Origin of the sequence: Coralloluteibacterium stylophorae (genome assembly GCF_018122625.2) — a bacterium.
GTDB classification, from domain to species: domain Bacteria; phylum Pseudomonadota; class Gammaproteobacteria; order Xanthomonadales; family Xanthomonadaceae; genus Coralloluteibacterium; species Coralloluteibacterium stylophorae.
In genome coordinates this window covers 1-96,951 of the sequence record NZ_JAGQFT020000014.1, presented here as the reverse complement: position 1 = coordinate 96,951, position 96,951 = coordinate 1, and the positions used below count along the sequence as shown (strand labels likewise).

Here is a 96,951-nt window from a genome sequence, read left to right as displayed (position 1 = left end):
CCGGCCTCGGCCTCGCGCAGGAAGCCGATGATCTGCTCTTCGGAAAAGCGCTTCTTCACGTCCAATCTCCTTGTCGTTGCGGATTGGACTCCAGATCGCAGTGCTACTCAAAGGCGGGGGGACGTCGCAGCCCCTGGAACTGCGCGACATTTTTTATCACTGCGGTCCGCTTCCAGTTGTCGTAGTGCGCGGCATTCTTCTTGGCCGTCAGGGTCTTGCACACCTTCTTCCAAAGGCTGTCGAACGAGCGAGTGCTCCGTTCTCGGGAGTCGTGGCTCTGTGCAATGGTCCTTAGCGTTCGCTCAAGGAGTCGGTCGAGATCGGGCAGCACCTCACCGCTTTCGTACCTTCCGCGATTTCGGGTGAACTTCGACCTGGTGGTGGGAACTACGAGTTGTTCGTGGATGCTTAGTCGCAGATGCGGGTTGGGGAAGCTGGTCTTGCGCATTTGGCTTTAAGGGATTCGAGTGGCTGCTCACCTTAAAGGAGTGCGCGGCACAGACCCAGAGTTCGAGGCGCCGTGCCAAGGGGCTAAGCGCAGCGCTTCGACATAGCGCGATGTTCGACCAAGAGCGCAGGGCAGAAAGTCAGCGCGACTGGTTTGGGTGTCGAGCAGATCGAGCCATTTGCGCACGCGATCGGGCGGCGGAGCCGCCCTTCATTGAAGGGCCTGGCAACGGCTACGGCCGCCGACGCCGGAGACCGGGTCTGGCCACATATCAAGGAGTGGGAGTCGGTGTCAGCTGGAACGTAACTCTGAGGATGTACCCTAAGTTGGCCCTGACTGGCGGTCGTCGGCTTCTCCGGCTCGGTGGGACCTGATCCTAATGCTTCCCGTCAAAAAGTGAGTCAAAATGCGAGTCAGGTTGGACTTGTTAGGGCTGTACTAGTATTTGGTTTCAATAAGTTAAGACATCATTGTGGTTGCTGGTGGGCCCAGTCATGCGCGTCGCGCGGTAGCTGCAGGGCTCGGTCGACGTACCCGCTCCTCAGCCGTAGCGGGCGAGGAACATGTCGATCGCCTCCTCCGCCACACGCGCCTGCTGCGCAGGCGACAGCGGTTGCTGGCTGAGGGTGACCTGCGGCCAGAACGCGAAGCCCTTGACCAGCCCCTGCAACTGCATCGAGGCGAAGGACGGGTCGTCGATCCTGAGCCGGCCATCGGCGGCGGCCGCACGGATCCAGACGCCGAGCCCTTCCTCGCGGTCGCCCATGCGCGCGACCATCGCCTGCGCCCTGTCCGGCGAGTGGATGGCGGCGGCGATGGCGACACGGGCCAGGTCGACGAAGTTCGGGTCGTTGAGCAGGGCGAGCTTCTGCCGCACAAGCTCCAGCAACTGCGCGCGCAGCGGCCGGTCGTGGCGGTAGGCCGCCTCGACGCCGTCCGTGCTGCGCTCCCACAACCGCTGCAGGATCTGCGCGAACAGCGCCTCCTTGCTGGGGAAGTGGTTGTACACGGTGCGCTTGGACACGCCGGCGCCGGCGGCGACGCGGTCCATGCTGGTGGCTTCGTAGCCGCAGCGGCGGAATTCGTCGACGGCGGCATCGAGGATGGCGGCGCGCTTGCGGTCGGTACGGCGGACGGGAGCGGAAGATCTGCTCATGCCTCGATTCTACACCGGGGAGTTTACTTGCTGCGTGGGAGGAAACTACACTGTGTCGTGTAATCGACTGGACAAGATTCCATGCCTCGGCGCTTCCTCCGCCCGCGTCGCCTCCTGCTCCTGACCGGACTCCTCTTCATGACCGCCTGCTCGCTCACCGCCGCCCTGAGCCGGACTTCGATCCCCGCCTACCGGGACTCGCCGCAGTACACCGATGGCACGTTCCGCAATCCGGTGCCGCAGCCGGCCGAGGGGCTGACCAAGCTGCTGCGCATCACCTGGAACATGCTGCTCCACAAGCCGGCGGACGCGAGTCCGGCGGTCGCGCCGCCGGTGGTCGCGCTGACGCCGGCGCTCCTCGAGGCGGCGCCGGACCGCAGCCTGTTCCGCCTGGGCCACTCGAGCGTGCTGCTCAAGCTGCGCGGCGGCTTCTGGATCACCGACCCGGTGTTCTCCGAACGCGCATCCCCGGTGCAATGGCTGGGACCCAGGCGCTTCCATGCGCCGCCGATCGCGCTGGAGGACCTGCCGCCGCTGCGCGGGGTGCTCCTGTCGCACGACCACTACGATCACCTCGACCGCGCCACGATCACCGCCCTGGCCTCGAAGGCCGACGTGTTCCTCGCGCCGCTCGGGGTCGGCGACCGGCTGGTCGCCTGGGGGGTGGACCCGGCGCGGGTGCGGCAGTTCGACTGGTGGCAGGGGACGCGGATCGACGGCGTGCAGTTCACTGCGACGCCGGCCCAGCACTTCTCCGGGCGCACCCTCTCCGACCGCAACGAGACGCTGTGGGCGTCCTGGGTGATCGTCGACGATGGCGACGCCGGGAGCGGCGGGCTGCGCCTGTTCTTCAGCGGCGACAGCGGCTATTTCGACGGCTTCCGCGAGATCGGTCGCCGCTTCGGGCCGTTCGACCTCACCCTGCTCGAGACCGGCGCCTATGACCCGCAGTGGCCGTACGTGCACATGCAGCCCGAGCAGACCGTGCAGGCGCACCTGGACCTGGGCGGGCGCTGGCTGCTGCCGATCCACAACGGCACCTTCGACCTCGCCATGCATCCCTGGACGGAACCGTTCGAGCGGGTGGCCGCGCTGGCCGCGCAACGGGGCGTGGCGCTGACCACGCCGCGGATGGGCGAGCGCATCGATCTGGCGTCGCCGGCTGCCGGCAGTCCGTGGTGGCGCGACGCGCAAACGGCTCGCGGCGACTGACTCACGGCGGCGCAGCCGCGCGACGATCGCGCGTCGGGTCTCCTCCTTCTTCAGGGTCGGCGCCGAGCTCGCGTTCCAGTTCGCGTGCGAGGCGGCGGCGGGCCAGGGCGCTGTGGAGCTGGCGCGCCTTGATCGTGGTCGGGCGCAGGCGCAGGCGGCCGTCGTCGCCGTCCTCGACGATGTAGCGCCTGGACGCGCCGTAGAGTTCGGCGCGGCTGGCGGTCACGGTGACCACGGTGATCTCCAGGCAGCGCAGCGGCATGTCGGGACTGATGCCGGGGTCTTCCGCGCAGGCGCGTTCGATCAACGCGCGGAAACGGCCGATGTCCTTTTCCTCGCCGCTGCCCAAGGGCCCGACGTTGGTCGCGCTGCGGGCGTCCTCCAAGTCGACGTGGTCGTCGTCGCGCAGGTGCTCGTTGCGCTCGGGGATGACGGCGCGCACGGTGGCGCCGTCGCGTCGGGTGAGGTCGAGGATGATGTCGATCAGGTAGACCGGCTCCAGCCCGAGGTTGGTGACGAAGCAGTGGGCGTTCATGCCCTTGCCCGCGCCCGAGGTGATCAGGATCGACGGGCGGTGCTGGCGGCGGTAGCTCGACAGGAAGACGTTGAGGTAGACGATCCAGATCAGCGCCGTCACCCCGGTCATGCCGGCCGAGATCAGCGGCGCGTAGTCGAGGAGGCGGTCAAGCATGCCGGCGATCCCCGGCGGTCTGCCGCTGGGTGGGGGAGGCATCGCGGGACGCGGCGGGAGCGGAGGCGCTGGCGCGCATGGCGGTCGCGGGCAGGGAGGACACGGCCGCCGACTCTGCCGCACCGGGGCGGCAACGCGAGGCGAAGGAGCCGCCGGGCGGACGCTCCGCCCGCACGTCCGCCGACAGCCCTCGACGGGATGCCGTGCGCGTCGGTGGCGCTGGCGATGCGGCCTCAGGCCGGCGCGGTCGTCCACGGCCCGCGGATGGCCAGCGTCCGCCCGGGGCTGTAGAGGTTGACGAACAACGTCCCGCCGTCCGGCGAGAAGCAGGCGCCGGCGAGCTCGGTCTGCGCATGCAGGAAGCCGAGCGGGTAGGTGCTGCCGTCCGGGGTGACGCCGATGAGGCGGTTGACCACGACCTCGGTGTACTGGTCCTCGCAGACCACCAGGTGTCCGTTCGGCGCCACCGTCAGGTTGTCGCCGAAGTTGAACATGTCGGCGTCGGCGGACTCGACGAACACCTGCACCCGGCCGGGCGCGTCCTTCTCGCCCGGGTGGCCCTCGACCGGCGACGGCCGGTAGCGCATTACCTGGCCGTAGCCGGCGGCGCCGCCCGAGGTGCAGCAGAAGAAGAATTCGCCGTCGCCGTAGTGAATGCCCTCGCCGCGCGCGAAACGCACCGCACCGGCCGCGTGGCCGCGCAGGCGCAGGTCGTCGGCGGGGCTCTCCACCTCGTCCAGGTCGATCCAGCGCGTCTCGTGCCAGGCGCCGATGTCCCACGGCCTGCCGCTCCAGTTGCGCGCATCCGCCGGCACCTCGCGCGTCGCCAGGGCCAGCGCCTGCAGGCGGCCACCGCGCGCCAGCTCGCCGCGCGCCGCCGGCAGGAAGCGATAGAACAGGCTGTCGTCGCGGTCTTCGGTGAGGTAGACGATGCCGCTGCGCGGATCCACGGCGGCCGCCTCGTGGTTGAAGCGGCCCATGTCCTTCAGCGGGCGCGGTTCGACCGGGCCGGTGGCCGTCGCCGGCACCTCGAACACCCAGCCGTGGTCCCGGTCGACGCCTTCGCCGGCGCGGGTGACGTCCTCCTCGCAGCTGAGCCACGAGCCCCACGGCGTGGTGCCGCCGGCGCAGTTGCGGATGGTGCCGAGCAGGGTCAGGTGCTGCGACTCGATCTCGCCGGTGCGGGTGTCGTACACCAGGTTGGTGGTGCCGCCGGGAAGCGGGCGTCCCTCGCCGTCGTGGTCGAAGCTCGCCACGCGCGCACCGCGGCGGCCCGCCAGGGCGCCGACCTCGTGCTGCGCAACGCGCAGTTCGTGGTTGCGCACCAGCAGCACGCGCCGGGCGTCGAGTGCGAAGCTGCCCATGCCGTCGAAGTTGTCCGGCACCACGAAGCCGTCCTGCATCCGCTCGCCCACGCGCGAGACGACGCGGTAGTCGAAGCCGTCGGGCAGGTCCAGGACGCCGGCGGGGTCGCGGCGCAACGGACCATAGCCGGCCGCGACCCGGCGCGGCGCCACCGGCGCGAAGCGGCCGCTGGCGAGGGCGAGGCCGCCGAAGGCGGCGGTGGTGAGGCCGAACATGAAGCGTCGACGGGTCGTCACGTGGATCTCCTGATGCCTGGTGCACGCGCAGCATGACGTGCGTCTGTGTCAGCTCGTGCGGCATCCGAGGCGCGCGTTGACGAGGTGCGCCGCCACCAGCAGCAGGCCACCGCCGAGCACCACGCCGCTGCCGACGAAGGGCATGTAGTGCACCCGGCTGAACACGCCGACGCAGACCAGCACCAAGCCGGGCATGCCGAGCAGCACGGGCAGCCGCCGGCGGTGGCGGCGCCAGCCCAGCGGCAACGCGAGCAGGGCCGCGCCGATCGAGACCACCGCGAGCGCGATCTCGATCCCGGTCAGCCAGGCGATGTGCTCGGCATAGCGCGCGCGCTGCAGCCACAGCAGCGGATGGAACAGCAGCAGGGCCGAGACGGCTGCGCAGTGCAGGCCGCAGACCAGGGACGCGGCGGCGCCGATGCGGTCGTAGAGCGGCGACCAGCCTCCGCGCGGCAGGATTCGGGTCAGCGGCATAAGAGTTATAAGATAACATCTCCGAATCGGATCCCCATGCCCATGTCGCGCCATTCCGTCCTGTTCCTCGGCGCCTTCGCCGCCTCCCTCGTCGCCGAGCCGGCGCTCGCGCAGCAGCACGCGCACGAGCACGGCGTGGCGCATCTCGACGTCGCGACGGACGCGGGCCGCGTCGACATCCGCCTGCAGGGCGCGGGCGACGGCTTCGTCGGTTTCGAGCACGCGCCGCGCGACGAGAGCGAGCGCCGCACGGTCGCGGCGGCGGTCGCGACGCTGCGCCGGCTGGACGTGCTGCTCGACCTGCAGGGCGCCCGCTGCACCCTCGCCGAAAGCGAGGTGGCACCGCCGGCCGCGGAGACCGCCGGACACCATGATCACGAGCACGAGCACGAGCACGAGCACGAGCACGAGCACGAGCACGAGCACGAGCACGAGCACGACCACGACCACGACCACGACCACGACCACGACCACGATCACGCCCGGCATGGCGACTGGTCCGTCGCCGCGACCTTCGCCTGCGCGGACGGTGTGCCGGCCGCGCTGGACGCGGCAGCGCTCTTCGATGCGCTGCCGCGGCTGCGGGAGATCCGTGTGCAGGCGATCGGCGCAGGCGGGCAGGGCGGCGGCACGCTGCTGCCCGGCGCCTCGCGGCTGGAGCTGCCGTGAGCGCGGGCACCGCCGATGCGCCGGCGCTGGAGGTCCGCGACCTGCGCTTCGCCTATCCGGGCAGCGCCTGGACGCTCGCGGTCCCGGCGCTGCGGATCGCCCGCGGCGAGCGGATCTTCCTGCACGGGCCCAGCGGCAGCGGCAAGAGCACCCTGCTGAACCTGGTTGCCGGCACGCTGCGGCCGGATGCGGGCACGGTCCGGGTCGCCGGTCGCGAGGTCTCGGCCCTGGGCGGCTGGCGGCGTGACCGCGCGCGGGCGGACTCCACCGGCATCCTGTTCCAGCAGTTCAACCTGATGCCGTTCCTGTCGCCGGTCGACAACGTGCTGCTGCCGTGCCGTTTCTCGGTCGAGCGCCGGCGCCGCGCCCGGGCGCGCTTCGGCAGCCTGGCCGCGGCGGCGAGCGAGCTCCTGCGCCGGCTGCGCCTGCCGGAGGCGACCTGGACCCGGCGCGCCGGTTCGTTGTCGGTCGGCCAGCAGCAGCGCGTGGCCGCGGCCCGGGCGCTGATCGGCGAACCGGCCCTGGTGATCGCCGACGAGCCGACCTCGGCGCTGGACGTCAGGGCGCGCGACGACTTCCTCGAACTGCTGTTCGCCGAATGCGACGTCGCCGGCAGCGGCCTGCTGCTGGTGAGCCACGATCTCGCCATCGCCCGCCGCTTCCATCTGGTCGAGTCGCTGGCGGATCTGCAGGCGGAGCGGGCGGCATGAACCCGGCCCTGTTCGTGCTCGCCTGGCGCAGCCTGCGCAACCGCGCCTTCATCGCGGGGCTGACGGTGGCGACGGTGGGCCTGGCGGTTGCCCTGCTGCTGGGCGTGCAGCGCCTGCAGACCGAGACCCGGCAGGCCTTCCTGCGCTCGGTCTCGGGTACCGACCTCATCGTCGGCGCGCGCTCGCATCCGGTGCAGCTGCTGCTGTACTCGGTCTTCCACCTGGGCGACGCGACCAACAATCTCGGCTGGGATGCCTACGTCGATCTCGCCGACGACCCCGCCGTCGCCTGGGCGGTGCCGGTGTCGCTGGGCGACTCGCACCGCGGCTTCCGGGTCGTCGGCACCACCGTCGACTACTTCCGGCGCCTCGGGTTCGCCGGCCGGCAGGGCCTGGCGTTCGCACAGGGCGAGGCGTTCTCGGCGGATCCGCGTGAGAGCGTGGCGCAGGCGGTGGTCGGTGCCGATGTCGCCGAGCGCCTCGGCTACGCGCCCGGCAGCGAGATCGTGCTCGCGCACGGCACCGCGCGGGTCGCCCTCAACCAGCACGACGACCACCCGTTCCGCGTCGTCGGCGTGCTCGCCCGGACCGGCACCGCCGCCGACGGCGGCGTCTACGTCTCGCTGGCGGCGATCGAGGCCATCCACCTCAACTGGCGCAGCGGCACCCGGATCGGCACTGCGCCCGATGCCGCGACGCTGCCCGACGCGGCGCTGCAGCCGCGGGCGGTGACCGCGGTCTTCGTCGGCCTGAAGAGCCGCCTGGCGACCTTCGCCCTGCAGCGCACGCTCAACGAGTACCCGGACGAGCCCTTGACCGCGATCCTGCCGGGCGTCGCCCTGCAGCAGCTGTGGAGCATGCTCGGCACGGTCGAGCGGGCGATGGAGGCCGCCGGTGCGGCGGTGCTGGCGGCGGCGCTGATGGTGCTGCTGACCACGGTGCTGGCGACGCTCAACGAACGCAGGCGGGAGATGGCGATCCTGCGCGCGGTCGGCGCCGGGCCGTGGCACGTGTTCGGCCTGCTGCTGATGGAGGCGGCCCTGCTCGCGCTGGCCGGCGGCGCGCTGGGCCTGGCCATCGTCGAAGTCGGACTGCGCCTGGCCGCGCCGTGGCTGCAGGCGCGCTACGGCCTCCACCTGGGCACGTCCGGGGACCTCGGCGCCGGGCTGCAGCTGCTGGGCTGGATGGTGCTGGCCGGGCTATTGCTCGGCCTGCTGCCGGCGACGCTGGCGTATCGCCGCTCCGTGCAGGACGGCATGACCGTGACGCAATGACGATGAGGTTCACCATGACAACTCCCCCCGCCACGGCGCTGCCGCGCCGCCTGTTCGCCGTCCTCGCGCTCGTTCTGGCGACTGCGCCCGCCGCGGCGCGCGACATCGGCTGGCTGGAACTCATGCCCAGGGACGAACTCCAGGCGCTGGAGGCGATGGACGACATCAGCCACAGCGGCGCCGGCCCTGCGATGAACTTCACCTCCGAGCGCACGGTGGCGGAGATGGCGGGCGTGCAGGGCACGATGGCGGGCTACATCGTGCCGCTCAACGTCGACGCCCAGAACAGGATGATCGACATGTTCCTGGTGCCCTACTTCGGCGCCTGCATCCATGTGCCGCCGCCGCCGCCGAACCAGCTCGTCTACATCAAGCCGGAGACGCCGCAGCCGATGGGCGACATCTGGGACGCCTACGAGGTCACCGGCACGCTGCGCATCGAACGCGCCGCCAACGAGGTGGGCGTGGCTGCCTACACCATGGACCTCGAGTCGCTCGAGGTCATCGACTAGGCGCCGCGCCCCGCCGTCAGAACCAGAAGCGCAGGCCGGCGACGACGCGGGTGTCGTGCTCCGGCCCGCCGTCGGCGCGCCGCAGGTCGGCGCTCCCGCCATGGGTGCGTTCCCAGGCGATGCCGAGGTAGGGCGCGAAGCGGCGGGTGACCTCGTAGCGCAGCCGGAAGCCGGCCTCCAGCGTGGCCAGGCCGCTGCCGATGCCGCGCCGCGGATCGTCCTCGCCCCAGGCCTCGGCCTCGACCTGCGACTGCAGGATGAGGCGGTTGGTCAGGAGCGTCTCGTACTCGACCTCCACCCGCGCCGCGGTCTGTCCGCCCTCGCCCACGTAGGCGGTCGCGGACACCTCGAACATGTAGGGCGCCATGCCCACCACGCCGATCCCGGCGAAGGTGCGGCCGGCGCCCGGCGCGATGTCGTGGCGCAGGCCCGCGACCAGGTCCCACCAGCGTGCGACGGGGCGTCCGTACATGAGCTCGAGGTCCGCGGACTCGGTGTGTCCGCCCGTGCGCTCGCCCTCGCTGCGCAGCCACAGCCGGTTCCAGTCGGTGCCGACCCAGCCCTGTGCTTCCCAGGCCTGGCCGCTGGCCTCGTCGCCGTGCCACGTCTCCAGCCGGTTGAACTGCAGGAGGCCGACCACGCGCTGGTCGTGGGTGGCGTGGCCGTGCAGGTCGGGGAAGGCGGCGGCACGGTCGGCGTCGGTCGGCATCGGGACCGGGAGGCCGGTCGGCGGCGGCGCCGGCACGGCGGCGGCGTGCTGCGGGTCGACTGCGTGCGCCGCGGGATCCACGGGTACGGCGTGCCCGTGGGCGTGATCCATCGCCGGGCGATCGTGCCCGGCGTGCTCCGCGGCCGGCGGATGCCGGTGCTGGCCGCCGTGCCCGGTGTCCGCGTCCTGCGCGGCGGCGTGGGACGCGTGGTGCCGCGCATGCTGCGCATGGTCCTGCGCCTGCGCCGCGGCGGCGGGAAGCGACATCACCAGCAGCGCGCCAGCGAGTGCGGTCGGCGTGCTCATTCCTCGACCCTCACTTCGCGCATCATCCCCGCCTCCATGTGGAACAGCAGGTGGCAGTGGTAGGCCCAGCGCCCGAGCGCGTCGGCGCGGACCCGGTAGCTGCGGCGCGTGCCCGGCGGCATGTCGACGGTGTGCTTGCGGACCATGAAGCGGCCGTCGGCGTCCTCCAGGTCGCTCCACATGCCGTGCAGGTGGATGGGGTGGGTCATCATCGTGTCGTTGACGAGCACGATCCGCATGCGCTCGCCGTAGTTGAGGCGCAGCGGCTCGGCGCCGGAGAACTTGATCCCGTCGAACGACCACACGAAGCGCTCCATGTGCCCGGTCAGGTGCAGCTCGAGCGTGCGGCCGGGCTCGCGGCCGTCCGGGTCGGGGAAGGTGCTCCTGAGGTCGGCGTAGCTGAGCACGCGGCGGCCGTTGTCGCGCAGGCCGATGCCGGGATCCTCGAGCCGGGGCATGGGCGTCATCGTCTGCATGTCGACCAGGGGATTGCCGCGTTCGCTCTCCGGGTGCGCGGCCGCCGTCGCGTCACGGTGGCCGCCGTGGTCGCCATGCGCCGCATGTGCCGGGGACGCGCCGGCATCCGCCGGCGTCGCCGCCCCGTGCCCCCCGTGCCCCGCGTGCCCATCATGCATGCCGCCGTGGCCCATGTCGGCCATCGACAGGATCGGCCGCGGATCCACCGCGGGCACCGGTGCGCGCAGGCCGTGGCGGGTGGCGAGCGTGCCGCTGACGTAGCCGGTGCGGCCCAGGTCCTGGGCGAAGATGGTGAAGGCGTCCTGCCCGCCGGGCTCGACGATGACGTCGAAGGTCTCCGCCGCCGCGATCCGGAATTCGTCGACCGTCACCGGGTGCACGGGCTGCCCGTCGGCGGCGACGACCCGCATCGCCAGGCCCGGGATGCGCACGTCGAAGTGGGTCATGGAGGAGCCGTTGATGAAGCGCAGCCGCACCTTCTCGCCGCGGCGGAACAGCCCGGTCCAGTTGCCGAGCGAGGTGGTCCCGTTCATCAGGTAGGTGTAGGTGAGGCCGTTGACGTCGGACAGGTCGGTCGGCGTCATCCGCATCTCGCCCCACATGCGGCGGTCGCGCAGCGTCGCGGCGAGGCCGTCGCTGCCGGCGTCGCGCAGGAAGTCGGCGACGGTGCGCTTATAGAGGTTGTCGTGGTCGGGCATCTTCTTCAGACGCTCGAACAGGTCGACCGGGTCCAGGTCGGTCCAGTCCGACAGCAGCACCACGTGGTCGCGGTCGTAGGCGACCGGTTCGGGACCGGCGGGGTCGACGATGATCGCGCCGTAGACGCCGGCCTGCTCCTGGAAGCCGGAATGGCTGTGGTACCAGTAGGTGCCGGCCTGGCGCACGTCGAAACGGTACTGGTAGGCCTCGCCGCGGCCGATGCCGTCGAAGCTCAGGCCCGGCACGCCGTCCATGTTCGCCGGCAGCAGGATGCCGTGCCAGTGCAGCGAGGTCTGGTGGCCGTGGATGGAGCCTGGCGGCAGGGCGTTGGCCACGCGCAGGGAGACCGTCGTCCCCTCGCGCCAGCGCAGGGTCGGCGCCGGCAGCGAGCCGTTGACGGTGACCGCGGCGCGGGTGCGCCCGGTGAAGTTCATCGGCGTCTCGCCGATGACCAGGTCGAACTCGGTGCCGGCCAGCATCGGCGCGGCGGATGCCGCGTGCGCGTGCGCGTGCCGCGGCTGGAGGCCGAGCGCGCAGGCGGCGCCGCCCAGGGCCAGTCCCTGGACGAAGCGGCGCCGCGCCGGCTGCGGGGCGGCAGGGGGAGTGCGGAACGACATTGCGACCTCGTGGAATGTCCGGAGCGACCGCGCGGACGCGGCCGGGCGTACCGGCGCGCGAACGGCGGCGGCAGGTGAGCGCGGGCAGGACGGCGCGCGGGCGCCGCGGGAGGCTCAGGCGATCGGAGGCCGAAGCGGATCGGCCGGCGCCGGCGCCGGATGCGCCCCGGGCCGTCGCGGCGGCACCGGCGTGCGCAGGAAGCGCACGCCTGCCGTCGGCACGGCCGTCGGCGCGCCGGCACCGGCATGCGTGCAGGCGCAGCGGCAGGCGTCGGACCGGCAGCAGTCGTCGTCGTGCTTCGCGGCAGCGCCGGCCGCGTCGGCGGCCGGACCGTGCCCGGCGTGGGTGCGGGGCACCGCGGCGTCGTGGCAGGCCGCGCTGGTCCTGGTCGCATGCGCCGTCGCCTGCGCCATGCCGTGCGCATGCGTCGCCGCCAGCGCGCGGCCGGAGCCGTCGGCGACGAGGGCGATGCACAGCAGCAGGCGGAGCAGGGTGCGGATCACGGAAGCGGAAGGCGGCTCGGCGCCGGGCTGCGGCGGATGGCGCGGCCCGCGATGATAACGCGGCCCTCGCCGCGCCGCCCGCGGCCGGCGCCCGTGCACGGCGTTGACATCCGCCTGCCTAGGCTGCCGCGCATGAGCATCTCCGCGATCAAGCCTTGGTTCGGCCGCGCCTTCGACGTGGTCAAGCGCACCGGCGGCAACTTCAGCGAGGACGAGCTGATGACCCGCGCCGCGGCGCTGGCCTTCTACACCGCGCTGTCGCTGGCGCCGCTGCTGGTGCTGCTGCTGTGGATCGTGTCCTCGCTCAGCCCGTCCTGGCAGCAGGGCCTGGTGCAGGACCTCAACGAGCTGGTCGGGCCGCAGGCCTCGCAGGCACTGGCGCTGGTGATCGAGAACGCCGACGACCGCCCCGGTGTCGGCAGCCTGGCGGGCTGGATCGGCCTGGCGGTGACCCTGTTCGGCGCCTCGGCGGTGTTCGCCCAGCTGCAGGACGCGCTCAACAAGGTCTGGGGGGTGAAGCCGCGGCCGGGCAAGGCGGTCACCGCCTTCCTGCGCGCGCGCATGCATGCGATCGGCCTGCTGCTGACCCTGGCCTTCCTGCTGATCGTGTCGCTGTGGGCGAGCACCCTCATCGCCATGTTCGTGCCCGGCGACACGATCGCCTGGCGGATCGTCGAGGCGCTGGTCTCGCTGGCGCTGTTCGCGCTGGTCTTCGCCGGCATGTTCAAGGTGCTGCCGGACGTGATCATCCCCTGGCGCGACACGATCTACGGCGCATTGCTGACCGCGCTGCTGTTCGCGGTGGGCAAGTTCGGGATCGGCCTCTACCTCGACCATGCCGACGTCGGCGGCGCCTACGGGCCGGCCGGCGCCCTGGTGGTGCTGCTGGTGTGGGTGTTCTATTCCGCGGTGATCCTGCTGCTCGGCGCCGAGCTCACCGAGGCGGTCGCGGTGGTGCGCGGCAGCCAGCTGCGTCCCAGCGAGCATGCGGTGCCGCTGCGCGAGAGCGGCAGGCGGGTGGTGGTGAGCGCCGCGCCGCCGGAGGTCGACACCGGCGAGGTGCCGACCTTCCGCCGCGATCCGGACGAGTTCCCCTACGAGGGTCCGCCGCGCTGATCCCCGCTCGCCGTCGCGATGACCGACAATCGGCGTCCCCCACGGCGAGGCCCGCGCATGCTCGAGACCCTGGAACACGTCACCCGCCCCGACCCGACCTGGAGCGTCGTCTGGCTGCATGGCCTCGGCGCCGACGGCCACGACTTCGCGCCGATCGTGCCGGAACTGGTGCGCCCGGAGTGGCCGGGCATCCGCTTCGTGTTCCCGCACGCGCCGGTGCGGCCGGTGACGGTCAACAACGGCACGCCGATGCGCGCCTGGTACGACCTGCTCGGCTTCGACATCGCCAGCCGCCAGGACGCGCCGGGCATCCGCGCCTCGATCGCGGAGGTGGAGCGCCTGATCGCGCGCGAGGGCGAGCGCGGCATCGACCCCGGGCGGATCCTGCTCGCCGGCTTCTCCCAGGGCGGTGCGGTGGCGCTGGCGACGGGGCTGCGCCGCCAGCGGGCGCTGGCCGGCGTGGTCGCGCTGTCGACCTACCTGCCGCTGGCCGATTCCGCCGCCACCGAGGCGACCGCCGCCGGCCGCGGCACGCCGGTGTTCATGGCCCACGGCAGCCAGGATCCGGTGGTGGGCGAACGGCTCGGCCTGCTCAGCCGCGATGCGCTGCGGGATCTCGGCGTCGACGTGGCCTGGCACAGCTATCCGATGGCGCACCAGGTGTGCATGGAGGAGATCCAGGCGCTCGGCGACTGGATGCAGGTCCGCTTCGCCGGCTGACCGCGCGCGTGCGCAGCGCCCGTGCTGGCGTAGGCTCTGGCGCCATGCCGCCCATGGACGAGCCCTGGCTGCCCGACTTCTGCCGCCCCGCACGGCTGGCGGCGGTACTGCTCGCCGCAGAGGCGGTGGTGGCGGTGCTGGCGCTGGCGCCCGGCGGGCTGTCGCGCTGGCGGTTCGAGACCTTCACCGAGGCCAGCGCGCTGGCGCTGTGGATCGCGCTGACCAGCGCGGTCCTGCTGTGCCTGAGCCGGCGCGCGCTGGCGCGCCTGCCGCTGTGGGCCGGGGCCGGCCTCGCCTGGCTGCTGCCGGCCGCGGTGGCGATGGCCTGCATGGCGCTGCTCTACCAGATCGAGCTCGGCTCGGACGCCGGCCTCGGACTGCCGGAGGGGCCGGCCCTGCCCGCGGTGCTCGGCAGCGGTGCCCTGGCCGCGCTCGTGAGCGCGGCGGTGCTGCGCTACTTCTACGTGCGCGAACAGTGGCGGGCGCAGGTGCGGGCGCACGCCGAGGCCGAGGTGCGCGCGCTGCAGGCGCGGATCCGGCCGCATTTCCTGTTCAACAGCATGAACACCATCGCCAGCCTGGTACGGATCGACCCGCGCACCGCCGAGCACGCGGTCGAGGACCTGGCCGAGCTGTTCCGCGCCGCGCTCGGCGCAGGCCAGGGCGAGGCGACGCTGGCCGAGGAGCTGCACCTGGCCGAGCGCTATCTCGCGATCGAGGCCCTGCGGCTGGGGCCGCGGTTGCGGGTGGCCTGGGACCTGGTCGAGCCCCTGCCGCGCACCCTGGGCCTGCCGCGCCTGGTGCTGCAGCCCCTGGTCGAGAACGCGGTGCTGCACGGCGTCTCCCAGCTCGAGGCCGGCGGCGAGATCCGGATCGCGGCGCGCCTGGAGGCGCGGCTGCTGCGGCTGGAGGTCGGCAATCCCGCGCCGGCGACCGCGCCGGCCGCCCCGGTCAACGGCCACGCCCAGGCCAGCATCGCCCAGCGCCTGCGGCACCGGTTCGGGCCGACGGCACGGATGACGACCGAGCGCGGGCAGGACTACTATCGATGCAGGCTGGAGATTCCGGTGTCATGAAGATCCTGATCGCCGACGACGAACCCCTCGCGCGGGGCCGCCTGCGCAGCCTGCTGAGCGAACTCGGCGCCGACGAAGTGGTGGGCGAGGCCGAGAACGGACGCGAGGCCCTGGAGCTGGCCGAACGCCTGCGGCCCGACCTCGTCCTGCTCGACATCGCCATGCCCGGCCTCGACGGCATCGCCACCGCGCGCCAGCTCGCGGGCATGCCGGGCATGCCGGCGGTCGTGTTCTGCACGGCCTACGACCAGCACGCGCTGTCGGCCTACGACGCGGCCGCGATCGACTACCTGCTCAAGCCGGTCCGGGCCGAACGCCTGGGCGAGGCGCTGGCCCGGGTGCGCACGCGGCGGCTCGACGGCCATCGCCACGACGGCGCCGGCGACGCGATGCCGCTCGACGGCGTGGCGCAGGCGCCGTCGCGACGCCAGCACCTGTGCGCGCGCCTGCGCGGCACGCTGCGCATGATCGCGATCGAGGACGTGCGCTACCTGCAGGCCGAGGAGAAGTACGTGGTCGTCCACCACGGCCGTGGCGAGGACCTGGTCGAGGAGCCGCTCAAGGCGCTGGAGCAGGAGTTCCGCGACCGCTTCGTGCGCATCCATCGCAACTGCCTGGTCGCGCGCAGCCAGATCGTCGAGCTGCGGCGCGGTGCCGACGCGCGGGTCAAGGCGGTGCTGCGCGACGGTACGCCGCTGGAGGTGAGCCGGCGCTGCCTGCCCGGCCTGCGCGAGGAGCTGCGCAACCTCTGAGGGCGGGCGGCGACATCGGCGCTTACACTATGCCGATGCCTGTTCCCGTTCCTTCCCGGCTCCGCCTCGCCACGCGCAAGAGCGCGCTGGCGCTGTGGCAGACCGAGCACGTCGCCGCGCGCCTGCGCCAGGCGCATCCCGGCCTCGAGGTCGAACTGGTGCCGATGTCGACCCGCGGCGACGAGGTGCTCGACCGTTCGCTGTCGGCCATCGGCGGCAAGGGTCTGTTCCTCAAGGAACTCGAGATCGCGATGCTGGAGGGCCGCGCCGACGCCGCCGTGCATTCGCTCAAGGACGTGCCGATGGAGCTGGACGGCCCGTTCGCCCTGGGCGCGGTGCTCGAACGCGCGGACGCGGCGGACGCCTTCGTCAGCGTCGCCCATCCCGACCTCGACGGCCTGCCGGAGGGCGCACGCGTGGGCACCAGCTCGCTCCGGCGCAAGGTCCAGCTGCGCGCCCGGCGACCGGACCTGCGCATCCTCGACCTCCGCGGCAACGTGCTGACCCGGCTGGGCAAGCTCGACGCCGGCGGGTACGACGCCATCGTGCTCGCCTGCGCCGGCCTGCAGCGCCTCGGCGTGGCCGGGCGCATCACCGCCCGCCTCGACCCGCCGGCGTGGGTGCCGGCGGTGGCCCAGGGCGCGATCGCGGTGGAGTGCCGCGCCGACGATGCCGGCACCCACGCCCTGTTCGCCGCGCTCGACCACGCCCCGACCCGCGCCCGGATCGCCGCCGAGCGCGCCATGAACCTGGCCCTGCACGGCAGCTGCCATGCGCCGGTCGGCGGCTATGCCGAGCTCGACGGCGCGCGCCTGCGCCTGATCGGCCTGGTCGGTTCGGAGAGCGACCCGGCGCTGCTGCGCGGCGAAGCCGAGGGCGACGCCGCGGCGCCGGAGGAACTGGGGCGTCGCCTCGCGGCGGACCTGCTGGCCCGCGGCGCCGACCGCCTGCTGCACGCGCTGCCGAAATGACCAGGGCCGCCCGGAGGCGGCCCTGTCGTCGGTGCCGGCGCGTAACGCGCGCCCGCTACTCGAAGTCGTAGACCAGGTTCACCGTGGTCAGGCGGTCGGTGTTCTCGCGGCCGTCCTGCACGTCGGTGTTGTGCCGCGCCTGGAAGCCGGCCTTCAGCGCCATGCGCTCGGTCATGGTCACCTGCAGCCCGAGGTCGTTCTGGGCGAAGGTGTTGTCCTGGCCGGATTCGACCAGCAGGGTGTTGATCAGCGAGGTGTTGTCGGTCAGCGGGTAGCGGAAGTCGACATAGCCGCGCGCGATCGGCCCGTTCTCCGTCTCCTCCTCCTCCACGTCGCGGGCACGGCGATAGCCCGGACCGGCTTCCAGCGCCAGGAAGCGCCCCGCGTCGTCGCGCATCAGCACGCGCCCGTAGGCCACCGCGAACGTCGACTGCCAGCGGTAGGCGGCGAAGTCGTCGTGCTCGTGGCGCAGCGAGGATTTCCAGTAGGAGACCTCGTTGTACTTGATCGCGCTGGAGGCGCCGACCTGGTAGCGGTTGGCGGTCGTCTCGCGCACGCGCTCGGGCTCCTCGTCGGTGCCGATGTTGACCTCGCTGCTGGCGCGCAGGCCGGTGAGGTTGAACTCGTGCCGCCAGTCGCGATCCTCGTAGGCCACGCGCAGCTTGGCGTTGGCGTTCTCCGAGGTGCTGTTGCCGCGTGCCGCGGCGAAGCCGAGTTCGCCGGTGCCGGTCCAGCGGGCGGTGTTGCCGGGCTCGAAGTTGAAGTTCGGGATCGCGACCGTGCTCGAGGTCTGGGCGAAGGACGCGGGCGCGAGCACCAGGGCGGGCAGGATCAGGAACCGAAGGCGGCGGGCACTCCGCATCGTATGTCTCCTTGGGGGAAGGCACCGGGCCGGCGCCGGTATGAAAACGTTTTCAGCGCGGCAGTGTAGCGGTACCGCCGCCGCCGGCGTTGACGCTGGATTAACGTGAATCCGGTCGCGCTCAAAGCGGCCAGAAGCGCGGGATGAACATCACCGCCACCAGCCAGAACAGCACGTTCAGCGGCACGCCGATGCGCACGAAATCGGTGAAGCGGTAGCCGCCGGCGCTGTAGATCATGGTGTTGGTCTGGTAGCCGACCGGGGTGGCGAAGCTGGTCGAGGCGGCGAACGCCACCGCGACCAGGAACGCGGTCGGGTTGGAGTCCAGGCCCTGCGCGGTGGCGATGGCGATCGGCGTCATCAGCACCGCGGAGGCGTTGTTGCTCATGGCCTCGGTCATGAGCGCGGTGATCGCGTAGATCGCGGCGAGCGCCGCCACCGGGCCGAAGTCGCCGACCAGGGCCACCGCGTGCTCGGCCATCCAGGCGGCCGCACCGGTGTTCTGCATGGCGATGCCCAGGGGCAGCAGGCCGGCGAGCAGCATGATCACGCGCCAGTCGATGGCCTCGTAGGCTTCCTCCGGCTTCAGGCAGCGGGTCAGCACCAGGGCGATGCAGCCGACGATGGCCGCGGCCATGATCGGCAGCCAGTCCAGCGCGGCGGCGCCGACCACCGCGACCATGATCCCGGTCGCGATCCAGGCCTTGCCGGTGCCGCTGTCCGGCTCCTTCTCGCTCAGCACGATGACGCTGCGATCGCCGCGCAGCGCCGCGACCTCGGCCTTGGGCACCAGCGCGAGCAGGACGTCGCCGACCTCGAGGGTGACGGTCTTGAGCTGTTCGCGCAGGACCTCGCTGCGCCGGTGCAGGGCGAGGATGGTCGCGCGCCGGTACCAGCCGGCGTCGACGTCGGCCAGCGCGCGCCCGTGCAGGCGCGAGCCGGGCGCGATCATCACCTCGGCCAGCACCTGGTCGGCGTCCTCGAACTGCTGGTCGTGCAGGACGAACTCGGGCTCGTGCTCCAGCCTGGCCTTGTCGCGCAGCTCGCTGACCTTGTCCCAGTGCCCGCGCACCAGGAGGATGTCGCCGGCCTCGACCCGGGTCTGCTTCGGCGCCCAGACCTTGCGCTCGCCGCGCAGCAGTTCGAGCACCGAGACGTTGTAGGTCTCGCCCAGCCGCGCCTCGGTGACGGTCTGGCCCACCAGCTTCGAATCGCTGGTGACGTGCAGCTCGGTGATGTACTTGCCGAGGTCGTAGGTCTGGGTCAGTTCGGCGGTGCGCCGGCTCGGCAGCAGCCAGGGGCCGACCAGCATCACGTAGCTGATGCCGACGGCGGCGGTGATCAGGCCGAGCGAGGTGAACTCGAAGAAGTCGAAGCCCGGCAGTCCCACCGCCTGCGCCATCGAGTGCACCAGCAGGTTGGTGGATGTGCCGATCAGCGTGCACACGCCGCCCATCTGCGCCGCGTAGGACATCGGGATCAGCACCTTGGACGCCGAGAAGCCGTTGCTGGCCGCGATCGCGAGCACCATCGGCAGGAACACCGCCATCGCCGCGGTGTTGTTCACGAACGCGCCGAGGCCGACCAGGGTGAGCATGAGCACCAGCACGAACAGCCATTGCTGCCGGATGCGCGCGAACAGGCGGCCGATCGCGCGCATCGCGCCGGTGCGCTGCAGCGCCGCCGAGAGCACGAACATCGCCGCCACCGCGATGGTGGCCTGGCTGCTGAAGCCGCTCACGGCCTCGGCCGGACTCAGGATCCGGCCGGGCACGAACAGGCCCAGCACCAGGAGCGTGGCCAGCACCAGCATCGCGATCAGGTCCACCGACAGCTTCTCGCTGACGAACAGCGCGATCGCACCGGCGAGGACGCAGAGGACGAGGATGGCTTCGAGGCCCATCGGGGCTCCAGCGGGAAAGGGATGCGCACGGAGCGCGGGCGGAACGATACAGGAGGCGTGCCTGCGGCCCGTGCAGGCGCTGGACCGAGCGCCGGCGCCGGCTATCCGGAAAAGCCCTCGCTACAGCTCGAGATCCCGCCGGTCGCAGCCCTCCGCGACCGCGCCCACGCCGGCCCGCGAGGCCGCCGCGGCGGGATCGTCGGCGCGGTGCCAGGCGCCGCCGGCGCGCGCGGAACGCGCCGCGGCGCAGGGATCGCCGCCGCCGAAGAGGAGGGCGCCGGCGGCGCCGACCACGTCCCGCGGCGAAGTCGGGTCGCGCATCGCGAAGCCGACGGCGTGCGGTGGCGCCTGCCCGGGCAGCGCGCGGCCGGCGCGCGGGCGCGGTCCGGTGGCGGTCGTGGCGCACGCGCGCAGGGTCGGCTCGGTCCAGCCGCGCCGGGGCGGCGTGGCGTCGACGACGCCGGCGGCGGCGGGCGGCGCATCCTGCGGTGCGGGCGGAGCCGATGGCGCGTCCGCTGGCGCCTGCGCCCGTTCCCGAGGAGGCGGTGCGGACGGTCCGTCCGGAACGGGCTGCAAGGCGGGCGGTGCCGGTGAGGGCGGCGGCGCGGCCTGCGCCGCGACCAGGGTGAGCCGCCGCGGCGACTCGACCGCGGCCGGCCTCGCCGGCGCCTGGTAACGCACGCCCTGCAGCACCGCCGCGTGCAGGGCCAGGCAGCCCAGCGCGGCGGCGATGCGCACGCGCCATGTCTCCCGTCGCGCACGGCGTTCCGCGCCGCTGCCGTCGTCCCTGTGCATCGCCACCTCCTGTGCCGCGCGCAGGCTAGCCGCGGGCGCGGCGGCCGTGTGCTAAGCCGGCGTTACGCGCGCAGCCGTGCCGGGCGCTACCGGCTGCAGCCGCAGGACTCCATAATCGGGCGCATGGACCGATACGAGCGCATCCTCGCCCTGCATCGCCGGCTGAAGTCGGCGCGTTACCCGGTGTCGCTGCGCGCGCTGATGGACGAGGTCGGCTGCTCGCGGGCCACGCTGTACCGCGACATCGCCTACCTGCGCGACGCGCTCGGCGCGCCGATCGAGTCGAGCGAGGGCGAGTCGGGCTTCAAGTACGACCCGCACGAGGCCGAGCGCTTCGAGCTGCCCGGCCTGTGGCTGTCCTCGGACGAGCTGCACGCGCTGCTCGCGGCCTACCAGCTCCTGCACAACGTCGGCCCGGGCGTGCTCTCAGGCGCGCTGGCGCCGCTGCGGGCGCGGATCGAGTCGCTTCTCGCGCAGCAGGCCGGCGGCAAGCGCTGGCCGGTGGAGCGCGTGCGCGTGCTCGCCTTCGGCGTGCGCAGGATGGACGAGGTGGTGTTCCGCACCGTGGCCTCGGCCGTGCTCGAGCGCTGCCGGCTCGGGTTCGAGTACCGCGCGCGCTCGACCGACGAGCGCACCCGCCGCACCGTGTCGCCGCAGCGGCTGACGCACTACCGCGACAACTGGTACATGGACGCCTGGGACCACGAGCGCGAGGCCCTGCGCAGCTTCGCCCTGGACCGCATCAGCGCCGCGCGCAGCATCGACGAGGCGGCGCAGGACGTGCCCGACGCCGAGCTCGACCGCCAGCTCGCCTCCAGCTACGGCATCTTCTCCGGGCCGCCCAAGGCCTGGGGCACGATCGTGTTCTCGGCCAAGGCCGCGCGCTGGGTCGCCGACGAACACTGGCATTCCAAGCAGGAGGGCCGCTTCCTGCCCGACGGCCGCTACGAGCTGCGCCTGCCTTACGGCAACGCCAAGGAGCTGCTGATGGACGTGCTGCGCTACGGCGCCGACGCCGAGGTGGTCGATCCGCCCGCGCTGCGCGAGCAGGCGCGCACCATGCTGCAGCTCGCGCTTGCCGCCTACGAGCGCTGAGATGGACGCACGCGTGCGTCCGGACCGGGTGGAACGGGGCGGGGTCGAGCCCGGCGGCGCGCGTCCGCGCGTGGCCCTGGTGCTGGGCGCCGGCGGGGCGCGCGGGCTGGCGCACGTCGGCGTGATCCAGGCGCTGGAGGCGCGCGGCTACGAGATCGCGGCGATCGCCGGCACCTCGATGGGCGCGCTCGTCGGCGCCATGTACGCCGCCGGCAAGCTCGACGAATACCGGGCCTGGGCCTTCGCCCACGACAAGCGCGAGATCATCGGCCTGCTCGACTTCGCCTACGGCCAGGGCGGCCTGTTCAAGGGCGAGCGCATCATCGGCGCGCTGCGCGAGATGGTCGGCGACATCGACATCGAGTCGCTGCCGCTGCCCTACGTCGCGGTGGCCACCGACATCCAGACCCAGCGGGAGCTGTGGCTGACCCGCGGCTCGCTGTTCGACGCGGTGCGCGCCTCGATCGCCATCCCCGGCATCTTCACCCCGATCACCATCGCCGGCCGCGAGCTCGTCGATGGCGGCCTGCTCGACCCTCTGCCGATCGCCGCCACCCGGCACGCGCTGGTCGACCTGGTGGTCGCGGTCGACGTCAACGCGCGTTCGCCGCGGCGCCTGCCCGGCCTGCCGGCGGAGCCCGAGCCCGAACCCGAGCCGCTGGACGTCGGCGGCGGCCCGCGCGCCCGCATGGCCGCCCTGCTCGGCGGGCTGCTCGAGCGCCGCCGTCCCGGCGAGCCGCCGCGTCCGGGGATGCTCGACCTGATGCTGCGCTCTCTCGACACCATGCAGGGCCAGATCTCGCGCCTGCAGGCCGCGCTGGACCCACCCGACGTGCTGGTGCGGGTGCCGCGGACCAGCGCCAACTTCTACGAGTTCTGGCGCGCGCGCGAACTGGCCGAGCTGGGCGAACGCATCGCCGGCGACGCCCTCGACGCCCTGGTCGAACGCGGCAGCTGAGCGGGGCCGGGCCCGCGCGGGCCATGAGGGCCGGGGCCGGGCACGGGGCAGGAGCAGGGCTCGGGGCACGGGTCACGGGGCCGGCTCCACCCCGCGGGTCCCGCTTCCCGAGTCCCGCTCTCTCGATCCCAGGCCCGGGACGCGCCCCCCGTCTTAACCCCTGAGACCCGCCCCTCGCACTCTGGCCGCACCGCCACCCACGAGTGCCGCCATGTCCCGCCAGCTCTCCGTCCGTTCCCGCGCCACCGCGGCGCTGCGCGCGTCCGCCGCGACGGCGGCGCCCGATCCGCGGCTCGCCCGCAGCCTGGTGCAGTGGCTCCTCCTCGGCCTGGCGGCGCTCGCCTTCGTGCCGGCGGCACGCGGCGCCACCGGCATCGGCTGGCTGCCGTTCTGGTGCCTCGTCGCGCCGCTGCTCTCGCTCACCGTCCTCTACCGCCATCGCCTCGCGGCGGCGTGCGGCGCGCTCCTCGTCGCGCGCCCACGCCGCCGCCGTGGCGACCAGGCGCGGCGCCTGGCGCCGGTGCGGCGCGCGGGGTTGCGACCGCGGCAGGGGGGGCTGGGTAAAGCGGGAACGGGGAATCGGGAACCGGGGCTGGTGGCCCAGCGCTGATCCGGCGCGTTCCCCTCGTCCGGGACGAGCAGGCGCAAGGGCGGGCTGCCCGGTCGGCCCTCGGAAGGCCCGTCATTCCCCATTCCGACCGCCGACCAACGCCTCACCCCCGCCGCCTGCGCTCCAGCCGCCGCAGGAACTCGTCCATGATCCGCCGGTACAGGTCCTCGCCGAGGTAGGCGTCCTCGACGCCGGCGTCGATGGACGGATTGTCGTTGACCTCGATCACCGCCAGGCGCTCGCCGGCGGCCTTGATGTCGACGCCGTAGAGCCCGTCGCCGATCGGCGCGGTGGCGCGCAGGGCCAGCTTGACCACGTCGGCCGGGGCGTCGCGCACCGGCAGCGTGCGGAACCCGCCGGACTTCGGCTTGCGCGCGCCGCCGCCGGCGTGGTCGTAGATCTGCCAGTGCCCCCGCGACATGAAGTACTGGCAGGCGTACAGCGGCTCGCCGTCGAGCACGCCGATGCGCCAGTCGAACTCGGTGTACATGTACTCCTGCGCGATCAGCAGCGCCGAATGCTGGGACAGCTGCTCGGCCGCGGCCCTGAGCTCGGCCACGCTGCCGACCTTGCTGATCCCGCGCGAGAAGCTGCCGTCGGGGATCTTCAGCACCAGCGGGAAGCCCAGCGTGTCCGGCAGCGCGTCCAGCCGCGCCGGCGCATCGCGCATCAGGATCTCGGTGCGCGGGATCGGCAGCTTCTTCTTGGTCAGCAGGTCGTGCAGGAAGATCTTGTTGGTACAGCGCAGGATCGAGACCGGATCGTCGATCACCACCATGTCCTCGCGCTCGGCGCGGTGGGCGAAGCGGTAGGTGTGGTTGTCGAGCGAGGTCGTCTCGCGGATGAAGAGGCCGTCGTACTCGGCCAGGCGGGTGTAGTCGAGGCGGCCGATCGGGTCGACCTCGATGCCGAGCGCGGCGCCCGCCTCGACGAACTGCTTGAGCGCGCGCCGGTTCGACGGCGGCATCGCCTCGGCGGGGTCGTGGAGCATGGCCAGGTCGTAGCGGTACTTGCGGCGCGCGCGCGGGCGCCGCCACAGCTTCTTGGAGAAGGCGTCCAGCGCCTCGGCGAAGCCGTTCTCCTGCTCGTCGTTGAGGGTGTGCAGGCCGGCCGGGCGGATCGAAGCGATCCGCCAGGCGCGCTCGCGCTCGAACTCGATGCGCAGGATCGGCGTCGGGAAGGCCTCGAATACCTGCCGCACCAGGTCCTGCAGCGGCTCGTAGCGGGTGCGCCCGAAGTAGGCGAGCAGGGCGAACTCGCTGGCGTCGCCGGCGTCCTCGGGGAAGAACTTCGCCAGCCTGGCGTTGAGGTCCTCGATGTCGATGCCGTAGAGCGAGCGGCGGCGCAGGTCGGCCAGGGTGCGGACGCTGGGGATCACCTTGTGCCCGCGCGCCTCGGCCAGCAGCGACACGTAGTAGCCGGTGCCGAGGTACTTGTAGCTGCGGCAGAGGTTGATGACCTGGGTGCGCTCGCCCTCGCCGATGGGCTCGCGCAGGTAGTCGGCGGCGGCGACGACGTTGTCGGAGGGGTAGTAGGAGCCCCAGTCGGATGGCTTCTCGACGACGATGACGAGGCGGGTCATGGAGCACGTGGGCAGGATGGTGTCCAAGTCTGACATCGCCGCCCGGCGCGGTGATGAACGTCGCGCCCGTCCGCCCGCCGCCACCCTTGTCCGCATCCGCCGTGCTTTCCCACTGCGGCCTCCGCCCGCAACGCAGGGCAGGGGCGGCAGGGCGGTGCGGGCGATGGCCGCCGGCGCCGTCGCGACGGCATCATCGGCGGATGGACAGCACGCTCCACTTCCGCGATGCCCGCGCCGGCGACCTGCCGGCGCTGCTGGCGATCGAGGCGCAGTTCCCCGGCGACCGCATGTCGGCGCGGCAGTTCCGCCACCACCTCGGCAATCCGCGGGCGCGCCTGCGGGTGGCCGAGGACCGGGGCGAGGTCGTCGGCACGACCCTGCTCCTGCTGCGCATCGGCAGCCGTCGCGGACGGCTGTACTCGATCGCGGTACGGGCCGGCCGCGGCGGGCGCGGGCTCGGGGCCGCGCTGCTCGCCGACGCCGAGGCGCAGGCCCGCGGCGCCGGCCGCGAGCTGCTGGTGCTCGAGGTGCGTCCCGACAACGCGCCGGCGCGCGCGCTCTATCGCCGCGCCGGCTATGCCGAGACCGGGCGCATTCCCGACTACTACGAGGACGGCGCCGAGGCGCTGCGGTTGTCGCGGGCGATCGGGCCGTGATCCCCGCGCTCGTCACGCCGCGCCTGCGCCTGCGTCCGCTGGAACCGGGCGACGCCGCGGCGCTGTTCGCGCTGTTCTCCGAGCCGCGCATCCTGCGCGCCGCCTCGCATCCGCGCTGGGGCGCCCCGGCGGACGCGCGCGACTATGTCGATGCGCTGTGCGCCGGCACGCTGCGCGGCAGCGTCGCGCCGTGGGCGGTCGATCTCGACGCCGCCCGCTGCATCGGCATGGTCACGCTCTGGTTCCTGGGCGAGGGCCGCACCCGCGCCGAGCTGTCCTATCTGCTGGCGTCGGCGTACTGGGGACGCGGGCTCGGCGTCGAAGCCGTGGCTGCCGTGCTGGAGTGGGCGGGCGCCGCCGGCATCGCCCGGGTGGAGGCCAGCGTGGACGTGGACAACGCCCCTTCGCTGCGCCTGCTCGCGCGCCTGGGCTTCGCCGCCGACGGCGCGCCCTGGCGGCGGGTCCGCAGCGATGGCCTGGTCCGCCGCGCGCAGCGGCTGGTCCGTCCGGCCGCTGCGGCCGTCGCCCCGGAGGCGCTGTCGTGAGCGCGATCCTGGCCTCGCCGCGGTTGCGGCTGCGCCCGCCGTGCGCCGGCGACCTCGAACCGCTGTACGCGGTGTTCTCCGACCCGGAGGCGCTGCGCTGGTGGTCGCATCCGCCCTGGACCGAGCGCGCCCAGGCGCAGGCCTACCTGGATGCGATCGCCGCGGGCTGGCGCGACGGCAGCTTCCGGCAGTGGGCGATCGTCGAGCCGGCCGACGACGTGCTGCTCGGCACGGTCACGCTGTGGGCGCTGGATCCGCGGCATGCGCGCTGCGAGCTCGGCTTCATGCTGCGGCGCGACCGCTGGGGCCGCGGCCTGGGGACGGAGGCGGTCGCGGCGGCGCTCGACCACGGCTTCGGCGCGCTGGGCCTGCACCGGATCGAGGCCGATGTCGATCCCGGCAACGCCGCCTCGCTCCGGCTCCTGGAGCGCCTGGGCTTCGTGCGCGAGGGTCGCGCGCGCGAGCGCTGGGCGCTGTCCGACGGCAGCGGGCGCGCCGACGGCGTGCTGCTCGGCCTGCTCGCGCGGGAGTGGCGCCGGCCGGCATGACTTTGGTCACGGCCGCCGGCCGTGCCGGCCGTGCTAGCGTCCGCCGTTTGCATCGCCGACGGGGATATCCATGCGCACCACCACGCTCGCCTGGCTCGTGGCCGGCATCCTGGGCGGACTTCCGCTCGCATCGCAGGCGCAGGAGGCCTCCATGTCGACCGACACCGATCCCTATCTCTGGCTCGAGGAGGTCGAGGGCGAGCGCGCGCTGGACTGGGTCAAGCAGCGCAATTCGGAGTCCGAGGCCGTGCTCGAGCGTGCGCCCGGGTTCGAGGCGCTCCGCAGCGACCTGCAGGCGATCCTGGATTCCGATGCCAAGATCCCCTACGTCACCGAGCGCGGCGGCTGGTACTACAACTTCTGGCAGGACGCCGAGCACAAGCGCGGCCTGTGGCGGCGCACCACGCCCGCGTCCTACCGCACCCAGAATCCCGAGTGGGAAGTGCTGATCGACGTCGACGCGCTGAACGCGGCCGAGGGCGAGGACTGGGTCTGGCACGGCGCCGACTGCCTCAAGCCCGACTACGACCGCTGCCTGATCGCGCTCTCGCACGGCGGCTCCGACGCCGACGTCACCCGCGAGTTCCGCATCTCCACCAGGAGCTGGGTCGAGGACGGCTTCCAGCGCCCGGCAGCGAAGGGCGGGCTGACCTGGATCGACGAGGACCGCGTCTACGTCTACACCGACTTCGGCGACGGCTCGATGACCGAGTCGGGCTACCCGCGCATCGTCAAGGAATGGACCCGCGGCACGCCGATGTCCGCGGCCAGGACGGTCTACGAAGGCCGCACCGAGGACATGTACATCGCGGCGCTGCACGACGACACCACGGGCTTCGAGCGCGACTTCGTCAGCCGCACCATCGCCTTCTACAACGACGAGCTCTACCTGCGCGCCGACGACGGCGGACTCGAGAAGATCGACGTTCCGAACTCCGCCGCCAAGGGCGTGCACAAGCAGTGGCTGACGGTCGAGCCGCGCGAGGACTGGGAGGTCGGCGGCACCACCTACAGGGCGGGTTCGCTGCTGGCGATCGACTTCGACGCCTTCATGTCCGGCGCCCGCGACTTCGAGGTGCTCTTCGCCCCCGACACGCGCAGCTCGCTCGCCGGCACCGCCTGGACCAGGAACCACCTGATCCTCAACGTGCTCGAGGACGTCAAGAACCGGCTGTACGTGCTGACCCCGGCCGAGGACGGCTCCTGGGCGCGCGCGCCGCTGGCGGGCGCGCCCGAGATCGGTACGGTGTCGGTGGACGCGGTGGACGACGAGGAGTCCGACGACTACTTCATGACCGTCACCGACTTCCTGCACCCGACCGCGCTGTACTACGGCACCGTCGGCGGCACCGCGGAGAAGCTCAAGGAGACGCCGGCCTTCTTCGACGGCGAGGGCATGGCGATGACGCAGCACTTCGCCACCAGCGCCGACGGCACCAAGGTGCCGTACTTCATGGTCGCGCCGAAGGGCTTCGAGGCCGACGGCAGCAACCCGACGCTCCTCTACGGCTACGGCGGCTTCGAGATCTCGCTGACGCCGAGCTACTCCGGTTCGGTCGGCCGCGGCTGGCTGTCGCAGGGCGGCGTCTACGTGGTCGCCAACATCCGCGGCGGCGGCGAGTACGGTCCGCGCTGGCACCAGGCCGCGCTCAAGGCCAACCGCAACAAGGCCTACGAGGACTTCGCCGCGGTCGCCCGCGACCTGGTCGCGCGCAAGGTGACCAGCCCGGAGCACCTCGGCATCCAGGGCGGCTCCAACGGCGGCCTGCTGATGGGCAACATGACCGTGATGTACCCGGAGCTGTTCGGCGCGGTGGTGTGCCAGGTGCCGCTGCTGGACATGAAGCGCTACAACAAGCTCCTCGCGGGCGCGTCGTGGATGGCCGAGTACGGCAACCCCGACACCGACGACTGGGCCTTCCTGAAGCAGTACTCGCCCTACCAGAACGTGGCGAAGGACGTCGACTACCCGCCGGTGTTCTTCACCACCTCCACCCGCGACGACCGCGTCCACCCCGGCCATGCGCGCAAGATGATGGCGCGCATGTCGGAACAGGGCCACGACGTGACCTACTGGGAGAACATCGAGGGAGGCCACGGCGGCGCCGCCGACAACGCCCAGCGCGCGCGCATGCAGGCGCTGGCCTACACCTTCCTGCGCCAGCGCCTGTTCCCGCAGGACTGAGGCGTCCGTCCTCGTTCCCGCGCACGACACTGCGGCCGCCTCCGGGCGGCCGTAGCATGTCGGCGTCCCGCCGACCTTCCCGGAGTCCGACGCGCATGACGCGTACCCGTTCGACCCTCGCCCTGCTGCTCGCGCTCGGCCTCGTCGCCTGCGGCGGCGACGACACGCCGCAACGCACCGGCCGTCCCGAGCGCCCGGCGCTGCCGCCGGCGCCGATGGCGGCGATCCAGCCCTACGTGGTCACCGCACCGTTCGGCGCCGAACGCCAGGACGAGTACTACTGGCTGCGCGACGACAGCCGCGAGAACCCCGACGTGCTGGACTACCTGCGCGCCGAGAACGACTACGCCGACCAGGCCATGGCGCCGCTGGCGAACCTGCGCGAGACGCTCTACCAGGAGCTCATCGGCCGCATCGTGCCCGACGACACCAGCGTGCCGTACCGGAAGGACGGCTACTGGTACTACACCCGCTTCGTGCCGGGCCAGGAGTACCCGGTGCACGCCCGTCGCAAGGGCAGCATGCAGGCGCCGGAGGAGGTGCTGCTCGACCTCAATGCGCTTTCGCAGGGCAAGAGCTTCCTGCAGATCCCGAACTGGGAGGTGAGCCCCGACCAGGCGCTGCTGGCCTACGTCGAGGACACCGTCGGGCGCCGCCAGTACACGCTCAGGATCAAGGACATCGCCACCGGCGCGCTGCTGCCCGAGTCGATCCCGGGTCTGGCGGCGAGCATCGAATGGGCCGCCGACGGACGCTCGCTCTACTACGTCGAGAACGACCCGGCGACGCTGCTGACCAAGCGCGTGCGCCGGCACGTGCTCGGCACCGACCCGGCCGAGGACGAGCTGGTCTACGAGGAGACCGACGAGGCCTTCTACATGGGCCTGATGCACACCCGCAGCGAGAAGTACATCTGCATCGGCGTGGAGAGCACGGTGTCCACCGAGCAGCGCTGCACCGAGTCCGCCGCGCCGGGCGAGTTCCGCCTGGTCGCGCCGCGCGAGCGGAACGTGGAGTACTTCGCCGACCATCTCGACGGCCGCTGGGTCATCCGCACCAACCGCGATGCGCCCAACTTCAAGCTGATGGAGGCAGACGAGGGTGCGTGGGAGGACGCGGCCGCCTGGCGCCAGCTGGTCGCGCACGATGCCGGCGTGCTGCTCGAGGACGTGGTCCTGTTCAACGGCTTCATGGCCCTGGCCGAGCGCAGCGAGGGCCTGAGCCGGCTGCGGGTGATCCCGGAGGAGGGCGAGGCCTTCGAGGTCGCGGCCGACGAACCGGCGTACGCGATGGACTTCGGCGTCAACGCCGAACCCGGCAGCGACCGCCTGCGCTACACCTACACCTCGCCGACCACGCCGGAGACGACCTACGAGCTCGACATCGCCACGCGCGAGCGCGCGCTGCTCAAGGAGCAGCCGGTGCAGGGCGGCTTCGTGAAGTCGAACTACGTCACCGAGCGGCGCTGGGCGAACTCGCGCGACGGCGTGCGCATTCCGGTGACCCTGCTGTACCGGCGCGGCTTCGAGCGCGACGGCACCGCTGCGCTGCTGCAGTACGGCTACGGCGCCTACGGCAGTTCCACCGAGCCGCGCTTCAACCCGAACGTGCTGAGCCTGGTCGACCGCGGCATGGTCTACGCCATCGCCCACGTCCGCGGCGGCGAGGAGATGGGTCGCGCCTGGTACGAGGGCGGGCGCCTGACGGACAAGCAGAACAGCTTCAACGACTTCATCGACGTCACCCGGTTCCTGGTCGGGCAGAAGTACGCGGCGCCCAACCGCGTCGCGGCGATGGGCGGCAGCGCCGGTGGACTGCTGATGGGTGCGGTCGCCAACCAGGCGCCGGACAACTACCGCGCGATCGTGTCGCTGGTGCCGTTCGTGGACGTGGTCACCACCATGCTCGATCCGACCATCCCGCTGACCACCAACGAGTACGACGAGTGGGGCAATCCCGAGCAGCAGGAGGCCTACGAGACCATGCTCGCCTACTCGCCCTACGACCACATCGAGGCCAAGCCGTACCCGGCGATGTTCGTCGGCACCGGCCTCTGGGACAGCCAGGTGCAGTACTGGGAGCCGGCCAAGTACGTCGCCCGCCTGCGCGCGCGCAGGACCGACAACCACCTGCTGGTGTTGCGCACCAACATGCAGGCCGGCCATGGCGGCAAGTCGGGGCGCTTCCAGAAGTACCGCGAGGTGGCGGAGTACTACGCCTTCCTGCTCGACCAGCTCGGCGTCGCCGGGCCGTTCGCGCCGACGCGGGCGCTGCCGGCACGCGCGCCGGCCGCCGCCGAACCCGCGCAGGCCGAGGAGGTCGCGGAACCGGTCGGGTCCTGAGGGCGCCGCCGGTGTCGGACTGGGACGGTTCCGCGGTCGCCCGGCTGCTGGGCACGGCGCACCCGCTGATCCAGGCGCCCATGGCCGGCGCCCAGGACGCGGCACTGGCGATCGCGGTGGCGCGCGCCGGCGGCCTCGGCTCGCTGCCCTGCGCGATGCTCGATGCGGTGCAGGTCGAAGCGCAGGTGGACGCCTTCCGCGCCGCGGTGCACGCGCCGCTCAACCTCAACTTCTTCTGCCATCCGGAGCCGTCGCGCGATCCCACGCGCGAAGCCGCCTGGATGGAGCGGCTGCGGCCCTGGTATCGCGAATGGGGCGTGGATGCCGATGCCGCGGTGTCCGGCGGCGGCCGGCGCGCCTTCGATGCGGAGGCCTGCGCGCTGGTCGAGCGCCTGCGGCCGGAGGTGGTCAGCTTCCACTTCGGCCTGCCGGAGCCGCGCCTGCTCGAGCGCGTACGCGCCGCCGGCGCACGCGTGCTGGGATCGGCGACGACCGTGGCCGAGGCGCGCTGGCTCGTCGCGCATGGCTGCGACGCGGTCATCGCCCAGGGCAGCGAGGCCGGCGGCCACCGCGGCATGTTCCTGGCGACCGATCCCGCCGCGCAGGTCGGGACCTTCGCGCTGGTGCCGCAGGTCGTCGACGCCGTGGACGTACCTGTCGTCGCCGCCGGCGGCATCGGCGACGCGCGCGGCATCGCCGCCGCCTTCGCGCTGGGCGCGGACGGGGTGCAGCTCGGGACCGCCTACCTGTTCTGCCCGGAGGCCACGATCGCGCCGCTGCACCGCGCTGCGCTGCGGCGTGCGGACGATGCGGGCACGGCGCTGACCAACGTGTTCAGCGGGCGCCCGGCGCGCGGGCTCATCAACCGTGCCATGCGCGAACTCGGGCCGCTCAGCGCGATCGCACCCGAGTTTCCCCTGGCCGGCACCGCGCTCGCGCCGCTGCGGGCGAAGGCGGAGGCCGCGGGTTCGGCCGACTTCCAGCCGCTGTGGGCGGGCCAGGCCGCCGCGCTCGGCCGCGAGGAGTCGGCCGAGGCGCTGACCCGGTGCCTCGCCGCCGAGGCGCAGGCACGGCTGGCGCGCTGAGCCGTCACCAGCCGGATTGCTCCAGCAAATCGCGCGTGGCCGCGTCCGCGGGTACCGCCACCAGACCGCCGCGCGCGTTGAGCCGCACCTCGTAGCGGGCGCCGTCGATCAGCGGCAGGTAGGCGGCGCTGCCCCAGCGCGCGTCGACGAAGGGCAGCCAGCGCGGGTACTGGCGCGCGAGCGTGGCGAGGTCGAGCAGGCCGTCGCTGCCGAGCGCATGCACGCTGCGCGGGGCCTCGCGCTCCTGGTCGATGTCGCGGTAGCGCCCGGACAGGCGCTCCAGCCGGTACAGCGGCGGCACCCCCGCCAGGCGCGCGCCGAACTGCCAGCGCACCACGCGCGCATCCAGCTGCCATTCGTCCCCGCGCAGGTCGTACTCGCGGCGCAGGCCGTCGGCGTCGGTGAGCGTCACCCCGAAGGTCTGCGGCGCGCGCTGGCGGACCTCGAGGCGCGCCACCGGCCGCTCGTCGAGGCCGAAATAGTCGCGCACGCCCAGCGCGAGCAGGCCGACGCCGGCGGCGAGCACCAGCAGCGCGAGGGCGAGCAGCAGGCGCAGGGCGCGGGCGAAGCCGCGCCCGCCCGCGGCGCTGACCAGGGCGAGCAGCAGCAGCGCGGCCGCGATCGCGAGGAGGATGGCGAACGGCGTCATCGCAGGCTCCGGCGGAAGGGAGCCGGCAGTCTAGGGCGATGCCTGCGCGGGCGCGTGGAGGCCACCGTCGGCTCGCTATACTCGCCGCATGAAGGCCTTCCCGATGTTCCTGTCCTGCGTCCTGCTCGCCGCCGCGCTGTGCGCCGGCTGCGGCCAGAAGGGCGATCTGACCCGCCCACCGGCGGCGCCCGGCGTCGGTACCGCGCCCACCGGCACGTCCGGCACCACCACCGCGCCCACCGCACCGCTGCCGGACGAGGACGACGGCTTCGACGACGACGCGTTCGAAGACGGCCTCGAGGACGGCGACTGGCAGTGAGCGGCTCCGTCCTGCGCTTCAGCAAGATGCACGGCGCCGGCAACGACTTCGTCATCCTCGACCGCCGCGCCGCCGGTGCGCCGGCGCCGGACGCCGCGCTGGTGCGCGCGCTCGCCGACCGCCACCGCGGCGTCGGCTGCGACCAGCTGATCACCATCGAACCGCCGCGCAGCGCGGGCAGCATCGCCGCCTACGGCATCTGGAACGCCGACGGCTCGCGCGCGGGGCAGTGCGGCAACGGCGCACGCTGCGTCGCCGCCTGGCTGGTGCGCGACGGCGCGGCGACGGATCCGCGCTTCAGCGTCGACGGCCCGGCCGGTCCGGTGGCGGTCGAACGGCTCGACGATGGCCGCTACCGCCTCGGCATGGGCGTGCCGGTGTTCGACCCCGCCGCGCTGCCGTTCCTGCACGTCGCGCAGGGCGTCCCGTACCGGCTGCCGGTCGCCGGCACGGAGCTGGCCTTCGACGTGGTCTCGATGGGCAACCCGCACGCGGTGGTCGAGGTGGACGCGGTCGATGCCGCGCCCGTCGCCCTGCTCGGGCCGGCGCTGCAGGCGAGGGCGGAATTCCCGGACTCGGTCAACGTCGGTTTCGCCGAGGTCGTGGCGGCCGACCGCCTGCGCCTGCGCGTCTACGAGCGCGGCGCCGGCGAGACCCAGGCCTGCGGCAGCGGCGCCTGCGCCGCGGCGGCCGCGCTGATGCGGCGCGGCCGCATCGGTCGCCGCGCGACGGTCGCGCTGCCGGGCGGCGAACTCGAGATCGCCTGGCCCGCCGCCGACGCACCGCTGACCATGGCCGGCCCGGCCACGTTCGTCTTCGAAGGAGAGTGGCTCGCATGAGCAACGACACCCACGCCGACACCGGCGCCAGCGAGGTCGCGGCCTGGCTGCGCCGGCACCCGGACTTCCTCGCCCACTACCCCGACCTGGCGCAGAGCCTGGTCATGCCGCGCGCGGAGGGGCAGGCGACCTCGCTGGCCAGCTACCAGCTCGAGGTCCTGCGCGAGAAGAACCGCGAGCTCAACCGCCGCCTGCTCGAGCTGTTCGCCAACGCGCAGGAGAATGAGCGCCTCGCGGTGCGCACCCACCAGCTCACCCTGGCCCTGATGCGCCAGCCCGACGCGGCGGCGACGCTGCGCGCGATGGTGGCGAGCCTCGGCGAGGACTTCGCCGGCGACGCGGTGCGCGTGGTGCTGTTCGAGGCGGTCGCCGGCCTGGAGACGAGCGACTGGCTGCGCGTGGTCGCCCGCGACAGCAACCAGTTGCAGCCCTTCGCCGACTTCCTCGCCGCGCGCGAGCCGCTCTGCGGCCGGCTCAATGCCGACAAGCTGGACATGCTCTTCGCCGGCGACGAGGACGCGGTGCAGTCGGTGGCCCTGCTGCCGCTGGCCGGGCTCGGCATGCTCGCCATCGGCAGCCGCGACGCCAACCGCTTCTATCCCGGCGTGGGCACGCTGTTCCTCGGCATGATGGCCGACGCCCTGGTCGCCGGCCTGCGCCGCTTCCGGCGCTGAAGGAGCGCAGGTGGACGCCGCCGCGCCGCCGGCCGATGCGCTCGAGCGCGAGCGCGCGGCATGGCTCGCCCACCTGCGCCAGCGCAACCTCTCCGCACACACGCTCGACAACTACGGTCGCGACCTCGCATTCCTCGCCGCCTGGATGCGCGGCCGGGCCCTGGCCGACTGGGACGCGCTCGACGCCGACACGCTGCGCAGCTTCGTCGCCAGCGAACACCGCGACCGCGACATCTCCGGCAAGAGCCTGCAGCGGCGGTTGTCGGCGATCCGCGGCTTCGTCCGCTGGCGCCGGCGCGAACGCCCGCAGGCGCCGGATCCCACCGCCGGGCTGCGGGCGCCACGGGCGCCGCGCAAGCTGCCGCAGGTGCTCGACGCCGACGAGATGAACGCGCTGGTCGAGGTGCCGACCGACGCCCCGCTCGGCACCCGCGACCGCGCCATGCTCGAGCTGTTCTATTCCTCCGGCCTGCGCGTGTCGGAGCTCTGCGGCCTGCGCTGGGGCGAACTCGACCTCGCCGAAGGACTGGTCCACGTGCGCGGCAAGGGCAACCGCGAGCGCGTGGTGCCGGTCGGCCGCCACGCGCGCGAGGCATTGGCGGCCTGGCGCGCCGAGGCCGGCGCCGTCGCCGAGGCGCCGGTGTTCCCCGGCCGCGGCGGCGCGCCGATCACCCCGCGCGCGGTGCAGCTGCGCGTGCGCAAGCTGGCCCGCGCGCAGGGCGTGTACAAGCGCGTGCACCCGCACTTGCTGCGGCATTCCTTCGCCAGCCACATCCTCGAATCCTCCGGCGACCTCCGCGGCGTGCAGGAACTCCTCGGCCACGCCGACATCGCCACCACCCAGATCTACACCCACCTCGACTTCCAGCACCTGGCGCGGGTGTACGACGGGGCGCATCCCAGGGCCAGGAAGAAGGGGGGCGGGTAGGGCCGGGGGCGGGAATCGGGAGTGGGGAATCGGGACCTGGGGCGCGCGGCGCGGGTTCGGAAGCCTGCGGCGGGGTGGTTCATCTTCGGGCACGTGCGCAACCCTGCCGCGGCATCGCGGGCCGGACTGCGGGCGCGGCCCGTCGTGGCTGGAGCGGGCCGTGGCGATCCGGGCAGAGGTCGAGCCCATCAAGTCGCTTCAGGTCCGGATTCCCGATTCCCATTTCCCCATTCCCGCTTCACCACCCCAACCCTTGTCCCCCCCATGCCCCATCCCCATTGAACCGGTTCGTACCCGGAGGGCCGCATGGATCCCAGCCAGAACCCCAACGTCTTCCACGCCACGACCATCGTCTCGGTGCGTCGCGGCGGGCGCGTGGTCGTCGCCGGCGACGGCCAGGTGACGCTCGGCAACACCGTGATGAAGGGCACCGCGCGCAAGGTGCGCCGGCTCGGCGGCGGCAGCGTGCTCGCCGGCTTCGCCGGTGCCGCGGCGGATGCCTTCACCCTGTTCGAGCTGTTCGAGAACAAGCTGCAGCAGCACAACGGCCAGCTGGTGCGTGCGGCGGTCGAGCTGGTCAAGGACTGGCGCACCGACCGTCGCTACGGAAAGCTCGAGGCGCTGCTGGCGGTGGCCGACCGGGACACCTCGCTGATCATCAGCGGCAACGGCGACATCATCGAGCCCGACGACGGCCTGATCGCGATCGGCTCCGGCGGCGCCTTCGCGCTGGCCGCGGCGCGCGCGTTGCTGTCGCATTCGGAGCTGGATGCGCGCGGCGTCGCCGAGGAGGCGCTGAAGATCGCCGGCGACATCTGCATCTACACCAACGGCAACGTCGCGGTCGAAGAACTGGCCGACTGAACGCACGTCCCCTCACGCGGCCCGTGCCGCACGAATCCGCAAAGCCCATGTCCGAACTCACTCCCCGCGAAATCGTCAACGAGCTCGACCGCTACATCGTCGGCCAGAAGTCGGCCAAGCGTGCGGTGGCCATCGCGCTGCGCAACCGCTGGCGGCGCATGCAGCTCGACCCCGCGCTGCGCAACGAGGTGACGCCGAAGAACATCCTGATGATCGGCCCGACCGGCGTCGGCAAGACCGAGATCGCGCGCCGGCTGGCGACGCTCGCCAACGCGCCCTTCGTCAAGGTCGAGGCGACCCGCTTCACCGAGGTCGGCTACGTCGGCAAGGACGTCGAGCAGATCGTCCGCGACCTCGCCGACTCCGCGGTCAAGCTGTTCCGCGAGCAGGCCAAGCAGCGCGTGCGCACCCAGGCCGAGGAGCGCGCCGAGGACCGCATCCTCGATGCGCTGCTGCCGCGCCGCCGTCCGCAGGCGCCGATGGGCTTCCCGATCGGCGATCCCGAGGATCCGGCCGCCGGCCCCGGCGAGGACTCCGGCACGCGTCAGAAGCTGCGTCGGCAGCTGCGCGACGGCGCGCTCGAGGAGCGCGAGATCGAGATCGAGACCAGCGTCAACCAGGGCGTCGACATCATGGCTCCGCCCGGCATGGAGGAGATGGGGCAGCAGCTCAAGCAGATGTTCCAGAACCTCTCCGGCGGCAAGACGCAGTCGCGGCGGCTCACGATCCGCGCCGCGCGCCCGCAGCTGATCGAGGAGGAGGCGGCGAAGCTGGTCAACGAGGACGACGTGCGCCAGGCCGCGATCGACGCCTGCGAGCAGCACGGCATCGTCTTCATCGACGAGATCGACAAGGTCGCCAAGCGCAGCGAGGGCGTGTCCGGTGGCGACGTCAGCCGCGAGGGCGTGCAGCGCGACCTGCTGCCGCTGGTGGAAGGCTCGACCGTCAGCACCAAGTATGGGGTGGTCAGGACCGACCACATCCTGTTCATCGCCTCCGGCGCCTTCCACGTCGCCAAGCCGTCCGACCTGATCCCGGAGCTGCAGGGCCGTTTCCCGATCCGGGTCGAGCTGCAGGCGCTGTCGCGCGACGACTTCAGGCGCATCCTCACCGAGCCGCACAGCGCGCTGACCAAGCAGTACAACGCGCTGCTCGGGACCGAGGGCGTGACCCTGAGCTTCGCCGACGAGGCCATCGACCGCCTCGCCGAGATCGCCTTCGAGGTCAACGAGCGCCAGGAGAACATCGGCGCCCGCCGCCTGCACACCGTGCTTGAGCGCCTGCTCGACACCCTGAGCTACGAAGCGCCCGACCGCGGCGGCGAAGCCGTGACCATCGACCGCGCCTACGTCGACGCCCACCTCGGCGACCTCGTGCAGGATCCGGATCTGTCGCGGTACATCCTGTGATCTGAGGCGCTGGGTCGAGCGGGAATCGGGACACGGGAATCGGGACCTGCGGACCGTTGCTTCCCGAGCGTCGCTCCGGAGCAAGGGCCAGCAGGCCATGCCGAGCCTCAGGTCCCGATTCCCGCCTCACCACCACCCATTCCCACCTCATCGCCCAGAACCATGCCCACCCCCACCGACATCGTCCTGCACCAGGCCTCGCGCATCCTCGAGGTGGCGTTCGAGGACGGCGCGCGGTTCCGGCTGCCGGCGGAATACCTGCGGGTGGAATCGCCGAGTGCGGAGGTGCAGGGGCATGGGCCGGGGCAGAAGCAGCTGGTCGCCGGCAAGCGTGCGGTGGGCATCGTCGGCGTGGAGCCGGTCGGGCACTACGCGGTGCTGCTGCGCTTCAGCGACGGACACGCCAGCGGCATCTTCAGCTGGGACACGCTCCATCGCCTCGGTCGGGAGCAGGAGGCGTTCTGGCCGCGCTACGAGAACGCACTGGCCGCCGCCGGCAAGTCCCGCGACGCCTGAGCGCCGCGGTTCCGGCGCCGGTCCCGCGACCGGGACTCACTCCTCGCCGATGTCCTCGTTCCACAGCGCGGGCCGCGCGGCGATGAAGTCGCGCATCATGCCGATGCATTCGGCGTCGGCGAGGTCGATCACGCGCACGCCGGCCTCGCGCAGCCAGTCGACGCCGCCGGCGAAGGTCACCGACTCGCCGACCACCACGGCGCCGATGTTGAACTGGCGCACCAGCCCGCTGCAGTACCAGCACGGCGCGAGCGTGGTGACCATGATGGTGTCGCGGTAGCTGCGCTGGCGGCCGGCCTTGCGGAAGGCGTCGGTCTCGCCGTGGATCGACGGGTCGTCCTCCTGCACGCGGCGGTTGTGGCCGCAGCCGAGCAGGCGGCCGTCGCCGCCGTAGAGCGCGGCGCCGATCGGGATGCCGCCCTCGGCCAGCCCCTGCCGCGCCTCGGCGACGGCGGTGGCGAGGAGGGCGCGGTAGTCGATGTCGGGCATGGCGGCCACTCGTGCGGGAGGCGCGCCAGCCTACGTGGCGCCGGCGGCGCCAGCTAGCGTCCCTTCATCGCCAGCACCTCGGCCTCCTCGATCACCGGCGAGCTCGCGAAGAGGTCGGGTGCGCGTTCCATCAGTGCGGCGGCGATGCGGCCGGTCAGGTGCGCCTGGCGCGATGCGGTGTCGTCGAAGGTGTCGACGATGGCGAAGGTGGAAGGGCCGAGCTTGAGCGCGTACCAGGTGAGCGTTCCGGCCTCGTCCCGGGCCAGCGCCGCGGCGTGGCGCAGGAACTCCTCGACCTCGGCCTCGCGGCCGGGCTTCGCCTCGAGGCGGGCGAGCAGGGCGTAACGGCTCATGGACGCTCCCTCCGGATGGTGGCGACACGGTACCGGCGCGCCGTGGTGGTGGCGTGCAGCATCCACACGCAACGCGCCGGGCGCGGCATGGGATACTCGACCGCATGAGCGAGCACGATTCCCGCCCCGACGCCCTTCCCGTGACCGTGCCGGCCGAGTCCGCCGGCGACACCACCCATTTCGGCTACCGCGACGTGCCCACGCGCGAGAAGCAGAAGCTGGTGGGCGAGGTGTTCTCGTCCGTCGCGCGCCGCTACGACGTCATGAACGACCTGATGAGCTTCGGCATCCACCGGGTATGGAAGCGCTACTTCGTGGCGACCTCGGGCGTGAAGCGCGGCGACCGCGTGCTGGACCTCGCCGGCGGCACCGGCGACATCGCCGCGCTGCTGCATCCGCGGGTGGGCGAGGGCGGCGGCATCGTGGTCGGCGACATCAATGCCGCGATGCTCGGGGTGGGGCGCGACCGTCTGACCGACCGCGGGCTGGTGCGCGGCCTGGACTGGGTGCAGTGCAATGCCGAGGCGCTGCCGTTCCCGGACAAGTCCTTCGACCTGGTCACCATCGCCTTCGGCCTGCGCAACGTGACCGACAAGGCGCGCGCGCTGGCCGACATGCACCGCGTGCTCAAGGTCGGCGGCCGGGTGCTGGTGCTGGAGTTCTCGCAGGTGCGGCCGAAGTGGTTCCGGCCGCTCTACGACATCCATTCCTTCCAGGTGCTGCCGCGGCTGGGCACGCTCATCGCCGGCGACCGCGCGAGCTACCAGTACCTGGCCGAGTCGATCCGCAAGCATCCGCCGCAGGCCGAGCTGCAGCGGATGCTGACCGAGGCCGGCTTCGCCCGCGCCTCGCACCGCAACCTGTCCGCCGGCATCGTCGCGATCCACTCCGGCTACCGGGTGTGAGCGGGCCGGGCCGCCGCGGCGGCCCGGTCGCGTCCTGGCGTCACTCCGCCGCGTCGAGCGCCGCGGTGAAGGCGTCGGCGGTCCGCGTCAGGGTGCCGATGCCGCCGGTGGCGAGGTACCAGGCCGGCGCGTCGAGATGGAGCACCCGACCGCTGCGCCAGGCGCGGCTCGCGCTGACCGCCGGATGGTCCGCCAGGCGTTCGGAGGCGGGGCGCTCGGGATCGCCGGTGGCGGCGTCGCGGTCGATCACGAACAGCCAGTCCGGATCCGCCGCCAGCGCGGCCTCGAGCGCGGCCGCGCGGTCCGCCGCCTGCGCGCGCGCCTCGGGCGAGCCTGCTTCGGGCCGCACGCCTTCGGACGCGGCCGCGGTCGTCGTCGGCAGGACCGACGGCACGCCCAGCACCTCGTGGACGATGCCGAAGCGCTCACCGGGGGCGTGCGCGATCGCGCGGTCGCCGACCGCGAACAGCACCAGGCCGGTGCCGGCGTCGGCGGTGCGCGCATGCAGCTCGGCGAGGCGGGCACGCAGCGCCATGGCCTCGGCCTCGGCGGCCTTGCTGCGGCCGGTCGCGCGACCGAGCGCGTCGATGCTGGCGTAGGTGGCGGCGAGGTAGTTTCGGGTCCCGGCCGAGAGGTCGATGGTCGGGGCCAGCGCCTGCACGTCGGCGTAGGCGCGGCGCGAGCGACCACCGAGGATCACCAGGTCGGCCTCAGCCGCGGCGAGCGCATCGAGGTCCGGCTCGAAGAGGGTGCCGGCGCGGACGACATCGACCCCGGCTCCGGGTGCCAGGTGCGCCGGTATGCGGACGTCGGGGACCGCGGCCACCGGTGCGCCGAGCGCCTGCAGGATGTCCAGCGCCGCGAGGTCGTAGACCGCGACACGCCGGGCGGGCGCGGGCAGCACGGCTTCGCCCTGCGCATGTTCGATGCGGACCGGTTCGGCGCTTGCGGCGGTGGCGGCGAGCGCGAGGACGAGCGCCGGCAGCAGGGCGCGCTGGAGTCGAGGCATGGGGGTTCCCGCGGTGGATGAAAATGAGTCGCGTTTGTACAGGACTCCGCCGGCCGCGGCCAGCGTTCAATGTCGGGAGCGCGCCGACGGCCCGATCACGCCGCTGCGTTAAGATCCCGTGAGCCTTGCCCGTCGAGCGGTTTCTTCAATGCGTAACCTCTTCCTGCTGCTTGCCCTGATCCTGCCGGCCGTACCCGCGTTCGCCCAGGAGAGCGCCGAGCCGTCGCCGGCGCAGCCCGACCGCCGCGCCGACGAGAGCTCCTACGCGGAGCCGGAGCGGGTGGTCGTGCGCCACCTGGCGCTGGATCTCGAGGTCGACTTCGACGCCAAGCGCCTGGCCGGGACGGCCGACCTCACCCTGGAGTGGCTGGATCCGGAGGCCGATACGCTGGTGCTCGATACCCGCGACCTCGACATCGAGCGCATCGAGGGCCGCAGCGGCGACGCGCGCTGGCGGAAGCTGAAGTACACCCTCGCCGAGCGCGATCCGGTGCACGGCCAGAAGCTCACCGTCGCCACGCCCGCGCGCCCGGAGCACGTGCGCATCCGTTACCGCACCGCGCCGGAGGCGAGCGGTCTGCAGTGGCTGGAGCCGTCGATGACCCAGGGCGGGAAGCTGCCCTTCATGTTCAGCCAGTCGCAGGCCATCCACGCGCGTTCCTGGGTGCCGCTGCAGGACACGCCCTCGGTGCGCTTCACCTACGAGGCGACGGTGCGCACCGACCCGGCGCTGATGGCGCTGATGAGCGCCGACAACGATCCCGAGGCCGAGCGCGACGGCGAGTACGCCTTCCGCATGCCGCAGCCGATCCCGTCCTACCTGCTGGCCATCGCCGCCGGCGACCTGGTGTTCGAGCCGATCTCCGCGCGTGCCGGCGTCTGGGCCGAGCCGGCGATGGCGAAGAAGGCGGCGGCGGAATTTGCCGACACCGGGAAGATGATCGAGGTCGCCGAATCGCTGTACGGGCCCTATCGCTGGGGCCGCTACGACATCCTGGTGCTGCCGCCGTCGTTCCCGTTCGGCGGCATGGAGAACCCGCGCCTGACCTTCGCCACGCCCACGGTCATCGTCGGCGACAAGTCGCTGGTCAGCCTGATCGCGCACGAACTCGCGCACAGCTGGTCGGGCAATCTCGTCACCAACGCGACCTGGAAGGACATCTGGCTCAACGAGGGCTTCACCAGCTACGTGGAGAACCGCATCGTCGAGGCGGTCTACGGCCGGGAGCAGGCGGAGATGGAATTCGTCATCGCCCGCAACGGCCTCATCGCCGAGCTCGACGACATCGCGCCGCAGCGCCAGGCGCTCGCCCCGCCGCCGCTCGGCGAGGGCGAGGATGCCGACGGCGCGCTGTCGTCGATCGCCTACGACAAGGGCGCCTGGTTCCTGCAGTTCCTGGAGCAGCGCTTCGGGCGCGAGACCTTCGACGCCTTCCTGCGCGGCTGGTTCGACGCGCACGCCTTCCAGAGCGTCACCACCGACCAGTTCCGCAGCTACCTGCAGGAGCACCTGCTGGAGCCCAACCCCGACACCGTTTCCATCGAGCAGGTCGACCGCTGGCTCTACGCCCAGGGCATCCCGCCGGCGGCGCCGAAGATCGTGTCGGAACGGCTGCAGCGGGTCGACGCCGCGCGCCAGGACTGGCTCGAGGGGCGCAAGTCGTTGTCCGAGCTCGATACCGACGGCTGGATCACGCAGGAGTGGGTGCACTTCCTCGCCGGCATGCCGGAGACGCTGGCGCCGCAGCAGATGAACGAGCTCGATGCCGCCTTCCGCTTCACCGGCACGGCCAACGGCGAGATCGCGCAGCGCTGGTATCCGCTCGCCGTGCGCAGCGGCTACTTCGAGGCGCGGCCGGCGATCAGCCAGTTCCTCAAGCGCATCGGCCGGCGCAAGCTGATCATGCCGACCTATGAGGCGCTGGTGGCGACGCCCGACGGCCACCGCTTCGCCGAGCAGGTGTTCATCTCGTCCCGCCCCGGCTACCACCCGATCACCACGATGAGCGTCGAGGCGCTGCTCGAGCGCAGCCGCGGGGACGCGGAGTGACGGGCATGGCCAGCGGCCGCGCCGTGCGCCTGGCCACGCTGCTGCTGTGCGGCCTCGCCCTCGGCGCCTGCGACCGCGAGGCCGAGCGCGAAGCCGCCCGGCAGGCGGCGGCGCAGCGTGCCGAGGCGGCCGCGGCGCAGCAGGCCGCGCAGTACGAGACCGCGCGCAGCGAGCGCAACTGGGGCCTGGCCAAGTCCTACGGCGACGTGCTCCTGGCCGACTACCCGAATACCGCCGCCGCGGCCGCGGTCGCCGAGTCCCTGCCCGAGGTGCGTGAGAAGGCCCAGGCGGAGCGCGAGACGCGCCGCCTCGAGGGGCTGTGGTCCTACCACCTCGAACAGGTCGAGGGCGGCCTGCAGCGCGCGGCGGTGATCGAGGCGGGCCAGCCGCGCAGCCCGCGCGTGCGCATGGTGCTGCGCCGCCATCCGGAGTGGGGCCAGAGCGTCTACCTGCTGCTGGACACCGCCGAGTTCGACTGCCCGCCGGGCTGCACGGTCGACGTCGCCTTCGACGGCGGCGAGGCCGCCGCCTTCGACGCGCGCAAGCCCGAGGAGAACCTGCAGGCGCTGTTCGTCGAGGAGGACGCGCGCTTCATGGAGGGCCTGGCCGGGGCGAAGACGGTGACCATCGACACCGCCAGCGGCGGCCGTCCGCTGCACCTGGTGTTCGAGGTCGCCGGCGTGGATCTCGCGCGGCTGGAATGAGCGCCACCTGGCGATGACGGTCAGCCGGAGCTGAGCGACGGCGGCGCGCGGGTCGTCCTCTACGATCGCGTCGCGGCGGTCTATCCGTCGGAGCTGCTGCCGTAGCGCCTGCCGGTGCAGGCGGCGTGCGTGGACCTGTGGATCGACGAGGCCGGGCGGGTCTGCCACGCCGCACCGCTGCAGGACGCCGAGGACTGCGGCACCGCAATCGATCCGCGGTTCCATCAGGCGGCGATCGAGGCGGTCCGCCAGTGGCGGTTTCGAGCCCCTGCATGCCTGCCCCGCGGCATCCCTCGACTGCACGCCAGCCACGCCGGGCTACCAAGCGTCGTCGGTCCGCCTGGCCCATGCCTTCAGCTTCATCCAGAGCGACGGCGAGGGCCGGGTGCAGATGCGTGGTGACGCACCGCCGTGAGCGCCGGCGCCGCTGCGGTCACGAAGGAAAAGGCCCGGCATCGCCGGGCCTTCTCTTCGCGATGCGCCGACGCCTTCAGCGCAGCGCGTAGCCGAACTGCTGGGTGAACTGCTCGGCGAACTCCTCGTAGTCGAAGCGCTGGTTCTGGGTGCCCGGGTGCTCGACCTTGAGTGCGCCCATCAGGTTGGCCATGCGGCCGATGGTGAGCCAGTCGTAGCCCTTCATGATTCCGAAGATCAGGCCGGCGCGGAAGGCATCGCCACAGCCGGTCGGGTCGGTGACGCGGCGCTCGTGTGCCGGCGGGACGTCGTAGACCTTGCCCTCGGCATGGATCACCGCGCCCTTGGGCCCGCGCGTGGCGATGTAGGCCTTCACCCGCTGCGCAATCTCGGCCTCGCTCCAGCCGGTGCGCTCCTGCAGCAGGTTGGACTCGTAGTCGTTGACGGTGACGTAGTCGGCCTGCTCGATGAAGGCGCGCAGCTCCTCGCCGTTGAACAGCGGCATGGCCTGGCCCGGATCGAAGATGAAGGGGATCCCCGCCTCGGCGAACTCGCGCGCGTTCTGCAGCATGCCCTCGCGTCCGTCCGGACTGACGATGCCGAAGGCGACCCCGGGCACGTCCTTCACGTGGTTCTCGTAGCTGCGCATCATCGCGCCCGGGTGGAAGGCGGTGATCTGGTTGTTGTCCAGGTCGGTGGTGATGAAGGCCTGCGGCGTGAACAGCTCCTCGATCTCCTTGACCTGGTCGAGCCGGATCCCCTGCTCCTCGAAGTGCTCGCGGTAGGGGCCGAAGTCCTGGCCCACGGTCGCCATCGGCACCGGTTCGCCGCCGAGCAGCTTGAGGTTGTAGGCGATGTTGCCGGCGCAACCGCCGAACTCGCGGCGCATCCGCGGCACCAGGAACGACACGTTCAGGATGTGGACCTTGTCCGGCAGGATGTGGTTCTTGAAGTGGTCCGGGAACACCATGATGGTGTCGTAGGCGAGGGACCCGCAGATCAAGGCGGCAGACATGGCGGTCGAGGCTCCGGCGGCAACGCAAAGTCGGCCATGGTAGTGGAGTTGGCCGAGCGGGTGGGGCGCGGCGGGCGCGCGCGGGGCATGCGGCATGGGGGCTGGACGCGGGGCGAGCGGGCACAGGGCACAGGGACCGGCGTGCGGGCGGTCGCGCAGCGATTCGTGCACGGCGCCCGCCTCGCAGTCCCGAGCCCCGAGCCGCTCATGCCCTGCAGGTCCCGATTCCCGCCTCCCGCCTCCGCTTCACGTTGCCACTTGATTTAACGAGCTTTTTCCTTGCTGGCTCCCGGCGCCGTTGCTAGGCTTGCCGACTTCCTGCGCACCCGGCCGACGGCCCGGTGCCGCGTCCGCCTCCCTCCCCGAAAGCGCCTGATGTTCAAGAGCCTCCGCGGTCTGTTCTCCAACGACCTGTCCATCGACCTGGGCACCGCCAACACCCTCATCTACGTCCGCGGCCAGGGCATCGTGCTGAACGAGCCGTCGGTGGTGGCGATCCGCCAGGATCGCGGCGGCGGCTCGCAGCGGCAGGTGGCCGCGGTGGGTGCCGAGGCCAAGCGCATGCTCGGCCGCACCCCCGGCAACATCACCACCGTGCGGCCGATGAAGGACGGCGTCATCGCCGACTTCACCTACACCGAGGAGATGCTCAAGCACTTCATCAAGAAGGTGCACAAGGCGCGCTTCCTCAAGCCCAGCCCGCGCGTGCTGATCTGCGTGCCCTGCGGCTCGACCCAGGTCGAGCAGCGCGCGATCAAGGAGTCGGCCGAGGAGGCCGGCGCGCGCGAGGTCTACCTGATCGAGGAACCGATGGCCGCGGCGATCGGCGCCGGCATCGCGGTGTCCGAGGCGCAGGGCTCGATGGTCATCGACATCGGCGGCGGCACCTCCGAGGTCGCGGTGATCTCGCTCAACGGCGTGGTCTATTCGCAGTCGGTGCGGATCGGCGGCGACCGCTTCGACGAGGCGATCATCGCCTACGTCCGCCGCACCTACGGGACCCTGATCGGCGAAGCCACGGCCGAGCGCATCAAGCTCGAGATCGGCTGCGCCTACAAGCAGGACGACAACCCGACCATGGAGGTCTCCGGCCGCAACCTCGCCGAGGGCGTGCCGCGGATGATCACCATCTCCGCCAACGAGGTGCTCGAGGCCCTGCACGAGCCGCTCTCGGGCATCGTCAGCGCGGTGAAGCAGGCGCTCGAGCAGACCCCGCCGGAACTCTGCGCCGACGTCGCCGAGCGCGGCATCGTGGTCACCGGCGGCGGCGCGCTGCTGCGCGACATCGACCGCCTGTTCTCCGAGGAGACCGGCCTGCACGTGCACGTCGCCGACGATCCGTTGACCTGCGTGGCCCGCGGCGGCGGTCGCGCGCTGGACATGATCGACACCCAGGGCAACGACTTCTTCGTGCCCGAGTAAGCTGGGCCGCGTACGGGCGCGGCGGCGCCAGGCCGCGCCCCGGCCGCCGCGCGCCGTCTTCCCCTTCGCCCGCCGCGGCCCGCGTGCCGCACCGAGCCAGTCCGCTCTACCGTGCCCACGGCCGCCCCCAATCCCGCACGCCTCTCCGATGCCAGCGGCACGCTGCGGCTGCTGGCCTACCTCGCGCTGGCCGTGCTGCTGATGGCGATCGACCACCGCGGCGGCTGGCTGGGCGAGTTCCGGCGGCAGTCGGCGGTGCTGGTCGAGCCGGTGTGGTGGCTGGCGGCGCTGCCGGGCCGGGTGTTCACCGGCGCGCACGACAGTCTGGCCACGCACGGCGACCTGCGCGCCGACAACGCCCGCCTGCGCCAGGACCTGCAGATCGCCGTGGCGCGCCTGCACCGCATGCAGGCGGTGGCGCAGGAGAACCAGCGCCTGCGCGACCTCCTCGGCGGCACCCGCGGCTACCGCCTCGACGTGCAGCTGGCCAGCGTGCTCGACATCGACCTCGACCCGTTCCGCCGGCGCGTGGTGCTCGACCTCGGCCGCGATGCCGGCCTGACCCGCGGCCAGGCGCTGATCGACGGCGGCGGCCTGGTCGGGCAGCTGATCGAGGTCGGCCCGACCCGGTCGACCGCGCTGCTGGTGACCGATCCCGACCATGCGGTGCCGGTGCAGGACGTGCGCTCGGGCCTGCGGATGGTGGTGGTCGGGACCGAGCGGCCGGACGTGCTCGAGGCGCGCAGCGTGCCGCAGAGCGGCGACATCCGGGTCGGCGACGAGCTGGTGACCTCCGGCATCGGCGGCGGCTTCCCGGCCGGCTTCCCGGTCGGCACCGTGCTGTCGATCCGCATGGACGACAGTCGCGCCTTCCTGATCGCCGAGATCCGGCCCGCCGCCCGCATCGCCCGCAGCGGCGAGGTGCTGGTGGTGTCGAATTCGCCGGTGGCCCCCGGCGTCGGGCCGCCGGATCCGCGTCCGCGCGCCGCGCCGGAAGGCGATGCCGCGACCGGCGCCACCGCGGCGGCGGGCGAGGGCGACAACGGTCACGAACCTGCCGCGGCGGCGCAGGGAGGCCAGCCGTGAGCCGGTCCCGCTCCACCTGGCTGCTGCCGTCGAGCCTGCTGCTGGCCCTGATCCTGGGCCTGGTGCCGGTGCCCGAGGTGGTGGCGCCGCTGCGCCCGTACTGGCTGGGGCTGGTGGTCTGCTACTGGCTGCTGGAGACCCCGGAGCGGGCCGGCCTCGGCTTCGCCTTCCTGATCGGCATCGCCGGCGACCTGGTCTACGGCACCCTCATCGGCGAGCAGGCGCTGCGCCTGGTCATGCTCGCCTTCATCGTGCAGCGCTTCCGTGCGCGCATGCGCTTCTTCCCGCTGTGGCAGCAGGCGCTGGCGGTCGGCGCGCTGCTGGTCAACGACCGGGTGATCGCCGCCGCGGTGCGCGTGGCCACCGGCGAGGGCATGCCGCTGTGGCCGTTCTGGATCCCGCCGCTGGTCGGCATGGCGCTGTGGCCGTGGCTGTTCCTGCTGCTCGACGACCTGCGCCTGCGCCTGCGCGGCAGCGCCGGGGGCTGATCGATGGCGCGCCGTCCGCCGCCCCGCCGGATCCGCAACCACCGCCTGGAGACCGAGCAGTTCCGCGCGCGCGCGCTGCTGGGCTTCGCGGTGATGGCATTGCTGCTGGCCCTGCTCGGGGCCGGCTACTTCCGCCTGCAGGTGCTCGCCCACGACGAGTACGCGACCCGTTCCGAGGACAACCGGATCAAGCCGCGCCCGGTGGTACCGGCGCGTGGCCTGATCTACGACCGCGCCGGCCGCCTGCTCGCCGACAACGTGCCGGCCTACCGGCTCGAGATCACGCCCGAGCAGGTGCGCGACATGCCGGCCACGCTCCAGGCCCTGCGCGGGCTGGTGGCGCTGGACGAGGCCGAGGTCGAACGTTTCGAGGCCGAGCGCCGGACCACGCCGCGCTTCCGCGCCCTGCCGCTCAAGCTCAGGCTCTCCGAGGCCGAGGTCGCGCGGCTGGCGGTGGAGCGCTACCGGCTGCCGGGCGTCGAGGTCGTGCCCTACCTGACCCGCCACTACCCGTACGGGCCGCTGATGGCGCACGTGGTCGGCTATGTCGGCCGCCTCGACGAGGACGACCTGCAGGCGCTCGGCGACGCCAAGTACGCCGCGCTGAGCCACATCGGCAAGACCGGCATCGAGCGCTACTACGAGGAGCGGCTGCGCGGCGAGATCGGCTACGAGTACGTCGAGACCAACGCCAGCAACCGCGCGCTCAGGGTGCTGCGGCGCGAGCCGGCCCAGCCCGGCGCCGATCTCTACCTCAGCATCGACGCCGAGTTGCAGAAGGCGATGGTCGACGCGTTCGAGGGCCAGCACGGCGCGGCGGTGGCGGTGGACCCGCGCAGCGGCGAGGTCCTCGGCATGGCCAGCCTGCCGAGCTACGACCCCAACCTGTTCGTCAGCGGGATCTCGTTCAAGGACTTCAAGGCGCTCAACGAGGACCCGGCGCGGCCGCTGTTCAACCGCGTGGTGCTCGGCGGCTTCGCGCCCGGCTCGACGATCAAGCCGTTCATGGGCCTGGCCGGTCTCGAATACGGGCTGCGCACGCCGCAGGACACGACCTTCTCCAGCGGCACCTTCTACCTGCCCGGGCAATCGCGCGGCTACCGCGACTGGAAGCCCGGCGGCCACGGCCACGTCAACCTGGTCGAGTCGCTGGCGCAGTCGGTCAACACCTACTACTTCAAGCTCGCCGTCGAGCTCGGCATCGATCGCATCGACACCTTCTTCGAGCGCCTGGGCTTCGGCCAGCGTACCGGCATCGACCTGGTCGGCGAGGCCACCGGCGTACTGCCCTCGCGCGGCTGGAAGCGCGGGCGCCTCGGGCAGGACTGGTATCCCGGCGACACCGTGAACATCGGCATCGGCCAGGGCTTTTGGGTGGTGACCCCGCTGCAGCTCGCGCAGGGGGTGGCGATGCTGGCCGACAACGGTCTGCGCCACCGCCTGCACCTGCTCAAGGCGAGCCAGACCGGTTTCGATGCCCCGCGCGAGCCCGAGCCGCAGCCGGCGCCGGTGCGCGTGGCCGAGGATGCCGGGCACGTCGACGCGGTGCGCGCCGGCATGGTCGCCGTGATGCACGGACCGACCGGCTCCGCGCGCCGGGCCGCGGCGGGTGCGCCCTATCTGATGGCCGGCAAGACCGGCACCGCGCAGCGCGTCAGTCGTCGCGGCAGCGCGTCGCTGGATCCGCGCAAGCTGCCCTACCACCTGCGCCACCAGGCGCTGTTCATCGGCTACGCGCCCGCGGAGAACCCGACCATCGCGGTGGCGGTCGTGGTCGAGCACGGCGGCTCCGGCTCGGGCGCCGCGGCGCCGGTGGCCCGGCGCATCCTCGATGCCTGGATCCTGCACGGCGAGGGCGCGCATCCGGACGCGGTGCCGGTGGCGCAGCGCGACGCCGGGGCGGCCGAAGCGGCGGGCGCGGCGCGATGAACGTCCTGCTGCGCTGGTTCGGCGCCTGCGTCCGGCGCATCGCCGGCAGGCTCGACCTGCCGCTGACCGCGGCGCTGCTGGCGCTGATGGCGATCGGCCTGGTGGTGCTGCACAGCGCCGGCGGCGACAGCTCCGGCCTGGTGGTGTCCCAGGGCGCGCGCTTCGCGGTCGGCCTTGGCGCCCTGCTGCTGATCTCCAACATCCCGCCGGCGCGGCTGCGGCTGTGGACGCCGTGGCTTTATGCGGGATCGCTGCTGGTGCTGCTGCTGGTGCCGGTGCTGGGCACCGGGCGCAGCGGCCGGCACTGGCTCGACCTCGGCGTGTTCTACCTGCAGCCGGCCGAGCTGATGAAGCTGACCGTGCCGATGATGGTGGCCTGGATCCTGCAGCGCGAGGTGCTGCCGCCGCGCTTCGGCGCCGTGCTGGTCTGCGCCGCCGCGATCGGCGTGCCGACCGCGCTGATCGTGATCCAGCCGGATCTCGGCACCGGGCTTCTGATCGGGCTCTCGGGCGCGTTCGCGGTCTACCTGGCGGGCCTGAGCTGGTGGTACATGGCGGCGGCCGCGGCGGCCGCGGCGGTGGCCGCGCCGCTGGCCTGGTTCTTCGGCCTCAAGACCTACCAGAAGAACCGCCTGTTGACCTTCGTCGACCCCGACAGCGATCCGCTGGGCACCGGCTGGAACATCCTGCAGTCCAAGATCGCGGTCGGCTCCGGCGGGCTGACCGGCAAGGGCTGGGGACAGGGCACCCAGTCGCACCTGAACTTCCTGCCCGAGCACACCACCGACTTCGTGTTCGCGGTGCTGTCGGAGGAGTTCGGCTGGATCGGCGTGTGCGTCGTGCTGGGCCTGTTCGCGTTCGTGATCGGACGCTGCCTGTGGATCGCCGCCGACACGCGCGAGACCTACGGTCGCCTGGTCGCCGGCGCACTGGCGCTGACCGCCGCGGTGTACGTGCTGGTCAACGGCGGCATGGTCGCCGGCCTGCTGCCGGTGGTCGGCGTGCCCATGCCCCTGCTGTCCTACGGCGGCACCTCGGCGGTGTCGCTCCTGGCCGGCTTCGGCATCGTCATGTCGGTCGGCGCGCACAAACGCTTCATCGGCGGCTGAACCGGTCGCCGTCCTCGCCGCGCGGGCTCTGGAGGCATCGGGGCCGCGTGTTAGATTGACCCCGCTCGAGAGCCCGGATCCGCCCGATGTTCTACCGTCTGTGTTTCGTCCTGTTCGCCGCGCTCGCGGCGGGCAGCGTGTCCGCCCAGGCCCCGAACCCGCGTCCGCCCGCCGAAGCCGTCGAGGCCTTCGTCGAGCAGACCGTCGCCGAACACGGCGTCGCCGCCGAGTACGTCCGCCAGACGCTGGACAAGGCGCGCTACCAGCGCAGCATCTCGGTGGCGATGAGCCGGCCGGCAGAGGCCAAGCCGTGGAAGGACTACCGGCCGAACTTCATCACCGACGCCCGCATCCGCGCCGGGCGCGCGTTCCTGGCCGAGCACCGCGATGCGCTGGCGAAGGTGGAGGCCGACAGCGGCGTCCCCGCCGCGCTGGTGACCTCGATCATCGGCGTGGAGACGAACTGGGGCGGCTACACCGGCAAGTACCGCGTGCTCGATGCGCTCTACACGCTGGCGTTCTTCTATCCGCGTTCGGGCGATCCGGAGCGCGCCCAGTACGAGGCCGACCGCGAGACCTTCTTCCGCCGCGAGCTGGGCAACCTGTTCGAGCTGGCGCGCACCGAGCAGGTGCCGATCGATACCGTCACCGGCAGCTACGCCGGGGCCATGGGCTGGGGCCAGTTCATGCCGTCCAGCTACCTCGCCTACGCGGTGGACGGCGACGGCGACGGCCGCCGCGACCTGTTCGACTCGGTGCCCGACATCCTGGCTTCGGTCGCCAACTATTTCGCCGCGCACGGCTGGCAGCGCGGTGCGCCGGTGGTCGCGCGCGCGGTGCGCGAGCCGGGCGCGCCGGAGTGGAAGCCCGAGACCTGGCGCCGCGGCACCACCTTCGACGACCTGGCCTCGGCCTTCGAACGCGACGCCGCCGCCGGCTACCGTCCGGCGCAGCCGACGGGCGCGCTGCCGCGCGCGACCCTGGTCAGCCTCGAGGCCGAGCAGGGCATGGAGTACTGGTACGGCTTCAACAACTTCTTCGTGATCACCCGCTACAACCACTCGCCGCTCTACGGCATGGCCGTGTATCAGCTGGCGGCGGCGATCGACGACGGCGCCGGCGCCGCCCTGGCCGCGGCGGGCACCGCCGCGCCGTGAGCCGCCGGGTCCTGCACATCGCGCTGGCGCTGGCGCTCATCGCGCCGCTTTCCGCCTGCGGCGGACGCAAGGTGAAGCCGGCGCCCGCCCCGGCCCCCGTGGCGGGTACCGTCGCGCCGCTGGCCAGCGGCGACGATCCCTGCGCCATCGTCCACCAGCACGACGAGCGCTGGTACACGCCCGGCGGGCTCTACGCGCCGCAGATCGCCGACGGCGATCCGAGCGTCGCGCTCGACGTCAGCACGCTGGCCGAGCCGGTGCCGCAGGCCGAGGCGCCGGCGCGCTACGGCAACCGCTCGCCGTACTCGGTGCTGGGCAAGGACTACGAGGTGCTCGACGGGCGCCGCGCCGCGGCCTACCGCGAGCAGGGCATCGCCTCCTGGTACGGGACCAAGTTCCACGGGCGCAAGACCTCGAGCCTCGAGCCCTACGACATGTGCCAGTTCAGCGCGGCGCACAAGACGCTGCCGCTGCCGAGCTACGCGCTGGTGACCAACCTCGAGAACGGGCGCGACGTGATCGTGCGCGTCAACGACCGCGGCCCGTTCCACGACGGCCGGGTCATCGACCTCAGCTACGCCGCCGCGCTGAAGATCGGCGTGCACGCGCGCGGCACGGCGCGGGTCGAGGTCCAGGCGATCGATCCCGGCGACCGGCGCTGGCAGCGTTTCCTGGCCGAGCGCAGCGCGCAGGCGCAGCGGGCGGTGGCCGCGGCCGAGGCGCGGGCGGGCAAGCCCGCGGCCGCGGTGCCGCCGGCGCCGGTCGCTGCGCATCCGGCGCCCGCGGTCGTCAGCGCCGCGGGCGCGACGCCGCCGGTCCGGGTCGAGGCCCTGCCGGAACCTCCGCCGCGTCCTGTGGTCCCTGCTCCGGCGGCGCCCGCGCCCGGCACCGTGCCGAGCGCCGCGCGCTGGCTGCAGGTCGGCAGCTTCTCCGAGCGCGGCAATGCCGATGCCGCCGTGGCGCGCCTGCGTTCGGCGGGGCTGGACGCGGTCGACGTCGCGCCGGTGGACGTGGCCGGCCGCGCCTTCTGGCGCGTGCGGGTCGGGCCGCTCGCCACCGAGGCGGTCGGCGATGCCGTCCAGCGGGTGATGGCGCTCGGCCTCGGCCAGCCGCGCCTCGCCACCGACTGATCCCCATTCCTTCCCGGCCGGCCGCATGGGCGGCCCCGCGATCTCTCCGGAGTCCACGCTTCATGAAACAGCTGTTGTCCGCCGTTCTCGTCACCGCTTTCGCGTTCGCGCCGGTCGCGTCTGCGCAGACCCCGCAACCGGCGCCGGTGCCGACGCCGTCGGCGCCCGGTCCGGTCGCGTCGTCGGGCCCGGCGGCGCCGGTGCAGATTCCCGACGCCCCCGCCTCGGCCGGCAAGGCCTGGCTGGTGATGGACTACGAGAGCGGGCAGGTGCTCGCCGGCGAGAACATCGACACGCCGCTCGACCCGGCCAGCATCACCAAGGTCATGACCACCTACGTGGTCGAGGCCGAACTCGCCGCCGGCAAGATCAAGAAGGACGACCAGGTCCTCATCAGCGAGCGCGCCTGGCGCGAGGGCGGCGCCGGGACCGACGGCAGCTACAGCGGTTTCGACGTCAATTCCCATGCGACCGTCGAGGAACTGCTGCACGGGATGATCATCCAGTCCGGCAACGACGCCTCGATCGCCCTGGCCGAGCACGTCGCCGGTACCGAGGAGGCCTTCGCCGAGCTGATGAACAACTACGCGCGGCGGCTGGGCATGAGCAACTCGCACTTCGTCAACTCGCACGGGCTCACCGCGCCGGGTCACCAGATGAGCGCGCGCGACATCGCCATCCTCGGCCGCGCGCTGATCCACGACTTCCCGCAGGACTACGCCATCCACGCGGTGAAGGAGTACACCCACAACAACATCCGCCAGTACAACCGCAACGGCCTGCTGTGGAAGGACAACTCGGTCGACGGCATCAAGACCGGGCACACCTCGGCGGCCGGCTATTGCCTGCTGGCCTCGGCCAAGCGCGGCGACCAGCGCCTGATCTCGGTGGTGATGGGCATCGAGGGCTCGCGCAACGAAGGCTTCCGTCTGCGCGAGGGCGACAGCCTGGCGCTGCTGAACTGGGGCTTCCGCTTCTACGAGACGCAGACCCTCTACCAGGGCGACACCCGCATCGCCGACCAGCGCGTGTGGAAGGGCACCGTCGAGACGCTGCCGCTGGGCCTGACCGAACCGCTGCGCATCAGCTTCCCGCGCGGCCGCTACGACGACCTGAAGGCGAGCATCGACGTACCGACGCAGCTGACCGCACCGATCGCCAAGGGTCAGCAGCTCGGCGTGGTCCGGGTCAGCCTCGACGACGAGACCGTGGCGGAGCGCCCGCTGGTCGCGCTGGAGGAGATCCCGGAGGCGGGCTTCTTCGGCAAGCTCTACGACGACTTCTGGCTGTGGTGGGAATCGGAGTGAGCCCGGCGAACCGGTGAGTCACGGCGGCCCGGGGCGTGCGCTCCGGGCCGTTTTCGTTCGGGGCGACCGCTCAGCGCGGCACCAGGCCGGCCGGAGTCAGGGCCAGGTCGCGGAGGTCGACGCCCGATGCCTGCACGTTCTGCCGCAGGCGCGCACGCAGGCGCTCGAGTTCCGCCTCCCGGCCCTCCTGCCGGAGCGTCTGGTAGGCGGAGCCGGCCATCATGGTGGTGAACATCAGCCGGTCGGCGAGCGCCTGCTTGCCGGCGTCGTCGAGCGCGACGACCGCGGGCGCGGCGACCAGCGCCGGGGCGAGCTGGCGGCGCACCGCGCGCTGCCCCTGCGGCTCGGCGTTGGAGTCGCGCCCGTTGACCACTTCCCAGGCCACGACCAGGTAGGCGGCGGTGACGTCGGCGAGGTTGGTCGAGGAATAGCCGAAGCGCCCGAGCAGGGCGTCGTACTCGCGCACCAGCTTTCCGGAACCGAACGCCTCGCCGAGGAGCTGGCGCGAGCGCGCATCGCTGAAGTTGGAGGCGAGGAAGTCCTCCAGGTGGCGCTGGCCGAGGGCAGGATCGCGCGCGAAGCGAAGGTCCGCGGGTGAAGGGGCGGCGTCCGCCGCGGCGCCCCCCGACAGCGCGGTGCCGATGGCGGCGCGGAAGGCGCTGCGCGCAGCGTCCTGCGAGGCGACAGGGCCGGCGAGCGCCGCCAGCACCATCGCCAGCAGCCAGGCGATGCGGGTGCTCGCCGCCCGCCGCGGCCGCGCCGCGCGGGCGCGTCGGTTTCCTGCAGGTCGCACCGGTCGCTCCTCGGTTCGCGTGGCCTGGTCGGGCCGGCTGGCGTGGCGTCTGCGCCCGCCCCGCCGCGGAAGGTGGCGGGCGTGCGCGGTGGAAACGGGAGCGGGGCGGACATGGCTGCCCGCCCCGCTCGGTCCGCCGGTACCGGCGTCTTACTGCTTGCGCGCCATCGCGGCGTTGGCTTCGCCGACGGTCTTGATCACGGTGCTCGCATTGTTCATGAACAGCGAGAACATCTGACTGCGCGCGGTGAGTTCGGTGGTCTGCTCGGCAGTCGGGTTCTTGCCGAGGCTCTCGGAGAACTGCTTCAGGTCCTCGGCAGCGGCATCGATCTGCTTGCCGAGCGCTTCGGCGAGCGCCATCAGGAAGCCGCCGACCTTGGACTTGGAGCCGGCGGTCAGGCGCTGGCTCTCCGACTGGAAGTTGCCCTCGATCTGCATGTTCAGAAGGAGGCTGCTCGGGCTGACCTGGGACATCTGCGTTCTCCTGGAATCCACTTTGGGGGGTTGGCGGGCCGGACCGGCTGCAGGGGGCGCATCGCCGTTCCGTCGACATCGATTCTCCCGTCTCCGCACCGCGTGACCAGCTGGGGCGTTCCCTAGCTGGGGCGGGCCCGGGCGATCAGACGCCGATGCCGTGCAGCCCGCGCAGCGGCGCAACGCCCGCCTCGGCGTAGGCCTCGGTGTCCTGGCGCTGAAGCCACGCCGCGGCCGCCGCGTCGCCGTCGGTGGCGCGGCGCCGGGAGAACTCCAGGGCGCGGCGGACCTGCGGACTGCGCAGCGGCTCGAGCGCAGCGCCGAACTGCTGCACCACGGCGTCGCGTTCCGCCTCGCCGATCTGGCCGCTCGTCGCCAGCGTGTCCACGGTGCGCCGCAGCTGCTCGAGCAGGGCGTCCGGGTCGCCGCCGGCGAGCGCGGCCGGGTCGCCGTCGCGCAGCGCCTCGGCCATCTGCGCCACCATGTCCTCCCGGCTCGCGGCGTCGATGTCGTGCTGGTCGAGCAGCGACGCCTCGAACGCCTCCAGCATCGCGCGTGCTTCGGGAGAGAGATCGGCGGTCGGGTCGGTCATGGCGGGATCCTCGGGATCGGGGCACGGTGCGGGACGCCCGTGCCTCGTGGCAGGGTAGGAAGGCCACGCCGACCGGTCCACCTAGGGTCGGTCCCAGGGTCCGGCGCGGATGCGCAGGCGCCACCCTTGGCGGGTCGACGCGAATCGCGCGGCGGCGCGCCCCAGGAGTTCCACGACGTGAGAAGCAGACTGGCCTTCGTGATCGCAGCGGCAGCGGCCGTCTCCACGCCCGCCGTCCACGCCCAGACCATCGGCGACATGCCCTACATCAATGCGGTCGACGCCTGGGCGCAGACGCATCTGCTGCGGCACCGGGGCGGCGACGCGGAGGACGAAGCGGATGCGGCGCCGGGCCCCGCGCAGACGCTGGCGATGCTGGAGTTCGACCCGGCTGCCGCGGTCACGCGCGAGGTGAACCGCAGGATGGCCGCGGGCCTCGCGGGCGGCGGCGAGGACGCATGGCCTGCGTCGCTGCAGCCGCTGGCGGCGGGCGCGCTCGGCGATCCCGCCTTCCGCCGCCTGCTCGCCGCCGAACTCGGTGCGAACCCGGAGGAGATGCAGGCGGCCTTCGACTCGGGCCGCCTGCAGGCCGCCTATGCGGACGTGCTCGCCCGGGCGGGCTACTCCGCGCACAACATGGGCGACGTGCACGCGGCCTTCCTGATCTACGCCTGGGCGATCCTCAACCAGCGCACCGCGCCGATCCCGCCGGGCGCGTTCGAGGCGGTGCGCGGGACCATGGCCGACGCCATCCGCCAACGCGGCGACCAGGGCCTGGCCGCGCTCGACGACCGCGAGATGCAGGCGACCTCCGAGAGCCTCGCGCTGCTGACCATGCTGATGGTGGCCGCGTGGAAGGATGCCGCTCCGGGCGAGGCCCGGGTGCTGCGCGACGGCGTGGCGCAGGCCTGCGCGGGACTGGGCGTCGACCTGCGCGGCGTCTCGCTCACCGCCGCCGGGTTCCGGCGCTGAAGGGCCAGCACAGACGCGAAGGGCCCCGCTCATGGAGCGGGGCCCGAGGCATGCGTGCGTGAGGCTCAGGCGGCCTCGCGCGCGCGCTCCATGATGTCGAGGATCATCGCGCGGGTCTGCTCCCCCGCGCGGCGTCCAAGGTCCTCTCCCGCCAGCGCCATCCAGGCCCGTGCGGCGTCCTCGCCGTCCTCGGCGACGCGCCGCTCGTATTCGGGCTTGATGACCAGCGCGAGTTCGTCGGAGATCTCGCGCTGGAGCCGGTCGAAGTGCCCGAGCAGCGTCTCGCGGTCGTTCTCGCCGATCGCGTTCTGCTGCTGGAGCGCATCGAGCTTCTCCTCGAAGGCCTGCCGGTTCTGCCAGACGCGGTCGCCGGCCACGGGTCAGATCCCGAAGTCGCCGAGCGCGCCGGAGAAGGCGTCGCCGAAGGCGGCGCTGAAGATGCCGCTGGTGTCGGCCGGCAGGCCGAGGTCGCCGAGGGCGTCGCCGACGAAGTCGGCCGCGGTATCGCTGAACATGCTGCCGATGTAGTTGCCGATCATGCCGCCCATCGGGCCGCCGAGCATGGTGCCGATGGCGGAGAAGGCGCTCTGGACGAGGCCGCCGACGATATCGCCGATGCTGTTGGACATGGCTGCTTCCTCTCGATGTGGTGGGGTGGGCGCCGCGGGCCTTCGCAGCGTGGCCACAGTGTCGTCGGCGGGCGACGGCGGCACAGCTAGGTCGTACCCCACCTCGGGGGCGCCCTAGGAGCGGCGACCGCGGACGCGCGCGACACTGTCCGTAGGCAGGAACCCGCGGGGACGCGATGGCGGAGCAGCACGACGTGGAGCGGGACACGATCGGCACGCGACGCATGCGCCTGCGTCCGTTCGGGCGCCGCGATCTCGGCGACCTGCTCGCGCTCGGCGGCGAGGCGCGGGTGGTGCGCCACCTGCTCGACAACCCGCTGTCCGGCGTGGCCGACGCCGCGGCGTTCGTGCTCTGGGACGAGCGCATGCGCAGCGAGCATCCCGGCTTCGGCTTCTGGCACGCGAGCGACCGCGCCGGGGGCTTCCTCGGCATGTTCTCGCTGGTGCCGGAGGCCGACCGCGACGAGGTCGGCATCGGCGCGCGCCTGTTGCCGCGCGCCTGGGGCCGCGGCTATGCGCTGGAGGGCGGTGCGGCGCTGTGCGGGCACGGCTTCGCGACGCTGGGCCTGCGCCGGATCGAGGGCCTGTGCGCGCCGCAGAACCGCTCGGTGCCGCAGCTGCTCGAGCGCCTCGGCTTCACTGCGGCCGGGGAGAGCAGCCAGTTCGGCCGGCCGGCGCTGCGCTTCCTGCTGGCGCGCGAGGACTGGCGCGGCGTCCGCGGGCGCCGGCGCGCGATGTCGTCGATCGGGGACTGAGCGGAGCGGCAGGCGGGGCGTCCGCCTACAGCGGACCGGGCCGCAGGCCCTCTCCGCGCCAGTGCCAGCGCTCCGCCGGCACCTCGCCCCGGACGCGGTTGCGCGGTCCGCCGGGGACGACGATCTCCAGCCCGGACGCGTTCGCGCGGATCGCCGGCGCGGCGCCGCCGCAGAAGTCGAGCGGCCCGTCCGCGCGCTGGCCGCCATCGCGGTCGAGAGCGACAACCCACAGCGGCCCGCCGTTGCAGGCGTTGCCGGGAAAGCTCTCCTGCAGGACCAGGACCTCGTCCCAGCCCGCCACCGGCTCTTCGCTGCGGAACAGGAGCTGCGGTGGGAGCACGTACTCCGCGGGCTCCGCCGGACCGAGCGTGGCGATGGTCCCGCCGTCGCGACGCAGGGCGAAGCCGTCGCCGCCGCGTCTCCAGTCCAGCGCGCCGGCGACGGTGGCGAGGCCGGATGCGGCCGCCGTGCCTGCCGTCCCCTCCTGCCGCGACGGCCCGTACCGGCTGCCGTCGAAGGTCCACCTCGCCTGCGCATCGTGGTCGCCGGCGGCGCCCTGCAGGCGCAGGTCGTGGAGGCCGGCGTGCATGGCGGGCAACAGCTCCACCTCGGCGGTCGCCGGCGCGCGCAGCACCCGTTCGCGCGCGTCGCCGTGGTCGAGATAGCCCCAGCGCAGCGGCAGGCCGCCGCGCTGCAGGCAGGCGTGCGCGCCGGCGACGAGCCAGTCGGCGCGGCCGTCGCCGTCGAAGTCGGGGCGGGACGCCGTCACCCAGTCGGGTGCGAAGCGGCTGACGCCGTCGCGGACGCCGGCCGCGCAGGCGAGCACGGCCTCGTCGGTGCCGAGGGCACGGAGGATGTCGCCGGGCAGGTGCGCGGCGGAGCCCGGTCCGCGGGCTGCCGTCGCGCCCTGCGCATGGTCGGCTCCGGCATCGGCCGGCGGCGAAGCGCCGCAGGCGGCGGGGACCAGCGCAAGGGCGGCGGCAGCGATGCGACGGAGCGGCATGGGCGGGAACGGGCGCGACGGCGGGATCGCCATCGTGCCGGACCCGGACGCACGAGCGCGTGGCCGGGTCAGCCGCGGACCCCGTCGAAGCGGCCGTCGAGGAGGTCGTTCACCCAGCGGTCGATGGTCGGGCCGGCCGCCTCGATGTGCACGTGCGGCCCGGTCGAGTGGCCGGTGGAGCCCTGGTTGCCGAGAGCCTGCCCGTAGCCGACCTGCTGCCCCTCGCGCACGTCGATGGACGACATGTGGAAGAGGTAGACCAGCTGACCATCGCCGCCCTGCACGATGACCGCGTTGCCGGCGTCGCCCATCGGCCCGGCGTGGATGACGCGACCGTCGATCGGCGAGGGGATCGCCTGCGCCGTCTGCGGCGTGCCGTTGCCGTCCAGCACCAGGTCGCGAACCTCGAGGAGCTGCCCGTCGCGGTTGCGGGTGGTGTAGTCGTGGTGCGGCTGCATCTGCTGCGGGCCGTCCAGGCGGATCGCAGGGCTCTCGCCGGTGCTGTAGACGGTGTAGGGCGCGTACCGCGGCGCGTCGCCCGCGGGCGACGCGGGTGCGGGCGACGGCGCGGCTCCGGGCGCCGCGCCGCCGGGCAGGTGCACCTGCTGGCCGGGGTGGATGAGGTCGGGGTCGCGGATCTGCGGGTTGGCGGCGAGCAGCGCGCCGAGCGACACGCCGTTGGCCGAGGCGATGCCCGAGAGCGTGTCGCCGGCGCGCACGGTGACGCTGTCGGCGGCCGCCGTGCCTGCTGCGGACAGCCGGATCTGCTGGCCGGGGTAGATGAGGTCGGGATTGCGGAGCTGCGGGTTGGCCGCGAGGAGTGCGCCGAGCGGCACCCCGTGCGCGGCAGCGATGCCGGACAGGGTGTCGTCGGCCCGCACGGTGACGCTGCCCTGCGCCGGTGCGGGGTCGCCGCCGGGCAGCTGGATCTGCTGGCCCGGATGGATGAAGTCGGCATCGCCGATCTGCGGGTTCGCCGCGAGCAGGGCGTCGAGGCCGACACCGTTGGCCGCGGCGATGCCCGAGAGCGTGTCGCCCGGGCGGACGACGACGCTGCCGCCCGGCGCCGGAGCGGGCTCGGGTGCTGGGCCCGGCACCGGGCCCGGGCTGGGCGTGGGCGCCGGTGCGGGCGCGCCGCCGGCGAGATCGCCGTCGACGCGGCCGCGGACGCTTGCGGTGGCCTCGCCGGCGGTGATGCGGCCGTCGCGGTTGTGGTCGAGCCCTGCGTTCTGGGTGTAGGCCTTGCCGTCGCCGGTGTCGAACAGCACGCTCGACGGATCCGGGCGCGGGCTGCCGTAGAGGACGCTGGTGTAGACGCCTTCGAGGGTGCCGAGGTCGCCGGGGTCGGCGCGCTGCTCGAAGTACTTCTCCACCCAGGCGAGCTGCTCCAGCGGGCTCATGCGCTCGAGCGCGGCGATCGAGGTGCCGAGGCCCTGGGCGGTCGCCGGCATGAACTGGATCAGGCCGGTCGCGCCGCTGCCGGCGGCATTCTTCACTCCCGGGTCGAAGCTGCCCCCGGACTCGAAGCTCATCACCGCCATCAGGTATTCCGGGCGGGTGCCGAGGCGCGCGGCCATGGCCTCGACCTCGGCGATGAACTCCGGGGTGACGTTGGGGTTGCCGGCGACGCCGTCGATCCGGCCGTAGTCGAAGACCGGGGCGGGCGAGGCGTTGGGGCCGGTGGCGGCGCCGAGGGAGCTCACGGACATGGCCGCTCCTGCGTGTCGGTCGGGGAACCCGATTCAGCCCCGCTCCGCACGGTGTCGCCAGCTGGGGGCGACCCGAGGGCGCGGGGTCAGTCGTGCAGCTGCGGGTCGATCTCGAGCGTGCCCAGCCGGCGCTCGGCGAAGCGCCGCGCCAGCTCCGGGCCGGCGGCCGCGATTGCATCGAAGCTCTCGCGCGAGCGCACGTCGGCGCGCAGGCTCCAGCCGTCGGCGGTGCGGCGCAGGAGCAGGTCGGTGCCGGGCAGGGTGGCATCGGCGAGCCGCAGCATCACCTGGCCATCGTTGTCGGCGCCGATGCCGCCCTCGCTCACCAGCATCTGGCGGACGTGCTTCTCCACCAGCCTGGCGAAGTGCATCGACATGCCGGCGGACGCGGCGGCGGCCGGCGCGGCCACGGGCGCCTCGCGCGCGGCGAGCTGGGCGAAGTGCAGGGCGCTGAGCTCGCCGCTGGGCAGGCCGTCGTCGGCCTGGCCGTCGCCGTGCTCCTCGGCGTCCGCTCCCGGGTGGCGCGGACCCTCCGCCCCGGCGGCCGCGCCGTCGCTCCAGGCATCGCTGCGGCCGGCGTGGTCCGCGCCCGCGGTCGCGGCGTCGCGCGGCACCGCCGTGCGCGGCTCGCCATCCCCGCGCTGCATCAGCGCGCGGAAGCGCTCGACCGACTCGGGAGGCGCCGGCGTGCGCGGGCGTTCGGGCGCGCGGTCCTCGCGCGGCGGGGCGTCCGTGCGTGCAGGGGCGCCGTTGCTGCTGCGGTCGATGCTCATGGACTCACCTCGGGGACGCCGGATGACGGGTGGCGACGAGGTCGGCCGCGGCGGCCTCCTCGGCGCGCAGTTCGCGCGCGTGCTCGTCGCCGCGCCAGCCCTGGCGCCGCTGCTCGAGGGCATCGAGCCGGGCGCGCAGGTGCAGGTAATGGGCGCGCGCCTGCGCGACCGCCTCCATCGCCGCGCGCAGCACGTCCTGCGCCTGGAACAGCCGCTGCCGCGCCTGCGCGGCGCGCGTGCCGAGCAGCTCGACGTGGGCCTCGCGCTGGGCCAGCGCCGCCGGCCAGCCGACGCCGGCGGGCGGCGGGTCGAGCAGGCGCGCGCGCTGCTGGTCGCGCTCGAACTGGAGCGCGATGATCTCGCCCTCGATGCGGGTGCAGGTGGCGCGCTCGCGGTCGGCCTCGGCGATGCGCTCGGCCAGCGCCTGCCGGGCCCTGTCGGCGCGCAGCCCGCGCACGCGGAGCAGGGTATCGAGCGGCCAGCGGCGGCTCACCGGAACAACTCCTCGAGCTGGGCGGTGGCCTGCGCGAACGGCACCGCCTCCGCGGCGGACTGGCGCAGCAGGGCGCGCGCGGCGGCGATCTTCTCGATGGCGGCGTCGGCCTCGCGGTCGCTGCCCGGCTTGTACTCGCCGAGCTGGATCAGGAGCTCGATCTCGGCGTACTTGGCCAGCACCTGGCGCAGCCCCGCCGCGGCGCGCCGGTGCGATTCGCCGGCGACGCGCGACATCACGCGGCTGGCGCTGGCGAGCACGTCGATCGCGGGATAGTGGTGCGCGGCGGCGAGCTTGCGCGAGAGCACGATGTGGCCGTCGAGGATCGAGCGCACCTCCTCGGCGACCGGGTCGCCGCCGTCCTCGTCCTCCATCAGCACGGTGTAGAACGCGGTGATGGTGCCGCGGTCGTTGTTGCCGGCGCGCTCGAACAGCCGCGGCAGCTCCGAGAACACCGACGGCGGGAAGCCGCGCCGCGCGGGCGGCTCGCCGACCGCGAGGCCGACGTCGCGCAGCGCACGCGCGAAGCGGGTGACCGAATCCAGCAGCAGCAGCACGCGCTTGCCGCGGTCGCGGAAGTACTCGGCTATGGCGGTGCCGACCCACGCCGCGCGGCTGCGCTCGAGCGCGGGCCGGTCCGAGGTGGCGACGACCAAAACGGTGCGCGCGAGACCCTCGGGGCCGAGGCTGTCGTGGATGAACTCGTTGACCTCGCGCCCGCGCTCGCCGACCAGCACGATCACGTTGACCTCGGCGCTGGCCCCGCGCGCGAGCATGCCGAGCAGGGTCGACTTGCCGCCGCCGGCGACGGCGAAGATGCCCATCCGCTGGCCCTCGCCCGCGGTGAGTACGCTGTCGATCGCGCGCACGCCGGTCGCGAACGGCCGCTCCACCAGCGTGCGCGACAGCGGATTGGGCGCGGCCGCGTACAGCGGCACCTCGGCGCTGGCCTGCAGCGGGCCGAGGTCGTCCAGCGGCAGGCCGTGCGCGTCGAGGATGCGGCCGAGCAGGGCGTCGCCCACGCGCACGCAGGCCTGGCGTCCGCTGGCGACGACCTCGGTGGCGGCGGAGACGCCGTCGAGCGCGCCGAGCGGGGTCAGCAGGGTGTGGTTGCGCGAGACGCCGACCACCTCGGCGCTGAGGTGGAACTCCGGGCGGTCCGGGTTGCGCAGCTCGCAGAGTTCGCCGATCGCGGCCTTGATGCCGGTGGCGCGGATCAGGGTGCCGTAGGCCTCGGCGACGCGGCCGACCCGCTCCAGCGTGCTGGCGCGGTCGAGCGCGGCAAGCAGCGGATCGGGCGCGGCGCCGGGGACCACGCTTCCGGAGGTCGCGGGGCGCGTGGCCGACGGCGTGCTCATGCGGCGGCCTGGCTCGCCTGCGCGAGCGCGACGCGGATGGCGTCGAGCTGCTGGGCAATGCCGGCGCGGACCTCGCCGGCTTCCGACACCACCACGCAGCTCTGCGGTTCGAGGCTCTCGTCGGCGACCAGTTCGATCAGCCCGACCGCCGGGTGCGCCTGGCGCACTTCGCCGAGCGTGGCCGCGACCGCCTCACGGGCCTGCGGATGCACGCGGATCAGCAGGAACTGTTCTGCCTGCGCCGACTGCACGGCCTCGCGCACCAGGCGCGGCACCAGCGCCTCGGCGTCGAGGCCGGGGGCGATGCGCGCGACGATGGCGCAGGCGAGTTCGGAGATGCGCGCCTCGGCCTCGGCGAGCGTGCGCGCGCGCCGCTCGTTGAGCCCGGCGAGCTGCTGGGTCATCTGCTGCTGCGCCCGGGCCAGGCCTTCGGCGAAGCCGGCGTGGTAGCCGGCGTCGCGCGCCTGCGCGACCTCGTCCTCGGCGCCCGCATGCAGCGCATTGATGCGCTCGAGCAGGGCGTCGACGTCGGCGAGCGCCGTCCATTCCGCGGCCGACAGCACGCTGCCCGCGGCGGCGCGGGTGAAGGCGCGGGTGTCGAGGACGGTGGTCGTGTTCATGTCGCGCTGCCGCCGTGGTGGGCGACCAGCGCCGCGACCAGGTCCGCGGGCAGCGCCCGCACCGGCGCCATGGGCTCCTCGCGCGGGCGCCGCAGCCGCAGCCATTCGGCGAGCGCCGGCGAAGCCGCGTCGGCCCAGGCCTGCAGTGCGACGAGGCCGGCCCGGCACAGCAGTTCGCGCGGGGCGGCCTCGTCCGCATCGAGGGCGGCGGCGAGATCCGTGCGCATGCGCAGGGCGAGGTCGGCGTCGTCCGGCGGCGCAAGCAGGCTGGCGTCCAGGGCGAGGCGGTAGCCGTCGCCGAGCACGCCCTTGAGCCGGCGCACCGCGTTGCGATGGACCACGGCGCGGATCGCCGGGCCGTAGATCAAGGCGCCGAGCGGCAGGGCGAGCGCATCCAGCCGCTCGACGCTCCAGATCCCGGCCACGTCCGGCGCATGGCGCGGGGACAGCAGGTGCGGCGCGACCGCGTCCAGCTCGTGGTAGAGCAGGCGGCGGCCGAGCGGGGACGTCGTGGCCAGCGCGACCAGGCCCGCATCGAGTCCCGCGAACCAGCTCGCATGCACCGCGGGCAGTGGCAGCGCCGCGCTCACCGTGCCCGGGCTCCCGCGCTGTCCGCCTGCGCGGCGCCGCCACGCTGCGGACGCCGCCACACGCTTGCGGCGAGCAGGGTCAGCAGCGCGGTCGCGACCACGCTCAGGACCAGCGGCAGCGGGCCCTGGTCCGTCGCGACCAGGCCCGCGTTCTGCACCAGCTGCGTATCGCCCTCGGCCAGCTCCGGCATGTGCTTGCCGGGGAAGATGGCGACGGTGACGTTGTTGATGTCGCGCAGGCCCTCGACCCCGTCCTTGACGATGCCCTTGATCGAGGTCTCGCGCTCGCGCAGGTTGGCGCCCTCCTGTTCGAACAGCACCACCGACGCCGACGGTTCCAGCTCGGTGCCGCCGAGCGGATCGCGCTCGGGCAGGGCGATGTGGACCCGCGCGGTCACCACGCCGTCGATCCGCGACAGCGTATTGGCCAGGTCCTGCGAGACGCCGTGCATGTAGCGGGCCTTCTCTTCCAGCGCCGAGGAGGCGAAGCCCTCCTTGCGGAACAGTTCGCCGAGCGAGGCGAACTGCTCGCGCGGCAGGCCCTCGGCGGCGAGCACGTCCATGGCGCGCGGGAATTCGCCGGAGGCGACGCGGACCTCCCAGCCCGCGCCCTTGCGGTCGGACACCTGCTTGTCCGCGCCGACGCCGGCATGCTGGAGCGCGGCGACGATCTCGTTGGCCTGCTGCTCGCTGAGGTCGCTGTAGAGCGTGGCGCGCCCGCAGGCGACGAGCGCCAGGCACAGCATGCCGGCGAGAAGGAGCTTGGATGCACGCATGGGAACCTCCATCAGCCCTGCTGGCGGAACAGCTGCTGCACGCCGTCGGACGTGCGGTTGGCGACGTTGGAGGTCAGCGTCGCCTGGAACATGAAGTGCTGCGCGCGCATGGTCAGGTCGAGCAGGTCGCTCGGCGAGTAGTCGCCCTGCCTGGCCATGATCTCCTCCGAGCGCAGGCCGACATCGCTGGCGCGGCCGTTGAGCGACTCGAAGAAGGACAGCGCCTGGCGCATGCCGGCGGACGGTTCGCTCGCGGTGGTGGCCGCGACCTGTACGCCCTCCGGCAGTCCGCCGACGGCGGAGGCGGGCTGCGCCTCGGCCTGCGACTGCGCGTAGAGGCTGCGGAAGTGGGCGACGTCGTAGGCGTTGGCCGGCCCCTGGGCAGCCCCGGCGCCGGCCGCGGTCGATCCGGCCGCGGCCGTGGCCGCCGCCTGCTCGACGCCCACCTGTGCGATGGCTTCGATCATGTCGTTCTCCTTGCGGAAGAAGGTCGCCGGGCGGGCGCGGAGCGCCGCCCCGGCATCGTCACTGGCGCTTGCCCAGCGTCTCCAGCGCCTGGCCGACGCTGTTCTGCGCGGTGGCGGCGTTGTTCGACATGAACTGCATCTTCAGGCTCTGCGCGGTGAGCTCGACCATGTTGGAGGGCTGGTCGCCGCCCTCGCTGACCTTTGCCGAGAGGTCGGTGATGCGGGTCGCCTGGGTGTCCAGCGCCTGGCCCCAGGCCTTGGACATGGCCTCGTACCAGCTGCGCGCGTCGTCGTTGGTGACCACGCGCGGGCCGGTGGAGGCGCCCTGGAAGGTCGGAGTGGTGCTGGCGTCGGCGCCCATGGTCATGCCGATTCCGGTGAACGTGCTCATGGTGGATCTCCTCTGCGGTCGTCGGGGGGGTACAACGGGTTCGGAGGTACTGCGTCCTGTGTCGGTGGCGCGAGACGGTCAGCGCGCGCCGGCGACGCCGCCGGAGGCGGCACCGGCCAGGGTGCGGGATGCGCGTGCCGCATTGCTGCCGGCGAGCGCCAACCGCTGCAGGCGCCCGTCGCGGATCACCCAGATGTCCTGGCCGATGGAATCGAGATGCGAGCCGTCCGGCAGGGTGCTGCCCTGGTAGTAGCGCGAGCTGTCGGAGGCGATCAGGTAGGGATCGTCGCCGCGCACCACCGAGACGATCTGCACCGAGGGCGCCGCCTGGGCGGGTGCCTCGCTCGCCTGGCGCAGGCCCTCGGGCACCGCCGCGGTGAAGCCGACGATGGTCTCGATGTCGGGATGCGCCAGGGTCCGCGCCATGTCCTGCTCGCTGAAGTCGCCGGAGACGGCGACGCGGCCGTCGCCGAGATAGCGCGTCTGCGCGGCGAGGCCGCCGTACAGGCGCAGCATCTCCTTGACGTTGTCGGCGATGTGGGTGCCGGTGAGCACCGCGCTCATGTCGGCGTCGATGCCGGCATGGCGCAGCCGCTTCTGCAGCGTGTCGCGCGCATCGGGATCGGGAACGGTCCCGGAGACGACGACGGTGCCGTCGCCCCGCTGCACGGCCCGCACGTCGCCGAAGCCCATCTGCTGCACGACTTGGGCGACCTGGACGTGGCGATCCGGCTGGCCCTCGGCCGCGGGTTCGCCGACCGCCGCGTAGAGGCCGACCGACGCGAGCGACAGGACCGCCACCGCGGCGACCGCGTGCAGCCGGCGGAAGGCGCGACGCGCCGCGACCGGCTGCACCGGACGTCCGGCCGGCGCGGACGCGGACGCGTCCTCGGCGCGGGTGCGCCAGCGCGGGTCGCCGCCGGGGCCGAGCATCAGCGTGGCGTCGCCCAGCACCAGGGGCGCGAACGCGGCGAGTTCGGCCGGGTCGCCCGGCGCCAGCACGGCGTCGCCGAGGCGGACGCTGGCGTCGACGGCGCGCACGTAGAGGCCGCGGCCCAGCAGGGTGATCAGCGCATGGTGGGCGGCGACGCCGGCGTCGGCGAGGACCAGGTCGCAGTCGTCGCCGCTGCCGACGAGGATCACGTCGCGGTCCCGGCAGGTGCGGACGGCGCCGCAATGCACGCCGCCGACGATGCGCAGCTCGATGTGGTCCGGCGCGGCGCCGCCGGCGGCCGGCGAGGCGGTGGAACAGGGAAGGGTGTCGTGGTTCATTTCAGCGCTCCGCGGGGGGTCAGAGGTCTGGAAACGACGGTCAGGTGGAAGGACCACCCGGATCGGGTGGGGCGGTGAGACTGTGTTCGAGGCGGACCAGGTCGAGCGTCGCCTCGCTGTAGCGCGCGACGGTGCGGGCGTCGTCCTCCGGGCGTGCCGGCGCAGGAGGCGACGGTGCCGGCGCGGGCCCGGCCACCGGAACCGGAGGCATGGTCGGGGTGCCCTTGCGCTGGCTGCGCGGCAGCCGCTTGTGCGCGTCCTCGATCTGCTCGTCCTGCCACTCGAGGTATTCGGGCGTGGTGTTGGGCGAACTCGGCGTGCGCTGGCCGGTGATGTGGTTCTGCGCGACCAGGCGCGGGGTGATCAGGAACAGGCGCTCGGTGCGCTCCATCTCGCGGTTGGTGCGGCGGAACAGCGCGCCGAGGAAGGGAATGCTGCCCAGCACCGGCACGCGCTCGACGTTCCTGATGTCGGCGTTGCGCACCAGACCGCCGAGCAGAACGCTCTCGCCCTCGTTGATCAGCGCGTGGGTGTTGACCGAGCTGCGCGTGACCAGGGGAATCTGGTCGGCCTGGCTGCTCTCGGAGCGGAACACCAGCCCGCCGTCCTCCGCGGCGATCACCATGCGGATGCGGCGGCGGCCGTCCTCATCGATCACGTGCGGCGTGACCCGCAGCGTGGTGCCCGCCACCACGTTGAACAGGTCGACCTCGTAGGCGCCGCCGACCGGGACGTAGAACGTCTGCGTGTTCTCGATCACCGCCTCGACGTCGTTGAGCGTGGCCACCTGCGGCCGCGACACCACCCGCGCGACGTCCTCCTGCTCGAGCAGGTTGATGCGGTAGAGGAAGTTGTCGGAGTCGCCGATGATGCCGCCGGCGGTGAGCCCTGGCAGGTTGCGCAGGCCGTCGATGCCGAGCCCGCCCAGCAGCGCGTCCAGGAAGTCCTCGCGGGTCGACTCGAACTGGTTCTCGCGACCGAACTGGAGCGAGTTGCGGCCGTTGCTCCAGCGCCAGTTGATGCCGAGGTCGCGCAGCTTGCCCTTGTTGACGTCGATGATGGTGGCTTCGATCTCGACCAGCTTAGGCTCGGTGTCGAGCGAGCGCACCAGCTCCTCGTAGAGCGCGAGGCGGTCGGGGTGGTCGCGCACGATCACCGCATTTCGCGCGGCGTCGGCCACCACCTGCGGCCCGCCGGCGCCGGCCAGGGGCGGAGCGCTGCCGAAGGACAGCGTCTCGCTGTCGCCCATCGACTGTTCGTAGGCCACCTCGTCCTCGACCCGCCAGCCCGGCGGGACCGACATCGCGTCCACGCCCGGCTGCTGCGGACCCTGCGACGCCAGGCCCTGGCCGCGCAGACCCTCGCGGGTCGGGCGCTGCAGCTGCTCGATGCGGCCGGCGCCGGCCGCGCCGCCGACCGCCGGCAGGCCCATGAGCTGTCGCAGGATCGAGGCCACGCCCGGCACCACGACCTGGCGATTGCCGACGGTCATGCTGGTGTCGGACGCCCAGGCGTACTTCAGCGGCAGGTACTTGAACGCCGCGGGCGTGGTCGCGCTCATGATGCCGAGGCTGTTGGCCAGCGCCTCGGCCTGCTGCACGAAGCGACGCGCGCCGGAGACCATGACGATGCCGGTGTCGGGCGAGGCATTGAAGTTGTTCTGGTCGTCGCCGAGCTTGAACTCGTAGAAGGCGCGCATGAACCGGCCGACGTTGTCGGGCGTCATCGAGAAGTCGCGGCTGATGCGCTCGTTGGCCAGGTACACGTAGACGGCCATGCCGTCGTAGTAGGCGAGCAGGCCGTTGGAGTTGGCGATGCTGCGGAACACCTGCGCCGGCGTGCCGGAGCGCGGGCCGTTGAGGGTGCGGCGGTCGTTGCGCACCGCCTCGCTGAGCACCACGGTGAGCCCCTGGTCGGAGAAGAACCGGCTCAGGAAGTCGGGCAGCGGCTCGGCGTTGAGGTTCTCCTCGATCGGCTGGCCCTGCAGCGGCAGCGGCGCGGCGTGCGCGCCGGTGCCTGCCGCGTACAGCGCGGCGATGAGCGCGATGAGGCCGCACGTGGCGGCCCAGGTGCGTGACGTCCCCTGCGTCCCTGGTGTCATTCGTTCTCGTCTCTCGGGTGGCGGTAGGCGATGCATCGACGGCCTCAGGCGTTGATCTGGCCGGCCTGCACGATGCGCAGGTCGGGCGCCAGCTCCTGGTAGGACAGGACCGGGACGTCGAAGAAGTCGATCTCGATCAGCTTGCGCAGGTGTCGGCGCACGTCGAGCGAGCACAGCAGCGCCGGCGCAGCGCCGGCGCTGCGCGCGAGCTGCGCGCGCAGCTCGGCGCCGAGGCGTGCGGCGAGTTCGGGCGAGATCGCGAGCTGGGTGGCGCCGCCGGCCACGCGCACCGACTGGCGCAGGCGGTCCTCGAGCTCGGGATGGATCAGCACCACGTGCAGCGTGCGCTCCTCGTCCGCGTAGCGTTCGGCGATCTCGCGCTTGAGCGCGACGCGGACGTACTCGGTCAGCATCACCACGTCCTTCTCGCGCCCGCCGACCTCGGTGATCGCCTCGAACACGTCGCGCAGGTTGCGGATCGGCACGCCCTCCTCGGACAGGCGCCGCAGCACGTCGGCCACGCGCTGCGGTGCGACCACGCGCAGCATCTCCTTGACCAGGTCGGCGTAGTCGCGGGACATGCGGCCGAACAGGTTGGCCGTCTCCTGGATGCCGATGAAACCGCCCATGCGCCGGCGCAGCGCGATGCGCGCGTGCGCGACGAGCGCCTGCAGCGGCGCGAGCGCGCCGTCGCCGGCGTCGCTGGTCCAGGCGCCGGCGAACGTGGGGAAGAACGCCGGCACCGCCGCGTCGGCCGGCTCGGCGCCGGGCTGGAACCGCGCATCGGTGCGCAGCCGCCCCGAGCCGATGCGTGCGCCGAACGCACTGAGGCGATAGCCGTCGGCCCCGAGGCGGCCGTCGCTGCGCACCACCGGGCGCGGCACCGGCACCCCGAACTCGTCGCGCAGCGACTGCGCGGTCTCCTGCATCGCCTCGCGCACCGCATCCTCGCCCAGCTCGGCGGCGAGCGCCGGTGCCAGTTCGAGCAGCAGCGGCGGCGGCGGGGCCAGGTCGTCGGCCTGCGCGGCCGCGGCCTTGGCGTCCTCGGGCGCCTGCTCGTTGGCCGGCACCCGGAACAGGCGGCGCAGCGTGGGCACGCGGTGCCGGTAGCGGTAGGCGGACACGCCCAGCAGCGCGAGGCCGATGACCGCGAACACCGCCTTCGGAAAGCCCGGCACCAGGACCATGAGCAGCGCCAGCGCGCCGGTGATCAGCAGCACGCGCGGCTCGCCGGAGACCTGGCGCGAGATCGCCTCGCCGAGGTGGCGGTCGTCCTCGATGCCGGCGGTGCGGGTCACCACCAGGCCCGCGGAGATCGCGGCGAGGATCGCCGGGATCTGCGACACCAGGCCGTCGCCGATGGTGAGGATGCTGTAGGTCTGGACCGCGGTGCCCAGGTCCATGTCGTGCTGGAGCGTGCCGACCGCCAGGCCGCCGAGCAGGTTGATGATGATGATGACGATGCCCGCGATCGCGTCGCCCTTCACGAACTTCATCGCGCCGTCGAGGCTGCCGTGCAGCTGGCTCTCGACCTCGAGCAGGCGGCGCCGGCGCTTGGCCTCGTCCTTGTCGATCAGGCCCGAGCGCAGGTCGGAATCGATCGAAAGCTGCTTGCCCGGCATCGCATCGAGGGTGAAGCGGGCCGCGACCTCGGCGACGCGCTCGGCACCCTTGGCGACCACGATGAACTGCACCACCGTGATGATCAGGAACACCACCAGGCCGACCACGAGATTGCCGCCGGCGACGAGGTTGCCGAAGGTGTCGATGATGTGGCCGGCGTCGGCGTCGACCAGGATCAGGCGCGTGATCGCGATCGACAGCGAGAGCCGGAACAGCGTGGTCAGCAGCAGCACGCTGGGGAAGCTCGAGAACGCGACCGGCGTGGGGATGTAGATCGCCAGCAGGAGCAGGCCGAAGCCGATGGCGATGTTGATCGCGACGAGGGTGTCGATCACCGCCAGCGGCAGCGGCAGGATCATCAGCGTGATGATCGTGACCGCGCCGAATGCCAGCACGATGTCGCTATAGCTGCCGGGACGCCTGATCCCGCCGGCCGAAGCGGCGAGTGGACCGAGAAGCGGATGCATGCTGCGTCAGCCGGGCGAGCGCGCGGACGCCGGTGCCGAAATCGCAGTGCGCGTGGTGAGGCGATACGCCGGAGCGCGGCGCGGACGATGGTCCGCGAGGCAGGAATCGATGCAGCGGAGATGACGCGTCTGGATGATGCCGAACATGCATGACCTCATGCGTGTGTTCGTGCATGCCGTAGTGCATGCACGTCGGACAACGATCCCCCTGAGCGATCGAGGCTAGCACTGGAACAAACCGTGTTGCCACTGCCTTCACAACGACGGAAGACGATGACGCCGCATCGATCTCGGTGAACGATGCCATCGCCTGATGAAGTCCATGGGTCGTCCTTCATGCAGCCTGCGCCCGCGCCGTTGCGTGGTCATGCAGGTGCGATCCGCGCGTGCTATTGCTCGTCGCCGGACGGGGGCGCAACAGCAAGATCGGCAGCATCGAGTTTTGTGATGAAGCTCACACGTTGCGCACTCACGCCCACCGCGATCGCACCGCCGCTGCGGGTGCCCAGCACGACGACGCGTTCGCGCGGGCCGACCGGGACGATCTGCAGGACCGACAGCGGCGTGTCGCGTCCGCTGACGCGGAAGCGGCGCCGCGCGACCAACAGGAACGCGACGAGGGCGGCGATGATCAGCGACAGCGGAAGCAGGATCGACACCAGCTCGCCGAGCAGCGAGGAGTCGTTCGTCGTCGACGCGGCGAGGCAGGCGAACGGTGCCGCGGCGAGGGCCGCGGCGGCGAGTGGGGACACGATGCGTGCGGAGGCCATGGCGATGCCGGGAAGTCCTGCGGTGGAAGGAGTGGCGCCGTCCCGTGGCGGGCGGCGCGGCGAGCTTACGCGTCCAGCGGCGGATCGCGGCGCGTGAGCGAGGCCCGGCGCCGGAAGGCGGCCGCGTCGCCGCTGGCTTCGCTGCTGGAGGCGATGCCGTTCGCGCAGGCGGCCTATGCGGCGGCGGACGGACGCCTCGTCGCCGCGAACGCGCGTTTCGAGGAGGCCTTCGGCGGGCTCGGTGGCCACGCCACGCGACAGGGCCTGCTCGACGCACTGGACGCGGCGCCGGGCGCGGAGGGCGAGGCGCGCGCGCCGCACACGCGGCGCTGGTACGCGCTGCACTGGGGCGAGGCGGAAGTGGCCGAGGGCCGCGTGCGCGTGCTCAGCGCCATCGACGTCAGCGAACGGCGCGAGGCGCTCGCGCTGCATCGCCGGCAGCAGGAGAAGCTGCTGTCGACGTCGCGGATGATGTCGGTGGGCGAGATGGCGGCGACGCTCGCGCACGAGCTCAACCAGCCGCTCGCGGCGATCGTCAACTACCTCAACGGCAGCCTGCGCCTGGTCGGCCAGGCCGGCGGCCCCGCGCAGGTCGAGCGTGCGCTGGTGGCCGCGCGCCTGCAGGCCGAGCACGCGAGCGCGGTGATCGCGCGGGTGCGTGAGTTCGTCCGTGCGCGCGAGCCGAAGCGCGATGCGCACACCGTCGCCGACATCGCCGGCAACGTCATCGAGCTGCTGCGCCTGGAGGCCGAGCGCCTGTCGCTGCGCATCGAGCTCGCGCTGGCGCCGGATCTTCCGGCGGTGTGGGCGGACCGGGTGATGATCGAACAGGTGCTGCTGAACCTGGTCAAGAACGCGATCGAGGCGATGCGCGAGGTCCCGGCCGGCGAGCGCGAGCTGCGGGTGCAGGCGCGCGTGGATCTCGACGGCGAGGTGGAGGTGCTGGTGCTCGACCGCGGCAGCGGATTCTCCGATGCCGAACGCGAACAGCTGTTCTCGCCGTTCTTCACCACCAAGAGCGACGGCCTCGGCATCGGCTTGTCGATCTGCCGCTCGATCATCGAGTATCACGAGGGTCGGCTGTTCTTCGAGGGGCGCGAAGGTGGCGGCAGCGTGTTCGGCTTCACCCTTCCCTCGGCAGCGAACCGGGCCTGATGCATGACCGACGCAAGGATCTTCCTGGTCGACGACAACGCCCCCTTCAGGGATTCCACCGCCTGGCTTCTGGAGACCGCGGGCTTCGCCGTCGAGGCCTTCGCCTCGGGCCGGGAGTTCCTCGCCGGTTACGCGTCCACGCGCCACGGCGCGCAGGACTGCCTAGTCAGCGACATCCGCATGCCGGAGATGAGCGGCCTGCAGCTGCAGGACGAACTGCGCCGCCGCGGCAGCACGCTGCCCGTCGTGTTCGTCACCGCGCACGGCGACGTGCCGCTGGCGGTGGAGGCGATGCGCAAGGGCGCGTCCAACTTCCTCGAGAAGCCGTTCGGCGACGAGGCACTGCTGCAGGCGGTGCGCACCGCGCTCGCCTCGGCGCGCGCCGGAGGCCAGTGCGCCAGGCTGGAGAAGCTCAGTCCGCGCGAGCGCCAGGTGCTCGACCTCGTGGTGGCGAGCAAGCCCAACAAGGTCATCGCCGACGTGCTCGGCATCAGCATCAAGACCGTCGAGCTGCACCGCGCCAACATGATGGGCAAGCTCGGCGTGCGCTCGCTGCCGGAACTCATGAAGGTGGCGCTCGGCCATGGATGAGGCGATGCATGCGTCGGGTCGCAGCGATGCGGACGTGCTGACCCTGGCCGCGGCGGTGGACCGCCTGCCGCGGCTGGCGCCGGCGCAGGCCGCGGCCCTGCGCGCGCTGTTCTCGGCGCCGCGCCGGCATGCGGCACGGGATGCCGACGGCGCGGGCACGCTGCAGTTCGGGCCGCCGCTCGGTCTTTCGGCCCCATGGGAAACGGTCGAGCTGCAGGCCGGGACGACCACGCTGCTGCTGCGCGTCCTGCGCGACGGGCATGCCGACGAGGTCGCGGGCAGGAGCTGGAGCGACTTCCGCGACCGCGACCGCCTGCTGGCCTGGTCGCTCGCGCACGCGGGCCTCGTCGAGCTGCTGTCGGGGGCGCTCGGCGCCGAGCTCCTGCCGGTCGCGATCGGGGCGGCCGAGGCCTTCGACGGCGCCGGCACATGGTTGGGCTTCGTCGCCGGAAGCGGGCCTGCGCGCGAGAGCTCGGGCCTCGTCCGCGTTCCCGATCCGTGGGTGGAGCGGCTCGCCGTGGATGCCGCGGCGCTGCCGATCGAGACGGCGCGCTGGCGCGCGCTGCCGGCGCCGGTGCGCCTGCAGCTGCGCGGCCCGGCGCTGGCGCCGGCGGACTGGTCGCGCCTGCGCCCGGGCGACGTGGTGGTGCTGGGCGACCGCGCTGCCGCGGTGCGCGAGGCGAGGGCGGTCCCGGCCTGCGGCGGACCGGAATGGGCGGTTGCACTGCTCGACAGCGGCTGGCGCGCGCTGCGCCACATCGACGACACGAGACGGGAGAGGACGATGGACGACAGCACGGCACCCGGTGCCGGATCGACGGCCGCCGGCGGCCAGGACGCGGCGCCGGCGGTGCCGGTGCAGCTCGGCTTCGATCTCGGCCAGGTCGAACTGACGCTCGCCGAGGTGGCGGGCCTGCAGCCGGGCTACGTGTTCGACCTGCCGGTGCACCTGGAGAACGCGCGGGTCGCGATCCGCGCCAACGGCCGTCGCGTGGCCGAGGGCGAACTGGTGGTCGTCGGCGAGACGCTGGGCGTGCGCCTGCTGCACTGGACCGGGCCGGCGCATGGACTTCGCTGACTTCTCGCCCGCGCTCATCCTGGTCACCGTCGTCAGCCTCGCGCTGGCGCCCTTCGTCGCGGTGATGGTGACCTCGTTCACCAAGATCGTGGTCGTGCTGAGCCTGCTGCGCAACGCGCTCGGCCTGCAGCAGGTGCCGCCGAACGTGGTGATCAACGGCCTGGCGATCGTGCTGTCGATCTATGTCATGTATCCGGTGGTGCTCGATACCTACGACGCGGTATCGGCGCGGACGGCGCAGCAGGCGGAAGGTGCGCCGCCTGCAGGCGCGCCGGGGCAGGACGAGGCGGCGGACGCCGGCGGTGGGGGCGAGATCGACCGCCTGCTCGACCTGGTCGACGCCGGCAAGGAGCCGCTGCGCGCCTTCCTCATCCGCCACTCGAACGACGCCGAGCGCGCCTTCTTCCTGCGCAGCGCCGAGCGGCTGCTGCCGCCGGAGCGGCGCGGCACGCTGACCGCGGACGACTTCATCGTGATCGTCCCGGCCTTCACCGTGAGCGAGCTCACCGCGGCCTTCCAGATCGGCTTCCTGATCTTCCTGCCGTTCCTGATCATCGACATGGTCGTGTCGAACATCCTGCTCGCGCTGGGCATGATGATGCTTTCGCCGACGACCGTGTCGCTGCCGTTCAAGCTGCTGCTGTTCGTGCTGGTGGACGGCTGGGCCAAGCTGGTGCACGGACTGGTGCTGACCTATGGCACGGGCTGAGCGACACGGCCGCGCGCGCGGGGGGCGGCCATGAACGAGGTCCTGGAGCTGACCCGCCACGCGCTGTGGCTGATCCTGCTGCTGTCGGCGCCGCCGATCGTGGCGGCCTCGGCGGTGGGCCTGATCGTCGCCTTCCTGCAGGCCGCCACCCAGCTGCAGGAGCAGACGTTCTCCTATACGGTCAAGTTCATCGCGATCGTGATCACCCTGTTCGTCACCGCCGCGCTGGTCGGCGGCACGCTCTACACCTTCACCGACCGGCTGTTCCTGGACTTCCCCAACCTCGTCGGGCGCTGACGGCGCATGGACTTCGACTCCGTCGCCGACATCCTGCTGGCGCTGGCGCTGACCACGCCGCGCATCATCGGCGCCTTCCTGATGCTGCCGCTGCTGACCCAGCAGACCGTGCCGGCGACGGTGCGCAACAGCTTCTTCGTCAGCCTCGCCATCGTCGTGCTGCCGATCGCCGTGGCGGCGGCGCCCGCGCAGGAGGTAGGCGTCGGCGGGCTCGCGGTGCTGCTGGTCAAGGAGATCTTCATCGGCATCGCCATCGGCTTCTGCTTCGGCATGGTGTTCTGGGCGATGGGCGCGGCCGGCAACGTGATCGACACCAAGGTCGGCGCCACGCTGGCGCAGATCTTCGACCCGATCCAGGGCCACCAGACCTCGCTCACCGGTGATTTCCTCTCGCAGTTCGCGGCATGGCTGTTCATGGCCAGCGGCGGCTTCCTGGTGTTCCTCGACATCCTCATGTCGAGCTACGCGCTGTGGCCGGTGACCTCGTTCATCCCCGACATCCGGCCGCAGGGCATCCACACCTTCGTCGGTCACTTCAGCTACTTCGCCACCGCCTTCCTGGTGATCGCGGCGCCGGCGCTGGTGCTGATGGCGCTGGTCGACCTCTCGCTCGGCCTGGTCAACCGCTACGCGCCCCAGCTCAACGTGTTCGCGCTGACGCTGCCGATCAAGGCCTGGATCTCGACCTGGATCATCCTGCTGATGCTGGGCGTGCTGGTGGAGTTCGTGCTCGACCGCATCGGCGTGGAGCGCGGCCTGCTGGACCTGCTCGACCGCACCTTCGGCAGCCGCTGAGGACGCGTCGTCATTCCGGCCCGCGGCGCACCGTCTCGGCCCACATCAGGACCTCGGCCACGGCCTCGAAGAACTCGGCGGTCACGTACTCGTCGAGCTCGACGCGCTCGTTGAGCCCGCGCGCCAACGGCACGTTCTCCATGATCGGCACGCCGGCCTCCTCGGCGGTGCGCTTGATCAGCTCGGCGGTCGCGTCCTCGCCCTTGGCCACCACCATCGGCAGCTCGGTGACGCCGTCCTCGTAGCGCAGGGCGACGGCGATGTGGGTCGGGTTGGTCACGACGACGCTCGATCCGCGGACGGCCTGCAGCATGTTCTGCTGGGACCATTCCTCGTGCAACTGGCGGCGCCGGCTCTTGACGTGCGGGTCGCCCTCGTTCTCCTTCACCTCCTGCTTGATGTCGCGCCGGCTCATGCGCAGCTGCTTGGTATAGGAGAACTTCTGGTAGGCGGCATCGAGCGCGGAGACGAAGAAGAACACGAACACCGTCCACACGCCGATGCGCACCAGGCCGTGCCAGATCGCCGCGCCCATGCTCGCCGGAGGCGCCTCGGGCAGCAGGATCAGGTCGTCGAGCATGCGCAGCAGCACGATCACGCCGATGCCGATCAGGGCCACGCTCTTGAAGATGGACTTCGCCAGCTCGACGAGGTTGTCCATCGAGAACATCTTCTTGATGCCGGCGACCGGATTGAGCTTGCCGACGTCGGGCTTGAGCTTCCTGAAGGCCAGCAGCGGGCCGACCTGCAGGAACTCGACCAGCAGGCCCAGCAGCACCGCCATCGCCAGCAGCGGCACGCTCAGCCAGATCAGGGTGTCGAAGGCGCTGAAGGCCAGGTCGCGCAACGCCTCTTCGAAGGGCCGGTTGATGAAGGCCAGGCTCTGCTCGAACAGGAACTGCAGCCTCGCGTTCATCATGTCCAGCATCAGCCAGGCCGCCACCAGCCAGGCGAGCACGAGCACCGTGCTGGTGAGCTCGCGGCTCTTGGCGACGTTGCCTTCCTTGCGCGCGTCCCGGATCTTCTTCTGGGTCGGCGGCTCGGTGCGGTCCGCGCCCTGGTCCTTGTCCGCCATCGCCGCGGTGCCGTCGCAGAGGTCGACGCGAGGCTAACATGCGCGTCCGGCGCCTGAACCGACGTGCGGACCCTAGGGCCGTCCCGAGGTGGGACCGCGCCCTGCCGGGGCGTAGATTGCGCAGCGTGCCCCGCCACCCGGCGGCGGCCGCGACTGCAGCCCCAGAGAGATTCCCGCACGCACCATGAGCATCACCGACCCCCGCCTCGACCGCGCCAGCCTGGATCCGTACGCCGGATCGCTCGGCCTGGATGCGCTGCAGCGCCGCGACGAGGCCGCGCTCCAGCAGGTCGCGGAGCTCGATGCGCTGCGCGGGACGGCCGCGCCCGCGGCGCCGGCGCGCGACGCCGGCGAGGACGCGCTCATGGCGCCGGCGTGGGACGCCGGCCAGCCGCGCACCTTCGCGGCGCAGGCCGGATTCGCGGCGGAACTGGCGGCACTGCCGCTGACCGACGCCGCCGACCGTGCCGTGGACGCCATCGTCCGCGCCCTCGCCTGAGCGCAGTGTCGGCCGTGGCCATCGCGATGACGCCTCCCCCGGCGCCGGCGGCGCTGCGCGAGTCCGCCGCGCGGCTGCTCGCGGCGCTGGCGGCGCACGACGACCGCGAGTACCGGCTCACCGTGCTCAAGCGCTTCGCCCGGCGGCTCGGCGAGGACGGCTATCCCCTGTTCCTGCGCATCCTCAACGTCGTCGCCGAGAGCGAGGACGCCGAAGCGCAGCGGCTGGTCGCCGAGACGTTCGCGACCGCGCTGCGGCGCATGGACCTGCCGGGCGGCGCACTCAGCTCCTGGGGCGCCACCCGCCTGCCGGAGAGCAAGGGCCCGCTGGCGGCCAGCGCCTTCTCCGGCGGTTTCTTCGGCGCGGCCCCGCGGCGCTCGCTGGGGCCGGTGGAATACCTCGCGGTCTGGCACCTGCAGCGCACCCAGCGACAGGAACTCAGCGCCGACGGCCTGCGCACGGCGCTGGGCCGGCTCGTCGGCCTGCTCAACAGGAGTGACGAGGTGCGCGTGCTGTATCCGCAGAAGCTCGCCGCCGACGCACGCGACGAGCTGGAGGGCGGCTTCACGCGGGTGACCCGCCAGCGGCTGGCGGCCATCGGCGCGGCCTGGAGCGCCGGCGCCACTCCGGCCGAGGTCGCGGCGGCCGCGCTCGAGGAACGGGCGGATCCCGACGCGCGGCAGTGGATCCTCCGCGACCTCTAGCACGCCGGCCGCGGCTGCGGCTTGTCCCCGCGTGCGGCTTTGGGCGAGTCTATGCGGCTTGGTCGGGCGGGCCGGCACGGGGTGCGGCGGCGCGTCCTGAGTTGCGAGGGGAATGCCGATGTCGGCAGTGGTCAACGCGGAAACCGGCGTCGTCGAGCGACTGCCGCTGCTGTGGGGAACGACGGACCGGGTGTTCGCGTTCGACGCCGGGCGGCGGGTCAGCGCCGGCGAGTTCCTGGCGCGGGTGCGCGCGGTCGCGGCGACGCTGCCGGAGGCGGGTCACGTCCTGAACCTGTGCGAGGAGCGTTACGCCTTCCTCGTCGGCCTGTGCGCGGCGCTGCTGCGCGGGCAGGTGAGCCTGCTGCCGTCGTCGCGCGCGCCCGAGGTGGTCGCCGACCTGCTCGCGCAGTACGGCGACGCCTACTGCCTCGGCGACGCCTGCACCCGGGCACCACCCCCGGGCACCCGCCTGCTCCGGGTCGACCTGGCGCAGCCCTGCGCGGAAGTCCCGGAGACGGCGATTCCGGAGCTTCCCGCCGACCGGGTGGTCCTGATCGGCTTCACCTCGGGCAGCACCGGCCAGCCGAAGGCGCATGCCAAGACCTGGGGCGCGCTGCGGCGCAGCGATCGCGGCAATGCGGCGCTGCTCGCGGCGCACCTGCCCACCGGCGCGCTGGCGGAGATCGTGGCGACGGTGCCGTCGCAGCACATGTACGGCATCGAGACCTCGGTGCTGCTGCCCCTGCTCGGGCCGTTCGCGATCCACACCGGGCGGCCGTTCTTCCCCGCCGACGTCGCCGCCGCGCTCGAGCATTGCCGCGGGCCGCGGGTGCTGGTGTCGACCCCGGTGCACCTGCGCAACCTGCTCGCCGGCGGCGTGCCGCTGCGCGGGCTGCAGGCCGTCGTCTCGGCCACCGCGCCGCTGTCGCGGGAGCTGGCCGCCGCGGTCGAGGCGGCCTGGGGGGCACCGGTGCTGGAGGTGTTCGGCTCCACCGAGACCTGCGTGTTCGCCCACCGCCGCACCGCCGTCGAAGCGGACTGGACCCTGCGCGCCGGCGTGGACCTGCATCCGCAGCCGGACGGAAGCGTGGTCGACGCCCCCTGGCTGGCGGCGCCGACCGCGCTGCAGGACATCGTCGAGCTCCTGCCCGACCGCCGCTTCCGCCTGCACGGGCGCAGCGCCGACCTGCTGGAGATCGCCGGCAAGCGCGCCTCGCTCGGCGAACTCACCCGGCGCCTGCTGGCGATCCCGGGGGTGGTCGACGGCATCGTGTTCCAGCGCGAGCACTGCGACGTGCGCGGGGTGCGGCCGATCGTGGCGCTCGCGGTCGCGCCGGGGCTGGCGCCCGCCCAGATCCTGGAGCGGCTGCGTCAGGTCGTGGATCCGGTGTTCCTGCCGCGGCCGCTGCGCTGCGTCGACGCGCTGCCGCGCAACGAGACCGGCAAGCTGCCGCGCGCGGCGCTGGCGGCGGCGCTGGAGCGCGCCGCGGACTAGCCGCGGCGCGGGCCTCAGGTCACCCGCGCGAGCATGCGGCGGTGCCCGATCAGGCGCGCCCAGGCGCTGCCGACCTCGAACCAGCAGAGGTAGCCGGCTTCGCCCGCCAGGCGGCGCCAGCTCCGCCAGCCGCGGGCCATCTCGGCCGTCGCGGCGACGGGATCGCCGTGCACGCCCAGGGATCGCGCGAACGCGGCGCAGCGTGCGAGGTGGTAACGGCTCGACACCAGGGCCACGCGCGCCCGTGCCAGGCCCTGGGCGGCGAGCAGGGCGCGGGCGTTGCGCAGGTTCTGCAGGGTGTCGAGCGAGGCCGCCTCGAGCAGCACCGGGACATCGGCCGGCAGCCCCATCAGCGCCAGCGCCTCGCGCGCCGCCTCGGCCTCGTTGGCGCCGGGCGCGCCACCGCCCATGAGCATCAGGATGCGGCCGGGGCGGGCGGTCGCCAGCACGTGCGCGCGCTCCAGGCGCGCACGGAAGTCGGCGTCGGGCAGGCCGTCGACCAGGCGCTTGCCGAACACCAGCACCACCTCGTGCTCGACGTCGGTCGGTGCGAGGCGGGCGGTGCGCCAGGTGCGCCAGAGGAAGGCGAGGTAGAGCCCGCCGAGGGTCAGCACCGCGACGAGCGCGGAGACCAGCGCCGAATGCAGGATGTCGCGGTGCAGGTGGGGATCGGCGGCGGGCATCGCGACAGTTTCGACGCTTGCGCCGGAAAAGCGCAACGCGCGTCCCTATACTGCGCGGCCGTGCTCAAGCCGAGGCCGACGTGTCCGCCACGACGCCTTTCGCCATCGCCGCCCACACCGCCACCTGCGCCACCGGCAGCGGCCGCGCCGCCCTGCGCGCGGCGCTGCGCGACGGGCGCAGCGGCCTGCGCCGCAACGACTTCCCGCATACCGCCCTGGCGACCTGGATCGGCCGCGTCGACGGCGTCGAGGACGTGGCCCTGCCCGCGCCGCTGGCCGGATGGGACTGCCGCAACAATCGCCTGGCCTGGCTCGGCCTGCAGCAGGACGGCTTCCTCGACGCGGTCGCGGCGGCACGGGCGCGCCTGGGCGCGGCGCGGGTGGCGACGGTGGTGGGCACCTCGACCTCGAGCATCGGCGCCACCGAAGAGGCCTACCGGCGGCTCGACGCCGAGGCCCGCTTCCCCGACGAGCTGGCGCGCCCGATCGTGCACACGCCGCATTCGCTGGGCGATTTCGTGCAGCGGGCGCTGGCGCTCGAGGGACCGGCGGTGACGGTCGCCACCGCCTGCTCGTCCAGCGCCAAGGTCTTCGCCCAGGCAGCGCGCCTGCTCGATGCGGGATTCGCCGACGCGGCCGTGGTCGGCGGCGTCGACACCCTCTGCGGCAGCGTGCTGTACGGCTTCAATGCGCTGGAACTGGTGGCGGCCGAACCCTGCCGGCCGTTCGACGCCGCACGCCGCGGCCTGTCGCTGGGCGAGGCCGCCGGCTTCGCCCTGCTGGTGCGCGGCGACGTGGCGCCCGACGCGCCGCGGCTGCTGGGCTACGGCGAATCCAGCGACGCCCACCACATGTCGGCGCCGCATCCGGACGGCCTCGGTGCGCGCCTGGCGATGCAGGCGGCCCTCGACCGCGCCGGCCTCGCCGCGGGCGACATCGACTACCTCAACCTGCACGGGACCGCGACCCCGGCCAACGACCGGGTCGAGGCCGCGGTGGTGGCCGCGCTGTTCCCGGACACGCTGCACGCCAGTTCGACCAAGGGCTGGACCGGGCACACCCTCGGCGCCGCCGGCATCCTCGAGGCGGTGGTCGCGCTCGGCGCGATCGAACACGGCGAGCTGCCGGGAACGCTCGGGCTGGAGACGCCGGATCCGGTGTGCGGGCCGCAGATCCGGCGCGAGCCGGCCGCGCGCCCGGTGCGTCATGCGATGAGCACCTCGTTCGGGTTCGGCGGCAACAACTGCGCCCTGGTGTTCGGTCGCGCATGAGCAGGGTCAGGCTGTACGTCGAAGGGATCGGTTTCTGGGGCGACGGGCTGCCGGGCTGGGACGCCGCGCGCGCCTTCCTCGACCATGGCGGCACGGTGGCCGACGCGCCGCGGCGCCCGGCACCGGCCATGCTCGCGCCCAACGAACGCCGGCGTGCGCCGGACACCGTCGCCGTCGCCCTGCACGTGGCGCAGGCCGCCTGCGCCATGGCCGGGCGCGATCCGGCGACGCTGGCGAGCGTGTTCGCCAGCACCCATGGCGAGGTGGCGATCACCGATCACCTGTGCGCCGCGCTGGCCTCGGATCCGCTCGGCGTGTCGCCGATCCGCTTCCACAATTCGGTGCACAACGCCGCCGCCGGCTATTGGACCATCGGCGCCGGCTGCACCGCGCCGACGACCGCCCTGTCGGCGCACGCGGCGACTTTCGCCCAGGCGCTGCTGGAAGCGGCGGGCCAGGCACGTTCCGGCGGGGCGCCGGTGCTGCTGGTGGCCTACGACGCGCCCGGCAGCGGGCCGCTGCTGCAGATGACGCGCAGCACCGGCCTGCTCGGCGCGGCCCTGGTATTGGCGCCGGAGCGGCCGGCGGCGGCGCACGCCGTGATCGACCTCGTGCTCGCCAACGGCGCGGCGCCCACGCCCGGCGGCGCGCTCGCCGCGCGCTACGCGCACAACGCGATGGCGCCGATGCTGCCCCTGCTCGAGGCGCTGGCCGGTGGCGGACGCGTGGTGCTCGCGAGCGGCCCGGTGCAGGGCCTGGACATCGAAACCGGAGGCTGGCGCGCATGAACGCAACGACGCCGCGGGTGGCGGTGCTGATCCCCGCGCTCAACGAGGAGCTCGCCATCGCAGCGGTGCTCGACAGCGTGCTCGCGCTGGGGCTGCCGGTGATCGTGGTCGACGACGGCTCCGACGACCGCACCCCGCGGATCGTGGCCGAGCGGCCCGTAACCCTGATCCGCCACGCCAGCCGCCAGGGCAAGGGCGAGGCGCTGCGCGACGGTTTCCGCGAGGCGCTGGCGCAGGGCTTCGACGGCGTGGTGACGATGGACGGCGACGGCCAGCACGTCGCTTCCGACGTGCCGCGCCTGCTCGCCGCGGCGGCCGCGCACCCGCACCACATCGTGCTCGGCGCGCGCCTGGTCAACCGCCACCGCCAGCCCGGCTACCGGCGCGCCGCCAACGACTTCGCCGACTGGGGCATCGGCTGGGCCTGCGGCCAGCGCCTGCTCGACACCCAGAGCGGCCAGCGCTACTACCCGCGCGCGGTGCTGGAGCTCGCCGACCTGCCGAGCGAAGGTTTCGTGTTCGAAAGCGACATCCTCATCGAGGCGAGCTGGCGTGCCGGCGTGCGCGTGGCCGCGGTGCCGATCGAGTCGCGCTACCAGGGCGACTTCCGCAAGAGCCATTTCCGCTCGCTGCCGGACTTCCTGCGCATCGCCGGCCACGTGATCGCCAAGATCGTCCGCGCCGGCTTCCTGTGGTCGAACTTCCGCCGCTCCCGGCGCGAGCCGGCGCTGCTGGTCGAGGTGCCCGAGGACCGGTCGCGGCTTGACCCCGGCGCGCCCGCCCGGGCATAACCGTGCTCCCCCCGGCGCGGCAGCGATCGCGCAGCCGATCTTCCTGTCGGAGTGCCTGCATGCGCGATGCGGACGAGTGCGATGTCGCGATCCTCGGTGGCGGCCTCGCCGGGCTGACCCTCGCGATCCAGCTGAAGCGGCGCTTCGAGGCCATCGACGTGCGCGTCGTCGAGCGGCGCCGCCACCCGGTCGCCGAGGCCGCGTTCAAGGTCGGCGAGTCGACGGTGGAGATCGGCGCCCACTACCTCGCCGAGACGCTCGGCCTGCGCGCCCATCTCGATGCCGAGCACCTGCGCAAGTTCGGCTTCCGCTTCTTCTTCTCCGACCGCTGCGAGGTGCTGGACGCCTGCACCGAGCTGGGCGTCGACGACTATCTCGCGATGCCGTCCTGGCAGATCGATCGCGGCCGTCTGGAGAACTTCCTCGGCGAGCACGCGCGCGCCCTCGGCGTGGCGTTCGAGGACGGGGCGAGCGTACGCGGCTTCGAGCTCTCGGAGACGGACGCGCCGCACCGCATCGCGTGGCGGCGCGAGGGCACCGACCAGGCGCTGCACGCACGCTGGCTGGTCGACGCCAGCGGTCGCGCCGGGCTGGTGCGCCGCCAGCGTGGGCTGGACGTGCCGAACGCGCATCGGGCCAATGCGGCCTGGTTCCGCGTCGACGGCTGGATCGGCGTGGACGAGTGGTGCGCCGACGGCGACTGGCGCGGACGCTGCAGCCAGGCGCACCGCTGGCGGTCCACCAACCACCTGGTCGGCCCCGGCTACTGGGTGTGGATGATCCCGCTGAGTTCGGGCGCGCACTCCATCGGCATCGTCGCCGATGCCGGGATGCATCCGCTGGAGTCGATGAACAGCCTGGACAAGGCGCTGGACTGGCTCGGCGTGCACCAGCCGCGCATCGCCCGCGCGCTGGAGCCGGTGCGCGGACGGGTACGGGATTTCCTGTTCCTGCGCGACTACTCCTACGGCTGCAGCCAGGTCTTCTCCGGCGCGCGCTGGGCCCTCACCGGCGAGGCCGGCCTGTTCCTGGACCCGTTCTATTCGCCCGGGACCGATTTCATCGCGATCGCCAACACCTACATCTGCGACCTCGTCGCCCGCGATCGCGAGGGCGAGGACATCGCGCCCTGGGCCGCGCTCTGGCAGCAGATGTACTTCTCGTTCTACGAGAGCATGCTCGCGCTCTACCAGGACCAGTACCCGCTGTTCGGCAACCCGCGGGTGATGCCGGCGAAGGTGATCTGGGACTACACCTACTACTGGGGCGTGCTCTGCCCGCTGGTGCTGGGCGGACGCCTGACCGAACTGTCCACGCTCTCGCGGCTGCGTCCGGTGCTGGCCCGGGCGCGGGAGCTCAACGCGGCGATGCAGGCGACCCTGCGCGCCTGGCACGAGAGCGACACCGCGGGCGCCGGGGACGGCGCGCCGATCATGCTCAACCAGGCGCGTCTGGACTGGTTCGTGGCGCTCAACCGGCGCATGGCCGAGGCGGTCGACGCGGCCACCTTCGTTGCGCGGATCGACCAGAACCTCGCCACGCTGGAACGGCTGGCGGACGAGATCAGGGCCGAAGCCGGACTCGGGCCGGCGCCGCGGGCCGGCGCGCCGGCGCTGCTGCCGCCGGCCTGGTACGGCCGCGGGAGCGCGACCGCCGCGGCCTGAGCACGGCCGCGCCTCGCCGCTGCGTCAGTCCAGCGGCGGCATCGGCGGCGGGCTCTGGTCGGCCGCCGCCGCGGCGCCCGGAGGCACCCACACCGCCACGCCGTAGCCGTAGCGCTTGGACGGGCTGCCGCCGATGCCCAGGCCGATGCCGCCGTGGCCGCCGAAGCTGAAGCCGCTCACGCCGACGCGGCTGCCGCCGGATTCGCTGCCGCTGCCCTGGAACAGCACGCCGTTGGCGCCGAGCGAGGCGGCCTCACGGCGCAGTTTGTCGATCACCGCGTCGTTGCGGCCCTGCGCGGTGAAGGCGCTGCTGCTGGTCTCCAGCAGGGCGATCTCCTCGTACTCGCTGGGAGCCTGGAAGTAGACGCGGACCTGGCCCGGGTCGATCGGCGCGCGCGGCTGGCCGACCAGGGTGTGGGAGGTGGAGCAGGCCGCGAGCAGGGCGACGAGCGCGGCGGCGGCGAGAAGGCGAAGGCGGGTCATGGCCGTCTCCGGATGCGGGGATGGGCGATGGTAGGCACGCGCGGCGTGGGAGCCGGGTGAGGCGTCGGGCGGCACGGCGCGTGGCGGGTTCACCCCATGCCGCCGTTGACGCCGATGACCTGGCCGGTGACGTAGCCGGCCTCGTCCGAGCACAGGAAACGCACCACGGCCGCGACCTCCTCCGGCCGGCCCATGCGTCCGGCCGGGACCAGCGCCCTGACCTGCTCGGGCGGGAAGCCCTCGGCGGTCATGCGTCCGGCGATGACGCCGGGCGCGACCACGTTGACGGTGATGCCGCGGCTGGCCATCTCCCGCGCCAGCGAGCGCGAGGCGCCGTGCAGGCCGGCCTTGGCCGCGGCGTAGTTGGTCTGGCCGCGGTTGCCGAGCACCGCCGCGACCGAGGAGACGCTCACGATCCGCCCGAAGCGCGCGCGCGCCATCGGCAGCAGCAGCGGCTGGGTCACGTTGAAGAAGCCGTTGAGGGAGACGTCGATGACCCGGTTCCACTGCGCGGCGCTCATGCCGGCCATCGGCGCATCGTCGTGGATGCCGGCGTTGTTGACCACGATCGGCAGCGGCGCCTCCGCGAGCAGGGCTTCGAGCGCTGCGGTACAGGCCTCGCCGTCGGTGACGTCGAAGCCCACCGCGCGCGCATCGGCGCCGGTCCCGCGCAGCTCCGCGGCCAGGGCCTCGGCCTGCGCCGGATTGCGGTTGGCGTGCACGACCACGGGATGGCCCGCGGCGGCCAGCGCGCGGCAGATCGCCGCGCCGAGGTCGCCGCTGCCGCCGGTCACCAGGGCGCGCCGCGGCGCCGCTCCGTCTGCCTTCATCGATCTCCTCCGTCGTCGTGCCCGGCGGCGAGCATCACCGCGACCCGGCCGCTCGCCAGCAGGTCGTGGCCCTGCCGCACCTCGAATGCGTACTGCCAGCCGCCGTCGCCGGCGACCAGGCGCTCGGCGTCCACCACGAGCTCGCCGGCGGCGGGATCGACCCAGCCGACATGGAGCTCGACCCCGCGCAGCGCGACCAGCATGCCCGGCCGTGGCGGCCCGCCGCCCTCGTGCGCAAGCAGTCCGCCGTGCACGGCGGTGGCCTGGGCGCCGTACTCGCACAGGTGCACCGCGCGCAGGCGGCTGTCGGCCGCGCGCAGCGGGTCGTCGTCGCGCGCCGGCGCACGGCTGGTGCAGCGGATCCGCTGCGCATCCCAGTGCGCCACGCGGTCGAGCAGGCACATCGCGCCCTGGTGCGGGACGAGGCCGAGCAGGGTCTCGCGTTCGATCATCGCGGGGCCGCCTCGCGGGGGGCGGGCGCGCGCGCCAGCAGCAGGGCGAGCGCGAAGTTGAAGACCACCGCCAGGCCGACGGTGGTGCCGATCGCGCGCAGCACCGGGATGCCGGACAGCCCGAGCAGGGCGAACACGAGCAGGGTCGACAGGCTGCAGACCAGGATCGCGTGGAAGGTGCGCACCTGGTCGCCGCGGTCGCCGCCGGCGTGCTCGAAGAACAGCGCGTAGTCGAGGCCGAGGCCGGCGCCGAGGATCAGCGCCACGATGTGGAACAGGTTGAAGGCCACGCCGGCCGCGTGCAGCAGGGCGACCACCGCCAGCATCGACAGCAGCACCGGCGCAAGCACGCGCAGCATGCGTCGCGGGCGGCGCAGGGCGATGGCCACCGTCGCCACCAGCAGCAGGATCGAGACGCCCAGCGCGGCCAGTACGCGCTCGCGGTAGGCCACGACCAGCGACTCCGACGCCGACTTCAGGTCCAGCAGCCGCACGTCGTCGCCGGCAGCCGCGGCGAAGGCGGCGAGCGCGTCCGCGTCGCGTACGCCGCTGAGCGTGACCAGGCCGACGGAGGCGCCGTCGTGGCGCAGCAGCAGGTTCTCGACCGTCACCGCCAGCGGCGTGTCCTCGACCGTGGCCGGGGTCAGCGGCGGCGCCTGCCGCGCGGCCTGCACGTCGTCGACGAAGCCCGCGAACGCGTCGGCGCGGAACGGCAGGCCCGCGCCCGCCTCGGCGAGCGCGGTCTCGAGCGCGTCGCGATCCGGCAGCCGCGCCCGGCGCGCGCGCTGGGTCGCGGTGCTGGGCAGGTAGTCGGCGGCGAGGTCGTAGGCGTCGACGGCGCCGGTGGCGGCCAGCGCATCGAGCTCCGCGCGCAGCGCTTCCTCGCGGACCAGCACGGCCTCGGCGTCGGCGCCCGCGACCACCAGCATCCAGCGCACGTCCGGCGCGCCGAGCTCGCCGCGCAGCGCCGCATCGCGGGCGAGCAGGTCGGCCGGCACCGGGGTCAGCGCGGCCAGGTTGTTCTCCCACCACGGCCGCGGCGACAGCAGGATCACGCCCAGCGCCGCCAGCCCGAGGGCAGGTGCGAGCCAGCGCGGCCGCGGCAGCGCGGCGAGCCGGTCCCACGCCCGCCCCAGCAGCGCCGAATCGCCGACGTCGCGCCGCGCTTCGCCCAGCAGCGGCGGCAGCAGGTAGCGCGTGCACAGCGCGGCGGTGAGCAGGCCCGCGATGGTGAACAGGCCGAGCTGCCTGAGCCCGTCGACGCCGGAGACGAAGAAGGCGAGATAGGCCAGGCAGGTCGAGACCACGCCGGTCAGCAGCGTCGGCCACAGCCGGCGCACGTCCTGGCGGGCGGAGACGCCGGGGCGGCGGTGGCTGAACAGGTGGACCGGATAGTCCTGGGCCACGCCGATCAGGGTGAAGCCGAAGGCGAGGGTGATGCCGTGGATGCCGCCGAACACCAGGCTCACCGCGGCCAGCCCCACCAGCGCCGCGCTCGCCAGCGGCAGCGCGCCGAGCAGCGGGATCCGCCACGCGCGGTAGGCCACCAGCAGCAGGACGATCATGCCGAGCGTGGCGACGCCGCCCAGGGTGCCCGCCTCGCCGGCGGTGCGCCCGCGCATCAGCACCGAGAACGCGCCCGGCCCGCTCACCGTCATGCGTGCGTCGCCGTCGCCGCGGGCGTCGTCGAAGGCGCGCCGCAGGGCGTCGAGCGTCGCCTGCTGCGCGTCCGGGTCGAAGCCCGCCGCGCGCGTCTGCGCCAGGAGCAGGGCCTGGCGCCCGGCGGCGTCGAACCACACGCCGTCGATCCGCTGCGGCTGCTGCGAGGGCTGCCAGGCCTCGGCCAGCGCCAGCGTCTCCAGCGTCGGATCGCGCGCGATGAGGTCCTCGACCATCCCGCCCGCGGGGGAGGCGAGGTCCTCCAGCCGTTCGCCCAGCGCCGCGCGCAGCACCGCGGCATCCAGCGGCGTCGCGTCGAACGAGGAGGTCAGCAGGTAGCGGTAGGGCAGCAGGCGCGGCGGGATCGCCTCCTGGTCGAACTCGCCGTTGGCGACCGCCTCGAATGCGTCGGACTCCTGCAGCGCCGCGCGCATGGCGTGCGAGATCCGCGCGAGCGCGGCGGGCTCGGCGTCCGCCAGCGCCACCAGCAGCAGGCGCGCACCGGGGCCGTCGCCGAGTTCGTCGATCAGCAGGCGCTGCTCGCCGGTGACCGGCGTCGGCATGAACAGGCGCAGGTCGCCGCTGACCTCCAGCCGCGTGCCGACGAGCATGCCGAGCACGGCCAGCAGGACCAGCCAGGCGGCCGCCAGCGCGAGGCGGCGGGCGGCGCTCACGGCGCGCCGCGGCACAGCCGCGTCAGCGCCTCGCCGTCGTCGACACCGGCGGCCGCGGCGGCGGCCGCGCCGAGCAGCATCATGCTGCCGCCCTCGCCGCGCTGCTCGAGCTCCAGGCACAGCGGCGCATCGCCTTCGCCGTGCAGCGCGACCCAGGCCACGTGCTCGGCCAGCGCCGGCTCGCGCGGGGTCAGGGTCAGCAGCCAGCGGCCCTCGAGGCGGCCGTCGACGCGGGCGTCGTAGTAGCGCTCGAGCAGGCTGCCGTCGCCGCCGACGATGGCGCGGAAGCTGGCGAGCAGCCCGGCCAGCTGCGGCGCGCGGTCGAGCGCGAAGCGGCGCGTGCCGCGACCCTCGCGCTCGATCTCCACCCGTTCGCCGCGGATCGTGGTGCGCTCCGGCGACGGCGTCCGCACCGCGCGTACGAGGGTGTCCGCGTCGGGGTGTTCGAGCGTGCCGGTCGCGCGCACCGGCGTGTCGAGCAGCGCCGAGGCGCGGATCTCGACGAAGTCCAGGCGGCTCGGCGCCGGCCGCGCCAGCTGCGCGAGCAGGGCGTCGACCCGGGCGCCGGCCTCAGGCGCGGCGTGCGCCGAGCGCGGCGGCGTCAGCAGCGCCGGCATCGACAGCAGGATCGCGATCAGCATGCGCGGGCGCAGGGTCATCATCGGTTCGCCAGAAGTCGTAGAAGTTGAACCAGTTGTACGGCGCCAGGCGCACGTAGTGCTCGAGCCGCGCGGCGTAGCGCGCGAGCACCGCCTCGAGCGTGGCGGCGCGCTCGCGGCGCGGGATCGTCAGCGCGTCGGCGAAGTGCTCGAAGTGCAGGTCGTAGCGGTTGCCGCCACGGAACAGGCCGAAGCACAGCACCACCGGGATCCCCAGCGTCGCCGCGATCAGCGCCGGCGCCACCGGGAACGGCGCGGGCGTGCCGAGGAAGGGCACCTGCAGCGCCTTTTCGCCCGGCCGTGCGCGGTCGGCGAGCAGACCGATCAGCGCGCCCTCGGCGGCGGCCTCGCCGATCGCCAGCACGATCGCGGTGCCGGGCTGGCCGGCGTCGATGACGGTGCGGGCGATGCCGGGGTTGAGGCTGTCCAGCAGGCAGGTCAGCGCCGGGCTCTGGCCGCGGTCGAGCACCACCCGCACGCGCACGTCCGGCCGCGACTGCGACAGCGCGCGCAGCGCCTCGAAGCTGCCGTGGTGCGAACCGAACAGCAGCACGCCGCGGCCGCGGTCCATGCACGCGTGCAGGGCGTCGAGGCCGTGCACGCGGATGTCGAGCGCCTCGTCGCGGCCGCTGAGCAGGAACACGCGATCGAGGATGGTGGCGGCGAAGGTATGGATGTGGCGGGCGACGTGCCACAGCGACGCCGGGCGTCCGAGCACCCGCGTCAGGTAGGCGCGCGAGGCGCGGCGCTCGGGACCGCGCACGAGCAGGAAGTACAGGGTGATCGGGCGCAGCAGCAGGCGCGCGATCCGGCGCCCGCCGTGGAGGCCGATGCCGCGGATCAGCCACAGCGCGAAGCGGCCGCCGCCTTCCGGGCGCTGGCTCCAGTGCGCGCTCACGCTCCCGCCTCCCAGGCGAGCTCGCCCTGCGCGATCGGCGTCGCCCCGCGCAGCACGCGGAAGCGGAGGCGGCCGGCCGCGCGCGGCTCGAGGCAGATCGTCGCCGCCTCGTCCGGCAGCAGCGGTGCGAGGAACTTCACCTGCGGCAGGCGCAACGCGCCCGGCAGGAGTCCCGCATGCGCTTCGGCGGCCTCGATCACGCGCTCGAGGACGAGCACGCCCGGCACCACCGGGCGGCCGGGGAAATGCCCCGGCAGCGCCGCATGATCCGCGGCGATCCGGAACGGCACGGGAGCGGGGTGGTCCACGTCTGCGGCAGGTCGCGGGCGGGGCGGGAGCCCGTCGGCGTCAGGTGGTGCGGTTGGCTTCGACGTGCGCCGAGAGCGTGCGCAGGCTGGCGAAGATGCGCCGGTTCTCGTCGCTGTCGGAACGCAGCTGGAAGCCGTAGCGCTTGGAGATCGCGAGCGCCAGTTCGAGCGCGTCGATGGAGTCCAGCCCCAGCCCCTCGCCGAACAGCGGCGCCTCGGGGTCGATCTCGGCGGGCGCCACGTCCTCGAGGTTGAGGGCCTCGACCAGGACGGTCGCGAGTTCGGATTCGGCAGGGGTTTGCGTGCTCATGGGCAGTCGGCTCGGTGACGACGGCGGCGCCTGGGGCAGCGGCCGGAAAGCCGCGGAGTGTATCATCAAGGGTCGATACGAAGCCGCGGCGCAACGCCCTTACCACGCCTCATGCCAGCCGAATCCGCGTCGTTCGACGCCCTGCGCGACCTTGCGCCCGAGGCCCCCGCCGCAGCGCACGCCGTCCCGCCCACGGCCACGGCGCCGGCGACACCCGATGTCCTGGTGATCGGTGGCGGCCCCGCGGGCTCGACCGTCGCCACCCTGCTGGCGCGGCGCGGGCATGCGGTGACGCTGCTGGAGAAGGCGCGCCATCCGCGTTTCCACATCGGCGAGTCGCTGCTGCCGATGAACGTGCCGATCCTCGAGCGCCTCGGCGTGCTCGACGAGGTGCGGGCGATCGCCACGCACAAGCGCGGGGCCGACTTCCCCGTCGACGACACGCGCTACAACACCTTCCGCTTCGAGCGCGCGCTCGGCCCCAAGGCCGATTACGCGTTCCAGGTGCCGCGCGCCGAGTTCGACCGCGTGCTGTTCGACAGCGCCCGCCGCGCCGGCGTCGACGCCCGCGAGGGCGTGCGCGTGGTGCAGGTGGAGGAGGCCTCCGCCGGCCTCGTCGTGGAGGCCGTCGACGATGCCGGCCGCAGCCTGCGCTTCGCACCCGCGCACCTGGTCGACGCCAGCGGCCGCGATGCCTTCCTCGGCGGCCGCTTCGGGCTCAGGCGCAAGGATCCGCGGCACCAGTCGGCGGCGGTGTTCAGCCACTTCCGCGGCGTCGCGCGGCGGCCGGGCGAGGACGCCGGCAACATCACCGTGCAGCGCTTCGAGCACGGCTGGATGTGGCTGATCCCGCTGCCGGACGACGTCATGAGCATCGGCGCGGTGTGCGGCCCCGAATGGCTGAAGACGCGCCGCGGCGACCTGGCCGGCTTCCTCGAGGCGACGCTCGCCGCGGTGCCGGCGGTGGCCGCGCGCATGCAGGGCGCCGAGCGCGTGGCGCCGGTGCACGCCACCGGCAACTACTCCTATGCCTGCACGCGCATGACCGGTCGCGACTGGACGCTGGTCGGCGATGCCTTCGCCTTCCTCGATCCGATCTTCTCCTCCGGCGTGTTCCTGGCGATGCACAGCGCCGAGCGTGCGGTCGCGGTGGTCGAGGCCGCGCTGCGTGCGCCGCGCAGCGCGCCGCGCCTGCGCCGCCGCTTCGAGCGCGACTACCGGCGCGGGCTGCGCGAGTTCTCCTGGTTCATCACCCGCTTCACCTCGCCGACCATGCGCCAGCTGTTCCGCAGCCCGCGCAACGTCTGGCAGGTCGAGCAGGCGGTGATCTCGATGCTGGCCGGGGACGTATTCGACAGTCCCGCGGTGACCCGGCGGCTGCGCGTGTTCCGGATGATCTACCGCCTGACCGCGCTCGGCCAGACGCGCGAGGCGCTGGCAGCGTGGCGCGCGCGCAGGCGGCAGGCGCGCGCCGGCTTCGGCGACGAGACGCTGCAGCGGGACGCAGGATGAACGCCGCGCCCCTGCACGCAGCGCCCGCGCTGCGCATCGACTACGTCGCTGCCGCGCCCGAGGCGCTCCTGGCGCAGGCGGACGTGCTGGCGGTGTTCGGGTTCGGCGCGACACCGGCCGCGGCGCCGGCGGATCCACGCTGGCTGCATGTCGCGCTGCCCGCGATCGGCGGGCCGGCGCCGTGCGAGGTCTGGCGCAGTAGCGGCCGGGTGCGGGTCGAGACGGCGGCCGGGTTGCGCTTCGCGCACGACGGGCGCCATGCCTTCGCCGCCATCGAGGTGGTCGAGGGCGCGGCAGGCGGCATCGAGGCGGCGTCCGAAGCCGCCTATGCGCGGCTGATGGCCTTCCTCGGCACGAGCGGCTTCGCGCATCCGCTGCGGATCTGGAACTACCTCGATGCGATCACCGAGGGCGAGGGCGACGCCGAACGCTACCGGCAGTTCTGCGTCGGCCGCGCGCGCGGCCTGGGCGAGGTACCGGGACAGTTCGCGGCGGCCACCGCCATCGGCCGGCAGCGCGCGGCGACCGCCGACAGCGTGCTGCAGGTCTACGTCCTCGCCGCGCGCGAGCCGGGCCTGGCCCTGGAGAACCCGCGCCAGGTCAGCGCCTACCGCTATCCGCGGCAGTACGGGCCGCAGCCGCCGAGCTTCGCCCGCGCCATGCTGGCGCCCGGCGTGCCGCTGATGTTCTCCGGCACCGCGAGCGTGGTCGGGCACGCCACCGCGCACGTCGGCGACGTGCTGGCGCAGACGCGCGAGACCCTGGTCAACCTGCAGAGCCTGGTGGACGCGGGCCGCACCGCCGACGCCGCGCGCGCCGAGCGCCTGCAGGCGCGCGCCATCCTCAAGGTCTACGTCCGCGAGCCGGCGCAGGCCGCCGCGATCGAGGCCCTGCTGCGCGAGCGCCTGCCCGACGCCCCCCTGCTGCTGTTCGCGGCCGACATCTGCCGCAGCGACCTGCTGCTGGAGATCGACGGCTTCGGCAGCTGAGGCCGTGCGCGGTGCCGCGCTCCGACGCTCCGGATGAGTGGGGGAGCTTCGGCCGCGACCGGTGCGTGCGCTCAGCAGGATCTTGTGGGAGGGGCTTCAGCTCCGGCGCATGCACAGCCGGGGCGAGTCGGGAGGCGGATCGCGGCTGAAGCCGCTCCTGCAGGGTGCAGACATTGCCGGTCCCAGCTGGGCTCAGGCGAGCCAGCCCGGGCGGTCGGCGAAGATGCGCCGGTGCGCGGCGAGGATGCGCGCGGAGACCGCGGGATCCGGGGTCACGTCCCAGTTGCCGCGTTCGTGGCTGCCGCCCAGCAGGATCCCGTCGCTGCGCGGGAACATGTAGCCGCCCATGCCGATCTCGCAGTAGTCGATCTCCGGCTGCGGCGCCAGCACCACGAGCTGGCCCTTGACCGGCTGCATCGTGGTGTCGCCGAACAGCGCCCGCGCGCCGAGCCCGGTGCAGTTCATCGCCAGGCGCTCGGGCAGGGCCTGCAGCTGTGCGAGGTCGCGGAACTCGCGCCGCTCGATGCGGCCGCCGGCGCCGCGGAAGGCGTCGATCATCGCCGCCAGGTAGACGTTGGGCTCGATCAGCATGGTCTGCAGCTCGAAGCAGGTGCGGTCGCCGAACGGGTGCTCGCCGGGGGCGTGGCGCCGCGCCATGAACAGCTCCGGCGTCGTCGCCCAGTCCCAGCCGAGGTCGAACTCGCTCCCGCGGGAGAACATGTACAGCGGCTTCCAGCTCACCCCGTAGCTGGCGCCGGGCAGGAGCTGGAAATCCAGGTGCGCCATCCGCGCGGCGCGGGCGAGTTCGGCGGCGAAGGCCGGCGTGCGGTATTCCGGGTCGACCAGGTCGGACGCGCCCCACTGCGCGCCGGCGATGTTGGAGGTCGTGTACGGCGGCAGCTCGCGCGCGTAGATGGTGACGGCGAAGCCGTGGTCCTGCAGCAGGCGCGCGGTGGCGAGGCCGACGGCGCCGCAGCCGATCACCGCCGCGGTCCGCTCGGGCTGCGCCAGCGCGTGTGCGAGGGCCAGCCGCGCGGTGCCCCAGGACAGGGTGACCCCGCAGCCGCCGTGGCCGTAGTCGTGGATCACCAGCGTGTCGCCGATGCGTTCGGCCTCGACCCGGAACCCGGCCGCGCGATGCGGGCGCAGGCCGGCGACCTGGCGGATCACCCGCGCCGCGTCGATGTCGGGCCGCGCCAGGCGCAGGCGCGGCAGGCGGCCGTCATGCTGAGGCTGGGGCCCGCGCGTCGCGCAGGCGGGCAGCGCGGTGGCGAGCGCGGCGCCCACCGCGCCGGCCAGGAAGCGGCGCCGGTCGGGGCGGGCGGGAGG

Annotated in this window: 100 protein-coding genes; 54 read left to right on the top strand and 46 right to left on the bottom strand. The window is 73.1% G+C overall.

Going from position 1 to position 96,951, the window contains the following annotated elements; translation table 11 throughout:
- Positions 1-989: 989 nt before the first annotated feature.
- Positions 990-1,604 carry a TetR/AcrR family transcriptional regulator gene (locus KB893_RS17000; protein WP_211926149.1) on the bottom strand — a complete coding sequence of 205 codons (615 nt, stop codon included), beginning with the start codon at positions 1,602-1,604 and terminating at the stop codon, positions 990-992.
- A gap of 138 nt (positions 1,605-1,742) precedes the next feature.
- Here KB893_RS17000 and KB893_RS16995 point away from each other — a divergent pair, with 138 nt between their 5' ends.
- Entirely contained in the window at positions 1,743-2,816 is a 1,074-nt protein-coding gene (locus KB893_RS16995; RefSeq protein WP_246505743.1) for an MBL fold metallo-hydrolase, read from the top strand.
- A 1-nt stretch (position 2,817) separates the two neighbouring features.
- Here the strand turns inward: KB893_RS16995 and KB893_RS16990 are convergent, their stop codons facing one another.
- From KB893_RS16990 to KB893_RS16980, 3 genes are all read right to left on the bottom strand, one after another.
- The gene (locus tag KB893_RS16990; protein WP_211926151.1) at positions 2,818-3,507 is read right to left on the bottom strand and encodes a hypothetical protein; all 690 of its coding nucleotides are present in this window, start codon (positions 3,505-3,507) and stop codon (positions 2,818-2,820) included.
- 233 nt (positions 3,508-3,740) lie between these two features.
- Entirely contained in the window at positions 3,741-5,108 is a 1,368-nt protein-coding gene (locus KB893_RS16985) for an alkaline phosphatase PhoX (RefSeq protein ID WP_211926152.1), read from the bottom strand.
- Positions 5,109-5,156: 48 nt separating this feature from the next.
- Positions 5,157-5,582: a MerC domain-containing protein gene (locus KB893_RS16980; protein WP_211926153.1), complete on the bottom strand. Its 426-nt coding sequence runs from the start codon at positions 5,580-5,582 to the stop codon at positions 5,157-5,159.
- Between the two features lie 42 nt (positions 5,583-5,624).
- On the opposite strand from KB893_RS16980, the gene KB893_RS16975 reads away from it, so the two are divergent.
- Genes KB893_RS16975 through KB893_RS16960 form a run of 4 tightly spaced genes read left to right on the top strand, consistent with a single transcriptional unit; the run spans position 5,625 to position 8,747 of the window.
- Positions 5,625-6,251 (top strand): ZrgA family zinc uptake protein, encoded by a 627-nt coding sequence (locus KB893_RS16975; RefSeq protein WP_211926154.1) that lies wholly within the window; start codon positions 5,625-5,627, stop codon positions 6,249-6,251.
- Positions 6,248-6,961, top strand: a complete 714-nt coding sequence (locus KB893_RS16970) for an ATP-binding cassette domain-containing protein (RefSeq protein ID WP_338026998.1) — start codon at positions 6,248-6,250, stop codon at positions 6,959-6,961. The genes KB893_RS16975 and KB893_RS16970 overlap by 4 nt, the downstream gene beginning before the upstream one ends.
- Positions 6,958-8,235: an ABC transporter permease gene (locus KB893_RS16965; RefSeq protein WP_211926155.1), complete on the top strand. Its 1,278-nt coding sequence runs from the start codon at positions 6,958-6,960 to the stop codon at positions 8,233-8,235. Before KB893_RS16970 ends, KB893_RS16965 begins: the two co-directional genes overlap by 4 nt.
- Positions 8,236-8,249: 14 nt before the next feature.
- A complete protein-coding gene (locus tag KB893_RS16960) occupies positions 8,250-8,747 on the top strand; it encodes a DUF3299 domain-containing protein (RefSeq protein WP_211926156.1) in 498 nt (165 codons plus the stop codon).
- A 16-nt stretch (positions 8,748-8,763) separates the two neighbouring features.
- Here the strand turns inward: KB893_RS16960 and KB893_RS16955 are convergent, their stop codons facing one another.
- From KB893_RS16955 to KB893_RS16945, 3 genes are all read right to left on the bottom strand, one after another.
- Positions 8,764-9,762, bottom strand: coding sequence for a copper resistance protein B (locus tag KB893_RS16955; protein ID WP_211926157.1), 999 nt, complete (start codon positions 9,760-9,762; stop codon positions 8,764-8,766).
- A complete protein-coding gene (locus KB893_RS16950) occupies positions 9,759-11,555 on the bottom strand; it encodes a copper resistance system multicopper oxidase (protein ID WP_211926158.1) in 1,797 nt (598 codons plus the stop codon). Before KB893_RS16950 ends, KB893_RS16955 begins: the two co-directional genes overlap by 4 nt.
- A gap of 114 nt (positions 11,556-11,669) precedes the next feature.
- On the bottom strand, positions 11,670-12,059 hold the full coding sequence (locus tag KB893_RS16945; protein WP_211926159.1) for a CopL family metal-binding regulatory protein: 390 nt from the start codon (positions 12,057-12,059) through the stop codon (positions 11,670-11,672).
- 132 nt (positions 12,060-12,191) lie between these two features.
- Between KB893_RS16945 and KB893_RS16940 the strand changes: the two genes are divergently transcribed.
- The 5 genes from KB893_RS16940 to hemC are packed head-to-tail and all read left to right on the top strand — an operon-like array spanning position 12,192 to position 16,694.
- The gene (locus tag KB893_RS16940) at positions 12,192-13,175 is read left to right on the top strand and encodes a YihY/virulence factor BrkB family protein (RefSeq protein ID WP_211926160.1); all 984 of its coding nucleotides are present in this window, start codon (positions 12,192-12,194) and stop codon (positions 13,173-13,175) included.
- 57 nt (positions 13,176-13,232) lie between these two features.
- Positions 13,233-13,895, top strand: coding sequence for an alpha/beta hydrolase (locus tag KB893_RS16935; RefSeq protein ID WP_211926161.1), 663 nt, complete (start codon positions 13,233-13,235; stop codon positions 13,893-13,895).
- A gap of 44 nt (positions 13,896-13,939) precedes the next feature.
- The gene (locus KB893_RS16930; protein WP_211926162.1) at positions 13,940-14,971 is read left to right on the top strand and encodes a sensor histidine kinase; all 1,032 of its coding nucleotides are present in this window, start codon (positions 13,940-13,942) and stop codon (positions 14,969-14,971) included.
- A complete protein-coding gene (locus tag KB893_RS16925) occupies positions 14,968-15,723 on the top strand; it encodes a LytR/AlgR family response regulator transcription factor (protein WP_211926163.1) in 756 nt (251 codons plus the stop codon). Before KB893_RS16930 ends, KB893_RS16925 begins: the two co-directional genes overlap by 4 nt.
- Positions 15,724-15,758: 35 nt before the next feature.
- On the top strand, positions 15,759-16,694 hold the full coding sequence (hemC, locus tag KB893_RS16920; protein ID WP_211926164.1) for a hydroxymethylbilane synthase: 936 nt from the start codon (positions 15,759-15,761) through the stop codon (positions 16,692-16,694).
- Positions 16,695-16,749: 55 nt separating this feature from the next.
- Here hemC and KB893_RS16915 read toward each other — a convergent pair whose 3' ends face one another.
- From KB893_RS16915 to KB893_RS16905, 3 genes are all read right to left on the bottom strand, one after another.
- Entirely contained in the window at positions 16,750-17,556 is an 807-nt protein-coding gene (locus KB893_RS16915) for a DUF481 domain-containing protein (protein WP_211926165.1), read from the bottom strand.
- A gap of 121 nt (positions 17,557-17,677) precedes the next feature.
- Entirely contained in the window at positions 17,678-19,459 is a 1,782-nt protein-coding gene (locus KB893_RS16910) for an SLC13 family permease (RefSeq protein ID WP_211926166.1), read from the bottom strand.
- A 120-nt stretch (positions 19,460-19,579) separates the two neighbouring features.
- On the bottom strand, positions 19,580-20,254 hold the full coding sequence (locus tag KB893_RS16905; RefSeq protein ID WP_213173920.1) for a hypothetical protein: 675 nt from the start codon (positions 20,252-20,254) through the stop codon (positions 19,580-19,582).
- A gap of 123 nt (positions 20,255-20,377) precedes the next feature.
- Between KB893_RS16905 and KB893_RS16900 the strand changes: the two genes are divergently transcribed.
- The 3 genes from KB893_RS16900 to KB893_RS16890 all read left to right on the top strand — a co-directional run bounded on the left by KB893_RS16900 (position 20,378) and on the right by KB893_RS16890 (position 22,917).
- Entirely contained in the window at positions 20,378-21,349 is a 972-nt protein-coding gene (locus tag KB893_RS16900) for a helix-turn-helix transcriptional regulator (protein ID WP_211926168.1), read from the top strand.
- A gap of 1 nt (position 21,350) precedes the next feature.
- Complete coding sequence (locus KB893_RS16895; protein WP_211926169.1) at positions 21,351-22,307, top strand: patatin-like phospholipase family protein; 957 nt, start codon at positions 21,351-21,353, stop codon at positions 22,305-22,307.
- A gap of 211 nt (positions 22,308-22,518) precedes the next feature.
- Positions 22,519-22,917, top strand: coding sequence for a hypothetical protein (locus KB893_RS16890; protein WP_213173919.1), 399 nt, complete (start codon positions 22,519-22,521; stop codon positions 22,915-22,917).
- Positions 22,918-23,020: 103 nt separating this feature from the next.
- Here the strand turns inward: KB893_RS16890 and KB893_RS16885 are convergent, their stop codons facing one another.
- Positions 23,021-24,499 carry a RimK family protein gene (locus tag KB893_RS16885; protein WP_211925709.1) on the bottom strand — a complete coding sequence of 493 codons (1,479 nt, stop codon included), beginning with the start codon at positions 24,497-24,499 and terminating at the stop codon, positions 23,021-23,023.
- Between the two features lie 200 nt (positions 24,500-24,699).
- Between KB893_RS16885 and KB893_RS16880 the strand changes: the two genes are divergently transcribed.
- The 6 genes from KB893_RS16880 (at position 24,700) to KB893_RS16855 (ending at position 31,860) form a co-directional block, all read left to right on the top strand.
- Positions 24,700-25,155 (top strand): GNAT family N-acetyltransferase, encoded by a 456-nt coding sequence (locus KB893_RS16880; protein ID WP_211925710.1) that lies wholly within the window; start codon positions 24,700-24,702, stop codon positions 25,153-25,155.
- A complete protein-coding gene (locus tag KB893_RS16875) occupies positions 25,152-25,700 on the top strand; it encodes a GNAT family N-acetyltransferase (protein WP_211925711.1) in 549 nt (182 codons plus the stop codon). Before KB893_RS16880 ends, KB893_RS16875 begins: the two co-directional genes overlap by 4 nt.
- Positions 25,697-26,248: a GNAT family N-acetyltransferase gene (locus KB893_RS16870; protein ID WP_211925712.1), complete on the top strand. Its 552-nt coding sequence runs from the start codon at positions 25,697-25,699 to the stop codon at positions 26,246-26,248. The genes KB893_RS16875 and KB893_RS16870 overlap by 4 nt, the downstream gene beginning before the upstream one ends.
- 70 nt (positions 26,249-26,318) lie before the next feature.
- Positions 26,319-28,433: a prolyl oligopeptidase family serine peptidase gene (locus tag KB893_RS16865; RefSeq protein ID WP_211925713.1), complete on the top strand. Its 2,115-nt coding sequence runs from the start codon at positions 26,319-26,321 to the stop codon at positions 28,431-28,433.
- 95 nt (positions 28,434-28,528) lie between these two features.
- A complete protein-coding gene (locus KB893_RS16860) occupies positions 28,529-30,775 on the top strand; it encodes a S9 family peptidase (protein ID WP_211925714.1) in 2,247 nt (748 codons plus the stop codon).
- 11 nt (positions 30,776-30,786) lie between these two features.
- On the top strand, positions 30,787-31,860 hold the full coding sequence (locus KB893_RS16855; RefSeq protein WP_338026997.1) for an NAD(P)H-dependent flavin oxidoreductase: 1,074 nt from the start codon (positions 30,787-30,789) through the stop codon (positions 31,858-31,860).
- A 4-nt stretch (positions 31,861-31,864) separates the two neighbouring features.
- Here KB893_RS16855 and KB893_RS16850 read toward each other — a convergent pair whose 3' ends face one another.
- Complete coding sequence (locus KB893_RS16850; protein WP_211925715.1) at positions 31,865-32,509, bottom strand: hypothetical protein; 645 nt, start codon at positions 32,507-32,509, stop codon at positions 31,865-31,867.
- Between the two features lie 88 nt (positions 32,510-32,597).
- On the opposite strand from KB893_RS16850, the gene lptM reads away from it, so the two are divergent.
- The 7 genes from lptM (at position 32,598) to KB893_RS16815 (ending at position 38,058) form a co-directional block, all read left to right on the top strand.
- The gene (gene lptM / locus KB893_RS16845; protein ID WP_211925716.1) at positions 32,598-32,828 is read left to right on the top strand and encodes an LPS translocon maturation chaperone LptM; all 231 of its coding nucleotides are present in this window, start codon (positions 32,598-32,600) and stop codon (positions 32,826-32,828) included.
- A 26-nt stretch (positions 32,829-32,854) separates the two neighbouring features.
- The gene (dapF, locus tag KB893_RS16840) at positions 32,855-33,667 is read left to right on the top strand and encodes a diaminopimelate epimerase (protein ID WP_213173921.1); all 813 of its coding nucleotides are present in this window, start codon (positions 32,855-32,857) and stop codon (positions 33,665-33,667) included.
- Positions 33,664-34,341: a DUF484 family protein gene (locus KB893_RS16835; RefSeq protein ID WP_211925717.1), complete on the top strand. Its 678-nt coding sequence runs from the start codon at positions 33,664-33,666 to the stop codon at positions 34,339-34,341. The genes dapF and KB893_RS16835 overlap by 4 nt, the downstream gene beginning before the upstream one ends.
- Before the next feature lie 10 nt (positions 34,342-34,351).
- Complete coding sequence (gene xerC, locus KB893_RS16830) at positions 34,352-35,269, top strand: tyrosine recombinase XerC (protein WP_213173918.1); 918 nt, start codon at positions 34,352-34,354, stop codon at positions 35,267-35,269.
- Between the two features lie 306 nt (positions 35,270-35,575).
- On the top strand, positions 35,576-36,133 hold the full coding sequence (gene hslV, locus KB893_RS16825; protein ID WP_213173917.1) for an ATP-dependent protease subunit HslV: 558 nt from the start codon (positions 35,576-35,578) through the stop codon (positions 36,131-36,133).
- A gap of 47 nt (positions 36,134-36,180) precedes the next feature.
- On the top strand, positions 36,181-37,542 hold the full coding sequence (hslU, locus tag KB893_RS16820; RefSeq protein ID WP_211925718.1) for an ATP-dependent protease ATPase subunit HslU: 1,362 nt from the start codon (positions 36,181-36,183) through the stop codon (positions 37,540-37,542).
- A 162-nt stretch (positions 37,543-37,704) separates the two neighbouring features.
- Positions 37,705-38,058, top strand: coding sequence for a gamma-butyrobetaine hydroxylase family protein (locus KB893_RS16815; RefSeq protein ID WP_211925719.1), 354 nt, complete (start codon positions 37,705-37,707; stop codon positions 38,056-38,058).
- Positions 38,059-38,094: 36 nt separating this feature from the next.
- On the opposite strand, the gene KB893_RS16810 is transcribed toward KB893_RS16815, so the two are convergent.
- Together KB893_RS16810 and KB893_RS16805 are read right to left on the bottom strand one after the other, a co-directional pair.
- Positions 38,095-38,547 carry a nucleoside deaminase gene (locus tag KB893_RS16810; protein ID WP_211925720.1) on the bottom strand — a complete coding sequence of 151 codons (453 nt, stop codon included), beginning with the start codon at positions 38,545-38,547 and terminating at the stop codon, positions 38,095-38,097.
- Between the two features lie 53 nt (positions 38,548-38,600).
- Positions 38,601-38,900, bottom strand: a complete 300-nt coding sequence (locus KB893_RS16805; protein ID WP_211925721.1) for a putative quinol monooxygenase — start codon at positions 38,898-38,900, stop codon at positions 38,601-38,603.
- 104 nt (positions 38,901-39,004) lie between these two features.
- On the opposite strand from KB893_RS16805, the gene ubiE reads away from it, so the two are divergent.
- Positions 39,005-39,805 (top strand): bifunctional demethylmenaquinone methyltransferase/2-methoxy-6-polyprenyl-1,4-benzoquinol methylase UbiE, encoded by an 801-nt coding sequence (ubiE, locus tag KB893_RS16800; RefSeq protein ID WP_211925722.1) that lies wholly within the window; start codon positions 39,005-39,007, stop codon positions 39,803-39,805.
- Between the two features lie 40 nt (positions 39,806-39,845).
- Here ubiE and KB893_RS16795 read toward each other — a convergent pair whose 3' ends face one another.
- Positions 39,846-40,814, bottom strand: coding sequence for an ABC transporter substrate-binding protein (locus KB893_RS16795; protein WP_211925723.1), 969 nt, complete (start codon positions 40,812-40,814; stop codon positions 39,846-39,848).
- A 148-nt stretch (positions 40,815-40,962) separates the two neighbouring features.
- Here KB893_RS16795 and KB893_RS16790 point away from each other — a divergent pair, with 148 nt between their 5' ends.
- The gene (locus KB893_RS16790; RefSeq protein WP_211925724.1) at positions 40,963-42,864 is read left to right on the top strand and encodes a M1 family metallopeptidase; all 1,902 of its coding nucleotides are present in this window, start codon (positions 40,963-40,965) and stop codon (positions 42,862-42,864) included.
- 5 nt (positions 42,865-42,869) lie between these two features.
- Positions 42,870-43,568 (top strand): hypothetical protein, encoded by a 699-nt coding sequence (locus KB893_RS16785; protein ID WP_211925725.1) that lies wholly within the window; start codon positions 42,870-42,872, stop codon positions 43,566-43,568.
- Positions 43,569-44,058: 490 nt separating this feature from the next.
- Here KB893_RS16785 and KB893_RS16780 read toward each other — a convergent pair whose 3' ends face one another.
- Positions 44,059-44,997, bottom strand: a complete 939-nt coding sequence (locus tag KB893_RS16780; protein ID WP_211925726.1) for a carbohydrate kinase family protein — start codon at positions 44,995-44,997, stop codon at positions 44,059-44,061.
- A gap of 375 nt (positions 44,998-45,372) precedes the next feature.
- On the opposite strand from KB893_RS16780, the gene KB893_RS16775 reads away from it, so the two are divergent.
- The 8 genes from KB893_RS16775 (at position 45,373) to KB893_RS16740 (ending at position 54,625) form a co-directional block, all read left to right on the top strand.
- Positions 45,373-46,419, top strand: coding sequence for a rod shape-determining protein (locus KB893_RS16775; protein WP_211925727.1), 1,047 nt, complete (start codon positions 45,373-45,375; stop codon positions 46,417-46,419).
- 111 nt (positions 46,420-46,530) lie between these two features.
- Entirely contained in the window at positions 46,531-47,505 is a 975-nt protein-coding gene (gene mreC / locus KB893_RS16770) for a rod shape-determining protein MreC (RefSeq protein WP_338026996.1), read from the top strand.
- Positions 47,502-47,993, top strand: a complete 492-nt coding sequence (mreD, locus tag KB893_RS16765; protein WP_211925728.1) for a rod shape-determining protein MreD — start codon at positions 47,502-47,504, stop codon at positions 47,991-47,993. The genes mreC and mreD overlap by 4 nt, the downstream gene beginning before the upstream one ends.
- 3 nt (positions 47,994-47,996) lie before the next feature.
- Entirely contained in the window at positions 47,997-49,922 is a 1,926-nt protein-coding gene (gene mrdA, locus KB893_RS16760; protein ID WP_211925729.1) for a penicillin-binding protein 2, read from the top strand.
- Positions 49,919-51,031 (top strand): rod shape-determining protein RodA, encoded by a 1,113-nt coding sequence (gene rodA / locus KB893_RS16755; protein WP_211925730.1) that lies wholly within the window; start codon positions 49,919-49,921, stop codon positions 51,029-51,031. Before mrdA ends, rodA begins: the two co-directional genes overlap by 4 nt.
- 86 nt (positions 51,032-51,117) lie before the next feature.
- Positions 51,118-52,188, top strand: coding sequence for a lytic murein transglycosylase B (gene mltB, locus KB893_RS16750; RefSeq protein WP_211925731.1), 1,071 nt, complete (start codon positions 51,118-51,120; stop codon positions 52,186-52,188).
- Positions 52,185-53,318 carry a septal ring lytic transglycosylase RlpA family protein gene (locus KB893_RS16745; protein ID WP_213173916.1) on the top strand — a complete coding sequence of 378 codons (1,134 nt, stop codon included), beginning with the start codon at positions 52,185-52,187 and terminating at the stop codon, positions 53,316-53,318. The genes mltB and KB893_RS16745 overlap by 4 nt, the downstream gene beginning before the upstream one ends.
- Positions 53,319-53,380: 62 nt before the next feature.
- Positions 53,381-54,625 (top strand): D-alanyl-D-alanine carboxypeptidase family protein, encoded by a 1,245-nt coding sequence (locus tag KB893_RS16740; protein WP_213173915.1) that lies wholly within the window; start codon positions 53,381-53,383, stop codon positions 54,623-54,625.
- Between the two features lie 70 nt (positions 54,626-54,695).
- Here KB893_RS16740 and KB893_RS16735 read toward each other — a convergent pair whose 3' ends face one another.
- The 3 genes from KB893_RS16735 to KB893_RS16725 form a co-directional block, all read right to left on the bottom strand.
- Positions 54,696-55,418: a DUF6683 family protein gene (locus KB893_RS16735; RefSeq protein WP_213173914.1), complete on the bottom strand. Its 723-nt coding sequence runs from the start codon at positions 55,416-55,418 to the stop codon at positions 54,696-54,698.
- 150 nt (positions 55,419-55,568) lie between these two features.
- Entirely contained in the window at positions 55,569-55,892 is a 324-nt protein-coding gene (locus KB893_RS16730) for a hypothetical protein (protein ID WP_211926574.1), read from the bottom strand.
- A 145-nt stretch (positions 55,893-56,037) separates the two neighbouring features.
- Positions 56,038-56,484 (bottom strand): hypothetical protein, encoded by a 447-nt coding sequence (locus tag KB893_RS16725; protein ID WP_211926573.1) that lies wholly within the window; start codon positions 56,482-56,484, stop codon positions 56,038-56,040.
- A 177-nt stretch (positions 56,485-56,661) separates the two neighbouring features.
- Here KB893_RS16725 and KB893_RS16720 point away from each other — a divergent pair, with 177 nt between their 5' ends.
- On the top strand, positions 56,662-57,456 hold the full coding sequence (locus KB893_RS16720) for a hypothetical protein (RefSeq protein WP_211926572.1): 795 nt from the start codon (positions 56,662-56,664) through the stop codon (positions 57,454-57,456).
- Positions 57,457-57,521: 65 nt separating this feature from the next.
- Here KB893_RS16720 and KB893_RS16715 read toward each other — a convergent pair whose 3' ends face one another.
- Together KB893_RS16715 and KB893_RS16710 are read right to left on the bottom strand one after the other, a co-directional pair.
- Positions 57,522-57,833 (bottom strand): hypothetical protein, encoded by a 312-nt coding sequence (locus KB893_RS16715; protein ID WP_211926571.1) that lies wholly within the window; start codon positions 57,831-57,833, stop codon positions 57,522-57,524.
- A 3-nt stretch (positions 57,834-57,836) separates the two neighbouring features.
- Positions 57,837-58,085 (bottom strand): hypothetical protein, encoded by a 249-nt coding sequence (locus KB893_RS16710; RefSeq protein WP_211926570.1) that lies wholly within the window; start codon positions 58,083-58,085, stop codon positions 57,837-57,839.
- Between the two features lie 176 nt (positions 58,086-58,261).
- Here KB893_RS16710 and KB893_RS16705 point away from each other — a divergent pair, with 176 nt between their 5' ends.
- Complete coding sequence (locus tag KB893_RS16705; protein WP_213173913.1) at positions 58,262-58,840, top strand: GNAT family N-acetyltransferase; 579 nt, start codon at positions 58,262-58,264, stop codon at positions 58,838-58,840.
- A gap of 25 nt (positions 58,841-58,865) precedes the next feature.
- Here the strand turns inward: KB893_RS16705 and KB893_RS16700 are convergent, their stop codons facing one another.
- From KB893_RS16700 to KB893_RS16635, 14 genes are all read right to left on the bottom strand, one after another.
- Complete coding sequence (locus KB893_RS16700) at positions 58,866-59,843, bottom strand: hypothetical protein (RefSeq protein WP_211926568.1); 978 nt, start codon at positions 59,841-59,843, stop codon at positions 58,866-58,868.
- A gap of 68 nt (positions 59,844-59,911) precedes the next feature.
- Entirely contained in the window at positions 59,912-61,552 is a 1,641-nt protein-coding gene (locus KB893_RS16695; protein ID WP_211926567.1) for a LysM peptidoglycan-binding domain-containing protein, read from the bottom strand.
- 86 nt (positions 61,553-61,638) lie between these two features.
- Positions 61,639-62,325, bottom strand: coding sequence for a hypothetical protein (locus tag KB893_RS16690; RefSeq protein ID WP_211926566.1), 687 nt, complete (start codon positions 62,323-62,325; stop codon positions 61,639-61,641).
- 4 nt (positions 62,326-62,329) lie between these two features.
- On the bottom strand, positions 62,330-62,818 hold the full coding sequence (locus tag KB893_RS16685; RefSeq protein WP_213173912.1) for a hypothetical protein: 489 nt from the start codon (positions 62,816-62,818) through the stop codon (positions 62,330-62,332).
- A complete protein-coding gene (locus KB893_RS16680) occupies positions 62,815-64,176 on the bottom strand; it encodes a FliI/YscN family ATPase (RefSeq protein ID WP_211926564.1) in 1,362 nt (453 codons plus the stop codon). Before KB893_RS16680 ends, KB893_RS16685 begins: the two co-directional genes overlap by 4 nt.
- Positions 64,173-64,796, bottom strand: a complete 624-nt coding sequence (locus tag KB893_RS16675) for a FliH/SctL family protein (RefSeq protein WP_211926563.1) — start codon at positions 64,794-64,796, stop codon at positions 64,173-64,175. Before KB893_RS16675 ends, KB893_RS16680 begins: the two co-directional genes overlap by 4 nt.
- Positions 64,793-65,386 (bottom strand): hypothetical protein, encoded by a 594-nt coding sequence (locus tag KB893_RS16670; RefSeq protein WP_211926562.1) that lies wholly within the window; start codon positions 65,384-65,386, stop codon positions 64,793-64,795. Before KB893_RS16670 ends, KB893_RS16675 begins: the two co-directional genes overlap by 4 nt.
- Positions 65,383-66,162 carry a type III secretion system inner membrane ring lipoprotein SctJ gene (gene sctJ, locus KB893_RS16665; RefSeq protein WP_211926561.1) on the bottom strand — a complete coding sequence of 260 codons (780 nt, stop codon included), beginning with the start codon at positions 66,160-66,162 and terminating at the stop codon, positions 65,383-65,385. The genes KB893_RS16670 and sctJ overlap by 4 nt, the downstream gene beginning before the upstream one ends.
- Before the next feature lie 11 nt (positions 66,163-66,173).
- The gene (locus KB893_RS16660; RefSeq protein WP_211926560.1) at positions 66,174-66,629 is read right to left on the bottom strand and encodes a hypothetical protein; all 456 of its coding nucleotides are present in this window, start codon (positions 66,627-66,629) and stop codon (positions 66,174-66,176) included.
- A gap of 58 nt (positions 66,630-66,687) precedes the next feature.
- The gene (locus KB893_RS16655) at positions 66,688-67,020 is read right to left on the bottom strand and encodes a hypothetical protein (RefSeq protein ID WP_211926559.1); all 333 of its coding nucleotides are present in this window, start codon (positions 67,018-67,020) and stop codon (positions 66,688-66,690) included.
- A 78-nt stretch (positions 67,021-67,098) separates the two neighbouring features.
- Positions 67,099-68,292, bottom strand: coding sequence for a SctD/MshK family protein (locus KB893_RS16650; protein WP_211926558.1), 1,194 nt, complete (start codon positions 68,290-68,292; stop codon positions 67,099-67,101).
- A gap of 40 nt (positions 68,293-68,332) precedes the next feature.
- Complete coding sequence (gene sctC, locus KB893_RS16645) at positions 68,333-70,393, bottom strand: type III secretion system outer membrane ring subunit SctC (protein ID WP_213173911.1); 2,061 nt, start codon at positions 70,391-70,393, stop codon at positions 68,333-68,335.
- Between the two features lie 44 nt (positions 70,394-70,437).
- A complete protein-coding gene (gene sctV, locus KB893_RS16640) occupies positions 70,438-72,483 on the bottom strand; it encodes a type III secretion system export apparatus subunit SctV (RefSeq protein ID WP_213173910.1) in 2,046 nt (681 codons plus the stop codon).
- Positions 72,484-72,872: 389 nt separating this feature from the next.
- Positions 72,873-73,253, bottom strand: coding sequence for a flagellar biosynthetic protein FliO (locus KB893_RS16635; RefSeq protein WP_213173909.1), 381 nt, complete (start codon positions 73,251-73,253; stop codon positions 72,873-72,875).
- 93 nt (positions 73,254-73,346) lie between these two features.
- Here KB893_RS16635 and KB893_RS18755 point away from each other — a divergent pair, with 93 nt between their 5' ends.
- From KB893_RS18755 to sctT, 6 genes are read left to right on the top strand one after another with little or no spacing between them, the layout of a single operon-like run.
- A complete protein-coding gene (locus KB893_RS18755; protein WP_213173908.1) occupies positions 73,347-74,408 on the top strand; it encodes a sensor histidine kinase in 1,062 nt (353 codons plus the stop codon).
- A gap of 3 nt (positions 74,409-74,411) precedes the next feature.
- Positions 74,412-74,999 (top strand): response regulator transcription factor, encoded by a 588-nt coding sequence (locus tag KB893_RS16625; protein WP_213173907.1) that lies wholly within the window; start codon positions 74,412-74,414, stop codon positions 74,997-74,999.
- Positions 75,000-75,003: 4 nt separating this feature from the next.
- Positions 75,004-76,077, top strand: coding sequence for a type III secretion system cytoplasmic ring protein SctQ (gene sctQ / locus KB893_RS16620; protein WP_213173906.1), 1,074 nt, complete (start codon positions 75,004-75,006; stop codon positions 76,075-76,077).
- Positions 76,064-76,786: an EscR/YscR/HrcR family type III secretion system export apparatus protein gene (locus KB893_RS16615; RefSeq protein ID WP_211928007.1), complete on the top strand. Its 723-nt coding sequence runs from the start codon at positions 76,064-76,066 to the stop codon at positions 76,784-76,786. The genes sctQ and KB893_RS16615 overlap by 14 nt, the downstream gene beginning before the upstream one ends.
- A 30-nt stretch (positions 76,787-76,816) precedes the next feature.
- Positions 76,817-77,083: a type III secretion system export apparatus subunit SctS gene (gene sctS, locus KB893_RS16610; protein ID WP_211928008.1), complete on the top strand. Its 267-nt coding sequence runs from the start codon at positions 76,817-76,819 to the stop codon at positions 77,081-77,083.
- 6 nt (positions 77,084-77,089) lie between these two features.
- Positions 77,090-77,878 (top strand): type III secretion system export apparatus subunit SctT, encoded by a 789-nt coding sequence (gene sctT / locus KB893_RS16605; protein WP_213173905.1) that lies wholly within the window; start codon positions 77,090-77,092, stop codon positions 77,876-77,878.
- 10 nt (positions 77,879-77,888) lie between these two features.
- Here sctT and sctU read toward each other — a convergent pair whose 3' ends face one another.
- Positions 77,889-78,953 carry a type III secretion system export apparatus subunit SctU gene (gene sctU / locus KB893_RS16600; RefSeq protein ID WP_213173904.1) on the bottom strand — a complete coding sequence of 355 codons (1,065 nt, stop codon included), beginning with the start codon at positions 78,951-78,953 and terminating at the stop codon, positions 77,889-77,891.
- A 184-nt stretch (positions 78,954-79,137) separates the two neighbouring features.
- Here sctU and KB893_RS16595 point away from each other — a divergent pair, with 184 nt between their 5' ends.
- From KB893_RS16595 to KB893_RS16585, 3 genes are all read left to right on the top strand, one after another.
- Entirely contained in the window at positions 79,138-79,452 is a 315-nt protein-coding gene (locus tag KB893_RS16595; protein ID WP_211926443.1) for a hypothetical protein, read from the top strand.
- 26 nt (positions 79,453-79,478) lie between these two features.
- Positions 79,479-80,156 carry a hypothetical protein gene (locus KB893_RS16590; RefSeq protein ID WP_211926444.1) on the top strand — a complete coding sequence of 226 codons (678 nt, stop codon included), beginning with the start codon at positions 79,479-79,481 and terminating at the stop codon, positions 80,154-80,156.
- A 118-nt stretch (positions 80,157-80,274) separates the two neighbouring features.
- Positions 80,275-81,651, top strand: coding sequence for an AMP-binding protein (locus tag KB893_RS16585; RefSeq protein ID WP_211926459.1), 1,377 nt, complete (start codon positions 80,275-80,277; stop codon positions 81,649-81,651).
- Positions 81,652-81,665: 14 nt separating this feature from the next.
- Here KB893_RS16585 and KB893_RS16580 read toward each other — a convergent pair whose 3' ends face one another.
- Entirely contained in the window at positions 81,666-82,334 is a 669-nt protein-coding gene (locus KB893_RS16580; protein ID WP_211926445.1) for a YdcF family protein, read from the bottom strand.
- 80 nt (positions 82,335-82,414) lie between these two features.
- Between KB893_RS16580 and KB893_RS16575 the strand changes: the two genes are divergently transcribed.
- From KB893_RS16575 to KB893_RS16560, 4 genes are read left to right on the top strand one after another with little or no spacing between them, the layout of a single operon-like run.
- Positions 82,415-83,605, top strand: a complete 1,191-nt coding sequence (locus tag KB893_RS16575) for a beta-ketoacyl-[acyl-carrier-protein] synthase family protein (RefSeq protein WP_211926446.1) — start codon at positions 82,415-82,417, stop codon at positions 83,603-83,605.
- The gene (locus tag KB893_RS16570) at positions 83,602-84,393 is read left to right on the top strand and encodes a beta-ketoacyl synthase chain length factor (RefSeq protein WP_211926447.1); all 792 of its coding nucleotides are present in this window, start codon (positions 83,602-83,604) and stop codon (positions 84,391-84,393) included. Before KB893_RS16575 ends, KB893_RS16570 begins: the two co-directional genes overlap by 4 nt.
- Positions 84,390-85,184 (top strand): glycosyltransferase family 2 protein, encoded by a 795-nt coding sequence (locus tag KB893_RS16565; protein WP_211926448.1) that lies wholly within the window; start codon positions 84,390-84,392, stop codon positions 85,182-85,184. Before KB893_RS16570 ends, KB893_RS16565 begins: the two co-directional genes overlap by 4 nt.
- A gap of 59 nt (positions 85,185-85,243) precedes the next feature.
- Complete coding sequence (locus tag KB893_RS16560; RefSeq protein ID WP_211926449.1) at positions 85,244-86,848, top strand: NAD(P)/FAD-dependent oxidoreductase; 1,605 nt, start codon at positions 85,244-85,246, stop codon at positions 86,846-86,848.
- A gap of 24 nt (positions 86,849-86,872) precedes the next feature.
- Here the strand turns inward: KB893_RS16560 and KB893_RS16555 are convergent, their stop codons facing one another.
- From KB893_RS16555 to KB893_RS16520, 8 genes are all read right to left on the bottom strand, one after another.
- Complete coding sequence (locus KB893_RS16555; protein WP_211926450.1) at positions 86,873-87,331, bottom strand: hypothetical protein; 459 nt, start codon at positions 87,329-87,331, stop codon at positions 86,873-86,875.
- 89 nt (positions 87,332-87,420) lie between these two features.
- Entirely contained in the window at positions 87,421-88,161 is a 741-nt protein-coding gene (fabG, locus tag KB893_RS16550) for a 3-oxoacyl-ACP reductase FabG (RefSeq protein WP_211926451.1), read from the bottom strand.
- A complete protein-coding gene (locus KB893_RS16545; protein ID WP_211926452.1) occupies positions 88,158-88,613 on the bottom strand; it encodes a hotdog family protein in 456 nt (151 codons plus the stop codon). The genes fabG and KB893_RS16545 overlap by 4 nt, the downstream gene beginning before the upstream one ends.
- Positions 88,610-90,946 (bottom strand): MMPL family transporter, encoded by a 2,337-nt coding sequence (locus KB893_RS16540; RefSeq protein WP_338026994.1) that lies wholly within the window; start codon positions 90,944-90,946, stop codon positions 88,610-88,612. The genes KB893_RS16545 and KB893_RS16540 overlap by 4 nt, the downstream gene beginning before the upstream one ends.
- Positions 90,943-91,587: a LolA-related protein gene (locus KB893_RS16535; RefSeq protein ID WP_211926453.1), complete on the bottom strand. Its 645-nt coding sequence runs from the start codon at positions 91,585-91,587 to the stop codon at positions 90,943-90,945. Before KB893_RS16535 ends, KB893_RS16540 begins: the two co-directional genes overlap by 4 nt.
- Positions 91,517-92,503 carry a lysophospholipid acyltransferase family protein gene (locus tag KB893_RS16530; RefSeq protein WP_211926454.1) on the bottom strand — a complete coding sequence of 329 codons (987 nt, stop codon included), beginning with the start codon at positions 92,501-92,503 and terminating at the stop codon, positions 91,517-91,519. Before KB893_RS16530 ends, KB893_RS16535 begins: the two co-directional genes overlap by 71 nt.
- On the bottom strand, positions 92,500-92,793 hold the full coding sequence (locus tag KB893_RS16525; RefSeq protein WP_211926455.1) for an ApeI family dehydratase: 294 nt from the start codon (positions 92,791-92,793) through the stop codon (positions 92,500-92,502). The genes KB893_RS16530 and KB893_RS16525 overlap by 4 nt, the downstream gene beginning before the upstream one ends.
- A 58-nt stretch (positions 92,794-92,851) precedes the next feature.
- Entirely contained in the window at positions 92,852-93,121 is a 270-nt protein-coding gene (locus KB893_RS16520) for a phosphopantetheine-binding protein (protein ID WP_211926456.1), read from the bottom strand.
- Between the two features lie 111 nt (positions 93,122-93,232).
- Between KB893_RS16520 and KB893_RS16515 the strand changes: the two genes are divergently transcribed.
- Entirely contained in the window at positions 93,233-94,633 is a 1,401-nt protein-coding gene (locus KB893_RS16515; protein ID WP_211926457.1) for an NAD(P)/FAD-dependent oxidoreductase, read from the top strand.
- A complete protein-coding gene (locus KB893_RS16510) occupies positions 94,630-95,622 on the top strand; it encodes a chorismate transformation FkbO/Hyg5 family protein (protein ID WP_213173903.1) in 993 nt (330 codons plus the stop codon). The genes KB893_RS16515 and KB893_RS16510 overlap by 4 nt, the downstream gene beginning before the upstream one ends.
- 192 nt (positions 95,623-95,814) lie before the next feature.
- Here KB893_RS16510 and KB893_RS16505 read toward each other — a convergent pair.
- Positions 95,815-96,951: FAD-dependent oxidoreductase (locus KB893_RS16505; protein WP_213173902.1), on the bottom strand; the 1,137-nt coding region annotated here is incomplete at its 5' end.

Excerpts from the sequence above, each read along its gene's own strand:
- KB893_RS17000 (WP_211926149.1), bottom strand. The coding sequence starts at position 1,604 with ATGAGCAGATCTTCCGCTCCCGTCCGCCGTACCGACCGCAAGCGCGCC.
- KB893_RS16995 (WP_246505743.1), top strand. The coding sequence starts at position 1,743 with ATGACCGCCTGCTCGCTCACCGCCGCCCTGAGCCGGACTTCGATCCCC.
- KB893_RS16990 (WP_211926151.1), bottom strand. The coding sequence starts at position 3,507 with ATGCTTGACCGCCTCCTCGACTACGCGCCGCTGATCTCGGCCGGCATG.
- KB893_RS16980 (WP_211926153.1), bottom strand. The coding sequence starts at position 5,582 with ATGCCGCTGACCCGAATCCTGCCGCGCGGAGGCTGGTCGCCGCTCTAC.
- KB893_RS16975 (WP_211926154.1), top strand. The coding sequence starts at position 5,625 with ATGTCGCGCCATTCCGTCCTGTTCCTCGGCGCCTTCGCCGCCTCCCTC.
- KB893_RS16965 (WP_211926155.1), top strand. The coding sequence starts at position 6,958 with ATGAACCCGGCCCTGTTCGTGCTCGCCTGGCGCAGCCTGCGCAACCGC.
- KB893_RS16960 (WP_211926156.1), top strand. The coding sequence starts at position 8,250 with ATGACAACTCCCCCCGCCACGGCGCTGCCGCGCCGCCTGTTCGCCGTC.
- KB893_RS16955 (WP_211926157.1), bottom strand. The coding sequence starts at position 9,762 with ATGAGCACGCCGACCGCACTCGCTGGCGCGCTGCTGGTGATGTCGCTT.
- KB893_RS16950 (WP_211926158.1), bottom strand. The coding sequence starts at position 11,555 with ATGTCGTTCCGCACTCCCCCTGCCGCCCCGCAGCCGGCGCGGCGCCGC.
- KB893_RS16940 (WP_211926160.1), top strand. The coding sequence starts at position 12,192 with ATGAGCATCTCCGCGATCAAGCCTTGGTTCGGCCGCGCCTTCGACGTG.
- KB893_RS16935 (WP_211926161.1), top strand. The coding sequence starts at position 13,233 with ATGCTCGAGACCCTGGAACACGTCACCCGCCCCGACCCGACCTGGAGC.
- KB893_RS16930 (WP_211926162.1), top strand. The coding sequence starts at position 13,940 with ATGCCGCCCATGGACGAGCCCTGGCTGCCCGACTTCTGCCGCCCCGCA.
- KB893_RS16925 (WP_211926163.1), top strand. The coding sequence starts at position 14,968 with ATGAAGATCCTGATCGCCGACGACGAACCCCTCGCGCGGGGCCGCCTG.
- hemC (WP_211926164.1), top strand. The coding sequence starts at position 15,759 with ATGCCTGTTCCCGTTCCTTCCCGGCTCCGCCTCGCCACGCGCAAGAGC.
- KB893_RS16915 (WP_211926165.1), bottom strand. The coding sequence starts at position 17,556 with ATGCGGAGTGCCCGCCGCCTTCGGTTCCTGATCCTGCCCGCCCTGGTG.
- KB893_RS16910 (WP_211926166.1), bottom strand. The coding sequence starts at position 19,459 with ATGGGCCTCGAAGCCATCCTCGTCCTCTGCGTCCTCGCCGGTGCGATC.
- KB893_RS16905 (WP_213173920.1), bottom strand. The coding sequence starts at position 20,254 with ATGCACAGGGACGACGGCAGCGGCGCGGAACGCCGTGCGCGACGGGAG.
- KB893_RS16900 (WP_211926168.1), top strand. The coding sequence starts at position 20,378 with ATGGACCGATACGAGCGCATCCTCGCCCTGCATCGCCGGCTGAAGTCG.
- KB893_RS16895 (WP_211926169.1), top strand. The coding sequence starts at position 21,351 with ATGGACGCACGCGTGCGTCCGGACCGGGTGGAACGGGGCGGGGTCGAG.
- KB893_RS16890 (WP_213173919.1), top strand. The coding sequence starts at position 22,519 with ATGTCCCGCCAGCTCTCCGTCCGTTCCCGCGCCACCGCGGCGCTGCGC.
- KB893_RS16885 (WP_211925709.1), bottom strand. The coding sequence starts at position 24,499 with ATGACCCGCCTCGTCATCGTCGTCGAGAAGCCATCCGACTGGGGCTCC.
- KB893_RS16880 (WP_211925710.1), top strand. The coding sequence starts at position 24,700 with ATGGACAGCACGCTCCACTTCCGCGATGCCCGCGCCGGCGACCTGCCG.
- KB893_RS16865 (WP_211925713.1), top strand. The coding sequence starts at position 26,319 with ATGCGCACCACCACGCTCGCCTGGCTCGTGGCCGGCATCCTGGGCGGA.
- KB893_RS16860 (WP_211925714.1), top strand. The coding sequence starts at position 28,529 with ATGACGCGTACCCGTTCGACCCTCGCCCTGCTGCTCGCGCTCGGCCTC.
- KB893_RS16850 (WP_211925715.1), bottom strand. The coding sequence starts at position 32,509 with ATGACGCCGTTCGCCATCCTCCTCGCGATCGCGGCCGCGCTGCTGCTG.
- lptM (WP_211925716.1), top strand. The coding sequence starts at position 32,598 with ATGAAGGCCTTCCCGATGTTCCTGTCCTGCGTCCTGCTCGCCGCCGCG.
- dapF (WP_213173921.1), top strand. The coding sequence starts at position 32,855 with ATGCACGGCGCCGGCAACGACTTCGTCATCCTCGACCGCCGCGCCGCC.
- KB893_RS16835 (WP_211925717.1), top strand. The coding sequence starts at position 33,664 with ATGAGCAACGACACCCACGCCGACACCGGCGCCAGCGAGGTCGCGGCC.
- hslV (WP_213173917.1), top strand. The coding sequence starts at position 35,576 with ATGGATCCCAGCCAGAACCCCAACGTCTTCCACGCCACGACCATCGTC.
- hslU (WP_211925718.1), top strand. The coding sequence starts at position 36,181 with ATGTCCGAACTCACTCCCCGCGAAATCGTCAACGAGCTCGACCGCTAC.
- KB893_RS16815 (WP_211925719.1), top strand. The coding sequence starts at position 37,705 with ATGCCCACCCCCACCGACATCGTCCTGCACCAGGCCTCGCGCATCCTC.
- KB893_RS16810 (WP_211925720.1), bottom strand. The coding sequence starts at position 38,547 with ATGCCCGACATCGACTACCGCGCCCTCCTCGCCACCGCCGTCGCCGAG.
- KB893_RS16805 (WP_211925721.1), bottom strand. The coding sequence starts at position 38,900 with ATGAGCCGTTACGCCCTGCTCGCCCGCCTCGAGGCGAAGCCCGGCCGC.
- ubiE (WP_211925722.1), top strand. The coding sequence starts at position 39,005 with ATGAGCGAGCACGATTCCCGCCCCGACGCCCTTCCCGTGACCGTGCCG.
- KB893_RS16795 (WP_211925723.1), bottom strand. The coding sequence starts at position 40,814 with ATGCCTCGACTCCAGCGCGCCCTGCTGCCGGCGCTCGTCCTCGCGCTC.
- KB893_RS16790 (WP_211925724.1), top strand. The coding sequence starts at position 40,963 with ATGCGTAACCTCTTCCTGCTGCTTGCCCTGATCCTGCCGGCCGTACCC.
- KB893_RS16785 (WP_211925725.1), top strand. The coding sequence starts at position 42,870 with ATGGCCAGCGGCCGCGCCGTGCGCCTGGCCACGCTGCTGCTGTGCGGC.
- KB893_RS16780 (WP_211925726.1), bottom strand. The coding sequence starts at position 44,997 with ATGTCTGCCGCCTTGATCTGCGGGTCCCTCGCCTACGACACCATCATG.
- KB893_RS16775 (WP_211925727.1), top strand. The coding sequence starts at position 45,373 with ATGTTCAAGAGCCTCCGCGGTCTGTTCTCCAACGACCTGTCCATCGAC.
- mrdA (WP_211925729.1), top strand. The coding sequence starts at position 47,997 with ATGGCGCGCCGTCCGCCGCCCCGCCGGATCCGCAACCACCGCCTGGAG.
- rodA (WP_211925730.1), top strand. The coding sequence starts at position 49,919 with ATGAACGTCCTGCTGCGCTGGTTCGGCGCCTGCGTCCGGCGCATCGCC.
- mltB (WP_211925731.1), top strand. The coding sequence starts at position 51,118 with ATGTTCTACCGTCTGTGTTTCGTCCTGTTCGCCGCGCTCGCGGCGGGC.
- KB893_RS16740 (WP_213173915.1), top strand. The coding sequence starts at position 53,381 with ATGAAACAGCTGTTGTCCGCCGTTCTCGTCACCGCTTTCGCGTTCGCG.
- KB893_RS16730 (WP_211926574.1), bottom strand. The coding sequence starts at position 55,892 with ATGTCCCAGGTCAGCCCGAGCAGCCTCCTTCTGAACATGCAGATCGAG.
- KB893_RS16725 (WP_211926573.1), bottom strand. The coding sequence starts at position 56,484 with ATGACCGACCCGACCGCCGATCTCTCTCCCGAAGCACGCGCGATGCTG.
- KB893_RS16710 (WP_211926570.1), bottom strand. The coding sequence starts at position 58,085 with ATGTCCAACAGCATCGGCGATATCGTCGGCGGCCTCGTCCAGAGCGCC.
- KB893_RS16705 (WP_213173913.1), top strand. The coding sequence starts at position 58,262 with ATGGCGGAGCAGCACGACGTGGAGCGGGACACGATCGGCACGCGACGC.
- KB893_RS16700 (WP_211926568.1), bottom strand. The coding sequence starts at position 59,843 with ATGCCGCTCCGTCGCATCGCTGCCGCCGCCCTTGCGCTGGTCCCCGCC.
- KB893_RS16695 (WP_211926567.1), bottom strand. The coding sequence starts at position 61,552 with ATGTCCGTGAGCTCCCTCGGCGCCGCCACCGGCCCCAACGCCTCGCCC.
- KB893_RS16690 (WP_211926566.1), bottom strand. The coding sequence starts at position 62,325 with ATGAGCATCGACCGCAGCAGCAACGGCGCCCCTGCACGCACGGACGCC.
- KB893_RS16680 (WP_211926564.1), bottom strand. The coding sequence starts at position 64,176 with ATGAGCACGCCGTCGGCCACGCGCCCCGCGACCTCCGGAAGCGTGGTC.
- KB893_RS16675 (WP_211926563.1), bottom strand. The coding sequence starts at position 64,796 with ATGAACACGACCACCGTCCTCGACACCCGCGCCTTCACCCGCGCCGCC.
- sctJ (WP_211926561.1), bottom strand. The coding sequence starts at position 66,162 with ATGCGTGCATCCAAGCTCCTTCTCGCCGGCATGCTGTGCCTGGCGCTC.
- KB893_RS16660 (WP_211926560.1), bottom strand. The coding sequence starts at position 66,629 with ATGATCGAAGCCATCGCACAGGTGGGCGTCGAGCAGGCGGCGGCCACG.
- KB893_RS16655 (WP_211926559.1), bottom strand. The coding sequence starts at position 67,020 with ATGAGCACGTTCACCGGAATCGGCATGACCATGGGCGCCGACGCCAGC.
- KB893_RS16650 (WP_211926558.1), bottom strand. The coding sequence starts at position 68,292 with ATGAACCACGACACCCTTCCCTGTTCCACCGCCTCGCCGGCCGCCGGC.
- sctC (WP_213173911.1), bottom strand. The coding sequence starts at position 70,393 with ATGACACCAGGGACGCAGGGGACGTCACGCACCTGGGCCGCCACGTGC.
- sctV (WP_213173910.1), bottom strand. The coding sequence starts at position 72,483 with ATGCATCCGCTTCTCGGTCCACTCGCCGCTTCGGCCGGCGGGATCAGG.
- KB893_RS16635 (WP_213173909.1), bottom strand. The coding sequence starts at position 73,253 with ATGGCCTCCGCACGCATCGTGTCCCCACTCGCCGCCGCGGCCCTCGCC.
- KB893_RS16625 (WP_213173907.1), top strand. The coding sequence starts at position 74,412 with ATGACCGACGCAAGGATCTTCCTGGTCGACGACAACGCCCCCTTCAGG.
- sctQ (WP_213173906.1), top strand. The coding sequence starts at position 75,004 with ATGCATGCGTCGGGTCGCAGCGATGCGGACGTGCTGACCCTGGCCGCG.
- KB893_RS16615 (WP_211928007.1), top strand. The coding sequence starts at position 76,064 with ATGGACTTCGCTGACTTCTCGCCCGCGCTCATCCTGGTCACCGTCGTC.
- sctS (WP_211928008.1), top strand. The coding sequence starts at position 76,817 with ATGAACGAGGTCCTGGAGCTGACCCGCCACGCGCTGTGGCTGATCCTG.
- sctT (WP_213173905.1), top strand. The coding sequence starts at position 77,090 with ATGGACTTCGACTCCGTCGCCGACATCCTGCTGGCGCTGGCGCTGACC.
- sctU (WP_213173904.1), bottom strand. The coding sequence starts at position 78,953 with ATGGCGGACAAGGACCAGGGCGCGGACCGCACCGAGCCGCCGACCCAG.
- KB893_RS16595 (WP_211926443.1), top strand. The coding sequence starts at position 79,138 with ATGAGCATCACCGACCCCCGCCTCGACCGCGCCAGCCTGGATCCGTAC.
- KB893_RS16590 (WP_211926444.1), top strand. The coding sequence starts at position 79,479 with ATGACGCCTCCCCCGGCGCCGGCGGCGCTGCGCGAGTCCGCCGCGCGG.
- KB893_RS16585 (WP_211926459.1), top strand. The coding sequence starts at position 80,275 with ATGTCGGCAGTGGTCAACGCGGAAACCGGCGTCGTCGAGCGACTGCCG.
- KB893_RS16580 (WP_211926445.1), bottom strand. The coding sequence starts at position 82,334 with ATGCCCGCCGCCGATCCCCACCTGCACCGCGACATCCTGCATTCGGCG.
- KB893_RS16570 (WP_211926447.1), top strand. The coding sequence starts at position 83,602 with ATGAGCAGGGTCAGGCTGTACGTCGAAGGGATCGGTTTCTGGGGCGAC.
- KB893_RS16565 (WP_211926448.1), top strand. The coding sequence starts at position 84,390 with ATGAACGCAACGACGCCGCGGGTGGCGGTGCTGATCCCCGCGCTCAAC.
- KB893_RS16560 (WP_211926449.1), top strand. The coding sequence starts at position 85,244 with ATGCGCGATGCGGACGAGTGCGATGTCGCGATCCTCGGTGGCGGCCTC.
- KB893_RS16555 (WP_211926450.1), bottom strand. The coding sequence starts at position 87,331 with ATGACCCGCCTTCGCCTTCTCGCCGCCGCCGCGCTCGTCGCCCTGCTC.
- fabG (WP_211926451.1), bottom strand. The coding sequence starts at position 88,161 with ATGAAGGCAGACGGAGCGGCGCCGCGGCGCGCCCTGGTGACCGGCGGC.
- KB893_RS16545 (WP_211926452.1), bottom strand. The coding sequence starts at position 88,613 with ATGATCGAACGCGAGACCCTGCTCGGCCTCGTCCCGCACCAGGGCGCG.
- KB893_RS16535 (WP_211926453.1), bottom strand. The coding sequence starts at position 91,587 with ATGCTGATCGCGATCCTGCTGTCGATGCCGGCGCTGCTGACGCCGCCG.
- KB893_RS16520 (WP_211926456.1), bottom strand. The coding sequence starts at position 93,121 with ATGAGCACGCAAACCCCTGCCGAATCCGAACTCGCGACCGTCCTGGTC.
- KB893_RS16515 (WP_211926457.1), top strand. The coding sequence starts at position 93,233 with ATGCCAGCCGAATCCGCGTCGTTCGACGCCCTGCGCGACCTTGCGCCC.
- KB893_RS16510 (WP_213173903.1), top strand. The coding sequence starts at position 94,630 with ATGAACGCCGCGCCCCTGCACGCAGCGCCCGCGCTGCGCATCGACTAC.